This window comes from Variovorax defluvii, from assembly GCF_039541515.1.
GTDB classification, from domain to species: Bacteria; Pseudomonadota; Gammaproteobacteria; order Burkholderiales; family Burkholderiaceae_C; genus Variovorax; species Variovorax defluvii.
Window position 1 is genome coordinate 1 of sequence record NZ_BAABGJ010000027.1, and the last position, 112,021, is coordinate 112,021.

General features: G+C 68.0%; 105 protein-coding genes and 1 tRNA gene. 62 read left to right on the plus strand and 44 right to left on the minus strand.

The window, feature by feature from the left end; translation table 11 throughout:
* The first annotated feature begins 402 nt into the window (after nt 1–402).
* From ABEA07_RS13760 to ABEA07_RS13825, 14 genes are all read left to right on the plus strand, one after another.
* Nucleotides 403–1,770, plus strand: a complete 1,368-nt coding sequence (locus ABEA07_RS13760; RefSeq protein WP_345538803.1) for an MATE family efflux transporter — start codon at nt 403–405, stop codon at nt 1,768–1,770.
* A 57-nt stretch (nt 1,771–1,827) separates the two neighbouring features.
* Nucleotides 1,828–2,835, plus strand: a complete 1,008-nt coding sequence (locus ABEA07_RS13765; protein ID WP_345538503.1) for an AraC family transcriptional regulator — start codon at nt 1,828–1,830, stop codon at nt 2,833–2,835.
* Between the two features lie 146 nt (nt 2,836–2,981).
* A complete protein-coding gene (locus ABEA07_RS13770; RefSeq protein ID WP_345538505.1) occupies nt 2,982–5,135 on the plus strand; it encodes a hypothetical protein in 2,154 nt (717 codons plus the stop codon).
* Between the two features lie 175 nt (nt 5,136–5,310).
* The gene (locus ABEA07_RS13775; RefSeq protein ID WP_345538506.1) at nt 5,311–5,628 is read left to right on the plus strand and encodes a BufA1 family periplasmic bufferin-type metallophore; all 318 of its coding nucleotides are present in this window, start codon (nt 5,311–5,313) and stop codon (nt 5,626–5,628) included.
* Between the two features lie 16 nt (nt 5,629–5,644).
* Nucleotides 5,645–6,139 (plus strand): DoxX family protein, encoded by a 495-nt coding sequence (locus tag ABEA07_RS13780; RefSeq protein ID WP_345538507.1) that lies wholly within the window; start codon nt 5,645–5,647, stop codon nt 6,137–6,139.
* A gap of 14 nt (nt 6,140–6,153) precedes the next feature.
* Complete coding sequence (locus ABEA07_RS13785) at nt 6,154–7,482, plus strand: NAD(P)/FAD-dependent oxidoreductase (RefSeq protein ID WP_345538508.1); 1,329 nt, start codon at nt 6,154–6,156, stop codon at nt 7,480–7,482.
* 10 nt (nt 7,483–7,492) lie between these two features.
* Entirely contained in the window at nt 7,493–8,275 is a 783-nt protein-coding gene (locus ABEA07_RS13790; RefSeq protein ID WP_345538509.1) for a 3-hydroxybutyrate dehydrogenase, read from the plus strand.
* 20 nt (nt 8,276–8,295) lie between these two features.
* Complete coding sequence (locus tag ABEA07_RS13795; RefSeq protein ID WP_345538510.1) at nt 8,296–9,426, plus strand: patatin-like phospholipase family protein; 1,131 nt, start codon at nt 8,296–8,298, stop codon at nt 9,424–9,426.
* A 20-nt stretch (nt 9,427–9,446) separates the two neighbouring features.
* Nucleotides 9,447–10,439, plus strand: coding sequence for a YeeE/YedE thiosulfate transporter family protein (locus ABEA07_RS13800; RefSeq protein ID WP_345538512.1), 993 nt, complete (start codon nt 9,447–9,449; stop codon nt 10,437–10,439).
* Between the two features lie 107 nt (nt 10,440–10,546).
* On the plus strand, nt 10,547–11,407 hold the full coding sequence (bufB, locus tag ABEA07_RS13805) for an MNIO family bufferin maturase (protein WP_345538514.1): 861 nt from the start codon (nt 10,547–10,549) through the stop codon (nt 11,405–11,407).
* Nucleotides 11,391–12,164, plus strand: coding sequence for an HvfC/BufC family peptide modification chaperone (locus ABEA07_RS13810; protein ID WP_345538515.1), 774 nt, complete (start codon nt 11,391–11,393; stop codon nt 12,162–12,164). Before bufB ends, ABEA07_RS13810 begins: the two co-directional genes overlap by 17 nt.
* Before the next feature lie 106 nt (nt 12,165–12,270).
* Nucleotides 12,271–12,978 carry a response regulator transcription factor gene (locus ABEA07_RS13815; RefSeq protein ID WP_345538516.1) on the plus strand — a complete coding sequence of 236 codons (708 nt, stop codon included), beginning with the start codon at nt 12,271–12,273 and terminating at the stop codon, nt 12,976–12,978.
* A 44-nt stretch (nt 12,979–13,022) separates the two neighbouring features.
* Entirely contained in the window at nt 13,023–13,904 is an 882-nt protein-coding gene (locus tag ABEA07_RS13820; protein WP_345538517.1) for a sensor histidine kinase, read from the plus strand.
* Nucleotides 13,901–14,989, plus strand: a complete 1,089-nt coding sequence (locus ABEA07_RS13825) for a PAS domain-containing protein (RefSeq protein WP_345538518.1) — start codon at nt 13,901–13,903, stop codon at nt 14,987–14,989. Before ABEA07_RS13820 ends, ABEA07_RS13825 begins: the two co-directional genes overlap by 4 nt.
* Here ABEA07_RS13825 and ABEA07_RS13830 read toward each other — a convergent pair.
* Nucleotides 14,938–19,938 (minus strand): sensor histidine kinase, encoded by a 5,001-nt coding sequence (locus tag ABEA07_RS13830; RefSeq protein ID WP_345538519.1) that lies wholly within the window; start codon nt 19,936–19,938, stop codon nt 14,938–14,940. The genes ABEA07_RS13825 and ABEA07_RS13830 overlap by 52 nt on opposite strands.
* A 203-nt stretch (nt 19,939–20,141) precedes the next feature.
* Here ABEA07_RS13830 and ABEA07_RS13835 point away from each other — a divergent pair, with 203 nt between their 5' ends.
* Nucleotides 20,142–20,651, plus strand: a complete 510-nt coding sequence (locus ABEA07_RS13835) for a cupin domain-containing protein (protein WP_345538521.1) — start codon at nt 20,142–20,144, stop codon at nt 20,649–20,651.
* Between the two features lie 216 nt (nt 20,652–20,867).
* On the opposite strand, the gene ABEA07_RS13840 is transcribed toward ABEA07_RS13835, so the two are convergent.
* Nucleotides 20,868–22,061 (minus strand): acetate/propionate family kinase, encoded by a 1,194-nt coding sequence (locus ABEA07_RS13840; protein WP_345538522.1) that lies wholly within the window; start codon nt 22,059–22,061, stop codon nt 20,868–20,870.
* Between the two features lie 127 nt (nt 22,062–22,188).
* On the opposite strand from ABEA07_RS13840, the gene ABEA07_RS13845 reads away from it, so the two are divergent.
* The gene (locus ABEA07_RS13845) at nt 22,189–23,169 is read left to right on the plus strand and encodes a phosphate acetyltransferase (RefSeq protein WP_425584134.1); all 981 of its coding nucleotides are present in this window, start codon (nt 22,189–22,191) and stop codon (nt 23,167–23,169) included.
* Between the two features lie 74 nt (nt 23,170–23,243).
* On the opposite strand, the gene ABEA07_RS13850 is transcribed toward ABEA07_RS13845, so the two are convergent.
* Nucleotides 23,244–24,848 carry an MFS transporter gene (locus ABEA07_RS13850; protein ID WP_345538523.1) on the minus strand — a complete coding sequence of 535 codons (1,605 nt, stop codon included), beginning with the start codon at nt 24,846–24,848 and terminating at the stop codon, nt 23,244–23,246.
* A gap of 182 nt (nt 24,849–25,030) precedes the next feature.
* Here ABEA07_RS13850 and ABEA07_RS13855 point away from each other — a divergent pair, with 182 nt between their 5' ends.
* Together ABEA07_RS13855 and ABEA07_RS13860 are read left to right on the plus strand one after the other, a co-directional pair.
* Nucleotides 25,031–26,314 carry an ATP-grasp domain-containing protein gene (locus tag ABEA07_RS13855; RefSeq protein ID WP_345538524.1) on the plus strand — a complete coding sequence of 428 codons (1,284 nt, stop codon included), beginning with the start codon at nt 25,031–25,033 and terminating at the stop codon, nt 26,312–26,314.
* Nucleotides 26,315–26,364: 50 nt separating this feature from the next.
* Nucleotides 26,365–26,589, plus strand: coding sequence for a hypothetical protein (locus tag ABEA07_RS13860; protein ID WP_345538526.1), 225 nt, complete (start codon nt 26,365–26,367; stop codon nt 26,587–26,589).
* A gap of 10 nt (nt 26,590–26,599) precedes the next feature.
* On the opposite strand, the gene ABEA07_RS13865 is transcribed toward ABEA07_RS13860, so the two are convergent.
* A complete protein-coding gene (locus ABEA07_RS13865) occupies nt 26,600–28,012 on the minus strand; it encodes an MFS transporter (RefSeq protein WP_345538527.1) in 1,413 nt (470 codons plus the stop codon).
* A 330-nt stretch (nt 28,013–28,342) separates the two neighbouring features.
* Between ABEA07_RS13865 and ABEA07_RS13870 the strand changes: the two genes are divergently transcribed.
* Both ABEA07_RS13870 and ABEA07_RS13875 read left to right on the plus strand, forming a co-directional pair.
* The gene (locus ABEA07_RS13870) at nt 28,343–28,864 is read left to right on the plus strand and encodes a hypothetical protein (RefSeq protein WP_345538528.1); all 522 of its coding nucleotides are present in this window, start codon (nt 28,343–28,345) and stop codon (nt 28,862–28,864) included.
* A gap of 21 nt (nt 28,865–28,885) precedes the next feature.
* Nucleotides 28,886–30,280 (plus strand): hypothetical protein, encoded by a 1,395-nt coding sequence (locus tag ABEA07_RS13875; protein ID WP_345538529.1) that lies wholly within the window; start codon nt 28,886–28,888, stop codon nt 30,278–30,280.
* Nucleotides 30,281–30,437: 157 nt separating this feature from the next.
* Here ABEA07_RS13875 and ABEA07_RS13880 read toward each other — a convergent pair whose 3' ends face one another.
* Entirely contained in the window at nt 30,438–31,337 is a 900-nt protein-coding gene (locus ABEA07_RS13880) for a LysR family transcriptional regulator (RefSeq protein ID WP_345538530.1), read from the minus strand.
* 146 nt (nt 31,338–31,483) lie between these two features.
* Between ABEA07_RS13880 and ABEA07_RS13885 the strand changes: the two genes are divergently transcribed.
* The 3 genes from ABEA07_RS13885 to ABEA07_RS13895 all read left to right on the plus strand — a co-directional run bounded on the left by ABEA07_RS13885 (nt 31,484) and on the right by ABEA07_RS13895 (nt 34,698).
* Complete coding sequence (locus tag ABEA07_RS13885) at nt 31,484–32,029, plus strand: hypothetical protein (RefSeq protein ID WP_345538531.1); 546 nt, start codon at nt 31,484–31,486, stop codon at nt 32,027–32,029.
* Nucleotides 32,026–33,435, plus strand: coding sequence for an MFS transporter (locus tag ABEA07_RS13890; RefSeq protein ID WP_345538532.1), 1,410 nt, complete (start codon nt 32,026–32,028; stop codon nt 33,433–33,435). Before ABEA07_RS13885 ends, ABEA07_RS13890 begins: the two co-directional genes overlap by 4 nt.
* A gap of 231 nt (nt 33,436–33,666) precedes the next feature.
* A complete protein-coding gene (locus ABEA07_RS13895; protein ID WP_345538534.1) occupies nt 33,667–34,698 on the plus strand; it encodes an endonuclease/exonuclease/phosphatase family protein in 1,032 nt (343 codons plus the stop codon).
* Between the two features lie 41 nt (nt 34,699–34,739).
* Here ABEA07_RS13895 and ABEA07_RS13900 read toward each other — a convergent pair whose 3' ends face one another.
* The 5 genes from ABEA07_RS13900 to ABEA07_RS13920 form a co-directional block, all read right to left on the minus strand.
* Nucleotides 34,740–35,282 (minus strand): methylated-DNA--[protein]-cysteine S-methyltransferase, encoded by a 543-nt coding sequence (locus ABEA07_RS13900; RefSeq protein ID WP_345538535.1) that lies wholly within the window; start codon nt 35,280–35,282, stop codon nt 34,740–34,742.
* 18 nt (nt 35,283–35,300) lie between these two features.
* On the minus strand, nt 35,301–35,930 hold the full coding sequence (locus tag ABEA07_RS13905) for a PqiC family protein (protein ID WP_345538536.1): 630 nt from the start codon (nt 35,928–35,930) through the stop codon (nt 35,301–35,303).
* Nucleotides 35,927–37,552, minus strand: a complete 1,626-nt coding sequence (locus ABEA07_RS13910; protein ID WP_345538537.1) for a PqiB family protein — start codon at nt 37,550–37,552, stop codon at nt 35,927–35,929. Before ABEA07_RS13910 ends, ABEA07_RS13905 begins: the two co-directional genes overlap by 4 nt.
* The gene (locus ABEA07_RS13915; RefSeq protein WP_345538538.1) at nt 37,549–38,217 is read right to left on the minus strand and encodes a paraquat-inducible protein A; all 669 of its coding nucleotides are present in this window, start codon (nt 38,215–38,217) and stop codon (nt 37,549–37,551) included. The genes ABEA07_RS13910 and ABEA07_RS13915 overlap by 4 nt, the downstream gene beginning before the upstream one ends.
* Before the next feature lie 91 nt (nt 38,218–38,308).
* Nucleotides 38,309–38,932: a paraquat-inducible protein A gene (locus tag ABEA07_RS13920; RefSeq protein ID WP_345538539.1), complete on the minus strand. Its 624-nt coding sequence runs from the start codon at nt 38,930–38,932 to the stop codon at nt 38,309–38,311.
* A 173-nt stretch (nt 38,933–39,105) separates the two neighbouring features.
* Here ABEA07_RS13920 and ABEA07_RS13925 point away from each other — a divergent pair, with 173 nt between their 5' ends.
* Nucleotides 39,106–39,678 carry a DUF4124 domain-containing protein gene (locus tag ABEA07_RS13925; RefSeq protein ID WP_345538541.1) on the plus strand — a complete coding sequence of 191 codons (573 nt, stop codon included), beginning with the start codon at nt 39,106–39,108 and terminating at the stop codon, nt 39,676–39,678.
* A gap of 23 nt (nt 39,679–39,701) precedes the next feature.
* Nucleotides 39,702–40,535 carry an alpha/beta hydrolase gene (locus ABEA07_RS13930; RefSeq protein ID WP_345538543.1) on the plus strand — a complete coding sequence of 278 codons (834 nt, stop codon included), beginning with the start codon at nt 39,702–39,704 and terminating at the stop codon, nt 40,533–40,535.
* An 85-nt stretch (nt 40,536–40,620) separates the two neighbouring features.
* Here ABEA07_RS13930 and ABEA07_RS13935 read toward each other — a convergent pair whose 3' ends face one another.
* On the minus strand, nt 40,621–41,208 hold the full coding sequence (locus ABEA07_RS13935) for a 2'-5' RNA ligase family protein (protein WP_345538545.1): 588 nt from the start codon (nt 41,206–41,208) through the stop codon (nt 40,621–40,623).
* A 50-nt stretch (nt 41,209–41,258) separates the two neighbouring features.
* Entirely contained in the window at nt 41,259–42,593 is a 1,335-nt protein-coding gene (locus tag ABEA07_RS13940) for an MFS transporter (RefSeq protein ID WP_345538547.1), read from the minus strand.
* A gap of 175 nt (nt 42,594–42,768) precedes the next feature.
* On the opposite strand from ABEA07_RS13940, the gene cyoA reads away from it, so the two are divergent.
* The 7 genes from cyoA (at nt 42,769) to ABEA07_RS13975 (ending at nt 49,676) form a co-directional block, all read left to right on the plus strand.
* On the plus strand, nt 42,769–43,830 hold the full coding sequence (gene cyoA / locus ABEA07_RS13945; protein WP_345538549.1) for a ubiquinol oxidase subunit II: 1,062 nt from the start codon (nt 42,769–42,771) through the stop codon (nt 43,828–43,830).
* 66 nt (nt 43,831–43,896) lie between these two features.
* The gene (gene cyoB, locus ABEA07_RS13950) at nt 43,897–45,903 is read left to right on the plus strand and encodes a cytochrome o ubiquinol oxidase subunit I (protein ID WP_345538550.1); all 2,007 of its coding nucleotides are present in this window, start codon (nt 43,897–43,899) and stop codon (nt 45,901–45,903) included.
* Nucleotides 45,904–46,079: 176 nt separating this feature from the next.
* A complete protein-coding gene (gene cyoC, locus ABEA07_RS13955) occupies nt 46,080–46,700 on the plus strand; it encodes a cytochrome o ubiquinol oxidase subunit III (protein ID WP_345538805.1) in 621 nt (206 codons plus the stop codon).
* Entirely contained in the window at nt 46,697–47,089 is a 393-nt protein-coding gene (gene cyoD / locus ABEA07_RS13960; RefSeq protein ID WP_345538552.1) for a cytochrome o ubiquinol oxidase subunit IV, read from the plus strand. Before cyoC ends, cyoD begins: the two co-directional genes overlap by 4 nt.
* On the plus strand, nt 47,086–47,868 hold the full coding sequence (locus ABEA07_RS13965; RefSeq protein ID WP_345538554.1) for an SURF1 family protein: 783 nt from the start codon (nt 47,086–47,088) through the stop codon (nt 47,866–47,868). The genes cyoD and ABEA07_RS13965 overlap by 4 nt, the downstream gene beginning before the upstream one ends.
* The gene (locus tag ABEA07_RS13970; protein ID WP_345538555.1) at nt 47,852–49,147 is read left to right on the plus strand and encodes an ATP-binding protein; all 1,296 of its coding nucleotides are present in this window, start codon (nt 47,852–47,854) and stop codon (nt 49,145–49,147) included. Before ABEA07_RS13965 ends, ABEA07_RS13970 begins: the two co-directional genes overlap by 17 nt.
* Nucleotides 49,137–49,676 carry a response regulator transcription factor gene (locus ABEA07_RS13975; protein ID WP_345538556.1) on the plus strand — a complete coding sequence of 180 codons (540 nt, stop codon included), beginning with the start codon at nt 49,137–49,139 and terminating at the stop codon, nt 49,674–49,676. The genes ABEA07_RS13970 and ABEA07_RS13975 overlap by 11 nt, the downstream gene beginning before the upstream one ends.
* A gap of 6 nt (nt 49,677–49,682) precedes the next feature.
* Here the strand turns inward: ABEA07_RS13975 and ABEA07_RS13980 are convergent, their stop codons facing one another.
* The 9 genes from ABEA07_RS13980 to guaB form a co-directional block, all read right to left on the minus strand.
* Nucleotides 49,683–50,357: a protein-L-isoaspartate(D-aspartate) O-methyltransferase gene (locus tag ABEA07_RS13980; protein ID WP_345538558.1), complete on the minus strand. Its 675-nt coding sequence runs from the start codon at nt 50,355–50,357 to the stop codon at nt 49,683–49,685.
* Nucleotides 50,358–50,494: 137 nt separating this feature from the next.
* Nucleotides 50,495–51,481: a Bug family tripartite tricarboxylate transporter substrate binding protein gene (locus tag ABEA07_RS13985; protein WP_345538560.1), complete on the minus strand. Its 987-nt coding sequence runs from the start codon at nt 51,479–51,481 to the stop codon at nt 50,495–50,497.
* Nucleotides 51,482–51,524: 43 nt separating this feature from the next.
* Nucleotides 51,525–52,328, minus strand: a complete 804-nt coding sequence (locus tag ABEA07_RS13990) for an enoyl-CoA hydratase-related protein (protein WP_345538561.1) — start codon at nt 52,326–52,328, stop codon at nt 51,525–51,527.
* A gap of 15 nt (nt 52,329–52,343) precedes the next feature.
* Nucleotides 52,344–53,549, minus strand: a complete 1,206-nt coding sequence (locus ABEA07_RS13995; RefSeq protein WP_345538562.1) for a CaiB/BaiF CoA transferase family protein — start codon at nt 53,547–53,549, stop codon at nt 52,344–52,346.
* A gap of 108 nt (nt 53,550–53,657) precedes the next feature.
* Nucleotides 53,658–54,569 carry a LysR substrate-binding domain-containing protein gene (locus ABEA07_RS14000; RefSeq protein ID WP_345538563.1) on the minus strand — a complete coding sequence of 304 codons (912 nt, stop codon included), beginning with the start codon at nt 54,567–54,569 and terminating at the stop codon, nt 53,658–53,660.
* A gap of 225 nt (nt 54,570–54,794) precedes the next feature.
* Entirely contained in the window at nt 54,795–56,408 is a 1,614-nt protein-coding gene (gene guaA / locus ABEA07_RS14005) for a glutamine-hydrolyzing GMP synthase (protein WP_345538564.1), read from the minus strand.
* Between the two features lie 10 nt (nt 56,409–56,418).
* Nucleotides 56,419–56,841, minus strand: a complete 423-nt coding sequence (locus tag ABEA07_RS14010; protein WP_345538566.1) for a type II toxin-antitoxin system VapC family toxin — start codon at nt 56,839–56,841, stop codon at nt 56,419–56,421.
* A complete protein-coding gene (locus tag ABEA07_RS14015; RefSeq protein ID WP_345538567.1) occupies nt 56,838–57,107 on the minus strand; it encodes a type II toxin-antitoxin system prevent-host-death family antitoxin in 270 nt (89 codons plus the stop codon). Before ABEA07_RS14015 ends, ABEA07_RS14010 begins: the two co-directional genes overlap by 4 nt.
* Before the next feature lie 70 nt (nt 57,108–57,177).
* Nucleotides 57,178–58,647, minus strand: coding sequence for an IMP dehydrogenase (gene guaB, locus ABEA07_RS14020; RefSeq protein ID WP_345538568.1), 1,470 nt, complete (start codon nt 58,645–58,647; stop codon nt 57,178–57,180).
* Between the two features lie 199 nt (nt 58,648–58,846).
* Here guaB and ABEA07_RS14025 point away from each other — a divergent pair, with 199 nt between their 5' ends.
* Nucleotides 58,847–59,371, plus strand: a complete 525-nt coding sequence (locus ABEA07_RS14025) for a DUF4124 domain-containing protein (RefSeq protein ID WP_345538569.1) — start codon at nt 58,847–58,849, stop codon at nt 59,369–59,371.
* A gap of 67 nt (nt 59,372–59,438) precedes the next feature.
* On the opposite strand, the gene ABEA07_RS14030 is transcribed toward ABEA07_RS14025, so the two are convergent.
* Nucleotides 59,439–59,771: an RnfH family protein gene (locus tag ABEA07_RS14030; protein WP_345538571.1), complete on the minus strand. Its 333-nt coding sequence runs from the start codon at nt 59,769–59,771 to the stop codon at nt 59,439–59,441.
* Between the two features lie 5 nt (nt 59,772–59,776).
* Nucleotides 59,777–60,217: a type II toxin-antitoxin system RatA family toxin gene (locus ABEA07_RS14035; protein ID WP_345538573.1), complete on the minus strand. Its 441-nt coding sequence runs from the start codon at nt 60,215–60,217 to the stop codon at nt 59,777–59,779.
* A 207-nt stretch (nt 60,218–60,424) separates the two neighbouring features.
* Between ABEA07_RS14035 and smpB the strand changes: the two genes are divergently transcribed.
* The 5 genes from smpB (at nt 60,425) to ABEA07_RS14060 (ending at nt 63,287) form a co-directional block, all read left to right on the plus strand.
* Nucleotides 60,425–60,901: an SsrA-binding protein SmpB gene (smpB, locus tag ABEA07_RS14040; protein WP_345538575.1), complete on the plus strand. Its 477-nt coding sequence runs from the start codon at nt 60,425–60,427 to the stop codon at nt 60,899–60,901.
* A 15-nt stretch (nt 60,902–60,916) separates the two neighbouring features.
* A complete protein-coding gene (locus ABEA07_RS14045) occupies nt 60,917–61,492 on the plus strand; it encodes an LbetaH domain-containing protein (RefSeq protein ID WP_345538576.1) in 576 nt (191 codons plus the stop codon).
* Nucleotides 61,493–61,593: 101 nt separating this feature from the next.
* On the plus strand, nt 61,594–62,103 hold the full coding sequence (locus tag ABEA07_RS14050; RefSeq protein WP_345538578.1) for a sigma-70 family RNA polymerase sigma factor: 510 nt from the start codon (nt 61,594–61,596) through the stop codon (nt 62,101–62,103).
* 11 nt (nt 62,104–62,114) lie between these two features.
* Nucleotides 62,115–62,846: an anti-sigma factor family protein gene (locus tag ABEA07_RS14055; RefSeq protein WP_345538580.1), complete on the plus strand. Its 732-nt coding sequence runs from the start codon at nt 62,115–62,117 to the stop codon at nt 62,844–62,846.
* 51 nt (nt 62,847–62,897) lie between these two features.
* Complete coding sequence (locus ABEA07_RS14060) at nt 62,898–63,287, plus strand: COG4315 family predicted lipoprotein (RefSeq protein ID WP_345538581.1); 390 nt, start codon at nt 62,898–62,900, stop codon at nt 63,285–63,287.
* Between the two features lie 21 nt (nt 63,288–63,308).
* Here the strand turns inward: ABEA07_RS14060 and ABEA07_RS14065 are convergent, their stop codons facing one another.
* The 13 genes from ABEA07_RS14065 to ABEA07_RS14125 form a co-directional block, all read right to left on the minus strand.
* Entirely contained in the window at nt 63,309–63,746 is a 438-nt protein-coding gene (locus ABEA07_RS14065) for a YXWGXW repeat-containing protein (RefSeq protein ID WP_345538582.1), read from the minus strand.
* 72 nt (nt 63,747–63,818) lie between these two features.
* Nucleotides 63,819–64,688 carry a DMT family transporter gene (locus ABEA07_RS14070; RefSeq protein WP_425584135.1) on the minus strand — a complete coding sequence of 290 codons (870 nt, stop codon included), beginning with the start codon at nt 64,686–64,688 and terminating at the stop codon, nt 63,819–63,821.
* A gap of 83 nt (nt 64,689–64,771) precedes the next feature.
* Nucleotides 64,772–66,607, minus strand: a complete 1,836-nt coding sequence (typA, locus tag ABEA07_RS14075; protein WP_345538584.1) for a translational GTPase TypA — start codon at nt 66,605–66,607, stop codon at nt 64,772–64,774.
* Nucleotides 66,604–67,548, minus strand: a complete 945-nt coding sequence (truB, locus tag ABEA07_RS14080; protein WP_345538586.1) for a tRNA pseudouridine(55) synthase TruB — start codon at nt 67,546–67,548, stop codon at nt 66,604–66,606. Before truB ends, typA begins: the two co-directional genes overlap by 4 nt.
* Nucleotides 67,549–67,550: 2 nt before the next feature.
* Nucleotides 67,551–67,922, minus strand: a complete 372-nt coding sequence (gene rbfA / locus ABEA07_RS14085; RefSeq protein ID WP_345538587.1) for a 30S ribosome-binding factor RbfA — start codon at nt 67,920–67,922, stop codon at nt 67,551–67,553.
* A 120-nt stretch (nt 67,923–68,042) separates the two neighbouring features.
* On the minus strand, nt 68,043–70,946 hold the full coding sequence (gene infB / locus ABEA07_RS14090) for a translation initiation factor IF-2 (protein WP_345538588.1): 2,904 nt from the start codon (nt 70,944–70,946) through the stop codon (nt 68,043–68,045).
* Nucleotides 70,947–70,970: 24 nt separating this feature from the next.
* A complete protein-coding gene (gene nusA, locus ABEA07_RS14095; RefSeq protein WP_345538590.1) occupies nt 70,971–72,455 on the minus strand; it encodes a transcription termination factor NusA in 1,485 nt (494 codons plus the stop codon).
* A gap of 17 nt (nt 72,456–72,472) precedes the next feature.
* The gene (gene rimP, locus ABEA07_RS14100) at nt 72,473–73,084 is read right to left on the minus strand and encodes a ribosome maturation factor RimP (RefSeq protein WP_345538591.1); all 612 of its coding nucleotides are present in this window, start codon (nt 73,082–73,084) and stop codon (nt 72,473–72,475) included.
* A gap of 150 nt (nt 73,085–73,234) precedes the next feature.
* A complete protein-coding gene (locus ABEA07_RS14105; RefSeq protein ID WP_345538593.1) occupies nt 73,235–74,437 on the minus strand; it encodes a YbfB/YjiJ family MFS transporter in 1,203 nt (400 codons plus the stop codon).
* 24 nt (nt 74,438–74,461) lie between these two features.
* Nucleotides 74,462–76,078: an ABC transporter ATP-binding protein gene (locus ABEA07_RS14110; RefSeq protein WP_345538595.1), complete on the minus strand. Its 1,617-nt coding sequence runs from the start codon at nt 76,076–76,078 to the stop codon at nt 74,462–74,464.
* Nucleotides 76,075–77,190, minus strand: a complete 1,116-nt coding sequence (locus tag ABEA07_RS14115; RefSeq protein WP_425584136.1) for an ABC transporter permease — start codon at nt 77,188–77,190, stop codon at nt 76,075–76,077. The genes ABEA07_RS14110 and ABEA07_RS14115 overlap by 4 nt, the downstream gene beginning before the upstream one ends.
* Before the next feature lie 7 nt (nt 77,191–77,197).
* Nucleotides 77,198–78,232: a microcin C ABC transporter permease YejB gene (locus ABEA07_RS14120; RefSeq protein ID WP_345538596.1), complete on the minus strand. Its 1,035-nt coding sequence runs from the start codon at nt 78,230–78,232 to the stop codon at nt 77,198–77,200.
* A 13-nt stretch (nt 78,233–78,245) separates the two neighbouring features.
* Nucleotides 78,246–80,042 (minus strand): extracellular solute-binding protein, encoded by a 1,797-nt coding sequence (locus tag ABEA07_RS14125; RefSeq protein ID WP_345538598.1) that lies wholly within the window; start codon nt 80,040–80,042, stop codon nt 78,246–78,248.
* A gap of 37 nt (nt 80,043–80,079) precedes the next feature.
* Here ABEA07_RS14125 and fabI point away from each other — a divergent pair, with 37 nt between their 5' ends.
* The 3 genes from fabI (at nt 80,080) to ABEA07_RS14140 (ending at nt 82,648) form a co-directional block, all read left to right on the plus strand.
* The gene (fabI, locus tag ABEA07_RS14130) at nt 80,080–80,862 is read left to right on the plus strand and encodes an enoyl-ACP reductase FabI (protein ID WP_345538600.1); all 783 of its coding nucleotides are present in this window, start codon (nt 80,080–80,082) and stop codon (nt 80,860–80,862) included.
* A 71-nt stretch (nt 80,863–80,933) separates the two neighbouring features.
* Entirely contained in the window at nt 80,934–81,782 is an 849-nt protein-coding gene (locus tag ABEA07_RS14135; RefSeq protein ID WP_345538601.1) for a DNA ligase, read from the plus strand.
* 305 nt (nt 81,783–82,087) lie between these two features.
* On the plus strand, nt 82,088–82,648 hold the full coding sequence (locus tag ABEA07_RS14140; RefSeq protein ID WP_345538602.1) for a hypothetical protein: 561 nt from the start codon (nt 82,088–82,090) through the stop codon (nt 82,646–82,648).
* Between the two features lie 136 nt (nt 82,649–82,784).
* Here the strand turns inward: ABEA07_RS14140 and ABEA07_RS14145 are convergent, their stop codons facing one another.
* Nucleotides 82,785–83,342 (minus strand): fasciclin domain-containing protein, encoded by a 558-nt coding sequence (locus ABEA07_RS14145; RefSeq protein WP_345538603.1) that lies wholly within the window; start codon nt 83,340–83,342, stop codon nt 82,785–82,787.
* A gap of 187 nt (nt 83,343–83,529) precedes the next feature.
* Here ABEA07_RS14145 and ABEA07_RS14150 point away from each other — a divergent pair, with 187 nt between their 5' ends.
* Nucleotides 83,530–84,399, plus strand: coding sequence for an EamA family transporter (locus tag ABEA07_RS14150; protein WP_345538604.1), 870 nt, complete (start codon nt 83,530–83,532; stop codon nt 84,397–84,399).
* Nucleotides 84,400–84,417: 18 nt separating this feature from the next.
* Here the strand turns inward: ABEA07_RS14150 and ABEA07_RS14155 are convergent, their stop codons facing one another.
* Nucleotides 84,418–86,712 carry an Orn/Lys/Arg family decarboxylase gene (locus ABEA07_RS14155; protein WP_345538605.1) on the minus strand — a complete coding sequence of 765 codons (2,295 nt, stop codon included), beginning with the start codon at nt 86,710–86,712 and terminating at the stop codon, nt 84,418–84,420.
* A gap of 119 nt (nt 86,713–86,831) precedes the next feature.
* On the opposite strand from ABEA07_RS14155, the gene ABEA07_RS14160 reads away from it, so the two are divergent.
* The 3 genes from ABEA07_RS14160 to ABEA07_RS14170 all read left to right on the plus strand — a co-directional run bounded on the left by ABEA07_RS14160 (nt 86,832) and on the right by ABEA07_RS14170 (nt 88,401).
* Entirely contained in the window at nt 86,832–87,257 is a 426-nt protein-coding gene (locus ABEA07_RS14160) for an NfeD family protein (protein WP_345538606.1), read from the plus strand.
* A gap of 67 nt (nt 87,258–87,324) precedes the next feature.
* Complete coding sequence (locus ABEA07_RS14165) at nt 87,325–88,254, plus strand: SPFH domain-containing protein (protein ID WP_345538607.1); 930 nt, start codon at nt 87,325–87,327, stop codon at nt 88,252–88,254.
* A gap of 56 nt (nt 88,255–88,310) precedes the next feature.
* A tRNA-Ser gene (locus ABEA07_RS14170) sits at nt 88,311–88,401 on the plus strand.
* Here the strand turns inward: ABEA07_RS14170 and ABEA07_RS14175 are convergent.
* Complete coding sequence (locus ABEA07_RS14175; RefSeq protein ID WP_345538608.1) at nt 88,361–88,483, minus strand: hypothetical protein; 123 nt, start codon at nt 88,481–88,483, stop codon at nt 88,361–88,363. The two genes, ABEA07_RS14170 and ABEA07_RS14175, sit on opposite strands and share 41 nt — an antisense overlap.
* Nucleotides 88,484–88,587: 104 nt before the next feature.
* Here ABEA07_RS14175 and ABEA07_RS14180 point away from each other — a divergent pair, with 104 nt between their 5' ends.
* Nucleotides 88,588–88,968: a response regulator gene (locus tag ABEA07_RS14180; protein ID WP_345538609.1), complete on the plus strand. Its 381-nt coding sequence runs from the start codon at nt 88,588–88,590 to the stop codon at nt 88,966–88,968.
* 102 nt (nt 88,969–89,070) lie between these two features.
* On the opposite strand, the gene ABEA07_RS14185 is transcribed toward ABEA07_RS14180, so the two are convergent.
* The 4 genes from ABEA07_RS14185 to ABEA07_RS14200 all read right to left on the minus strand — a co-directional run bounded on the left by ABEA07_RS14185 (nt 89,071) and on the right by ABEA07_RS14200 (nt 92,759).
* On the minus strand, nt 89,071–90,288 hold the full coding sequence (locus ABEA07_RS14185; protein WP_345538610.1) for a branched-chain amino acid ABC transporter substrate-binding protein: 1,218 nt from the start codon (nt 90,286–90,288) through the stop codon (nt 89,071–89,073).
* Nucleotides 90,289–90,425: 137 nt separating this feature from the next.
* Nucleotides 90,426–90,818 (minus strand): hypothetical protein, encoded by a 393-nt coding sequence (locus ABEA07_RS14190; RefSeq protein ID WP_345538809.1) that lies wholly within the window; start codon nt 90,816–90,818, stop codon nt 90,426–90,428.
* On the minus strand, nt 90,802–91,245 hold the full coding sequence (locus tag ABEA07_RS14195) for a DNA polymerase III subunit chi (protein ID WP_345538611.1): 444 nt from the start codon (nt 91,243–91,245) through the stop codon (nt 90,802–90,804). Before ABEA07_RS14195 ends, ABEA07_RS14190 begins: the two co-directional genes overlap by 17 nt.
* Nucleotides 91,242–92,759: a leucyl aminopeptidase gene (locus ABEA07_RS14200; RefSeq protein ID WP_345538612.1), complete on the minus strand. Its 1,518-nt coding sequence runs from the start codon at nt 92,757–92,759 to the stop codon at nt 91,242–91,244. The genes ABEA07_RS14195 and ABEA07_RS14200 overlap by 4 nt, the downstream gene beginning before the upstream one ends.
* A 21-nt stretch (nt 92,760–92,780) precedes the next feature.
* Between ABEA07_RS14200 and lptF the strand changes: the two genes are divergently transcribed.
* The 6 genes from lptF to ABEA07_RS14230 all read left to right on the plus strand — a co-directional run bounded on the left by lptF (nt 92,781) and on the right by ABEA07_RS14230 (nt 97,830).
* On the plus strand, nt 92,781–93,878 hold the full coding sequence (gene lptF / locus ABEA07_RS14205) for an LPS export ABC transporter permease LptF (RefSeq protein WP_345538613.1): 1,098 nt from the start codon (nt 92,781–92,783) through the stop codon (nt 93,876–93,878).
* Nucleotides 93,875–94,981 carry an LPS export ABC transporter permease LptG gene (gene lptG / locus ABEA07_RS14210; RefSeq protein WP_345538614.1) on the plus strand — a complete coding sequence of 369 codons (1,107 nt, stop codon included), beginning with the start codon at nt 93,875–93,877 and terminating at the stop codon, nt 94,979–94,981. The genes lptF and lptG overlap by 4 nt, the downstream gene beginning before the upstream one ends.
* Before the next feature lie 7 nt (nt 94,982–94,988).
* On the plus strand, nt 94,989–95,363 hold the full coding sequence (locus ABEA07_RS14215; RefSeq protein WP_345538615.1) for a sirohydrochlorin chelatase: 375 nt from the start codon (nt 94,989–94,991) through the stop codon (nt 95,361–95,363).
* A 63-nt stretch (nt 95,364–95,426) separates the two neighbouring features.
* Complete coding sequence (locus ABEA07_RS14220) at nt 95,427–96,368, plus strand: CysB family HTH-type transcriptional regulator (protein ID WP_345538616.1); 942 nt, start codon at nt 95,427–95,429, stop codon at nt 96,366–96,368.
* Complete coding sequence (locus tag ABEA07_RS14225; RefSeq protein WP_345538617.1) at nt 96,365–97,531, plus strand: pyridoxal phosphate-dependent aminotransferase; 1,167 nt, start codon at nt 96,365–96,367, stop codon at nt 97,529–97,531. Before ABEA07_RS14220 ends, ABEA07_RS14225 begins: the two co-directional genes overlap by 4 nt.
* A 140-nt stretch (nt 97,532–97,671) precedes the next feature.
* Nucleotides 97,672–97,830 carry a DUF3309 family protein gene (locus ABEA07_RS14230; RefSeq protein ID WP_345538619.1) on the plus strand — a complete coding sequence of 53 codons (159 nt, stop codon included), beginning with the start codon at nt 97,672–97,674 and terminating at the stop codon, nt 97,828–97,830.
* Nucleotides 97,831–97,907: 77 nt separating this feature from the next.
* On the opposite strand, the gene hrpA is transcribed toward ABEA07_RS14230, so the two are convergent.
* Complete coding sequence (gene hrpA / locus ABEA07_RS14235; protein WP_345538621.1) at nt 97,908–101,774, minus strand: ATP-dependent RNA helicase HrpA; 3,867 nt, start codon at nt 101,772–101,774, stop codon at nt 97,908–97,910.
* Nucleotides 101,775–101,852: 78 nt separating this feature from the next.
* On the opposite strand from hrpA, the gene ABEA07_RS14240 reads away from it, so the two are divergent.
* From ABEA07_RS14240 to ABEA07_RS14285, 10 genes are all read left to right on the plus strand, one after another.
* Nucleotides 101,853–102,167, plus strand: coding sequence for a DUF6364 family protein (locus ABEA07_RS14240; protein ID WP_345538622.1), 315 nt, complete (start codon nt 101,853–101,855; stop codon nt 102,165–102,167).
* Nucleotides 102,168–102,171: 4 nt separating this feature from the next.
* Entirely contained in the window at nt 102,172–102,579 is a 408-nt protein-coding gene (locus tag ABEA07_RS14245) for a PIN domain-containing protein (RefSeq protein ID WP_345538624.1), read from the plus strand.
* A gap of 5 nt (nt 102,580–102,584) precedes the next feature.
* Nucleotides 102,585–103,934, plus strand: a complete 1,350-nt coding sequence (gene argA, locus ABEA07_RS14250; protein ID WP_345538625.1) for an amino-acid N-acetyltransferase — start codon at nt 102,585–102,587, stop codon at nt 103,932–103,934.
* A 72-nt stretch (nt 103,935–104,006) separates the two neighbouring features.
* Nucleotides 104,007–105,212, plus strand: coding sequence for a succinyldiaminopimelate transaminase (gene dapC, locus ABEA07_RS14255; protein ID WP_345538626.1), 1,206 nt, complete (start codon nt 104,007–104,009; stop codon nt 105,210–105,212).
* 23 nt (nt 105,213–105,235) lie between these two features.
* Complete coding sequence (dapD, locus tag ABEA07_RS14260; RefSeq protein ID WP_345538628.1) at nt 105,236–106,060, plus strand: 2,3,4,5-tetrahydropyridine-2,6-dicarboxylate N-succinyltransferase; 825 nt, start codon at nt 105,236–105,238, stop codon at nt 106,058–106,060.
* Between the two features lie 53 nt (nt 106,061–106,113).
* The gene (locus ABEA07_RS14265) at nt 106,114–107,262 is read left to right on the plus strand and encodes a PilT/PilU family type 4a pilus ATPase (RefSeq protein ID WP_345538629.1); all 1,149 of its coding nucleotides are present in this window, start codon (nt 106,114–106,116) and stop codon (nt 107,260–107,262) included.
* Nucleotides 107,263–107,270: 8 nt separating this feature from the next.
* The gene (gene dapE / locus ABEA07_RS14270) at nt 107,271–108,452 is read left to right on the plus strand and encodes a succinyl-diaminopimelate desuccinylase (protein ID WP_345538630.1); all 1,182 of its coding nucleotides are present in this window, start codon (nt 107,271–107,273) and stop codon (nt 108,450–108,452) included.
* Nucleotides 108,449–109,312, plus strand: coding sequence for a 50S ribosomal protein L3 N(5)-glutamine methyltransferase (prmB, locus tag ABEA07_RS14275; protein ID WP_345538631.1), 864 nt, complete (start codon nt 108,449–108,451; stop codon nt 109,310–109,312). The genes dapE and prmB overlap by 4 nt, the downstream gene beginning before the upstream one ends.
* A gap of 79 nt (nt 109,313–109,391) precedes the next feature.
* Nucleotides 109,392–111,353, plus strand: coding sequence for an ABC-F family ATP-binding cassette domain-containing protein (locus tag ABEA07_RS14280; RefSeq protein WP_345538633.1), 1,962 nt, complete (start codon nt 109,392–109,394; stop codon nt 111,351–111,353).
* Between the two features lie 26 nt (nt 111,354–111,379).
* A complete protein-coding gene (locus ABEA07_RS14285; protein WP_345538634.1) occupies nt 111,380–111,946 on the plus strand; it encodes a hypothetical protein in 567 nt (188 codons plus the stop codon).
* The last annotated feature ends 75 nt before the right edge of the window (nt 111,947–112,021 follow it).

Here is a 112,021-nt window from a genome sequence, read left to right on the forward strand (position 1 = left end):
CCTTTCTTTGGTTACTTTCTTTGGCGAGACAAAGAAAGTAACTCGCCCGCCGGGGCGAATTCCCGGCTCCTGCGCCAACCAACAAGCAAGGCCAAAACAAGGGCCCAAGAGCCAAATTCAAGGCTCCTGCGCCCCCCAACAAGCAAGGCCAAAACAAAGCCCCAGTGCCCTCACCCTCTCCCAGAGCAAGAGGGTACAAAACAGCGTCCGTCAAGAGCCAACCCGAAGAGCCGCACGGCCCCTCCGAAGGCGAATGGCACCGAACTCAAAGGCGGAGGTACTCCAGTGAACCGCAGCGTCCCTGCCCCGCCGCTGGAACCCGAGGACGTGGAGTGCGCCGGCGAGGTCGTCGCCCCGCCGGCCACGGTGGCGGACCCGGTGCCACCGCCGGTGTCCTCCCGCATGGACCCGCGCGCTGCCGCCATGGCCTCGCGGCCGCTCTGGAAGACCTTCCTGCTCTTCCTGTTGCCCATGTTCCTGAGCAACATCCTGCAGTCGCTCTCGGGCACGCTCAACAACGTCTACCTCGGCCAGATGATCGGCGTGGGCGCACTGGCGGCCGTGTCCAGCTTCTTCCCGGTGATGTTCTTCTTCATCGCCTTCACCATCGGCCTGGGCGCGGGCGCCTCGGTGCTGATCGGCCAGGCCTGGGGTGCGCGCGAGCCCGAGAAGGCGCGCGCCGTGGCCGGCACCACGCTGACGGTGGGCGTGCTCTTCGGACTGGCCGTCGCCGTGTTCGGCGGCGCCTTCACCGAGCCGATGCTCCGGGCGCTGGGCACGCCGCCCGACATCCTGGACGACGCCACCACCTATGCACGCATCATCCTGATCGCGATGCCGGGCCTGTTCGTGTTTCTGCTCTCCACCGCCATGCTGCGCGGCGTGGGCGACACGGTGGCGCCGCTGTACACGCTGATGATCTCCACCGGGCTGGGCCTGGTCATCACGCCGGCGCTCATCCGTGGCTGGTTCGGCCTGCCGACGCTGGGCGTGGCCAGCGGCGCCTGGGCCACCGTGATCTCCTTCGTGGTCGCCACCGCGTGGCTGGCCTTCCACCTGCGGCGCAAGAAGAGCCCGCTCGCCCCCGACGCCGCATTCGTGCGCCATCTGCGCGTGCGGCCCGCGCTGCTGAAGGCCGTGCTCAAGGTGGGCGTGCCCACCGGCGTGCAGATGATCGTGGTCTCGATGGCCGAGCTCGCCCTGCTCTCTTTCGTCAACGCCTACGGCTCCGAGGCCACGGCGGCCTACGGCGCGGTGAACCAGGTCGTGGCCTACGTGCAATTCCCGGCCATCTCGATCGCCATCGCGGCCTCGGTGCTGGGCGCGCAGGCCATCGGCGCCGGCGAGGTCAAGCGCCTGGGCGCCATCGCCCGCACGGCGCTGATGATGAACGTGGTCCTCACCGGCGGGCTGGTGCTGCTGGGCTACCTGTTCTCGCGGCCGCTGATGGGCTTCTTCATCACCAGCGAGCCGGTGATCGAGGTGGCGCAGACGCTGCTGCACATCATGTTGTGGAGCACGGTGATCTTCGGCATGGGCGCGGCGCTGTCGGGCATCATGCGCGCGAGCGGCTCGGTGCTGGTGCCGACCTCGATCTCGATCTTCTGCATCGCATTCATCGAAGTGCCGGTGGCCTGGTGGCTGAGCCGCCGCATGGGTCTCGACGGCATCTGGGTCTCGTACCCGGTGGCCTTCACGGCGATGCTGACGCTGCAGGCGAGCTACTACCGGCTGGTGTGGCGCAGGAAGGCGATCACACGGCTGATCTGAACGAGCCCGCGGTGCATTCCACTCTTCTCTTCCTTCGAGGACCGATTCGACCGACCGATGCCCATCCGAGACCTGTCCCATCCCGGCGCGCACGAGGCGCTCGTCGACACCATTTCCGTCGATCCGATCCTGAGCTTCAACATCCGCATCGGCCGGGATTTCGCCATCCGCATCGACAGCCGCCGGCGCGCCCCTCTGTACGTCTTCAGCGGCCGGCCCTGCCGCCTCGAGATCCCGGGCCTGCGCGCATCGGTGAAGGTGGAAGATGGTGACATCGTGTTCCTGCCGCATGGCGGCGCCCATCGCGTGAGCGAGGGCGCGCATGGCGCGCCCAGCACGTTCGAGGACCTGTTGCGCCGCGAGATCGGTCGGCGCGGCCGCCATTACACGCTGGAAGTCGATGCCACCGGCGAGGGCGACGCGCGAGGCAAGGCCGGCCTGGACGAGACCGTGGTCTGCGGCAGCTTCTTCTGGAGCCATGAGCTGGCGACGAACCCCCTCTTCGCCCAACTGCCCTCCCTGCTGCACGTGCGGCGCGCCGATGCGGCACCCACCGACTTCATGCCGGCGCTGACGGAGATGCTGCAGCGCCTGTCGAGCATGCGCACCGGCGGCCGCGGCGTCGGCATGGACCAGGCGGTCAACACGCTGCTGCGGCAGGTCGTGTTGAATCACCTCGACGCCGGCGCCGCGCCGCGCGCCGGCGCAAGGGCCGCGGCGCCCTCCCGCGATGCACGCATGTCGGCGGCCTTGCACGCGATCCACACGCGCCCCCGGCATCCCTGGACGCTGGAAGCGCTGGCGGCCGAGTGCCACCTCGGCCGCACCGCCTTCGCCGTACGGTTCCAGGCGCAGACGGGCATGGGCGCCATGGCCTACCTGGCGCAGTGGCGCGTGCACCTGGCCGCGAGGATCCTGCGCGGGGAGCGCCTCACGCTGGACGAACTCGCCCACCGGGTCGGCTATGCGTCCGGCGCGAACCTTGCGCGGGCCTACAAGCGCGTGATGGGGCACGCGCCCCGGGCGGGGGGCGCAGAGGAAGGCACGCCCGAGGCCGCGGCCTAGGCTGGTGCCGCCGCACACAGCCGACCGTACGGATCTTCGTTCCCTGCGTTCGCCGGTGGGACGCACCGGCCCTGAAAGCAAGGCGAGGCACCTAAGCTGCGCCGCTTGTTTCAGCCAGCCGGGCCCGATGCGGGCGTTCCATCTTCATGCAGCACACCTTTCCATTTCCTTCTCCTCGCGGACTTCGACCTTCCGCCGGCCGCCGCGCGGCCCGATGCCTTCTCGCCTTCACGGTCGCCATCCTCGTCGGCTGCGGCGGCGGGGGCGGTGGCGGCGGCCTGCCCATCGCGTGGCCTCAAGGCAGCGCCGGCCCCGACACCGGCGCCAATCCCAACCCGTCGGGCGCCGCCACGATGAGCGTCGACGAGCGTTCCGCCTCCACCCTGCGGGTGGCGCAGAAGTACCAGGCGCTGCTGGACAGCGGCGCATCGAAGCCCTGGGAAGAGCTCAAGGCCTACGTGCTCGCGCAGCCCGAATACCAGGAAGCCGAAATCGGCAACGACGCCCTCTGGGCGCGCTTCAAGGACGGGCGCCAGTTCCTGTACACGGACAACCTGCGGCCGCTGCCGCGTCCGCTTTCGATCGGCAAGCTCGCCAAGTCCACCGAACGCGCGGGTGACCGCGCGGCGCTCAAGACCGCCGCCGCCAACGCCAAGGGCGAAGTGCCGGGCAGCGACACCGCCGTCTTCCTGGCAGCGGACGACCAGGGCACCTTCAACTACGGCAAGGCCACGCAGACCGAGGTCGCCGACATGCTCCAGGAACGCGGCTGGAAGATCGCGCCTCAGCGCGACCTGACGGTCGACGCGCTGATGTCGCTCAAGGGGTCGGCGATCGGCATCCTGTACCTCACCGCGCATTCGGCCGTCATCGGCCCGCTGTTCGGAAAGGAGTTCGGCGTGATCACCGAAACCCTCACGAGCGACGACCTCGACAAGCGCTACCAAGCCGAGCTCGACGCCGGCGAACTCATCTACCACCGCAGCCGCAACCTGTTGCGCGAGGTCTTCCAGGACCAACAGCGGCCGCGCTACGGCGTCACCGCCGCCTTCGTGCGCAAGCATCTGAACTTCTCGCCCAACTCGCTGGTCGTCATGCTCTCCTGCGACAGCGGCAGCGAGGAAGCGGCCGGCTTCCGCAGCGCCCTGACCGATGCGGGCGCCGGCACCATCATCGGCTGGGCCGGCAGCTCGAACGACGTCGGGCACATGGCGATGAAGGTGATGTTCGACCGCATGACCGCCGCCGACAAGGTGGACCCGAAAGACCCGCCGAACCGCGCCTTCGACCTCGACGCGGTCTGGGACTATCTCGGCAAGCGTGGCTACGAGGAAGGCGGGGTCGCGTACACCAGCAACCTGCTGGTCACGCCGAGCGGCGAACCGGGCGGCTCGCCCGCCTTCGTGAAGCGCTTCGGCAACGGCTTCGATCTGACCAATCCGGTGATCACGGAACTCGAGGCGGGGTGGAAGGACAAGATGTTCGTTCACGGCAACTTCGGCACCCAGGCCGGCGAAGTGAGCGTGGGCGGCACGCAGGTCGCGGTCAGCCAGTGGGGCGACGACAGGATCGAGGTCGAGCTGCCGACCGGCGAGAACGATCCGCCGGGCTCGCTGGGCGAGGTGGTGGTGAAGGCCCGCGACCGCACCAGCAACAAGCGTGTTCTCACCTCGTGGCGCGGCAAGGTCGACTACGTCTACGAAACCGTGCCCTACCCGGGCACCACCGGCACGCTGACCAGCACCGTGACGGTCGACCTGCACGTGCGCGGCGATGCCCACGAACTGCGCAAGGAAGTGGACGGCACGCTCCTGCGGGGCACGCGGACCTTCGTCCCGGCGTCGGACACCAAGGTGAGCTATCGCGCGTCGGGCACCAACGCCGGCGGCATCATCACGACGACCTGGAGCGGCAGCGGCAACATTCCGTTCAAAGGCAACGCCCTGGAAGGCAACTCGCTCGTGTTGAATGGCTCGATCGACGCCGTCGGCCGGCTCTTCAAGCTCAGCCCCGCGCTGCTGTCCGAGGACTTGCTCGACGAGAGGCTCACGACCGTCGCCGGCACGACCGACAAGAAGACCTACCTGACCTTCTATACCAACGCGCTCGGCTACACCGATGCCTTCGGCGGCGACCTGGTGAGCTACGGCACCGCCTTCCCCTTCGACGCGGCGGGCAACGTGGCGCCTTACAACAAGCGCATCGCCGTGCCGACTTTGCCGGCCGACATGGGCTGGATGACCGTCAAGACCGGCGGCCTGACGGCCTCTCCCGCATTCGACGACGCCATCGGCCGCTGACAGGAGCTGTGAACAAACCCGCAGGGCGGGTCATCGTGACCATTTCGTGAATCTTCGTTGATGGGCGCGTGAAGCGCGGGAGCCAGACTGGCTTCCAGGGACAGGTGCAGCGATGCGGCCATGCATCGCACCCGGTCCCACCCCGCTTCATTTCAACCCACGACTGGAGATTCACATGAACGCACAGCATCCCCGCACCCACCGCACTCTCGCCGGCCTGCTCGCCCTGGGTCTGGCCGCCGCCAGCACCGGCGCCCTGGCGCAGAAGGCGCAGACCGAGAAGTGCGCCGGCATCGTCAAGGCCGGCCAGAACGACTGCGGCACCAGCAAGAGCGCCTGCGCCGGCACCTCCACCGTGGACCGCGACCCCGAGGCCTGGATCTACGTCGCCAAGGGCACCTGCGCGCGCATCGCGGGCGGCATGGTGACGAACAAGCCCGAGAACGTGCACGGCGGCGCCGCTGCCGCTGCCGGCGCGGCGAAGAAGGGCTGAGGCCAGGGAGCCGATCGTGGACTCCACGGCATCCCTGCCCGGCGCGCATGCCCCGCGCGCCGGCCTGGCGCGGCAACTCGCCGCACGAGTAGACGCGGCCCACCGCGGCCTGCAGGCCCTGGCGCCGCTGGCCGACCTGGCGGTGCGGCTGTTCGCCGCGGCCATCTTCTTCCAGTCCGGCCTGACCAAGATCGCGACCTGGAGCTCGACCCTCGCCCTGTTCGAGAACGAGTACGCGGTGCCCCTGCTCTCGCCCGAAGTCGCGGCCTGGCTGGGCACCGGCGTCGAGCTGATCTTCCCGGTACTGCTGGCGATCGGCCTGTGCGCCCGCTTCTCGGCCGGGGTGCTGTTCGTCTTCAACATCGTGGCGGTGATCTCCTACCCGGACCTGGGCGCGGCAGGCCTGCGCGACCACCAGACCTGGGGCCTCCTGCTGCTGGTGAGCCTGCTGCACGGACCGGGGAAGATCTCGCTGGATCATCTCCTCGCGCGGCTCACGGGCCGCCGCTGAGCCGGGAGCGCGCCATGCCCGACCCAAGGAACATCGTGATCGTCGGCGGCGGCTTCGCCGGCACGACCCTGGCGCGCGCCCTGGCGCCGCGCCTGCCGTCCGGCTGGCAGGTGGTGCTGGTCAGCGAAGAGAGCTACACCACCTTCAACCCGATGCTGGCCGAGGTGGTGGGCGCCTCGGTGTTCCCGGAGCACGTGGTGGCGCCGATCCGCCAGATGCTGCGGCCCGGCGAGGCGAGCCGCTTCGTGATGGGCCGCGTGACGGGCATCGACGCCGTGCGGCACCGCGTGATGGCGCACACACTGGCGGGCCCGCAGGAGATCGCCTACGAGCACCTCGTGCTGGCCTTCGGCACGCGGGCCCACCTGGGCCTGGTGCCGGGGCTGGAGCAGCACGCGCTGCCGCTCAAGCTGGTCGGCGATGCCCTGTTCATCCGTAATCGGGTGCTGCAGCGCATCGCCCGCATCGAACTCGAGCGCGACCCGGCCGAGCGCCGGCGCCTGGGGCATTTCGTGGTGCTCGGCGGCGGCTTCTCCGGCGTGGAGGTGGCCGGCGCCCTGGCCGACTTCCTGCGCAGCGCCGCGCGCTATTACCCGCAGGTGCGGCCGCAGGAGCTGCAGGTGAGCGTGATCGAAGGCGGCGGCCGCCTGCTGGCCGAACTGCCCGATTCGCTCGGCCAGGCCGCGGCGCGCTCGATGCGCCGGCGCGGCATCGCGGTGCGGCTGAACGCCCTCGCCGCCGAAGTGGACGCGGACGGCGTGCGCCTCGCCGGCGGCGAGCGGCTGGACGCCGCCACCGTCATCTGCACCGTCGGCACCCGGCCCAACCCGCTGCTCGACGCCCTGCCGCTGCCGCGCCTGCGCGGACGCATCCAGACCGGCGACGACATGTCGGTCTGCGGCCAGCCGGGCCTCTGGGCGCTGGGCGATTGCGCCCTGGTGCGCAACGAGGCGACCCATGCCTTCGCGCCGCCCACCGCGCAGTTCGCCGTGGCGCAGGCCCGCGCGCTGGCGCGCAACCTGACGGCCTGCATCGAGGGCCGCCCGACGCAGGCCTTTCACCACGTGTCCCGGGGCATGATGGCCACCACCGGCCACCTCAAGGGCGTGGCCAGCGTGTTCGGCCTGCGCCTGCACGGCCTGCCGGCCTGGCTGCTGTGGCGCGCCTATTACCTCTGGCGCATGCCCACCGCCGGCCGCAAGCTGCGCATCTGGGTCGAATGGACCTGGGGGATGCTGTTCCCCGCGGACATCACCCACCTGCGCTTCACCCGCACCTCGGAAGCCGACGCGGAACCCGCGCGCAGCGCCGAGCCCCTGTCCCGCATCCAACCCCAACCCTGAGGAGACCGTCATGCTCCAGCACAAATCCGCCGTCGTCACCGGCTCCACCAGCGGCATCGGCCTGGGCATCGCCCGCGCCCTGGCGCGCAGCGGCGCCGACATCATGCTCAACGGCTTCGGCAACCCGGCCGAGATCGAATTCACGCGCGGCGAGATGCAGCGCCAGTTCGGCACCCGGGTGCGCTACAGCACGGCCGACGTGAGCCGCCCGGAAGAGGTGCGCGCCATGATCGCCGCCGCCGAGACCGCCTTCGGCAAGGTCGACATCGTGGTCAACAACGCGGGCATCCAGCACGTCGCGCCGATCGAGGAATTCGCCGACGAACGATGGGACGCGGTGATGGCGATCAACCTGTCCTCGGCCTTCCACGTGATCAAGGCCGCCGCGCCCGGCATGAAGGCGCGGCGCTTCGGCCGCATCATCAACGTGGCCTCCGCCCACGGGCTCACGGCCTCGCCCTTCAAGTCGGCCTACGTGGCGGCCAAGCACGGGCTGGTCGGGCTGTCGAAAACCGTGGCGGTGGAGCTGGCCGAGTTCGGCATCACCTCCAACACCATCTGCCCCGGCTACGTGAAGACGCCCCTGGTCGAGCAGCAGATCGCCGACCAGGCCAGGGCCCACAACATCCCGCCCGAGCAGGTGGTGCGCGAGGTGATGCTCTCCCACCAGGCGCGCAAGTCCTTCGTCGAGGTGGAGGAGCTGGCGGCGCTGGCCGTGTTCCTGGCTTCCGATGCAGCAGCGTCCATGACCGGCACCGCGCTGGCCATGGACGGCGGCTGGACGCTGCATTGACCCCGGGCGGAGCGTCCATCATGGTCAACGCAACCAAGCCGCGCCCCGCCGCCGCCCGCAGCAATGAAGCGCTGCCCGGCCAGGTGGTGCTGGTGCTGCAGGGCGGAGGCGCGCTGGGCGCCTACCAGGCCGGCGTGTACCAGGCGCTGCACGAGGCGGGCATCGAGCCCGACTGGGTGATCGGCACCTCCATCGGCGCCATCAACGCCGCGCTGATCGCCGGCAACCCGCCCAAGCACCGCATGGAGCGGCTCGACAGCTTCTGGCAGATGATGCAGGCGCACGCGCCCACCCTGCGCTGGCCCGACTGGATGGGTCTGGGCAACCTGGTGTCGAACATGTCGACGGTGATGCGCGGCATCCCGGACTTCTTCACGCCCAACCTGCACGCCCTGCGCGGCGTGAACGCACAGCTGGGCGCGGAAGCGGCCTCCTACTACAGCACTGCACCGCTGCGCGCCACGCTGGAGTCGCTGGTGGACTTCGAATACCTCTGCCAGTGCCACACGCGCATCACCGTCGGCGCGGTCAACGCATGCAGCGGCGAGATGCGCTATTTCGACACCCGCAAGGAACGACTGGGGGTCGAGCACGTCATGGCCTCCGGCGCGCTGCCGCCCGCCTTTCCGGCCGTGCGCATCGACGGCCAGCCCTACTGGGACGGCGGCATCTACTCGAACACGCCGATCGAGGCGGTGCTCGACGACAAGCCGCGCCGGGACTCGCTGATCTTCGCCGTCAACGTCTGGCACCAGACGGCCCCGGAGCCCGAGTCGATCCGGGAGGTGATGGCCCGCCAGAAGGACATCCAATTCGCCAGCCGGGCCGACAGCCACATCGCGCGACAGAAGCAGATCCACCGGCTGCGCCACGTCATCCGAGAGCTGCAAAAGCAGGTCCCGGCATCCCGCCGCACCGACCCGAAGGTCGCCGCGCTGGCGGCCTGGGGTTGCTGGACCACCATGCACGTGGCGCACCTGCTGGCGCCCCGCGTCGAGGGCGAGGACCACACGAAGGACATCGACTTCACGCCGGCCGGCATCCGCATCCGCCGCCAGGCCGGCCACGACGACACGATGCGCATGATCGAGCGCGCGCCCTGGCGCGAGGCGAACGCCGACCCCATCGAGGGTGTGATCGAGCACTACTGAACGGAACACGGGAGGCGACCATGGGCCCGATCACACCACTCGCATTCGTGCTCGCCCTGCTGTGCGCGGGCGTGATGGGCTTCGCCATCCAGCGCGGCGGCACCTGCACCGTCGCGGCGGTCGAGGAGATCGTCGACCAGCGCAGCGCGCGGCGCCTGCTGGCCTTGGCCGAGGCCTCCCTGTGGGTGACCGGAGGCCTCCTGCTGGCCCGCGCCCTGGACATGCTGCCGGCCATGCCCGAAGGCTTCGCGCTCGACCGCTGGACCCTGGCCGGCGGCGCGCTGCTCGGGCTCGGCGCCTGGGTCAACCGCGCCTGTGTCTTCGGGACCGTCGCGCGCCTGGGTTCCGGTGAATGGAGCTTCGCGCTGACGCCGCTGGGCTTCTACCTCGGCTGCCTGAGCGTGAGGCCGCTGTTCGGCACGGCGCCCCACCATCCGCTGGCCGGGGGATCGCCGGTGCTGGCATCGCCGGCCTGGGCCGTACTGCCCTTCCTCGTGTTCGCGGCCTGGCGCCTGCTGGCGCCGCTGCGCCGGGCTCGCACGCGGCGCGCCTTGGCCGAGTGCCTCTGGTCGCCGCATGCGGCCACCACCGTCATCGGCATCAGCTTCGTGCTCATGCTGCTGGTCGCGGGCGCATGGGCCTACACGGAGGTGCTGGCAGAGCTGGCGCGCGGCATGGCCGCCGGCATCGGCGCACGCACCGCATTGCTGGCCGCGCTGCTGCTGGGGGCGATCTGGGGCGGCCGCGGCGTCCGGCGTCTGCGCGGCGGCACCATCGCACCGGCGCAGGGGCTGCGCCGCCTGGCCGGCGGATGGCTGATGGGCTGGGGCAGCCTGCTGATCCCGGGCGGCAACGACGGGCTGATCCTGGTGGGGATGCCGCTGCTGTGGCCCTATGCCTGGGCGGCCTTCGGCCTGATGTGCCTGAGCATCGGCGCGGCGCTGCTGACGTCCAGGCACCTGCCCATACCGCACATGCTGCGCGCACTGCGGGCTGCGCGGATGAAGCCGTGATGCGCCGCAATCTTCACAAATCGGTCACGGGCGCCAGCGGCGCCGGGTGGCTGCCTAGAATTTCGAGCGTCCCCCACCGCGGACGTGGACCCGCACAGGAGAGCCGCATGCAGCCCTCGCCATCCTCTCTATCCGGACGCACCGGCATCGGCCTTCGGCCCGAGCACTGGCGCGAGTTCACCGAGACCAGGCCGCCCGTGGGCTTCATCGAGGCGCACAGCGAAAACTACTTCGGCCGCGGTGGCAAGCCCCTGCACTTCCTCCTGTCGGCGCGCGAGAGCCACGCCCTGAGCCTGCACGGCGTGGGCCTGTCGATCGGCTCGGTCGACCCGCTGTGCGAACGGCACCTCGCGCGCCTGGCAGAGCTGGTCCACCTGCTCGAGCCGGCCCTGGTCTCCGACCACCTGTGCTGGACCTCGGTCGGCGGCGTGCATGCCAACGACCTGCTGCCGCTGCCCTACACCGAGGAGGCCCTCGCCCACGTGGTCGCCCGGGTGCAGCAGGTGCAGGACTTCCTCGGCCGGCCGATCCTGCTGGAGAACCTCTCGGCCTACCTGGACTACGTGCAGTCCACCGTACCCGAATGGGAATTCCTGGCCGAGGTGGCTGCACGCAGCGGCTGCGGCGTGCTGCTGGACGTCAACAACATCCACGTCAGTGCGCACAACCTGGGCTTCGATCCCCTGCACTACATCGACGCGATGCCGCGCGCAGCGGTCCAGGAGATGCACCTGGCCGGCTTCACGCGCAACGTGCTCGACGACGGCGCCGAGATCCTGATCGACACGCACAGCGCCCCGGTCGCCGACGCGGTGTGGGGGCTCTATGCCGCAGCCGTCGAGCGCTTCGGCCCCGTGCCCACGCTGATCGAGTGGGATGCCGACCTGCCCCCGCTGCCCGCCCTGGCGGCCGAGGCCGACAAGGCCCGCGCGACGATGATGGAGGCGCTTCATGCTTGCGCTGCCTGACACCCAGGTCCGCATGATGAACGCGCTGCTGCGGCGCGGCGACCTGGCCGCGGCCACACACCTGGTTCGGCCCGGCGCCCTGCCCGCCACGCGGCGACTGGCCATCTATCGCAACAACATGGTGGAGAGCCTGGTGGCGGCGCTGCGCGCGGTCTATCCGGTGAGCGAGCGGCTGGTCGGCACCGCCTTCTTCCGCCAGGCGGCCCGCGCCTGCATCGGCTTGCACCCCTCGCGCTCCGGCGATCTGCACGAGTTCGGCGTGGACTTCCCGGCCTTCCTGCGTGCCTGGGCGCCGGCGTTCGAACTGCCTTACCTGCCGGACGTGGCTGCGCTCGAATGGGCCGTGCACCGGGCCTATCACGAGGCGGCGCTGCCCCCTCTTTGGCCCGCGAGCCTGGCGGCGGTTCCGCTCGACGCCCAGCCCGGTCTGCGCCTTTCGCTGCAACCTTCGGCGCGCTTTCTGTGCTCGCCCTACCCGGTGCTGCGAATCTGGCTGGCCAACCAGCCGGGCGCGGACGAGACCGAGACCGTTTCGCTGGCCGAAGGGGGCGTGCGGCTGCTGGTGATGCAGCAGGCGCTGGAGGTCGTCTTCGTGCCGCTGGGTGACGCGGAGCTGCGCTGGCTCTGTGCGCTGCACGAGGGGGCCGGCCTGGGGGAGGCCTGCGCCCGTGCGCTCGACCTCGATGGCGCTTTCGACATCGGCGGTGCCTTGGGCCGGCACCTGGCACTCGGGCTGTTCACCGGGATGGCGACGTGAGACAGCCTGCGTGGACCTTGAATGTGCGGGCGCAAGACAGCGCCCGGAATGTCCTGGAGCCGCCGCTCTCGCGGCGAGCATCGCAGCCAACCCCGAAGGCACTCCCATGCCCCGCCGCGTCCTCGTGATCGAAGACGACCCCGACATCGGCCGCCTCGTGACCCTCCAGCTGGCCGAGCTCGACTGCGAGTGCCGCCTCATGACCGACGGCGTTTCCGGCCTGGCCGAGGGCGAGGCAGGCCACTACGACCTGGTCATCCTCGACCTCATGCTGCCGCGCATGGACGGCCTGCAGATCTGCCGCCGCCTGCGCGCCCTGCCGCACTACACGCCGATCCTGATGCTCACGGCCAAGTCCTCCGAGCTCGACCGCGTGCTCGGCCTGGAACTGGGCGCCGACGATTACCTGACCAAGCCCTTCAGCATGCTCGAGCTGGCGGCGCGGGTGAAGGCGGTGTTCCGCCGCGCCGACCTGCAGCAGGCCACGGCCGAGCGCGCGCAGCAGGCGCAGCAGCCGATCGAGGCCGGCGGCCTGCGCATCGACCTGCAGCGCCACGAGGCCCTGCTCGACGGCCGGCGGCTCGACCTCACCGCCAAGGAATTCGAGCTGCTGGCTTACTTCGCACGCAGCCCCGGCCGCGTCCACACGCGCGCACAGCTGCTCGACCAGGTCTGGGGCTACAGCCACAGCGGCTACGAGCACACGGTCAATTCGCACATCAACCGGCTGCGCAACAAGATCGAGCGCGATCCCGGCAACCCCGACTACATCCAGACCGTCTGGGGCGTCGGCTACAGATTCGCGGAACGCTGAACGGCGCCACGGGCCAGCGTCTACCCATCGTGCAAAGCCTCTACATGTTGATCGTCGGCGCCGCCCCCGCGGCGCTGGCGGCGCTGGCCGTTTACTGGCACTGCGCACGGCGCCTGCGGGCGCTGTCGGCGCAGGTGGAGCGGATGTCGCTGCGCATCGATGACCAACTGGCCGAACTCGAACGCGGCACCCGGCGGCGGCGCGAGCTGCTGGCCAACGTGTCGCACGACTTGCGCACCCCGCTGGCCTCCATGCGCGGCTACCTGGAACTGCTGCTGTTGCGGCACGGCAGCCTGCCGCCCGAGGAGGAGCGCAACTACCTGGAGACAGCGGTGCGCCACAGCGAGCGCCTGGGCCGCCTGGTGGACGACCTGTTCGAGCTGAGCCAGCTGGAAGGCGAGGAGGCGCGGCCCCAGCCCGAGCCTTTCTCGGTGGCCGAGCTGGCGCAGGACGTGGCGCTCAAGTTCGGCCTGGATGCGCGCCGGCGCGGGATCGCGCTGCGCGCCGTGGCCGGCGACGGCGCGGCGGCCGACGTGCGCGCGCTGGCCGACATCGGCATGGTCGAGCGCGTGCTCGAGAACCTGCTGGACAACGCCTTGCGCCACACACCGGCCGGCGGCACGGTGAGCATCGAGTTCGGCCGCGACGCGCACCGTGCCCGCATCGTCGTGCGCGACACCGGTAGCGGCATCCCGGCCGACCAGATGGACGGCATCTTCGACCGCTACGACCATGCCGACCGCGCACTGCCCGGCGGGCGCGGCGGCCTCGGGCTCGCCATCGCGCGCCGCATCGTGCGCCTGCACGGCGGCGAACTGGCCGCCGCCAGCGTGGCCGGCGCCGGCGCCTGCCTGAGCTTCGACCTGCCGCTCGCGCCGCCGGCCCGGGCGGCCGCGCACCGGCTCATGGAGGGAGCGGACGCATGAATGCATGGATCGCGCCAGTGGCCATCGCCATCGGGCTGGTGCTGCTCGCCGGCCTCGCCGCCTGGGTGCTGCACCTGGAAGGGCGGCGCCGCGTCGAATGGAGCGAGCGGCTGGCCCGGCTCGAGCAGCGGGTGTCGCAGCAGCGCAGCGCCATCGAGCAGGCCGAGGCCGCGCGTGCCGCGGCGGAGGCCGCGCTGCGCGCCAGCGAGGAACGCTACACCGCCGCCCTGCGCGGCAGCCAGGACGGCATGTGGGACTGGGACCTGGCCAGCGGTCGCGTCGAGCTGTCGCCGCGCTGGAAGAGCATGCTGGGCTTCGATGCGGACGAAGTCCCCGGCGACCTGCAAGGCTGGCGCTCGCGCGTGCATCCGGACGACCGCGCCGCGCTGGACGCGGCGCTGGCGCGCCTGCTGCCCGCCGATGGCGCCCCGGCCGACACCCGCTTCGATTGCGAGCTGCGCCTGCTGCACAAGGACGGCAGCGTGCGCTGGGTGCTGTCGCGCGGTGTCGCGCTGCGGCGCGCCGGCGGCACGCCCTATCGCGTGATCGGGCAGGACACCGACGTCACGCAGCTGCGCCGCGTCTCCCAGGTGCTGCAGGCGGTCGCGGACGGCACGGCCGGTGCGGTGGGCGAGGCCTTCTTCCCGGCGATGGTGCGGCACTTCGCGCGGGCGCTGGGGCTGGACTGCGCCTTCGTCGCCGAGTGCGCCGACCACCCGCCCACGCGGGTGCGCACGCTGGCCTACTGGGTGGACGGGACCCTGGCCGACAACTTCGAGTTCGCGCTGGCCGGCACGCCCTGCGAGACCGTGATCCGCGAGGAACGGGCCACGCTGCACCGCAGCGGCCTGGCGCAGGCCTTCCCACGCGAGGCCGGATGGGAGTCCTACCTGGGTCTGCCGATCATCGCGAGCGACGGCCGCATGCTGGGCCACCTGGCCTTCCGCCATCGCGCGCCGCTGGGCGACGAGGTGATGGTCGAGTCGGTCTACCGCATCTTCCTGGCCCGCGCGGCCGCGGAGCTGGAGCGGCTTCAGGCGCTGGCACGCCTGGGCGAGAAGGTGCCGGGCGCGCTGGCTTCCTGAACCGCCTCGCGGCGCAGCCGCGTCGCCGCGGGAAGGTCGAAGCTGAAGCGGCAGCCTTCGCCGGGGCTGCTCTGCACCTGCAGCTCGCCCTCGTGCAGCTCCACGATGCGCTTGGCGATCGCCAGGCCCAGCCCGGCGCCGCCGCGCGCGCCGTCGCGGCCCGCGCGATAGAAGCGATCGAAGATGAAGGGCAGCGCCTCGTCGGCGATGCCCTCGCCGGTGTCGGCCACGCAGACCAGCGCCCGCCCCGCCTGCGGACGCAGCAGCACGCTCACCGTGCCCCCGGCCGGCGTGTGGCGCAGCGCGTTGCCGATCAGGTTGTCGAGCACGCGCTCCACCAGGCCGAGGTCGGCATCCACCATCGGCAGGCCCGGCGCGGCCTCGATGCGCAGCGCCACCTGCTGGCGGTCGGCGGCCAGCTGGAATTTCTGCAGCACGTCGCCCGCGAGATCGGGCAGCCGGAAGGTCTCGCGCGCGAGCTGCACGCCCTTGAAGTCCAGCTTGGCGAGCTCGAACAGCTCGTCGACCAGGGTGGCCAGGTGTTCGCTCTGGCGCAGCGCGATTCCGGCGTAGCTGCACCGCGTGGCCGCCGGCAGTTCTTCGCCGCGGCCGGCCAGCATCTCCAGGTAGCCGCGCAGCGCAGCCAGCGGCGTGCGCAGGTCGTGCGAGACGTTGGCGATCAGCTCGCTGCGCAGGTAGACGTTCTCGGCCTCCAGGTCTTCCTTGAGCCGTCGGACTTCGGCCAGGGCCGCGGCCAGTTCCTGCCGCGCGCCCCGGTGCTCGCCGATCTCGCGCCGCAGGCCCTGGAACAGGCCTGCGTTCTCCAGCGCGACCGCGGCCTGCGTGGCGAGCGTCCGCACGACCAGGATGCGCTGTGCGGTGAAGGCGCCGGCCAGTTGGCTGTTCTCCAGGTACAGCACGCCGGCCAGCCGGCCCTGCTTCTGGACGGCCACGCACATCGCCGAGCGCGGTCGTCGGCGCTGGATGTAGGGGTCGCTGCCGAAGCGGTCGTCGGCCGCCGCATCGGCGAGTACCACGCTCTCGCCGGTGCGGCGCACGTAGTGGACGATGCCGGCCGGCACGCTGCCCGAGGCCGACAGCGGCGTGCCGCGCGCATCCACGCCCTGCGCGGCGCCGGCGGCATGCACCATCGGCTCGTCCTCGTTCTCGCCCTCCAGCACCAGGCTGCCCCGGTCCGCGCCGGCGTTCTCGATCGCGATGTCGATCAGGCGCGCCGGCAGCCGCTCGAGTTCCACCTCGGCCGCGATGGCCTGCGCCGCCTTCATCACGCTGTCGAGGTCCAGGCCCTCCACGGACGCGCCGGCCGGCAGCGCGGCCGCGGCCGCCGGCATCCTGGCCGCATCGGACGCCGCCCGGGCGGGACGCAGCCAGGGGTGCAGGGCCTCGAGCTGCGCGACCTTCGCCGCCGCGCCCCAGCGCGCATAGCAGGCGCGCGCCTCGGCCAGGTGGAGCGCGGCCAGCGCGGATTCGCCGCGCGCCTCGCGCAGGGCCGCGTGCCGCTCGCTGGCCAGGGCACGCAGCTGCAGCAGCGAATCGTGCCGGGCCGCGAATTCGATGGCCTGTTCCTGGAATCCGACCGCGATGCCGAAGTCGCCGTCGATGCGGGCCAGTTCGGCGGCCAGCAACAACGCCTGGCAGCGGAAGTTCTCGGGGCAGTGGCCCGCCAGCACGGCGAATTCGGCGTGCGCCCGGGCGACCTGGGCACGCACCGCGTCCCGATCGGAGGCTGGCGCTTGCGGATGCCACACGGCCAGCGCGAACGCATGCCAGAAGGCATGCATCACCGGCCAGAGGGTGCCGGCAAGGTGCTGCACCGTGGCGCCGGCGATGCGCCCCGCCGCCACCGCCTCGGCCGGCGTGCCCAACAGGCAGCACAGGTGCAGCCGGGCCATGGCGTGGAAGCTGGCGAAGAACGGATGGTCTCTGTAGCGGCGGCCGTAGCCTTCCTCCTCGAAGCCCTCGTCCGACAGGGACAGCGGGCCGCGCGTTCGGCCTTGCAGCGCGCGTGCCCATTGCAGCAGGAGCTGTGTCGCATCGGCGAAACCCTGGTTCTTCAGTTCGAGGATCGTGGCCACGCGGGACGCGTATTCATCGACGAACGCCCCCAGTTCCGGACAGCCGGGAAAGGCCGCCCAGAGTTCGGTGCCGGCGCCATAGGCCGCGTAGAGGAAGTCGCCGCTCTCCAGCCCGCTGCGGCAGGCCTCGCGCGCGTAGGGCACGCCGCTGGCGAAGGGGCGGCACCAGAAGTTCACGTGCGCATGGAATTGCTGGTAGATCTTGGCGCGCAGCCGCGTGTCGCCGAAGCGCTGGTTGACGGCCAGCGCCAGGCTGCCGAATTCGTAGGCGCTGCGGAAGCTGCGCTGCACCGCCCCGACGGTGATGGCGTGCGTGACGTAGCCGTAGGCCGATTCCTCGGCGTTGCCATGTTCCAGCGACAGGCGCACCAGGATGGCCGAGATCAGCCGCGCGAGGGTCGGGTCGCCGAGCAGGTAGGCCGAGGCCCAGATGCCCGTGAGCATGCGCATCACGATGCGGACCTCCGGGTCGTGCATGACCGGCAGTTCGGCCAGCGAGGCGATCGGCCGTTCGCCCAGCAACCCGGCGATGCGCGCCATCTCCTGCGCCAGCGCCTGCGCGGTGCCGGCGGGGGTGTCGGGCAACTGCACGCCGAAGGGCGCCAGCCCGTCGCGCGTGCTGGCCAGGGCCTGCGCGTAGCGGGCCATGTGTTCGTGCTGCACGCTCTGCAGCTGGTGGACCTGCGCCCGCTCGACGGCGCTCGCGGCACGCTGCAGCAGTTGACGGTACTGCGGCTGCGCCGATTCGAAGCGGCCGCACAGGTATTCGCTTTCCACGGCCTCCAGCTGCAGCGCGAAGCACAGCGCATGGTCGGCCGCCCACTGCGTCTCGTCGAGCAGCTCGAGGCCGGCGCCGAAGAAGGCACGTGCCGCCTCGTACGCGGTCGAGGACTTGGCCTCGCGCCCGGCGCGCAGGTTCAACTGCGCGAGCGCATGCCGCTCGCCCGGATCGTCGATCAGGCCGCGCCCGCGGTCGAGGTGGTGAACGATGTCGAACAGCGCCTGCTGCGCCGGCGCCTCGCCGGCCTGCGCGCGCAGCAGGCGGCCGATGCGCAGATGCAGCATGGGCTTGCGCGCGGGCGGGATCAGCGCATAGGCGGCCTGCTGCACCCGGTCGTGCAGGAAGGCCCAGGCCGGCGCCGCCTCGCGCCGGTTCGCCTCGTCCTGCCGCGCGGCCGGCGGCACCGGCACGATCAGCCCCTCGGCCATGGCCTGGGCCAGGTCGTCTTCCGTGGCCGCACGCGGCTGCTCGCAGATCAGCGACAGCGTCTGCACGTCGAAGCGGTTGCCGATGCAGGCCGCCAGCGTCAGCGCGTACTGCGAGCGGCTCGGCAGGCGCCGGATGTTGCGCGTCATCAGCGCGACCACGTCCTCCGCCGGCGGGGCCTGCGCGATGGCTTCGATGCGGTAGACCCAATGCTGCGCGTCCATGTCGAAGCGGAAATGTCCCTCGCGTTCCAGGCTGCGGAGGAACTGGTGCACGAACAAGGGATTGCCGCCCGTTTTTTCCAGCGCCAGCCGGGCCAGCGGCAGGGCCTCGCCGGGTCCGGCGCCGAGCATGTCGGCGACCAGGGCGCTCAGCTCGGGCAGGCGCAGTGGCCCGAGCGTGAGCCGCTGCACCGGCACGCCGGCAGCCTCCAGCGCGTCCAGCACCGGCGCCAGGCGGCGCGGCGCATCGGGCTCGTTGTCGCGGCAGGCGCCGACCAGCAGCAAGCCGCGGATGTCCGGGCTGTCCAGCAGCGGCGCCAGCAGGTCCAGCGTTGCCGCGTCGGCCCACTGCAGGTCGTCCAGGAAGATCACCAGCGGATGCGACGGCCGCGCCACCGCGGCGATGAAGTGGCGCAGCACGCGCTGGAAGCGGTTCTGCGCCTCGGTCGGCGCCAGCGGCACGGGCGGCGCCGGCTCGCCGAGGATGAAGCCGATCTCGGGGATCACCTGCGCCAGGACGCCGGCGTTGGGCGCCAGGGCCTGCTGCAGGCTTTCACGCCATTGCAGCAGCCGGGCCTCGCTCTCGGTGAGCATCTGCCGCACCAGTTCGCGAAAGGCCTGGATCAGCGCGCCGAAGGGCACGCCGCGCACCACCTGATCGAACTTGCCCGCGACGAAGTAGCCGCCGGGGCGCACCAGCGGACGGCACAGGGCCAGCACCAGGGCCGTCTTGCCGACGCCGGGAAAGCCGTCCACCAGCAGCATGCCGGGCCGCGCCTGCGGGTCGCGCACGCGGGCGCAGGCGGCGCGCAGCAGCGCCTGTTGTTCGTCGCGGCCGTAGAGCTTCGCGGGGATGGCCGGGCGCTGCGCGGGGTCGCGCAGGCCGGGCACGAAGGGCGGGATGCGGCCATGCGCCGTCCATTCACGCTCACAGAACAGCAGGTCCTCCGCCAGGCCCGCCGCGCTCTGGTAGCGATCGGCGGGCGACTTGGCCAGCAGCTTCATCACGAGGTCCGAGACCGGCTGTGGGATCGCGGGCGACAGCACGGCCGGTGCGACCGGCGCGACCGCGAGCTGCGCATGGATCAGCGCCATGGCGTCGTCGGCGTCGAACAGCGGCCGGCCCGTCAGCGTGCCGTAGAGCAACGCGCCGAGGGCATAGAGGTCGCTGCGCGGATCGGGCTTGTCGCCGGTGCGGCCGGTCTGCTCGGGCGCGGCATGGCGCAGGCGTGCCGGCGCGGTCGCGCTGCCCTGCGCATCGAGCAGGCTCGCGCTGCCCGTGGCGGGATCGATCACCACGGCCTCGGGGCACAGCCCGAGATGCACCCGGCCCCGCGCGTGCAGCTCGGCCAGCGCCATGGCCAGCTGCGCGCCCAGGCGCAATGCCTGCGGCAGGCTGCCTTGCACGTCGAGCGTCGGGCCCATGGTGTCTTTCCTCTTCCCAGTCCTTCCGGTCCTTCCGGTTCTTGCCACGCGGACTGTGCGCCCGATCGGCCCCGTCTGGCAATGCGTGATCAAAGCGTGAACTTTGGGAGACCGTGGCGTGAGGCCCGGCGATCACAGTGCGCCTCGGAGCCGCCGAACGGCGATCCGACCCTCATCAACCCTTCGCTTCCAGGAGAACCCACATGCACATCGCCCATCCCCCGCGCCGCCTGCCGTGGCGCCCCGCCCTCCTCGCCATGCTGACCGCCGCCGCCTTCGGCATGCTGGCGCCGGCCGCCCACGCCGGCGAATGCCCGGCCGACATGCGCGTCGCGGACGGCCAGGGTCAGAAGCCCGGCCCCAGCATGCCCAAGGACGTCACCGACGTGGTGCGCTACAGCACCGACCTGTCGAAGGAGCCGCTGGCACTGGCGGGGCGACTGTTCCGCCTGCGCCAGCTCGAGATGAAGCCCGGCGGCATCGTGCCCTGGCACAGCCACAACGAGCGCCCGGCGATGATCTACATCGTCTCCGGCGAAGTGGTCGAGTACGCGAGCAACTGCGCGGCGCCTATCCTGCACCGGGCCGGCGACGTAGCCCCGGAGAGGAACGGCACCTCGCATTGGTGGAAGAACACCGGCAGCAGCACGGCCGTGCTGATCTCGGTGGACCTGTTCCCCACGGGCATGCAGATGGACCCGCACGAGATGTGACATGGCACATCCCGCATACCCCCTCGCGGCCCCGAGATGCCTGCATCGGCTGCGCCGCAGCCGGCGGCGCAGGGTCGGACGCCGGCTGCCGCCGATCCTGGCCTGAGCGCCGGTGCGGACAGACGCCGGCTCATCGGTCGCTGCACGGTGGGCCGCCTGCCGGCATCGTTGCAGCGCCGGTACGGCATCAGCGACCGCCTGCTTTCAGAGGGGCACTCACGTCGGGGTATTCGACAGGGTGCCCACGGTATGGCGCGCGATCATGAGCTCTTCGTCGGTCGGGATCACCCAGGCCGAGCAATGACTCGCCGCCGTGCTGATGCACGGCCCGCCCGCCGCGTTGGCCTCCTCGTCGATCGCGAGGCCCATCCACGCCACGCCGGCGCCGACGCGGCGGCGGATCTCGGCGGCGTGCTCGCCGATGCCGGCAGTGAACACCAGCCCGTCCAGGCCGCCCAGCGCCGCGGCCAGCGAGCCGATCTCGCGCACGATGCGGTGCACGAAGAGGTCGACCGCCAGCCGCGCGCGCGGCGCTTCGCTCGCCAGCAGCACGCGCATGTCGCTCGACACGCCGGACACGCCCAGCAGACCCGACTCGCGGTACAGCAGTTGCTCGATGGCACGCGCATCCATGCCGCGCTCGTTCATCAGGTACAGCAGCACGCCCGGGTCGATGTTGCCGCAGCGGGTGCCCATGGGCAGGCCGTCCAGCGCGGTGAAGCCCATCGTGCTGGCGATGCTGCGCCCGCCCTGCAGCGCGCACAGGCTGGCGCCGTTGCCCAGGTGCAGTGCGATGACGCGGCCCTGGGCCAGCATGGGCGCGACCACCGGAAGGCGCGTCGCGATGTATTCGTAGGACAGCCCGTGAAAGCCGTAGCGACGCACGCCGGCGTCATACAACGACATCGGCAGGGCGAACATCTGCGCCAGCTCCGAATTGCTGCGGTGAAAGGCGGTGTCGAAGCAGGCGACCTGCGGCACGCCCGGCAGCAGATCGAAGGCCAGGCGCACCGCCGCCAGGTTGCTGGGCTGGTGCAACGGCGCCAGCGGCGACAGGGCCTCGAGCCGGCTCACGACCTCCGGCGTGATGCGCACGGGCTGGGCGAAGTCCATGCCGCCGTGGACCACGCGGTGGCCGATGCCGCGCAGGGCGATGCCCGGCATGAGCTCACGCACGACGCCGATCACGTGCCGCAGCGCCGCATCGTGCCCGAGGGTCTCGCCACTGCCCCACTCGCGTTGCGCGAGCACGCGGCCCGCCGGATCGCGTGCAACGAAGCGCGGCGCGGTGTCGATCTCCTCGACCACGCCGCGCAGCACGGGCGCCAGCACCTCCCCCTGCGAACGGTAAAGCGAGAACTTCAGGCTCGACGAGCCCGCATTGGCAACAGCCACCATGCCCTCGTTCATGCTGTCGCTCCGCAGGTGGCGGCATGATTCGGAAAAGGCACGTGAAAGGTCGTCATCGGCGGCGGGCTTGATCTGTTGCATCGCAGCATGCACCATCTGCGTGATCGTGACTTTGCCCCACCCTCGAATCGACTCAAGTATTCACGCGATGCACCAGCCCTCCACTCCCGCCGCCACCCATCCCCACTACGACCGCCTGATTGCCGCCGCACGGGAGTTGCCACCGCTGCGCGTGGCGGTGGTGCACCCGGCCAACGAGGTCGCGCTGCAGGCCGTGTTGGAATCGGCGCGGCTCGGCCTCGTCACGCCCGTGCTGGTCGGGCCGCGCGCGAAGATCGAGGCCGCGGCCGGCGCCTTGCAGATCTCGCTCGCGGACCTCCCCATCGTCGATGCGCCGCACAGCCATGCGGCGGCCGACGCCGCGGTCGCGATGGCGCTGCGGGGCGAGGTCGACGCCCTGATGAAGGGCAGCCTGCACACCGACGAGCTGATGGCGGCGGTGGTGCGCCGCGAAGGCGGCCTGCGCACCGCGCGCCGCATCAGCCACTGCTTCGTGATGGACGTGCCCGGCCATGCGCAGCCGCTGATCATCTCGGACGCCGCCATCAACATCGCGCCGACGCTGGAAGAAAAGGTCGATATCGTGCAGAACGCGATCGACCTCGCTCATGCGCTGCGACTGCCGGCCGTGCGCGTGGCCCTGCTTTCGGCGATGGAAACGGTCAACCCCAAGGTGCCCTCCACCCTCGACGCGGCGGCCCTGTGCAAGATGGCCGATCGTGGGCAGATCACCGGTGCGCAACTCGACGGCCCGCTGGCCATGGACAACGCCATCGATCCCGAGGCCGCGCGCATCAAGGGCATCGTCTCGCCGGTGGCAGGGCATGCCAACGTGCTGATCGTGCCGCAGCTCGACGCCGGCAACATGCTGGCCAAGAGCCTGAGCTTCCTCGCGGGCGCCTATGCCGCGGGCATCGTACTGGGCGCGAAGGTGCCGATCATCCTGACCAGCCGGGCCGATTCGGAGCCGGCGCGGCTGGCCTCCTGCGCGCTCGCGTCGATGGTGGTCAAGGCAGCGCGCGAGCGCCTCATCAAGGCGGTGGGCTGAGCCGCCACCCGGCTCACACCACGCCAGCTCCGGACGGCCGCAAGGACGCGCGCGCTACCTCGGCCCGCGGCGAACTAAGGACGCGAGACCACAGACACGCCTTGCCTGTCCGGCCCGCGTCCGATCATCACCCACGCACTTAGCGCACTCAACAGCGCCAGACCTGCGCAGATCAGCATCACCCACCGGAAGCCTGCGACGAAGGCGCCCGCCACGGCGCCCTTGAGGCTTGCCGCCGTGGCTGCATCGATGCCCTGCGGCATATCGGCCCCCGCAAGCCTGCTGCGCTGCTCCTCGAGAAATGCGCTGGCCTGCGCCGAGGCACCCGCTTGCTCCAAGCCCTCCGCCAGCACCGCATCGAACACCGCCGCCATCACCACTCCGAACACCGCGATGGCCAGCACCGAGGCCGCGCGCGACACCGCATTGTTGACGCCCGAGGCGACGCCCGCCGCTTCCGGTCCGACCGAATTCATCACGGTCGTGGTGAGCGGCGCCACGGTGACCGTCATGCCGAAGCCCAGCACGACCACCGCGGGAAAAAAGGCCGTCCAGTAGTTGACGCCCACGCCCGGCAGCGCGAACAGCGCAAAGCCCACGGCGGCGATGCTCGGCCCCACCACCAGCGGAAGGCGCGGACCGAAGCGATCGACCAGTTGCCCGGCCCAGCCCGAGAGCGCGAACATGATCAGGATGAAGGGCAGCAAGGCCGCGCCCGCCACGGTCGCGGAGTAGCCCTGCACCTGGATGAGGTTCAGCGGCAGGAAGTACAGCCCGCCGCCCAGCGCGGCGTACAGCAGCAAGGTCAGCAGGTTGGCCCCGCCGAAGTTGCCGATGCGCAGCAGATTCAGCGGCAACATCGGCGCGCGCACGCGCCGCTCCACGGCCACGAAGAGCAGGCTGGCGACGACGCCGATGGCCAGCGCCGCCAGCACGGCACCCGAGCGCCAGCCTTGCGTCGGGGCCTCGATGAAGGCGTAGACGATGCCGCCCAATGCCGCGGTCGCGAGCAGCGCGCCCCCAGCGTCGAGTTTGCTGCCGGCGGCGCTGCCTCGGCTTTCGGGCACGTGGCGCCACACGATCCACAGCACCGCCAGCGCCATCGGCACATTGATCAGGAAGGCCCAGATCCATGAATAGTGGTCCACCAGGAAGCCGCCCAGCACCGGGCCGATGGCGGCCGTGATGCCGCTCGCGCCGGACCAGGTGCCGATCGCGCGGCCCCGTTCCTTCTCCTCGAAATTCGAACTGATCAGCGACAGGCTGCCCGGCACCAGAAGGGCACCGCCGATGCCCTGCACCGCTCGCGCGGCGATGAGCTGCTGCACGCTGGCCGCCAGGGCGCAACCCACCGAGGCCAGGGCGAACACCACGACGCCCAGCGCGAAGATACGCCGGCGCCCGAACAGATCGCCCAGCGACCCACCCACCAGCAGCAGCGCGGCCAGGAAGAGCGCATAGGACTCCACCACCCACTGCGCCTGGAAGGCCGTGGCCTGCAGATCGCGCTGAATGGCGGGCAGCGCCACGTTCACCACCGTGCCGTCGATGAAGGCCATGCTCGAGCCGATGATGGCCGCGGCCAGCACCCAGGGCCTGGCGGACGTCGGGCATGGCGCGGCATCGCAGCCATGGCGGATCAGGGCGTCATCGCCCGGAGGCTTGCCGATCTGGGTCATGGCGCCAGTATGAGCGGATACCGCGGTCCGTGACGTTCGCAGGACGGGCGACTCCTACCGGTGGAGGTACGGGGCACCCCGCTACAACGAACCGGAAGTTCCCGCCACTACCAAATCTGGTAGTTGCCGCCACCGCAGCAGCGCTCGGAGAATCCGCCGCATTCAACAACCCGGAGAACAGCTTGCGCCCCACCAGCCATGCTGCAAAGCAAGTCGCGGTCATCGTCGACGCCTATTCGACAGGGTCCCGCCTGGCCAATGAGTTCCGTCGCTTCGATGTCGCCTGCATCCACGTTCAGAGTTCGGTTCACGTTCCGGCCGAGTTCGTGAACGGCTTCGTGCCCGGCGACTTCATCCGGTCCTTCGTGGTCACCGATGCCGCCGGCATCGAAGAAATCGCGGCCGAGCTTCGAGGCTTCGACCTCCTCTGCGTCGTTGCAGGCACCGAAACCGGCGTCGAAGTGGCGGACAGACTGGCCGCCCTGCTCGGACTGCCCGGAAACGATCCGCGCACCAGCCACCTGCGCAGAGACAAGTACGAAATGCACGCGCAGCTCGAGAAATCCGGGCTGTCCACATTGAGGCAGGCCCGGTGCGCCACGATGGCTGAAGCACTGGCCTGGGCCAACGCCTTGCAGTGTTGGCCGGTGGTCGTCAAGCCACTGTCGAGCGGCGGCGCCGATGGCGTCACGTTCTGCCATGACACCGTCGACGTCGCGGCGGCCGTCGACGGGGCCCTCGGCAAGCGCAACAGGCTGGGAAACATCAACACAGCCGTGGTGTTGCAGGAAAAAATCCATGGCCAGCAGTTCATCGTGAACGCGGTCAGCATGGAGGGTCGGCACTACGTCTCGGAAGTCTGGAAGGACGACAAGATCGCCGTTGCGGGCGCACCCCTGGTGTGCGACCGGGAAATCCTGCTGTCGCCCGAGTGCGACCCCATCAAGGATCTGTGCCGCTACACGACGGCATGCCTCGATGCGCTGGGCATCCGGGAAGGACCGTCGCATACCGAGCTCTTCCTCACCGATCAAGGCGAGCTGATGCTGATCGAGACCGCAGCCCGGATGCAGGGACCGATCGATCACGAATCCGTGCTCGAGGCGACGGGTCACTCGCACGTCACGCTCACGGTGCTGCGCCACGTGCGCCCGTCCACCTTCGCCCAGCTGTTCGCACTGCCCTACAGGCGCAAGAAACACCTGCACTGCGTCACCTTGTCCGCGACAAGCGTCGGGACGCTGAAGGAAAACAGGTGCATGGAAAGACTGTCCAGCCTGACGTCCTTTCGCGCGCTCATTCATGCACCCCAACCCGGCATGCGGATTCAGCGAACGGTCGACCTCTTCACCAACGCAGGCATCACCTACCTGTCGCACGACGACGAAAAAGTGCTGGAGAGCGACTACTGGCGCATTCGAAGGTGGGAGGCCGATGGTGAACTCTTCCTCATGCACAAGACTTGAAAGACCCAGGCCTGAAGGCAGCCCGATCCCCCTTCGACAATGGAAAGCCGATGGCGAACTCTTCATCTTCGACAAGCCGAGAGGGACAGGACCTGGAAGTGCTGGAACCACAGGAGCCGCGCCGACGTCGCGGCCGCAATTCCTTTCTTCGCATCGAGCGCAAGGCCGAGTTCCTGGAGACCGCATTCGGCCCCTTGTCGTTACTGCCGGACCCGAAACTGTCACCCAAGCGGATGGCAAGCCGCTCGCCGCTGCGACGCACGAAGACGCGCTGACGCTCGTTCCCTACACCGCTTGCCCGCTCGCCTGCCGCACCCGCAGCGTGCTGCACACCGCCGCCACGGCCGCGCAGGCCGCGGCCAGGCCCAGCGCGATGAAGGGGCCGCGCCCGTCGCGCGGCGCCCAGGCACTGAAGATGCCGGCCAGCAGCACGGCGCCCAGCGTCTGGCCGGTGAGCCGCGCCGTGCCGAGCATGCCGCTCGCCGCGCCGCTGCGATGCGGCGGTGGCGAGGTCACGATCGTGTGGTTGTTGGGCGACTGGAACAGCCCGAAGCCCAGACCGCACAAGGCCATGCGCCAGACGATGTCCGCGTTGGACGGCTGCGCGGGCAGCGTCGCCAGAAGCACCAGTCCGAGCGACAGCAGGCTCAGGCCGATGCCCCCGAGCCAGCCGTCCGGGTAGCGGCCGATCAGGCGCCCTGCGATCGGTGCCATCACCACGATGGCCAGCGGCCAGGCGGTGATCAGCAAGCCGGCCTCCACGTGCGTGCGCCCGTAGATGTCGAGCAGCAGGAAAGGCAGCGCGATGAAGGACAGCATCTGCGCACAGAAGGCGCCCACCGAGGTCCCCATCGACAGCGCGAACACCGGAATGCGCAGCAGGTCCACCGGAAACAGGGGCAGCGCCAGCGTCCGCTGCCGCCGCAGGTAGACGAAGCCCACCGCCACGCCGGCCGCCAGCAGCACCCAGGCACCGGATTGGGCGCCCTGCCCCGACCCGTCGCGCACGCCGAGGCGATCGGCGCCGACGAAGACCAGGGCGAACATCGCCACGTTGAGCAGCACGTCGACCCACGAAAAGCGCGCGCCCTCGGCCGCCACCCCGCGCGGCGCCGGCAGCGCCCGCGCCCCGAGCGCCACCACCAGCACGCCCAGCGGCAGGTTGAGCGCGAACAGCCAGGGCCAGGAGGCCACCGAGAGAATGGCCGCCGCCACCGAGGGGCCGGCGACCGAGGCGCTGGCGACCACCATCGAGTTGATCGCCATGCCGCGGCCCAGCTGGGCACGGGGATAGACCAGCCGCACCAGCGCGGTGTTGACGCTCATCAGCCCGGCCGCGCCCAGGCCCTGCAGGGCGCGCGCGGCAATGAGGGTGGTCAGCGAGTCGGCCAGCATCGCGGCCAGTGAGGCCAGCGCGAACAGAGACATGCCGACCAGGTATACCCGACGGTAGCCGATCAGGTCGCCCAGCGACGCCAGCGGCAGCAGCATGACCAGCGTCGCGATCTGATAGGCGTTGACCACCCAGATCGCATGGGCCGGATCGGCGCGGAGCTCGCGTGCGATGCCCGGCAGTGCGAGGTTGACGATGGTGCCGTCCAGCACCGCGACCGTGATGCCGAGAATGATGACCAGCATCGCCCAGCCACGCTGCGGCGATGGCAGCCCGTCGGCAATGGCGGCCTGGGAGTGCCGCATCGGCTCAGCGGGCCGCATGGGTGTGCGGCATGCGTGTGCGCCGCGCCGGTGAGAAGACATTCACTGCGTTCGAAAGGAAGGAGAGAGGAGCCATGGGTCGATTTTGATCAAGGTGGCGATGGGCGCGTGTGCGCGCCATGCGCTCTGCTGTGCCAGCCATGCATGGAGATCGACGGTGGCAGAACACCGCCGACAAGAAGATGGCTCACCGTCGTGGCCGGCCTTTCGCATCGTAATTGCCCGGTGGAAGCAGCGCAGGAGCATCCACGGAAGTTCGAACCTTTCCCGCGGGAGAGTTACGTAGCTAGGTCTCAACACGCCTGATACGACATGAGCAACCAGCATTCACCTCCCCAGCCGGAAAGTCCCCCCGTTTTCCAGGCGCTATTCGCGAATTTCGCACGTGGCCTCGCCACGGCGCGAAATGATCTGCTTGTCACCGCCGACACGCCTTCGTCCTCCATGGATTTCGATCTGAGCAAGCTCAGTTCCGAAGTGGAACAGCTCTGCGAACAGGGAGACTTTCGATCTGCCTTACCGCTGTCTCTGCAGCTGTTCGTACAGGACCACCGGGAACCCAGCGCAGCCTTCTTGCTGGGTTCCTGTCTGCAGAGGCTCGACCAGCCGGGACTTGCATTGGCCGCATTCGTTCAATGCACGGAGCTGGAGGGCGAGTTGCCGACGCCGGCACCTTTGCTTCGAACAGGTGAATGCCTTGCCGCACTGCAGATGCCTCAGGAGGCGGTCGCAGCTTTCGACCGGGCCGTCGACCTCGCGCGCTCCCGTCCGCAGGACGGCGACATCCAATCCATGGCAGCTGCCAAGGCAGATGTTCTTCGCCGCAATCTCTAAGACACCCACTTTCTCGAAATCATGCAGTTCATCGGAAATCGCACATTCACACGGATGCCTCATACGAAGGGTCAATTCATCACGACGGAAAAATTCGACATTGATCCAGCCGGTCAGGACCTGAACGTCCTCACGGGGAAACCGGCGAGAAGAATCACGAAAACAAATGAACACGGTCAACAAGTCAAAGTAACAAAGCCCGAGGTCGAAGATATCGAAATAAAACTGAACGCGACGGAGTTCCAGGAAGCCGTGATGGAACGAATGGTGGGCGCCGCTGAGTTTGCCGCCCAGATCGGGACCCGCACCGGCGACGATGACACGATTTACCACCCCCTTATCGGTCGCAATGACAGCGGGCAAGCAAAATGTGCCGGTCATTTTGCTTTGATTCCCAAGCAAGTGGGGCTACGGATGTTGACTGATGACGGCCCAGTGCACATCATCCACCATAAGCCCCCCATCCATGTTTACAACGGGAAAGAACTCGTCTGCTTTGTCGATGAAACCTACGTCGCCGAGCCCATCTACCGCCGCGATAAGAACCAGGCCGAAGCGGCTGCATACGCTGTGATGGACCCCCAGCAACAATTTAATTCATGGAAAGCTGAATTGCCCCACAAGGAGCTGCTGGCCGAAAAATTTCCGTACATGAAATTTACAGATAGCGTAGATGGAGTGCCACGGCGATTTGATGGTGTCTACGTGATCCCCAACGGCAATGAGGAGGAGCCCTGCATTGACAAAATTCCGCGCCGCTCTCCGTCCGAAGTTGCCGAGGACACGAAGAAATGGATTTGCAAAAACAAGTTATCGACGATTGTCATCGGCCTTATTATTTCAACATTCACTGGCCTCGTTGCGGGCAGCATTGTGAAATATGCACCTCAACCCCAGAGCCCGGGTGCCCCGACTGTCCCGGAGATCGACACCCCAGGATTCATCGCGGAAATCAGCAGCTTTGACACCAGATGTCTAAATGTGTCCGCCGCTGAGCAGCTTGACGACAGTTTTGTTTCTTCGATACTTAATTTCGCACGAAACATTGGAGTCAAATATCCCGGCCTTTGGCAACACACCTCCAAGGGTTTCAGCGCTGAGTTCTCATGCCCCAACGTGTCGAACGCGATTTCCAATCTCACCTTGGCAGATTGGCAAAACCTGGCTTCAACACTTCACGCCTCATTCGAAGACCAGTTCGCTGTTCTGTTGCAGAAGCTCCCGCCTCCCGCGGCGTCTGCGGCACTCGCGCTCGTCAGTTCGCCGCTGACCCTCGCGTGCCTGGCTGGTTTGGTGGTGGTGGGCGCCACCCCGGAGATGTTGGCTTTGGCGCTGACTGCAATGGCGTTCCGCGACCAGCCGATGGTGGGGATGCTGGCGCTCGCTGTGCTGCATGTCCTGAACGAGTTGGTGTAGCAACGCCGGGCTGACCTGGGCGAATTCGCGGCGCCCGGCCGGGAGCTGAAGTGAACCGAAGGGCCATGCGCCCGCCTGGGCACGACGCGGTGCGGTTTCGCAGCGCGCGATGCCGGCTTTGAACCAACGAGCTCGCAGCCGCGCGCCGCGCCTCCCGCTACTGAACGCTGCCCCTGCAGCTGTCTCGTACGAGCTTGCGCAGCCATCGATGAGCAAGGTCGCCCTCCATTCGCGGGTGCCAAAGCATGGAAACCGTGACTTCCGGTCCGGGGAATGGCAGCTCGAAACTGAACATCCCCTCGCGGAGGCCAGCCGTGTGATGGTCGGGAACAGAAGCGACGAAGCCGCAGGTTCGAGCGAGCCCCAACGCCGAAGCGAAGCCACCGACGACCGTCGCGATCTGCCGCTCCAGGCCGAGGCGCTGCAGTGCCTCATCAATGGGGCCTTTGTCGAACCCACCGCGCGAGACGACGACATGTCGACCTTCGGCGAAGCGGCTCGGCGTGATCTCTCCCTTCGCGAGGGGATGCCCGAGGTGGACGACGCCGATGAACCGATCCCGGAACAGCGCCTGTGCTCGCACCTCCGGGCTGGTTGCAGTCCCGATCACGCCGGTTTCCAGATCCACCGTTCCGTCGCGCAGCGAAGTGCTTTCCCTGTCGGTCTTTTGCATGAACCGTAGCCGGACACCGGGTGCTTCTTCGTCGACCCGCTGGAGCAGGCGAGGTCCGAAGGTCTCGACGAACCCCTCGCTGGTGCGCAAAGTGAACGTGCGTTCGATCTGGGCTGGATTCAAGGCTCTTGCGGGACGCAGTACGGCCTCGGCATCCTGAACGAGTTGCCTGACCCGCTCCCGCAACTCCAGCGCAAGGGGTGTGGGCACGAGGTCTCGCCCGGCTCTGACCAACAGAGGATCACCGGTCACTTCGCGCAGGCGAGCAAGTGCGCGACTCATCCCCGACGGGCTCAAATGCAGCCGACGGCCCGCACGTGCAACGCTGCTTTCGGTCAGCAGGACGTCAAGCGTCACGAGCAGGTTCAAGTCGGGTATGGCCATCCGCAGACCGTATCACGCCCTGGACACGCATGGCGCCGGACGCACGTATATGTTGCAGATGCAGCGCCTTCCGCAAGCGCGACGCTGTCCATAGCATTCCTGTCACGTGCTCGAACGTCTTTCGGGCGGAACGAAGGAGAAAGGTGATGGGAAGCGCTACGTTTGATGCATCGATCGCAGGAATCAGATCGGTGTGGGGGCCTCTGAGCGACGAAGTGATTTCCGGATGCAAGCGGCACCTGGAGAACCTGTTGAAGGCGCCCGTCACAGAGGAATGGCTCGCCGGGCTGCACGACGAAGCGCCCGCCAACAAGGAGCTCTATCGCGATCCCGAGCATGGCTTCGTGCTGCTTGCGCACACCGAGCCTGCCGGGCTCTTCAGGCCGCCGCACGATCACGGGCGAGGATGGGTCATGTACGCCGTCCAGCGAGGCGAGATCGAGATGAGGACCTATGCGCGCATCGACGAGCCGGACGGCAGTGTCCGGCTCGTCAGAAGGGACTCGACCCTGCTTCGACCGGGGCAGGTTCAGGTCTATCTGCCGGGCGACATCCACGACACGCGCTGCATGGTGGGCCCGGCACTCCTGTACCGCTTCACGGAACGCGACTTGAAGAAGGAAGACAAGGTTGAACATCGTGTGGCGAGGTTCGTCGCGCAGAACGGCGTGTGGACGCTCGGAGCGCCATGATGAAAGTGCAGACAGAGGCGGCCGGCGTCGGGACGCTTCAAGAGTGTGCGATTCCTGCTGCGTCGAAAGGGGGCGAGCCTCGCGCAGCAATTGCGGCGGTACTCGCGTCCATGGTGCTCGTGGTGCTGGACGCAGGGATCGCCAACGTCGCGCTTCCGACGATCTCGGGTGCCATGCAGGTGTCCCCGTCGAAGGCGGTCTGGGTCGTGACTGCCTACCAGGCGGCATTGGTGATGGGGCTGCTGCCCTGCGCGGCATGGGGAGATCACCTGGGGCATCGCCGGGTGTTCACGTTCGGCGTCGCACTGTTCGCCGTGGCATCCGCCCTGTGCGCGTGTGCACCATCGCTTCAGTGGCTCGTGGCTGCGCGTTTTGTCCAGGGCCTCGGCGGCTCCGCGGTCATGGCACTCGGGATCGCACTGCTGCGCGCGGTGGTGCCGCATCACCGACTCGGCGCTGCCATCGGCTGGAACGCATTGGCGGTCGCACTGTCGTCTGCCGCGGGTCCGACGATCGGTGCATTGATCTTGACGGGATGGAGCTGGCACTGGCTGTTTGCATTGAACCTGCCGTTGGGAGCCGCGGTTTTGTGGGCCGCGCGCGCGCTGCCCGTGGGCAACGGTTCCGGGCAGCGGTTGGACCGCTTCAGCGCGGCCTTGAATGCCGGCAGTCTTGCGTCGCTGGTCATCGGCGCAGAGTTGCTGCTGCACGCGCCTGTGCTCGCAGCTGTCATGATCGTCGCGGCCGCGTCCGGTCTGGCCGTCCTGGTCCGGCGCGAACTGCCGAAGAAGTCGCCTCTCGTCCCGCTTGACCTGCTGCGATCTCGGCCGTTCCGCATCTCGGTGCTCGCCTCCGTCAGTTGCTTCGCGGGCACCACGGCCGGCCTCATGGCGCTGCCTTTCTACCTCCAGCACAGCCTGGGGCAAAGCGCCTTGATGACCGGTCTCTATCTGACGCCCTGGCCGTTGACTGTTGCGGTCGCGGCTCCTCTGGCGGGGCGCCTGTCCGACCGGGTTTCGAGCGCATGGCTTTGCGTCACGGGGGCAGCGTTGCTCACAGTCGGGCTGGCCGCCGCCGCGCTCCTGCGATGGGAGGGTCAAGCGCACTTGCTTGTGGCGATGACAGTGGTTTGCGGTCTCGGCTTCGGGCTCTTTCAGGTACCTAACAACAGAAACATGTTGCTCTCCGCACCATTGCACCGCAGTGGCGCTGCAGGGGGGATGCAGGGCACGGCCAGGTTGATGGGACAGACCGCAGGCAGCGTGATCGCCAGTTTGCTTTTCGGTGCCGTGACGGCGGATATGGCTCCGAAGCTCAGTCTTGGCATTGCTGCGGCGCTGACGTCGATCGCGGCGGTGATCAGCTTGATGCGCACTGGGGGCTGCTCCGACCCGACAAGCGAATAGCCTGCTCATGACGGTGTGGGTTGCATGCCGCATGGCTCAGCGACGTTTTCCGCGTGCGTATTGATGATCCTGGTTCCGTCAACCTACCAATGTTGGTAGTTGCGCAGACTTCCCAGAGGCCATCCAATGCGCCGCGCCGTTCGCATGCATGTCGATGAGTGTCATTTGAGTTTCATGAGGGGCGGGCGAGTCGAACCCATTCACATCACCACGTCAGCGGAGGTATGCCCCATGAAGCTCAACGAACTGAGCCTCGCCACGTTCAATCTCTACAACCTCAACGAGCCGGGCTTGCCGCTCTACTCGGACAGGAATGGTTGGACGCAGGCGGAGTACACCCTGAAGATCGCCTGGACGGTGCGGCAGTTGCGCATCCTGAAGGCCGAGATCGTCGGCTTTCAGGAGCTGTGGCATGCGGCGTCTCTCGCCAGGGTGCTCGACGAAGCAGGCCTGTCGCAGGAGTATGACCTGCTCGTGCCGTCCGATGCAGACGGCTCGCACATCGTCTGCGCCGCGATCGTCCGCAAGGGCCTGCTCAGCAGCACGCCGAACTGGATCAGCGCCTTTCCCAGGAAGTTCAACCTCCATTCCAGCGGGGATGACCCGCAGACGCCGATGATCGACGTGGGCATCAGCGGCTTCTCCAGGCCGGTATGCCACTTCACGGTCAGGCCGCGCGAGGACGAGCCGGACGTTCATGTGTACGTGTGCCACTTCAAGTCCAAGGCGCCGACCCAGGTGTTCAACGAACCCTGGTTCAAGGCGGACAAGACCGCCTACGGCAAGCATGCGAGCGCGCTGGGCGGCGCGCTCTCGACGATCCGGCGCACCGCCGAGGCGGCCGCGCTGCGCTTCTTGCTGACCGAGCAGATGAAGGGCAACGACACGCCGGTGATCGTGCTCGGCGATATCAACGACGGCCAGCACAGCAACACGGCCAACGTGCTCACCGGGCAGCCCCGGTACCTGGTCGGCGAGTCGGTAGGCGGCGGCGACGTGGCGCTGTACACCGCGCAAACCCTGCAGGAATACCGGGACACACGAGACGTGTACTACACCCACGTGCACCAGGACTTCCGCGAATCGCTGGACCACATCCTGGTGAGCGAGCAGTTCTACGACAACAGCCGCCGGCGTCGCTGGCTCTTCGACGGGTTGATCGTGAACAACGATCACCTCGACTTCGACGACCACAAGGCCGACGGGACCAACGACCACGGCGTGATCCGCGCCGTCTTCAAGCACAAACCGATGAGGCGGTAGCCGGGTGGTGTGCCGCAGCCGCAGCGCGCGCCATCAGGCCTTCAGAAGAGGGGCTCCGTGCCGCCCGCGGGCGGGCGGGCGCCTTCGATCATCAGCATCCTGAGTTTCGACGCCGCGCCGCCATGGGCCGAGAAGCCGCCGGGCCTGCCACCCGCGGCCAGCACGCGATGGCAGGGCACCACCGGCGCGAAGGGGTTGTGACCCAGGGCCTGGCCGACAGCGCGCGACAGGCCCTTGTCGCCGAGCTGCGCCGCGATCTCGCCGTAGGTGCGGGTGTGGCCGGGTGCGATGCGGCGCGCGATCTCGTAGACGCGGCGGTGGAAGTCGGAGACGCCTTCGTAGTCGAGCGCGATCTCGGCCAGCTCACGCGGCTCGCCGTCGAGCAGGGCCCGAATGCCGTGGCAGGCCGCCTGCACATTGGCGGGTGGCGTGGACTCCGTCAGCCGCGGAAAGCGTCGGCGCATTCGCGCGCGGGTGGCGCCCTCCCCGCCTTCAGGCAGTTGCACGCCGACGATGCCGCGGACGCTCCATGCGATGCCGCAGGGCCCGATGGCGGTGTCGAACAGCGCGAAGCCCTCGGCCATCGGAGCGCCCTCTCTCGTCTATGCGCCGCAAGGACTGGCCGCGCCGGCCTGCTGCGCCTTGATGCTGTGCGCGACGGCATCGGCCAGCCGCGCGGCGGCGCGCCGGGTGCCCAGCGCCAGTGCGTCGATGCCGCCGGACGCCGGCTCGGAGACGAACAGCTGGCAGCCCAGCGAAGCACCCTCTTCCGTGCGGCGCAGGGTCCAGCTGAAGCCGGCGTCGACCCGGCTGCCCTCGATCGCGTCGAGCTGCTGTACTTGCACGGCGATGCGCAACACCGGCTGGCCGCGCGGGCGACCGCTCTTGGTGACATCGACCGCGCCAAGGCGCTGCGCGATGCCGCTGGCCAGCGCGTCGCGCAGCTCGTTGTCGAAGGACGAGGCCCAGCGGTGCTGCTCCAGCACGTCGACCTGCGGCCCCTCGGCGCCCTTCAGCCGCACCACGAGCTGCGGCCGTGCCAGGCGTTCCGGCAGGGCCAGCGGCGCCAGCTCGATGTAGCCGCCGGCGGCGCCGACGGCCGCGGTGCGCGGCGCCGCCTCGGGCTCGGCCAGGCTGTAGAACTGCGGTGCGCTGCTCGAGGCGCAGCCCGCCAGCACGAGAAAGGCCGCGAGGGCCGCGAGGCCGGCGGTCCGCGACGAGGGGGTTCTCATTTCTTCTTGTCCTCCGGTTTGCCGCGGATCAGCGATTCGGGATGCCGCTCGAGGTAATCGGTCAGGATGCGCAGCGAGTTCGCCGCGCGCGTCACTTCCTGCAGGGTCTGGCGCATGTCCTGCTGCAGGGGGGAGTCGTCGGCCAGCGTCTTCTCCGCGGTGCTCAAGGTCTTGCGCACGTCCTTCATGGCGGCGGCCATTTCGGGGCTGACGTCGTTCTTCAGGCTGGCGGCGAGCTGCTCGGCGCTGCCCAGTGTCCTGTCCAGTGTCGCCAGGGTCTTGCGCAGGTCGCGGCCGATCTCCTCGAAAGGCACCCGGTTGAGCTTGCGCGCGATCTCGCCGACCTGGGCCTGGATCTCGTCCAGGCTGTTCGGCATGGTGGGCAGCTCGATCGGGTTGCGCTCGATGTCGACCTTCACCGGCGGCGCCTTGGGGAAGAAGTCCAGCGCGACGTAGTTCTGGCCGGTCAGCAGGTTGCCGGTGCGCAGCTGGGCCCGCAGGCCCCGGTCGACCAGGAAGCGCAGGCGCTCCAGCTGGGTGTAGCGCGACTCCCGCTGGCCGTCGGCGTTGCGGCGCAGCCGGTCGGGGTAGACCTGGACCAGCACCGGCATGCGGAACTCGCGCGCCTGGCTGTCGAACTCGGCGCCGATGGACTTGACCTCGCCGATCTCCACGCCGCGGAAATCCACCACCGCACCCGGCGAGAGTCCGCGCAGCGACTGGTTGAAATACAGCAGAAGCGTCTGGGCGGGGCCGTCCGGCTCCTTCATGGCCGTGATCTCGTCGTCGGCCAGGGCGAACACCGTGTTCTCCTGCGCCGCCGGGCCCATCACGTCCTCGGGCGCCGCGAAGGCGATGCCGCCGAGGAGGATGGTGGCCAGCGACTGGGTGCGCAGCTTCACGCCGCTGGCGCCGAGTTGCACGTCGAGTCCGCTGGCATGCCAGAAGCGGGTGTTGACGCCGACGAATTTCTCGTAGGGTGTGTTGATGAACACGCGCAAGGTCACGCCGCGTCCGTCGCCGTCGAGCTCGTAGGCCGCGATCTGCCCGACCTTGATGCGGCGGAAGTAGACCGGCGAGCCGATGTCCAGCGAGCCGACGTCGCGCGCGCGCAGCAGGAACTGCCGGCCCGAGGCGTCGCGCGTGACGATGGGCGGGACCTCCAGGCCGGTGAATTCGCCCGCCGTCTCCTCGGAGGTGCCGGCGTCGGCGCCGATGTAGGCGCCCGAGAGCAAGGTGCTCAGGCCCGAGATGCCCGAGGTGTCCAGCCGCGGGCGCACCACCCAGAAGCGGGTGTCCTTGGCGGTGAAGCTCTTGGCCTCCTTCCTGAGTTGCACCAGCACCCGCACGTGCGAGCGGTCGGTGGCCAGGCGGATCGTCTGCACGGTGCCGATCTGCACGTCCTTGTACTTGACCGCGGTCTTGCCGGCCTCCAGGCCCTCGGCAGACTGGAAGGTCAGCACCACCTCGGGCCCACGCTCGACCAGGATGCGCGCCACCAGCGCGACGCCGACCAGCGCCGCCACGATGGGGATCAGCCAGATCAGCGAGGGCAGCCAGTTGCGGCGCCTCACGACCCTCGGCTCGGCCAGGGGGCGCTTGTCTTGCTGTGGGTCGCTCATGCAGTACGTTCCTTGCTCGTCATGCGGGGGTCGGGCTCCTTGTCTTCCATCACGTCGCGGCTGTCCCAGGTCAGGCGGGGGTCGAAGCTCAGCGAGGCCAGCATGGTCAGCACCACCACCGCGCCGAAGGCCGCGATGCCGACGCCGGCAGTGATCTCGGCAAAGCCCTGGATGCGCACCAGCCCGGCCAGCAGCGAGACCACGAAGACGTCGAGCATGGACCAGCGGCCGATGATTTCCAGGATGCGATAGAGCTTCGCGCGCTCCAGTTGCTGCCAGTCGCTGTGGCGCTGCGCCGTCACCGCCAGCAACACCAGCGCCGTGAGCTTGAACAGCGGCACCAGGAAGCTGGCGACGAAGATGATCGCCGCCAGCCCGTAGGAGCCCGAGACCCAGAAGAAGATCACGCCGCTGAGGATGGTGTCTTCCTGCGAGCCCAGCAGGCTCTTGGTGAGCATCACCGGCAGCATGTTGGCCGGCACGTAGAGGATGCATGCCGCGATCAGGTAGGCCCAGGTGCGCTGCAGGCTGTGCGGCTTGCGGCGATGCAGGCGGGTGCCGCAGCGGGCGCAGGGCTCGCCCTCCTCCGCGCCTTGCCAGACGGTGCCGCAATGCGGGCAGGCCCGCAGGCCGAGCTCGGCGGCGGTGCGCACCGGCTCCGTCATCGAACTGCCTCCCCCGGCCTCGTCGCTTCGTGTACTTCGCGCACCCCCTCCTGACGGAGGGGGCGAGCGCCTTCGGGCCGCCGGGCCGCGCTCATGCCTGCTGCCCCGGCCGCGGCTCGAAGGCCATTTCCCAGAAGGTGCGCGGGCTGAAGGCCAGCACCGCGGTCAACAACACCGTCAGCGCCATGAAGGCCCAGAGCGCCGGCCCGGCGATCACCTGCGCCATGCTGGACAGCTTGACGATCGCGACCAGCACGCCCAGCAGGAAGACCTCGATCATTCCCCAAGGCTCCAGCATCTGCAGCAGCCGCACCAGGACGTCGAAACCGGCCGGCCGCCGCTCCCGCTGCATCGGCAGCAGCAGGTACAGCAGGATGCACAGCTGCACCAGCGGGAACAGGATGGTGGTGGCCAGCACCAGCAGCGCCACCGGCGACATGCCCTCGCCCGCAAGCACCATCACCGCGCCGGCCAGCGTGGTCTCGCTGCTCAGGCCCTGCAGCTCGATCTCGACGATGGGGAACAGGTTGGCGATGGCGAACAGGATCAGGCAGGCGACGGTGAGCGGCAGCACGCGCGCGGCCTGGTCGCCGGCATGGCGGTCGAGTTCGGTGCCGCAGCGCCTGCAGTGCGAAACCTCGCGCCGGCGCAGCTGGCGGCGGTGGTAGATCGCGTCGCAGCCTTCGCAGACGATGGCTTCGGGGACTTCCTTCATGAACGGGGCCTATTGTCCTCGACTTGTGCTGTCGCCCAGAATCACTCGCAAGCCCGTCAGGCATGAGAAGTCCCAGTCGTGCGTGACCACTGCCGCCGCGCCCACTTCCAGCGCCGCAGTGCCGATCGCCCGCGGCAACGTCGGGCCCGGAAGTGCGGAGCACAATGGATCCCATGCGCCCCCTTCTTGCCTTCGCCGTCGTCGCCCTGCTGGCACCCCTGCCGGCCGCCGCCGAGGTGATCCGCTGCACCGACACCGGCGGCAGCGTGAGCTATACGGACAGCCAGTGTCCGCCGGGCACGAAGCAGGTGGGCCGCGTGTCGATCCAGGAACCACCCCCCTTGAGCGAGGCCGACCGGCAACGCCAGGCGCAGGACGCCGAGGCGGCCGCCCGCGCGCGCGCTGACGCGCAGCGCCGCGAAGCGACAGCAGCGCCGAGCGTACCCGCGCCGCAGACGTCCTCCGGTCCGATCATCATCGACGGTCGGAGCCCGGGCGCCGGCGCGGGTGACGCCATCGCCGGCCGCGACGACAGCCGGGTGATCGACGACGGCTACCTGGACCCCGGCGTCCATGCGCCCCCCGCGCGGGCGCGCGACATGCGCCCGCGCATCCAATCGTGCGACGGCACAGGGTGCCGGGACACACGGGGCAATCACTACAACCGCTCAGGCCAGCTCGACCGCTACCAAAGCATCGACGGCAAGACCTGCCGGCCGGTGGGCACGACCACGCTCTGTCGCTGAGCCACCTGTCCGGAGTACACCGCTTGCCATCCAGAGCCTTCCGCATTGCACTCTCCGCGTCGGCAGCCGCCATCGGCGGCATCGCCGCCTACTGGGCCCTTCTCGCGACGCGCCAGGGTCACATTCTGTTCAAGGCGGGCAAGCTGCCGGTGGTCCATCTGTCGGAAGACTTCTCCACCTATTCCCACACGGTGCCGGGCGGCCTGGTGCGCGGCTATGTGTACCACCCGCGCGGCGAGGAGGCCTTGCAGGACCTGTTCATCTACTTCGCCGGCCGCGGCGAGGACGTGCGCGCCACGGCCAAGGCGCTGCACTGGCTGCCTGAGGGCTTCGGCTTCGCGGCGATCAACTACCGGGGTGTGGCCGACTCCGAGGGCCACCCCTCCGAGCTGGCCTCTGTGCAGGATGCGGGGCAACTCGCCCGCCATCTGCGGCGCGCCTTCCCGCAGACGCGCCTTCATGTGGTCGGCCGCAGCCTGGGCACGGGCGTGGCCATCCAGCTCGTGGCGCGGCAGGAGTTCGCCAGCCTGCAGCTGATCACGCCCTACGACACCTTGCTGGAGGTGGCGAAGCGGCGCTTCCCGTTGGTGCCGATGTCGCTGTTGCTGCGCCACCGCTTCGACTCGCTATCGCACTGCAAGGAAGTCGCGGCGAAGACCCAGGTCCTGCTGGCGGAGCGCGACGACGTGGTCCCGCACGAGCGCTCGCACAAGCTGATCGATGCGTGGCCCACGCCGGTCAGCGTGCAGACCATCGCCGGGTCGGACCATCACGACATCATGAGAACCGAAGAGACCTGGCTGCGGCTGGTCGATTTCGCGCTGACCTCGGTGTTGCCGGAGCCGAAGGCGGCTTGACCGTCGAGCCGGCCTCCCGTTCACCAGGGAATGCGCCGCGTCGCTCCTCGGCGCCTGCGCCCGGCGGCGCGACCGGGCCAGGCGCTCAGGCGCGCAGCGCCCAGCGCGCCAGAACCTCGTGCCGGCCCCGCCCGATCAGGCTGCGCACGAGCACGAAGTCATGCGCCGTCCAGCCGATCGGCTCGACCGGGCACGGCGCGAGGTACCGGTCGGTGTACAGCAGGGTCAGGTGCGGCGTGTAGTGCGGGTACCCCACGCCGGGCACGCCGGCCCGGTCCATGGCATGGTCGAGCGAGGCCTGGAAGGCCTTCAACGAGACCGTCGCCGCCTCACCCAGCAGCACCAGCGGCATATTGCGCGGACGCCGGGCGATGCTCCCCACGCGCTCGAAGCCGACCCGGAAAGCGGGCATGACGGTCAAGGGCTGCGCCGCGGCGCAGGCCGCGTCGATCACCTGCTGCGGCAAGAAGGGAAAGTCCCCAAGGACGCGGAGGGTCACGTGGAAGCGCTCGGCGCCGAGCGGCTTTCCCGTGAGCCCCGGGTCCTGCCTCAATCGACCGATCAGCCGCTCGATGCGGACGATGGCGGCGGCGTCCGGCCGCAGCGCGAAGAACAGCCGGTCGGTGCCGGCCGTGCGCCGGGCGACGCCTGCCTGGGGAAGCTCTGCGCCCATGTGAAAGCCACGCCCCGTGCTGCAGCGGCTGGCCGCGCCTTTGGACAGCCCTAGTCGCGCGACTCCAGCGCCCGGTTGATGCTCAGCGCCGCCAGGGTGCAGGCCGCGCCCGACAGCAGGTAGACGCTGACGTAGGCCAGCCCGAAGTGGGCCGAGAGGCCCAGCGCCACGAGCGGCGCGAAGGCCGCGCCGATCAGCCAGGCCAGGTCGGTCGTGAGCGCGGCGCCGGTGTAGCGGTAGTGGCGCTCGAAGTTGGAGGTCACGGTGCCCGAGGCCTGGCCGTAGGACAGGCCCAGCAGCACGAAGCCGATCAACACGAAGACGTCCTGTCCCAGCGTGCCGCCGTCCAGCAAGGTGGGCGCGAAGCCGCTGAACACCGCCACCAGCACAGCCATGGTGCCCAGGGTGCGGCGCCGGCCGATGCGATCGGCGATCACGCCCGAAATCACCATGGCGCCCGCGGCCAGGAAGCCCCCGAAGATCTGCAGCACCAGGAAGCCGGTGATGGACTGGTCGGAGTAAAGGCGGATCCACGACAGCGGGAACACCGTCACCAGGTGGAACAGCGCGAAGCTCGCCAGCGCGGCGAAGGCACCGATCAGCAGGTTGCCGCCCTGCGCACGCACCAGCTCGCGCACGCGGGTGGGTTCGAGTTCGCCGACTTCCATGAGCTGTTCGTACTCGTGCGTCACCACGAGCCGCAGCCGCGAGAAAAGCGCCACCACGTTGATCGCGAAGGCCACGAAGAAGGCATAGCGCCAGCCCCACGAAAGGAAGTCGTCCAGGGGCAGGCTGGCGTACAGGAAGGCGAACAGGCCGCTGGCCACGATGAAGCCTACCGGCGCGCCGAGCTGTCCCAGCATGGAGTACCAGCCGCGGCGGTTCGGCGGTGCGTTCATGGCCAGCACCGAGGGCAGGCCGTCCCAGGAACCGCCCAGCGCCAGCCCCTGGCCGACGCGCAGGACCGACAGCAGGATGATGGACAGCATGCCCGCGCTTTCGTAGCCCGGCAGGAAGGCGATGCCCACCGTCGAGGTGCCCAGCAGGAACAGGGCGATCGTCAGCTTGGTGGCGCGGCCCCAGCGCCGCTGGATCGCCATGGAAATGACCGTGCCGATGGGTCGGGCGATAAATGCGAACGAGAAGATGACGAAGGCGTACAGTGTGCCCTCCAGCCGCTGCTCGAAGGGAAAGAACAGCGCCGGGAAGACCAGCACCGAAGCGATGCCGTAGACGAAGAAGTCGAAATATTCGGAAGCGCGCCCGATCACGACACCGACGGCGATCTCGCCGGGAGCCACCGAATGGTCGGCCGTGGTGAGGCGGGCATCCCTCTCGAGGGTGTCGGACGATGGTTCGGAAGGGGCGTGACTGAGGCTGGACATCGCGGTGCTTCGGGGTTTCAGGGAGCCTTGCAAAGATCTCTCAGGGTCGCATCAGATGCAGATTTGCGCCATAGGACAAAACGTCCAATCGCCAATCGTCCTCGATGGGGATACATTCTGCGCCCGTCCGCCATCCGCGTTTTCCCGCGGTGTCCGTTTTCTTTCCGCTCCAGGCATGCCACTCCTCCAGAAGCTCTTTCGCCGGTCGGCCCTGCTCCTCCCTCTGCTGCTGTTGGCCGGCTGCAACATGGTGGTGCTCAATCCCTCCGGGGACATCGCCGCCCAGCAGGGGCGGCTGATCGTGATCTCCACCTTGCTGATGCTGCTGATCATCGTCCCGGTGATCGTGCTGACGCTGCTGTTCGCATGGCGCTACCGTCAGTCGAACACCGAGGCGACCTACAAGCCGGACTGGGACCATTCGACGCAGCTGGAACTGGTGATCTGGGCGGCGCCGCTGCTGATCATCATCGCGCTGGGCGCGCTGACCTGGATCAGCACCCACACCCTGGATCCGTATCGCCCGCTCAGCCGCATCGCCGAGGGGCGCGCGGTGCCGGAAAACACGCAGCCGCTGGTGGTCGAGGTGGTGGCGCTGGACTGGAAGTGGCTGTTCTTCTACCCGCAGCAGGGCATCGCCACGGTGAACGAGCTGGCGGCGCCGGTGGACAGGCCGATCCAGTTCAAGATCACGGCTTCCTCGGTCATGAACTCCTTCTACGTGCCGGCCCTGGCGGGGATGATCTACGCCATGCCGGGCATGGAGACCAAGCTGCACGCGGTCATCAACCAGCCCGGCGTGTACGAGGGCTTCTCGGCCAATTACAGCGGCGCGGGTTTCTCCGGCATGCGCTTCAAGTTCCACGGTCTCGCGGACGCCGACTTCGATCGCTGGGTCCGGCAGGCCAAGGCCGAGGGCAAGACGCTGAGCCGCTCCGACTACCTGCAGCTGGAGAAGCCCAGCGAGCGCGAGCCGGTGCGGCGCTGGGCCAGCGTGGCGCCGGGCCTGTACGACGCCATCCTCAACCGCTGTGTCGAGCCCGGGAAGATGTGCATGCGCCACATGATGGCGGTGGACGCCACCGGCGGCGCCGGCAAGGCCGGCCTGTCGCCCCTGGCGCTGACCGAGGTGCCGCGCGGCGAGCAGGGCCTGCCCATGCGCACCGTGGCAGCCGAGATCTGCACCGCCGACAACCCGACCGGCGCGCCCCGGCCTGCCGGCACCACCTTCCAGTAACCCCTTGTTCGAGGCGCGGCCCGGCGCGGCGCCTCACTCACGCAGCTTAGGTACGCGAGACGCACGATGCCCGATCATCCAGAACTGACCAAGCTCATCTTCGGTCGCCTCACCTGGGAGGCCATCCCTTACCACGAGCCCATCCTGGTGGCGACTTTCCTCGCCGTCGTGCTGGGCGGCCTGGCACTGGTCGGCGCGATGACCTACTACCGCGCCTGGGGCCCCTTCTGGCGCAACTGGGTCACCAGCATCGACCACAAGAAGATCGGCGTGATGTACATCGTGCTGGGCATCATCATGCTGCTGCGCGGCTTCGCCGACGCGATCATGATGCGCCTGCAGCAGGCAATGGCCTTTGGCGACAACATGGGCTACCTGCCGCCACACCACTACGACCAGATCTTCACGGCGCACGGCGTGATCATGATCTTCTTCGTGGCGATGCCGCTGGTCACCGGGCTCATGAACTACGTGGTGCCGCTGCAGATCGGCGCGCGCGACGTGGCCTTCCCCTTCCTGAACAACTTCAGCTTCTGGATGACCGCGGCCGGCGCGGCGCTGACCATGGCCTCGCTGTTCGTCGGCGAGTACGCCAAGACCGGCTGGCTGGCCTATCCGCCCCTGTCGGGCATCCTCTACAGCCCGGACGTGGGGGTGGACTACTACATATGGTCCTTGCAGATCGCGGGGGTGGGCACCTTGCTGTCAGGGGTGAACCTGATCGCGACCATCGTGAAGATGCGCGCGCCCGGCATGACGATGATGAAGATGCCGGTCTTCACGTGGACATCGCTGTGCACCAACGTGCTGATCGTGGCCGCCTTCCCGGTTCTGACGGCCGTGCTGGCGCTGCTGTCGATGGACCGCTACGTCGGGACGAACTTCTTCACCAACGAGCTCGGCGGCAATCCGATGATGTACGTCAACCTCATCTGGATCTGGGGCCATCCGGAGGTGTACATCCTCATCCTGCCGGTGTTCGGCGCCTTCTCCGAGATCGTCTCCACCTTCAGCCGCAAGCGCCTGTTCGGCTACGCCTCCATGGTGTACGCGACGGTGGTGATCACGATCCTGTCGTACCTGGTGTGGCTGCACCACTTTTTCACCATGGGCTCGGGCGCGAGCGTGAACTCCTTCTTCGGCATCACGACGATGATCATCTCGATCCCGACAGGGGCGAAGATCTTCAACTGGCTGTTCACCATGTACCACGGGCGCATCAAGTTCGAGGTGCCGATGCTGTGGACGGTCGGCTTCATGGTCACCTTCGTGATCGGCGGCATGACGGGCGTGCTGCTGGCGGTGCCGCCGGCGGACTTCGTGCTGCACAACAGCCTGTTCCTGATCGCGCACTTCCACAACGTGATCATCGGCGGCGTGGTATTCGGCGTGTTCGCCGCCATCACCTACTGGTACCCGAAGGTGTTCGGCTACAAGCTCGATCCCTTCTGGGGCAAGTGCTCCTTCTGGTTCTGGCTGACCGGCTTCTACTTTGCCTTCATGCCGCTGTACGTGCTGGGCCTGATGGGCGTGACGCGGCGCATGAACCACTTCGAGGACCCGTCGCTGCAGATCTGGTTCCAGATCGCCGCCTTCGGCGCGGTACTGATCGCACTGGGCATCGCGAGCTTCCTGATCCAGCTGTTCGTGAGCTTCAAGCGCCGCGCCTCGCTGCGCGACACCACGGGCGATCCGTGGGGCGGCCGCACGCTGGAGTGGTCCACCTCCTCGCCGCCGCCGGACTACAACTTCGCCTTCACGCCGCAGGTGCATGACAACGACGCGTGGTGGGACATGAAGGAACGCGGCTTCGAGCGGCCGAACGCCGGCTTCTCGGCGATCCACATGCCGAAGAACACGGCCGCCGGCTTCGTGCTGGCCATGATCAGCGCCGTCTGCGGCTTCGCCCTGATCTGGCACATGTGGCTGATCGCGGGTGTGTCCTTCGCGGCGCTGATCCTCGCCACCATCGTCCACACCTTCAACTACAAGCGCGACTACTACATCGCTGCGGACGACGTCGTCCGCACGGAAGCCGAGCGCACCCGACTCCTGGCCGCCGCTCATGCCTGAGGTAACACTCTCCCCCAGGCTCCCCCACTTCGTGTGGTCCGCCAACCCCCTCACCGGGGGCAACACCAGCGGCCCGGCAAAGCCGGTTCCGCGGTGTTCCCCGCCGAGCGTGCGCGAGTTCGTGGCTTGCGTGCGGAGTTATTGATATGAACACCATTGCTTCTTCTGCTCACGGCATGCACATCGGTGCGGCGCCGTCCACCGAGCGCCCCCAGTTCATCGTGACCGGGGACCATCATCCGCAGAACGGCACGCTGCTGGGCTTCTGGCTCTACCTGATGAGCGACTGCCTGGTGTTCGCCTGCCTGTTCGCGATGTACGGCGTGCTGGGCCGAAGCTACGCAGCCGGCCCCTCGGGCGCCGACCTGTTCGACCTGCCGCTGGTGGCACTCAACACCTCCCTGCTGCTGCTGTCGTCCATCACCTACGGCTTCGCGATGCTGCAGATGCTGAAGAAGCGCACCGGCGGCGTGCTGGTCTGGCTGGCCATCACCGGGCTGCTGGGCGCGGGCTTCATCGGCATCGAGCTCTACGAGTTCGCGCACATGATCCACGAGGGCGCGGGCCCGCAGCGCAGCGCCTTCCTGTCCTCCTTCTTCACGCTGGTGGGCACGCACGGTCTGCACGTCAGCTTCGGCATCATCTGGCTCGTCACGCTGATGATCCAGGTCGGCAAGCACGGTCTGATCCCGGAGAACCGGCGGCGGCTGATGTGCCTGTCGATGTTCTGGCACTTCCTGGACGTCGTCTGGATCGGCGTCTTCACCTTCGTCTACCTGATGGGGACCCTGAAATGAGCGCTCCGCACGCACACGACGGCCACGGCCACGGCGACCACGAGGATGACGACCACGGCCTGCACATCAGCCTGAAGGGCTACGTCACGGGCTTCATCCTGTCGGTCATTCTCACCGCCATCCCCTTCTGGCTGGTGATGGGCAAGGTCATCCAGAGCCCGAGCACCACCTCCTTCGTGATCCTCGCCTTCGCGGCGGTGCAGATCGTGGTCCACATGATCTACTTCCTGCACCTGAACTCGCGGTCCGAGGGCGGATGGAACATGCTGGCGCTGATCTTCACCATCGTGCTGGTGGTGATCACGCTGAGCGGCTCGCTGTGGGTGATGTTCCACCTCAACCACAACATGATGCCGGCATCCATGCACGAGATGCGCAACATGCCTTGAACGGAACGCCCTCCGACACCGCGCGGAGAGCGCATTCCACGCTGGTGCTGGCGCTGCTCGCCTTCGCCGGCGTTCTGCTTTTCGCGCTGTTCGCCGCTCTGGGCGTATGGCAACTGGAACGGCGCGCGTGGAAACTGGCCCTGATCGAGCGCGTCGAGACGCGCGTGCACGCGGCGCCGGTGGACATTCCACCACCTGCGCGATGGCCGCAAGTCAGCGCGGCCAGCGACGAATACAGGCACGTGCGCCTGTCGGGCACCTTCCTGCACGATCGCGAGACGCTGGTGCAGGCCTCCACCGTGCTTGGACCGGGCCACTGGGTCCTGACACCGATGCGCACGGCGCAGGGCACGATCGTCCTGGTCAACCGCGGCTTCGTACCGGCAGATCGGCGCGAGCGCGCCAGCCGCAGCGCCAACGAGCCCGCCGGCGAGGTGCAACTGAGCGGCCTGCTGCGCATGAGCGAGCCCGGCGGCGGCTTCCTGCGCCGCAACGATCCCGCGGGCGATCGCTGGTTCTCTCGCGACGTGCAGGCCATTGCCGCGGCGCGCGGGCTGCCCGGCGCCGCCCCCTTCTTCGTGGACGAGGACGCCCCGGCCGCCCAGCCCGCGCCGGGCGCGCAGCCGCGTTGGCCAGCCACGGGCCTGACGGTGATCGCCTTCCGCAACCACCACCTGGTCTACGCCCTCACCTGGTTCGCGCTGGCCCTGGGTGTGGCCATCGCCACCGGGTGGACGCTGCGCTCCGCAAGACAATCCCGGGATGCCTCCGAGCCCTGACGCCGACGCCACCGGCCTGAAAAACATGCAGCAGCTGATCCAGCTGCGCTGGATCGCCGTGGTCGGCCAGGTCGCGACCATCGGCGTGGTGCATTTCGGCTTCGGCATCCGGTTGCCGCTGGAGCAGATGTTCGCCGCGCTGGGCTTCCTCACCATCTTCAACCTGGTCAGCCTGTGGCGCTGGGACCGGCACGAGGACGTGACCGACATGGAGCTCTTCGTCGCGCTTCTGGCCGACGTCGGCACGCTGACGGTGCAGCTCTACCTGAGCGGGGGCGTCACCAATCCCTTCATCTTCCTGTTCCTGCTGCAGGTCTGCCTGGGGGCGGTGCTGCTGGGGCCGCGCCACACGCGCATCCTGATCGCGGTCACGGTCTGCTGCTTCGTCGGCTTGACCGTCTTTCACAGGCCGCTGGAGATGCCCCTGGAAAACGGGCGCGGACTCGCCAGCCCCTACGTGCAGGGCCTGTTGATCTGCTTCGTGCTCAATGCCGCGCTGCTGGCGGTCTTCATGGCCCGCATCCACCGCAACCTGCGCGCACGCGACGCCCGGCTGGCCGCCCTGCGCCAGCGCGCCGCCGAGGAAGAGCACATCGTGCGCATGGGCCTGCTGGCCTCGGGCGCGGCGCACGAGCTCGGCACGCCCCTGGCCACGCTGTCGGTGATCCTGGGCGACTGGCAGCGCATGCAGCCCTTTGCCGCCGACCTGGAGCTGCGCGAGGAGATCGAGGAGATGCAGGCCCAGGTCGCCCGCTGCAAGACCATCGTCACCGGCATCCTGCTGTCGGCCGGAGAGGCACGGGGCGAGGCGACGGTGCACACCACGGTGCGCGACTTCCTCGACGAGCTGGTCGCCGAGTGGCGCGAGAGCCGGTCGGTGCAGGCACTGGCCTATGCCAACGACTTCGGCGACGATGTGCCCATCGTGTCGGATTCGGCCTTGAAACAAACCCTCTGCAACGTGCTGGACAACGCGCTGGAAGCCTCCCCGCGCTGGGTGGGGCTGGCGGCATCGCGCGAGGACGACCAGCTCGTCCTGACCGTCACCGACGCCGGCCCTGGCTTCGCGCCCGAGATGCTGGCGCAACTGGGCAAGCCCTACCAGTCGAGCAAGGGCCGGCCGGGCGGCGGGCTGGGGCTGTTCCTGGTCATGAACGTCGCGCGCACGCTGGGCGGCAGCGTGTCGGCCCGCAACCGGCCCGAAGGCGGCGCCGCCGTCACCCTGCGCCTGCCGCTTTCGGCGCTCACTGTCGAAGAGGAGCCAGCCCATGGACACTGAAGAACGCATGCTCCTGATCGTCGAGGACGATGCGGCCTTCGCCCGCACCCTCGCCCGCTCCTTCGAACGGCGCGGCTACCAGGTACTGTCGGCAGCCAGCGCCGAGCAGGTGGAAGAAGTGCTGAAGACCCATTCGCCCGGCTACGCCGTGGTGGACCTCAAGCTCGCCGGCGGCGCCTCGGGCCTGGCCTGCGTGCAGCTGCTGCATGCACACGACGCGGAGATGCTCATCGTCGTGCTCACCGGCTATGCCAGCATCGCGACCGCGGTGGAGGCCATCAAGCTGGGCGCCTGCCACTACCTGGCCAAGCCTTCCAACACCGACGACATCGAGGCCGCCTTCGGCCGCGCCGAGGGCGACGTCGAGGTGGAGCTGACCGAGCGCGCCACTTCGATCAAGACGCTGGAATGGGAGCGCATCCACGAGACCCTGGCCGAGACCGGCTTCAACATCTCCGAGACCGCGCGGCGCCTGGGCATGCACCGGCGTACGCTGGCGCGCAAGCTGGTCAAGCAGCGGGTGAAGTAAGGCCGATCAGTCCGGCTCCCCTTCTTCCAGCAGGGAGAAGAGGACCTGGAAGATCTCCCGCGTCGATACGGTGCCCTCCTCGTCCTTCTGGACCAGAAGCAATTGCTGCGACTCCGGCAGCCCGGCCGGAATGACCATCCGCCCGCCCGGCTTGAGCTGGTAGATCAGCGCCGGCGGAATCAGCTCCGGGGCCGCCGTGACGATCACCCGGTCGAAGGGCGCATGTTCGGGCCAGCCTTGGCAGCCGTTGCCGATGCGGACTTCGACGTTGGCATGTCCCTGGCGCGCCAGCCGCTGCCGGGCCTGCCGCGCCAGTTCCTCGATCAGTTCGATGCTGTAGACCTGCTTGGCGAGCTCGGAGAGGATCGCCGACTGGTAGCCCAGGCCGGTGCCGATTTCCAGCACCGTGTCGGTGGGCCGCACGTCCAGCAGGTCGGTCATGACCGCCACGATGAAAGGCTGAGAGATGGTCTTGCCGTAACCGATGGGCAACGGCGTGTCGACGTAGGCATAGGGCCGCAGCTCGATCGGGACGAAAGCATGGCGCGGCACCTTGGACAGGGCCTCCATCACGCGCGGGTTCAGCGCTGCCTTGCCCAGGTGCATGGTCGAGAAGATCGTCTTGGCGGCGATCTCCGCGATCATGCGCTGGTGCAGGGTCGTGAAGTCCGGGTCGCTCATGGTGCCTCCTCGTGGGGGCGATGCCGAACTTCGGATCGTACGCCTGCTGTGCGGCCGTGGGTCAAGCATTGCCATCTTCAGAGGTGCAGATGTGCAGATGCCCTGCTCGGCCCCAGGCGCTGCCGACGCCGCCGCGACTACTCCGGGCTGATGCCGGCCGCCTTGATCACGCGCGCCCACTTTTGCGAGTCCCGCGCCTGGAACTGCGCCAGCTCCGCGGAGCCGGTCGTCCAGGGCTCGACGCCGGAGGAGGCGTAGAAAGATCTGGCGGCCGGACTGCCCGTCGCATGCACCAGCAGCTCGCGCAGCTTCACGACGACCGGCGCCGGCGTGGCCGCCGGGACGTAGGCAGCAAACCAGTAGCCGATGTCGTAACCCTTCACCCCCGCCTCGTCGAGCGTGGGCACCTGGGGAAGCAGCGACAGGCGTCTTGCCGTCGATGCGCCGAGCGGCCGGAGCTTTCCGCTCTCGATGTGCGGCAGGCCGGTGACCGTGTCGATCACCATCGCGTCGATCTGTCCGCCCAGCAAATCCGTGAGCGCGTTCGGATTGCTCTTGTAGGGCACGTACAGAAGGTCGGTATGGCTGAGCTGCTTCAGCATCTCGCCAGCGATCCGGCTCGAGGAATTGCCGGCGCCGAAGCTCAGTTTGCCGGCCTGGGCCCGGGCCGCGGACAGGAACTCGGCGACGCTCTTGTGCGGCCCATCGGCTCGGACCACCAGGACCTGCCCTCCCCGTCCCAGCGCTGTCACGGGCGTGAAGTCCGCCTGCGGGTCGTAGGGAAGCTTCTTGAACAGGTGCGGGTTCGCCGCCTGGGTGGTGTTGGTGGTGATCAGCACCGTGTAGCCGTCCGCCGCCGCGCGCGCGACCTGCTGCGCCGCGATCATGCCGCTGGCGCCGCCGCGGTTGTCGACCACCACGGGCTGCCGGGTCTGTTCGGTGATCGAGGTCGCGATCGCACGCGCGATCTGGTCGGTGGCGCTGCCGGCCGCGAAAGGCACGACGAAGGTCAGCACGCGCGAGGGATAGACGGCCGGCTGGGCCAGGAGGGGAATCGCCGCGAGGGCCAGGGCCAGGAAGCACAGGCAGCGACGCGCTCGGGCCGCGCAAGTAGTGATGGACATGAAGTCTCCTTTGTGGATGTGCTGCGTCAGGCAGCGATGCTTTTCATCGATGGGCGGCGTCGGCATCGAGGAACTGGCGGACCCGCTGCTTGTGTTCGTCCCCGCACAACAGGATCGCCTGCATCGACGCGGCCATCTCCAGCGCCGTGGGCAAGGATGAAGCGGCCGACTCGCGCACCAGCTTCTTGGCCATGCGCATGGCGGTGGGCGGATTGGCGGCGATGCGGGCCGCCATCTCCGCCGCACGGGCGTGCAAGGCATCCCGCGCCACCACCTCGGAAACGATGCCGCATCGCTCGGCCGCCTCCGCGCCGAGAAATTCGCTCGTGAAAGACATCTCCAGCGCCTTGGACAGCCCGACGATGCGGGTCAGGAACCAGGCGCCGCCGATGCCCGAAACCAACCCCAGCCGCAGGAAGCTCTCCGCGAAGCTTGCATCCACGGAGGCGATGCGGATGTCGCACATCAAGGCCAGGTCGCACCCGGCCCCGACGGCGGCGCCTTGCACGGCGGCAATGGTGGGGACCTCGATTGCCTGGAGCGCGCGCGGCAGGCGGTGCAGGCTGCGACGCAGGCGGTCGCGGACGTCGGCCACGCCGCCTTGCATGAGATCGGCTCCGTCGCGCATGTCCTTCACGTTGCCGCCGCTGCAGAAATGACGGCCTTGGGACTGCAGCACGACGCAGTGGATGTCGGTGCGGCGGGCCGCGTCCTCCAGCGCATCGGCCAGGTGCTCGGTCATGGCCACGGTCAGTGGATGGCCTGGTTGGCCGGAGGCCAGTTCGATGGTCAGAACCTGCTGGTCGCAACGGACGAGCAAGGGCGAATCGGGTTCTCGATGGGTCATGGTCATGAGCGTCGGTCAGGGATTGATCGATGGGCCGCGGATGGCGCCGCAGGCCTGCAAGGCCCGGATGTCTTCCGCGTCGATGCCGTACTCGGCCAGGATCTCGGCGGAATGCTGGCCGGGCGTGGGGGCGGCCCGATACGGCAGCGTCGTCGCATCGCCGAAGGCCAGGCCCGGCATGCGCACGGTTCCAGCCACGGGATGCTCGGTTTCGATCTCGATGCCACCGGCCTGGTACTCGGCCGAGGCGCGCACCTGCGCATAGCTTGCGATCGGAGCGCACAGGATGTCGCCGGCGGACAGGCGATCGAGCCAATGCCGGGTGGAAAACCGCTGAAAGACCGGGTCCAGGACGGCATGCAACGCGGTGCGGTTGCCGACGCGCGCCTCGTTGTCGGCGAAGCGCGCATCCCGGCTCAGGTCTTCGAGGCCGAGCAGTTCGCACAGCCTGTTCCAGCGCGCAGGCTGATAGGCCGCCACCATGATCCAGCCATCCGCCGTGGGAAAAGCTTCATTCGGCGCGGCGTAAGGGGCTGCGCTGCCCAGCTTCGCCGGCTCCAATCCGGTCGCGAAGTGGAAGGCCATCCCCAGGTGCTGCAGCATCACCGTCGCATTGAAGAGGCTCATGTCCAAGTGCTGGCCACGGCCCGTCTCGCGTGCCTTGTGGAGCGCCGAGAGCGTCGCCACGGTGGCGAGATAGCCGGTGGCCATGTCCGCGATGGGAATGCCGACCTTGGCGGGGCTCCCGTTCTCCTCGCCGAGGGTGGCCATGAGCCCGGCCACCGCCTGGATCACGCCGTCCACGCCGGGCTTGTCGCGCCCGGGGCCGGACTGGCCGTAGGCCGAGATGGAGCAGTAGACGAGCCGCGGGTTCGCGCCCTGCAAGGAAGGCGCGTCGAGCCCGAACTTTCGCATCACGCCGGGCCGAAAGCTTTCGACGAGGATGTCGGCCTGAAGGGCCATGCGCCGCACCGCGGCGCGGCCCGCCTCGTGCCGCAGGTCCACCGCCAGCCCGCGCTTGCTGCGGTTCACGCTGAGCGCGACCACGCTCTCGCCGTTCTGCCAGGGCGGACCGATGGTGCGGCCCAGTTCGCCGTCGAGCGGCTCGATCTTGCAGACGTCGGCGCCCATGTCGCCCAGCAGCATGCCGCAGACGGGGCCGGCGACCACGTGGGAAAAATCCAGCACGCGAATGCCGGACAGGCTGTCTCTCAACATCATTCTTCGGCCCACGCTGTCGAGCGGGGCGAGGTAACTGCGACCTCCGAAGCGTATTTTTGGGGCGCGGTGCAGGCAAACGAGTTTTGCTGCGGGTGCCTTTACCTCAAGTCAAAGCCTGCTGAGCGTCGAGGCCGTTCGCGCCTCGCTGGCCTGGCGCAGCCAGGCGATGAAGGCCGCCAGCGGCGCCGAGGGTTCCCTGCCCTCGGGCCAGACGAAGTAGTAGGTGTGCCGTCCGCGGTCGAGCACGAAGTCGATGGGAATGAACAGTCCGCCACTCGCGAGCTCTTTCTCCACGAAGGCCTTCTGGGCCACCGCGACGCCATGCCCCTCCGAAGCCGCTTGGTAGGCCAGCAAGGAGGTCTCGTACTTCATGCCGGAATAGGGATTGACGTTCGCCGCGCCTGCTGCTTCGAGCCAGAGGCTCCAGTCGTCCGGGCGCGCCAGGGAATGCAGCAGGGTGCAGTGGCTCAGGTCGTCCGGGCGGGTCGGCGGCGCGAATGCCGCGTCGCGCGACATGACGGGAACCAGTTCGTTGGGCACGAGGCGGATCGTGTGGTCGCGCGGCCATGTGCCATCGCCGAGTTCGACGCCCGCATCGATGTCTTCGCGCTCGAAATCCAGTGGCGCGGGCGAGGTCGCAAGCTGCACGTCGATGGTCGGATGCTTCGAGTGGAATCCGGCGAGCCGGGGGATCAGCCACTTGACGGCGAATGTCGCGGGCGAGCGCAGCCGCAGCACGAGCCGGCGATAGGTGCCGCCCATCGCGGCATTCGTGGCAGCGCGCAGGTCGTTGAGCGACACGGCGACCGATGCGAGGTAACGCTCTCCGACCGGCGTCAGTGCGAAGCGCCCGCCACCACGATCGAAGAGCTGGACTCCGAGGAAATCCTCCAGCGCCTTGATCTGCCGGCTGACCGCCGCGGGTGTCACATGCAGTTCTTCGGCGGCGCGCGTGATGCTCCGCAGCCGCCCCGCGACCTCGAAGGCCCTGAGTGCATTGAGTGGCGGAAGCGGAAGCATGCGGTCGCGAATGGTAAGGGATGGCCCTTACGACGCGTCTTGCTGCCTGCCCACGCTTTTCAAGGTGCCAGGGCAGTCGCTGCGCGCGGCCGGACGGGCCCCTCGGGAGACTCGTCAGCGTACGGCGTCCAGGAAGTGCATATGCCGGTGGTATTGATCAAGGACGTCGTGAATGACTTCGTTCTTGCTCCAGCCCATGATGTCGTATGCAGATCTTCTGCGGTTTCACTCCCACTCGATCGTCGCCGGCGGCTTGCTCGAAACGTCGTAGGTCACCCGGTTGATCCCGCGCACCTCGTTGATGATCCGCCCTGACACCTTCTTGAGCAGCGCATAGGGCAGCTCGGCCCAGTCGGCGGTCATGAAGTCGCTGGTCTGCACCGCCCGCAACGCGACCACGTAGTCATAGGTGCGGCCATCGCCCATCACGCCGACGCTCTTGACCGGCAGGAACACGGTGAAGGCCTGGCTGGTCAGGTCATACCAGCTCTTGCCCGAGGACGGGTCCTTGAAGTTGCGCAGTTCCTCGATGAAGATCGCGTCGGCGCGCCGCAGCAGGTCGGCATATTCCTTCTTCACCTCGCCCAGGATGCGCACGCCCAGGCCCGGGCCCGGGAAGGGGTGGCGATACACCATCTCCGGCGGCAGGCCCAGCGCCACGCCCAGCTCGCGCACTTCGTCCTTGAAGAGGTCGCGCAGCGGCTCCAGCAGCTTGAGCCCGAGTTGCTCGGGCAGGCCGCCCACGTTGTGATGGCTCTTGATGGTGACGGCCTTCTTGCTCCTGGCGCCGCCGGACTCGATCACGTCGGGGTAGATGGTGCCCTGGGCCAGCCACTTGGCGCCCTTGGCGCCGGCGCTGGTGAGCTTGGCGGCTTCCTGCTTGAAGACAGTGACGAACTCGCTGCCGATGATCTTGCGCTTGGCCTCCGGGTCGCTCACGCCGGCCAGCTTGCCCAGGAACAGTTCGCTGGCGTCCACGCGGATCACCTTGGCGTGCAGTTGGCCGACGAACATGTCCATCACCATGTCGCCCTCGTTCAGGCGCAGCAGGCCGTGGTCCACGAAGACGCAGGTCAACTGGTCGCCGATGGCGCGGTGGATGAGCGCCGCGGCCACCGAGGAATCGACGCCGCCGGAAAGGCCGAGGATCACTTCCTCGTCGCCCACCTGGGCGCGGATCACCTCCACCGCCTCGGCGATGTGGTCGCGCATCACCCAGTCGGGCTTCGCGCCGCAGATGCCGAGGACGAAGCGCTCGAGGATGGCTTTGCCCTGCTGTGTGTGCGTGACCTCGGGATGGAACTGCACCGCGTAAAAGTGCCGCGTCTCGTCGGCCATGCCGGCGATCGGGCAGCTGTCGGTGGATGCCATCAGCCTGAAGCCCGGCGGCAGCTCGGTGACCTTGTCGCCGTGGCTCATCCAGACGTTGAGCATGCCGTGGCCTTCGTCGGTGGTGAAGTCGGCGATGTCGCGCAGCAACTCGGTGTGGCCGCGCGCCCGCACCGCGGCGAAGCCGAATTCGCGCTTGTGGCCACCCTCGACCTTGCCGCCCAACTGGTGGGCCATGGTCTGCATGCCGTAGCAGATGCCCAGCACCGGCACCCCCAGTTCGAACACGGCCTGGGGCGCCTTGTCAGTCGACTCCTCGTACACGCTCGCGTGACTGCCGGAGAGGATCACGCCCTTGAGCGTGCCGTCCTTCGCGTACTCGCGCACCCAGTCGTCGCTGACGTCGCAGGGATGGACTTCAGAGAGCACGTGCGCCTCGCGCACACGCCGTGCGATCAGCTGCGTGACCTGGGAGCCGAAATCGAGGATGAGGATTTTCTGGTGTTGCATGAGGGGCTCTTCAAAAACTGAGGCAGACGATGCCGCAGGCCCGGGCCGCGGCCACGAGCTTCTTGTCCAGCGAGGCGAGCTGCCCGTTCAGGCGCAGCACGAGTTCGAGGTAGGAGGCGTCGTAGAAGGTCAGGCCGTGCGCCTGGGCCATCCGCCCGATCTGGGCACGACGGTGCAGCGAAGGCACGGGATCGAAGCTGATGTGGGTTGCGGCCAGCAAGGCCTGCGCCTGCTCGACCTGCGCGTCGTCGACGCGGCCGCGCGCCCGCCCCATCAGGAGAAGGTTGCCGGTCTCCCAGACCCAGAGCGCGGGCGCATGGAATGTCTCGTTCGGCTCGGTGGCCTCCGCATAGAGGCGCAGGGCGGCATCGCTGACTTCGTCCGGCATGATCCACGCGGCCGCGGCCGAGGCATCGATGACGATCGGCTTCATTCCCTGCGGCCGGCGTCGCGCAGGCTCTTCCAGTCGGTCTGGCCCGCGACGGCGGGCTTGACGCCGGCCTGGTAGGCGCGCAGTGCATCGAGGGCGCGCTGCTGGGCCTGGGCCCTTTCGGCTTCGCTGAGCACCGCTTCGGGGTCGTGCACGATGCGGGCGATCTTCTTGCCGTGGCGGGTGATGACCACTTCCTCGCCGTTCTCCACAGCCTGCAGCAGGGCCGAAAACCGGTCCTTGGCTTGGTGGACGGAGACTGTCTGCATGGTTCTGGCCTGAATCCGATGAAAGGCCTGATTCTAGCAATTGTGGCCAGAATCAGGAATCTGGCCAGAATCAATCGGCTCGGTAGTTCGGCGCTTCCTTCGTGATCTGCACGTCGTGCACGTGGCTCTCGCGAATGCCGGCGGTGGTGATCTCCACGAACTCGGCCTTGCTCTTCATGTCCTCGATGGTGGCGCAGCCGCAGTAGCCCATGCTGGCGCGCAGGCCGCCGGACATCTGGTAGATGATCGAGACCATCGACCCCTTGTACGGCACGCGGCCCTCGATGCCTTCGGGCACCAGCTTGTCGGCGTTGGGGTTGCCGGTGGTCGATTCCTGGAAGTAGCGGTCGGCGCTGCCCTGCTGCATTGCGCCGATCGAGCCCATGCCGCGGTAGCTCTTGTAGCTGCGGCCCTGGAAGAGGACGATCTCGCCGGGCGCCTCCTCGGTGCCGGCGAACATGCCGCCCATCATCACGCTGCTCGCGCCGGCGGCGATGGCCTTGGCGATGTCGCCCGAGTAGCGGATGCCGCCGTCCGCGATCAGCGGGATGCCGCTGCCCTGCAGCGCGGTGGCGACGTTGTCGACCGCCATGATCTGCGGCACGCCCACGCCGGCCACGATGCGGGTGGTGCAGATGGAGCCCGGGCCGATGCCGACCTTGACCGCGTCGGCGCCGGCGTCGGCCAGCGCGCGGGCGGCATCGCCGGTGGCGATGTTGCCGCCGATCACGTCGACCTGCGGATAGTTTTTCTTGACCCAGCGCACACGCTCGATGACGCCGGCGCTGTGGCCGTGCGCGGTGTCGACCACGATCGCATCGACGCCCGCCTTCACGAGCGCCTCGACGCGTTCCTCGGTGCCCTCGCCCACGCCGACCGCCGCACCCACGCGCAGGCGGCCGCTGGCATCGCGCGCCGCATTGGGGAAGCTGGTCTGCTTGGTGATGTCCTTGACGGTGATCAGGCCCTTGAGCTCCCAGGCGCTGTTGATCACCAGCAGGCGCTCGAGCTTGTGCTTGTTCAGCAGCGCCTTGGCCTCGGCCGGCGTGGTGCCCTCCGACACGGTGATCAGGCGCTCGCGCGGCGTCATGATCTCGCTGACCGGTACGTCGTAACGGCTCTCGAAGCGCAGGTCACGCCCGGTCACGATGCCCACCACCTTGCCGCCGTCCAACACGGGGAAGCCGGAGATGCCGAGTTCTTCGGACAGCTGCAGCACCTGCAGGACGGTGTGACCGGGCGTGATCACCACCGGATCGCGCAGCACGCCGGACTCGTAGCGCTTGACCTTGGCCACCTGCGCAGCCTGTTCGGCAGGCGTGAAATTCTTGTGCACGATCCCGATGCCGCCTTCCTGCGCCATCGCGATCGCGAGGCGGGCTTCGGTCACGGTGTCCATGGCCGCGGAGACCAGGGGCAGGTTCAGCGTGATGTTCCGGGAGAGTTTGGTGGCGAGGGAGGTGTCCTTGGGAAGGACCTGGGAGTACGCTGGCACCAGCAACACGTCGTCGAAGGTGAGCGCTTTTCCGAGAAGGCGCATGGGTGAAGCTCCAAAAAACGGATTGTAGCGACGGCATCAAGGCCGGCCGGCGCGCGGGTTCATGACCCGGGGCTCATCCGTGGTCGCCCCAGGCGGGGCCGCGCATCGAAAGCGCGGGTGTTGGTCAAATGCCGCGCCCGCCCCGGCGGAAGCACACATGAAAACGTTGCTAAACGTAAACGGCGCTAAACTGCCGCCCATGAAGTTCGCGCACGTGTTCGTATTCGGATCCGCTTGCCTTCTCGCCGCGACGACCGCCGTGGCCCAGTGGCAGTGGATCGATCAGAACAACAAGAAAGTCTTCAGCGACACGGCGCCGCCGCCCGAGATCCCCGAGAAGAACATCCTCCGCCGACCCGGCCCACCTGCCTCCGGGCGAGTGACCTTCAGCGCCGCGCCGGCGCCGGACGCAACCGCCGCGGCCGTCCCTGCCGCCGCCGGCGCTCCCGCCGGGCCCAAGCCCGCCGGCGTGGACAAGGAACTCGAGGAAAAAGCCCGCAAGGCCGAGGAAGCCGAAAAGGCGAAGCAGGCCGCAGAGGCGCAGAAGGTTGCCCAGGCCAAGGCCGAGAACTGCCAGCGCGCACGCCAGGGCAAGGCGACCATGGACAGCGGCATTCGCGTCGCCCGGCTCAATGCCCAGGGCGAGCGCGAGATCATGGACGACAAGGCGCGCGCCACCGAGACGCAGCGCCTGCAAGCCGTGATCGACAGCGACTGCAAGTAGCAAGTCGCAATCGCGAGTCCCCGGTCAGCGGCCGTCCCCCTCCCTGCCTCGGCCTCCCCACTCTCCCTCAATACCCCGCCTTGCCGCCCTTGCGCCGCCGCGCGAAGAGGCCGGTGCCGCGCGCACCATGTTGGCGGAAGCGCTCGCGCCGCGCGACCTTGGGATCGACCGTGAGCGGGCGGCACAGCTCGATGCGATCGAGTGACCGGACCGGCTGTTCCCACTCGGCGGCACGGCCCCAGATGCCCGGCACCATCGCATCCCCTTCGAGCTCGGGAAAGCGCGCTGCGAGACCGCTGTCGCGCACCACGTCCCGCACGGTCGCACCTTCGGCGACCTCCAGTTCCAGCTCGACCACCTCGCGCGCAGCAGGCGAGTATGCGATCGTGACGCGTGGCATCGGCGTCAACCGTAGACGTGCTCGGCGCGCTTGACGAAGGCCTCGACCAGATTGGAGGCGATCTTGTCGAACACCGGGCCGACCAGGGCCTGCAGGGCGAAGTTGCTGAAGCCGTAGCTGAGGTTCAGCTCCACGCGACAGGCGTGTTCGCCCTCCTCGCCAACCGGGGTGAACTTCCAGGCGCCTTCCAGATGGGAGAAGGGCCCATCGACCAGCCGCAAATGCACCTCGCGGCCCTTCACGTGCGTGTTGCGCGTCGTGAAGCTGTGGTGGAAGCCGCTGAAGGCCAGGCCGACTTCGGCCGTCATGCCGCCCTCGTCCTGCTCGATCACGCGGGCCTTGTCGCACCAGGGCAGGAACTCGGGATATTTCGCCACATCGGTGACCAGGTTGTACATCTGCTCGGCGCTGTACCAGATCAGGATGGACTTGTGAACTGCTTTCATGACATCGAATCGGGACTGCGTTCGATTGTAAGAAAGCGGTCCGGCAGCTCATCTCGAGCGCGCGCAGGCCGCCATGCGCCACGTCGTGTCGCCGAACCACACCGTGAACAGACCTCGCTGGGGGCCCTTGCCTCATTTCATAGAATCGGCGCCGGTGTGTGCGCCTGACGATTGTGCGATTGCCATGCGCCCCCAACTGACGAAGCCATGGCCACCAAAAAACAGGACACCTCCTCCCGGATCGCGGACAACAAGAAAGCCGCCTACAACTACTTCTTCGAAGAGCGCTTCGAGGCCGGCATGGTCCTGGAAGGCTGGGAGGTCAAATCGCTGCGCGAGGGCAAGGTCCAGCTGACCGACGGCTACGTCGTGATCCGCGACGGCGAGCTCTTCGTCATCGGCTGCCAGATCAATCCCCTGAAGTCCGCCTCGACCCACGTCAACCCGGATGCCGTGCGCACCAAGAAGCTGCTGCTGCACAAGGAGCAGATCCGGCGCCTGGTGGGCAAGGTCGAGCAGAAGGGATATACGCTCGTGCCGCTCAACCTGCACTGGAAGGCCGGCAAGGTGAAGTGCGAGATCGCGCTGGCCAAGGGCAAGGCCGAGCACGACAAGCGCGACACCATCAAGGATCGCGAAGGCAAGCGCGAGGTCGAACGCGCCATGAAAAGCCGCAACCGCTGAAGGGAACGACACGCCATGGCCGCTCAACCGCTCGACGCCGAGCACACCAACCCGCTCGAAGGCGGCCCCAGCTTTTCGTTGCGCAACCGCCTGCTGCGCGCGGCCTGGAACGTCACCTGGGCCCTGCTGGCCTCTTGGACGCCGCCTCAGATGCGCTTCTGGCGGCGCTTTCTGCTCAAGCTCTTCGGCGCACGGCTGGGCGAGTCGAGCGACGTGCGCGGCAGCGCGCGGGTCTGGTATCCGCCCCACCTGCACCTGGCCGACCGTGCGCTGCTGGCCGAGCGGGTCAACTGCTACAACATGGCACCGATCACGCTGGGCCGGGCGGCGCTGGTGTCGCAGGGCGCGCATCTATGCGCCGGCACGCACGACATCACCTCGGCCACGTTCCAACTGACGGCCAGTCCGATCACCATCGGCGCGGGCGCCTGGATCGCGGCAGAAGCCTTCGTCGGCCCGGGTGTGGAGGTGGGCGAAGGCGCCGTCCTGGGTGCGCGCGGCGTGACCTTCCGGTCGCTCGATGCATGGACGGTCTATGGCGGCAACCCCGCCAAGGCGATCAAGCCGCGGGTGCTGCGCACCGAGCGCTGAGAGCGCCTGCTCTTGCGCTGGCTTTTCGCGTCGAACGCCTTGGCGCGAAAATTTTTTCGGCACGCGGGAATAAACTGCACCCCCCAGGCGTTTGTGCAGTGATGGATTCACGCTCGCTCATCGACCAGATCCCCAGCCTGCGCCGCTACGCGCGTGCGCTGACGGGCGATGCCTGGGCCGCCGACGACCTGGTCCAGGACACCCTGGAACGCGCCTGCCACAAATGGCAGCTCTGGATCGTGGGCAGCGATCTGCGGGCCTGGCTGTTCACCATCATGCACAACGTGTTCGCCAGCCAGGCGCGCCGCGCCACGCCGCGCGCCACGGTCGACATCGAAGAGATGGCGCCTCAGCTAGAGGGGGCGGAGAGCCACCGCGACCGTGCCATCGACCTGCAGCGCTGCCTCATGATGCTGCCGGAGGAGCAGCGCGCCGTGTTGCTCCTGGTGGCGCTCGAAGACCTGTCCTACGCGCAGCTGGCCCGCGTGCTGAACGTGCCCCTGGGCACCGTCATGTCGCGCCTTGCCCGCGCACGCGTGCGCCTGCAGGAACTGATGGAAGGGGCCCCGCCGCCTGCTGCCGGCCGCGCGCCCCTGCGCCGTCTCAAGTGAAGCGCATCGCCATGAAGCCGCCCCGCGCCTTGCCCCCCGACACAGACCAACCTGCCTGGCGGGCCCAGCGCGATGCGCTGCGCCGGCTGCACGACAAGGTCCTGGACGAGCCGGTGCCGACCTCGCTGCTGGCCGCCGCGGAGCAGGTGGCCGCGCGCCAGACGCTGCACGCACGCTGGATGCGCTGGGGCGGCATCGCCGCCGGCCTGCTGGCCGCCTTCGGCATCGGCTGGCTCAGCCATGTCGAGTGGGATACGCAGCACGGCGCGCCCTTGCTGTCCACGGGGCCCGCGGCGCGCGAATTCGTCCGTGCCGCGGCCGTGGCCCACGCGGTCTATGCGCCCGAGAAGCGCCATCCGGTGGAAGTGGCAGCCGCCGAGCAGCAGCACCTGGTGCAGTGGCTCTCGAAACGGCTTGACCGCCCGCTCAAGGTGCCGGATTTGTCGGCCCAGGGCTACGCGCTGGTCGGCGGTCGTCTGCTGCCGGGTGGCGAGGGGGCTCGGGCACAGTTCATGTTCGAGCGCGGCGACGGTGAGCGATTGACGCTCTACATCGGCAGCCTGCACCAGGAATCGAAGAAGGCCGCATCGGCGCCGGTCGGGGAGACCGCGTTCCGCTATTCGGCGGAGGGCCCGGTGCCCAGCTTCTACTGGGTCGACCGGGGGTTCGGCTACGCACTCGCGGGGCACCTGCCGCGGGAGACGCTGCTGGGGCTGGCCGATATGGTCTACCGGCAGCTTTGAAGACCTTTGAAGAACTTTGAAGACGATTTTCAACACAAGGAGAAAACGCAGATGAAGCTACTCAGCGCCTCGATCCTCGCAGCCGCCCTGCTCGCAGGCTGCGGCAGCATGTCGAAAATGGCATCGGCACCGGACACCCCGACCCGTACCGCCGACGGCGTGCTGATCGGGCCGACCGGCATGACGCTCTACACCTTCGACCGCGACGCCGCCGGCAGCGGCAAGTCCGCCTGCAACGGCCCCTGCGCCACCAACTGGCCGCCGCTGATGGCTGCCGACGGCGCCAGGCCGATGGGTGCCTACACCATCATCACGCGCGACGACGGCAAGCGCCAATGGGCCTACAAGGGCTGGCCGCTTTACTACTGGTCCAAGGACACCAAGGCCGGCGACAAGACCGGCGATGGCTTCAACAACGTCTGGAAGGTGGCGCGGCCCTGATCCGTGCCGGGGGCGCAGCGCTCAGCAGCGCCCCTTCTTGGCCTGCCCCGGCGGGCAGTGGTAGCCGCCGTGGTGGTCGTCATCGTGGCCGCCGTGGTGGTGACGATCGTCATGGCGATACCGCTGGTCCTCGCGGCCGTGCTTGCCACCACGCTTCCAGTTGGGCTCGACCCAACGCCAGCCGCCGTCGGCCTGTACCCAGCGCCCAGGGGCGTACACGTAGTCGGGCCGGGCGCGCTCCCAATACCCGCCACGCCAGGCATAGGAACCCTGCTGCCATTGCCAATGGCCGGGCGCCCAGACATAACCCGCGCGAGGCGCCGGCACAACCTCATACCGAGGCGCCGGCGGCGCCACCGCCACCAGGCCCGGGACGTTGATGTTCACCTGAACCTGCGCCGCGGCGCCCAAGGCAGTGGTGGCGGCCGCAGCGGCCAGGACGAGAATGGAAAGTCGCATCGATACTCCCTCGAGTGAAAACGTCTGCAAAACGCACTGGCTGCCCGGCGCGTCGTCGGTGAAAGCCCGATGCTAACGCGAGGTCGGCAATGGAACGCCGGCCGTCCGCCGACCGCGCAGCCCCAGCCATTCGTTGAACACCAGCGCGCCGATCACCAGCGCCCCGCCGGTCAGAACGCTCGGCGCCGGCGCCTCGCCCGCACCCAGCCAGGCCAGGGCGATGCCGAAGATGATCTCCAGCAGGGCCAGGAGCGCCACCTCGGGCGCCTTCAGCACGCGCGCGCACAGCACCGACAGCACGCAGGGGATGGCCAGCTGGAACACGCCCAGGAAGGCCAGCAGGCCTACGTCGTGAGCATTCGCCTGGAAGGGCCAGGCCAGGGGCAGGGTGATCAGCGAAGACAGGGCGGCGCCGATCAGCACGGAAGGCACCAGGTCCACCTCATGCCCCTTCGCATGGGCATGCTGCACCACGGTCCAGTTGCAGGCGCCGGCCAGCGGCACGCACAGCGCCACCAGTGTCCCGGCGAGCAATCCCTCGCCGAGTTGGGTGCCGTACATCCAGCCGATCCCCAGGCCCGCCACGACGATGGCGGCCCAGGTGCGCACCGGCAGCCGGTGCCCGATGAGGATGCGCGCCGCCAGGGCCGTGAACAGCGGCCCCAGCGCCATCGTCACCAGCACATTGGCCACGCCGGTGAGCGTGAGCGCCACCATGAAAGCGGTGAACATCACGCACCAGCAGACACCGGAGATCCAGAGCGCGGTACCGCCCGATCGGATCCTGGCGAACACCGCCCTACCCTGCCAGGCCGGCAGAATCACCAGCAGGGCCGCCAGGGTGAAGAAGCTGCGCCAGAAGGTGATCTCGAAGCTGCGTGCATGTTCGAGATGGCGCGTCACCACGCCCGCCGTGGCCCACATCAGGGTCACGGCGACCATCAGCCAGACCGCGCGGCCGTGCGTCAGCACGATCGCGCCGTCTGTACCGCTTGGGGAAATCCGCGGCGCATGGGGAAGAGCATTCAGACGGCGGTTTCGCGGCTGGCGCGCTTGCGTTCGTGCTCCTTCAGGTAGCGCTTGCGCAGGCGCACGCTCTTGGGCGTGATCTCGACCAGTTCGTCATCCTCGATGAACTCCACCCCGTACTCGAGCGTGAGATCGATGGGCGGCGTGATCTTGATCGCGTCTTCCTTGCCCGAGACGCGGAAGTTGGTGAGCTGCTTGGTGCGCGTGGCGTTGACCACGAGGTCGTTGTCCCGGCTGTGGATGCCGACGATCATGCCCTCGTACACCGGATCGTTGGCGCGCACGAACATGCGGCCCCGATCGTCCAGCTTGCCCAGCGCGTAGGTGAAGATCTCGCCGTCGTCCATCGAGATGAGCACGCCGTTCTTGCGGCCCCCGATCTCGCCCTTGTGCGGCTCGTAGCCCTCGAAGATGTTCGAGATCAGCCCGGTGCCGCGGGTGAGGTTCAGGAACTCGTTGGAAAAGCCGATCAGGCCGCGCGCCGGAATGCGGTATTCCAGGCGCACGCGCCCATGGCCGTCCGGCTCCATGTTGACCAGCTCGCCCTTGCGCTCGCCGAGCGCCTGCATCACGCCGCCCTGATGCTGGTCCTCGATGTCGGCGGTCACCAGTTCGATCGGCTCGTGCTTGACGCCGTCGATGTCGCGGAACACCACGCGCGGCTTGGACACCGCCATTTCGTAGCCCTCCCGGCGCATGTTTTCCAGCAGGATCGTGAGGTGCAGTTCACCCCGGCCCATGACTTCGAAGACGCCTTCCTCATCGGTCTCGTTCACGCGCAGCGCCACGTTGTGTTGCAGTTCCTTCTGCAGCCGGTCCCAGATCTGGCGGCTGGTGACGAACTTGCCCTCGCGGCCGGCCAGCGGGCTGGTGTTGACGCAGAAGTTCATGGTCAGCGTCGGTTCGTCGACCTTGAGCATGGGCAGCGGCGCGGGATTCACGGGATCGGTCACCGTCACTCCGATGCCGAGGTCGGCGATGCCGTTGATCAGCACGATCTCCCCGGGGCCGGCCTCGTTGGTCTGCACGCGGTCCAGGCCCTGGAAAGTCAATACCTGATTCACGCGGCCCTTGACCGTCTTGCCGTCCGGGCCTTCCATGACCACGACATCCATCATGGGCTTGAGGGTACCGGCGTTGATGCGGCCCACGCCGATGCGGCCCACGAAGGTCGAGAAGTCCAGCGCGGAGATCTGCAGTTGCAGCGGCGCCGCGGGGTCGCCCTCGTGCGCCGGCACGTGCTTGAGGATGGTGTCGAACAGCGCCGACATGTCGGGGCCCCACTGCTCGCCCGGCGCGCCCTCCTCCATCGACGACCAGCCGTTGATGCCCGAGGCGTAGACCACCGGGAAATCGAGCTGCTCGTCGGTCGCGCCCAGCTTGTCGAACAGGTCGAAGGCGGCATTGACGACGTAGTCGGGGCGCGCGCCCGGCTTGTCGACCTTGTTCACCACCAGGATGGGCTTGAGGCCCAGGGCGAGCGCCTTCTTGGTCACGAAGCGCGTCTGGGGCATGGGCCCTTCCTGCGCATCGATCAACAGCACCACGCCGTCCACCATGCTCAGCGCACGCTCCACCTCGCCGCCGAAGTCGGCGTGCCCGGGGGTGTCGACGATGTTGATGTGCGTGTTCTTCCAGGTCACGGCGCAGTTCTTCGCCAGGATGGTGATGCCGCGCTCCTTCTCGATGGCGTTGTTGTCCATCACGGTATCGACCACCTTCTCGTGCTCGGCGAAGGTGCCGGACTGGCGCAGCAACTGGTCGACCATGGTGGTCTTGCCATGGTCGACGTGGGCGATGATGGCGATGTTGCGGATCTGTTGATTGCTCATGGTGTGGCTTCGGTCAAAAGTGTCTGCTGTATTTCGATGGGGTTCAGCAAGCGCCCGGGAATGAGTTCGCCGGCCTTGACGTGGGCGGTGCCGAGGAAGGCGCGCGGCGCCTGTCCGAAGACGGCGACCTCCGCGGCGTCCGGCCAGCCGCCACGGCGGCGCAGGCCCGAGAGAAAGCGTGCCGCATCTTCGGCGGCCAGCGTGACGCTCGTGTGGCCGGCCAGCAGCGATTCGGTGGGCAGCAGGCAGGCCAGGCGTCCGGCTTCGCCCATGGCCTCGAGCGCCGGCAGCGTCACACATTGCGTGGCCTCGAAACCGCCGGTGGCGATTCGGCGCAGCGCGGTCAGGTGGGCGCCGCAGCCCAGCGCCTCGCCGATGTCCTCGCCCAGCGTGCGAATGTAGGTGCCCTTGCTCACGGTGGCACGGATGCGGATGCAGTCGGCGGGCATGGCGGCGATCTCGAGCGAGCGGATCACCACGTCGCGCGGCGCGCGCTCGACCTCGACGCCTTCGCGCGCGTACTCGTAGAGGGCCTTGCCGTCCCTCTTGAGGGCGCTGTGCATCGGGGGCACCTGCCGGATGGGGCCGGTGAATTGCGCCTGGACGCGCGCCAGGTCGCCGGCCGCGACGGCGACCGGCCGCGTGGCGATGACCTCGCCCTCGGCGTCGCCTGTCGACGTGCGCACGCCCAGGCGCGCGATGGCTTCGTAAGTCTTGTCGGCGTCCAGGTGCAGCTGGCTGAACTTGGTCGCGGCGCCGAAGCACAGCGGCAGCACGCCGGTCGCCAGGGGATCCAGCGTGCCCGTGTGCCCGGCCTTCTCGGCGCGCAGCAACCACTTGGCCTTCTGCAAGGCCTGATTGCTGGACAGACCCAGCGGCTTGTCGAGCAGCAACACCCCATGCACAGGGCGCCGCTGCACCCTGGTGCGTGGCGCGTTCATGCTCAGTCGTCTTTGGAACGGGAAGCGACGGCCTGCGCGATCAGCGCGTTCATGTCGGCGGCGCGCTCGGTGGTGCGGTCGAACTGGAAGTGCAGCGTGGGCACGGTGTGGATGTGCAGCCGCTTGAAAAGACCGTTACGCAAGAAGCCGGCCGCCTGATTGAGCGCCTCGGTGGTTTCCACCGGGTCGCCCTTGAGCAGGCTGAAGAACACCTTGGCATGCGCGTAGTCGGGCGTGACCTCCACCGCCTGGATGGTGACCATGCCCACCCGCGGATCCTTCAGCTCGCGCGCGATCAGTTCCGTCAGATCACGCTGGATCTGATCGGCAACCTTGAAGGCGCGGTTGGGGACGGCGGCTTTTCTCTTAGGCATGTTGATCAATCACAAGCGTCACGAGATCGGGCTCAGGGCAAGGCGCGGCGCCGTCGCAGACAGTACTTTGGTACGGCAAGACGGCTGCAACGCGGCGATGAGCCCGATATCGTGGCGCGCTCACAACGTACGCGCAATCTCTTTGATCTCGAAGAACTCCAACTGATCGTTTTCCTTGATGTCGTTGTAGTTCTTGAGCTTGATACCGCACTCGAAGCCTTCGCGGACCTCGCGCACGTCGTCCTTCATGCGCTTGAGCGACTCGATCTCGCCGGTGTAGACCACCACGTTGTCGCGCAGCAGGCGGAAGTGCGCGTTGCGGGTGACGTAACCCGAGGTCACGTAGCTGCCCGCAACCGTGCCGATCTTCGAGGCCACGAAGACCGTGCGGATCTCGGCCGAGCCGATGACCTCTTCGCGACGCTCGGGCGCCAGCATGCCGGCCATCGCCGTCTTCAGCTCGTCCACGGCGTCATAGATGATGCTGTAGTAGTTGATGCTGACGTTGTTGCCCTCGGCCAGTCGTCGCGCGCCAGCGTCGGCGCGCACGTTGAAGCCGATGACCGTCGCCTTGGAAGCGATCGCCAGGTTGATGTCGGACTCGCTGATGCCGCCCACCGCCGCGTACACCACCTGCACCTTGACCTCGTCGGTCGAAAGCTTGAGCAGCGATTGCGCGAGCGCTTCCTGCGAGCCCTGCACGTCGGCCTTGATGATGATCGGCAGCGTCTTGACCTCGCCGGCACCCATTTCCGAGAACACGTTCTCGAACTTGGCCGCCTGCTGCTTGGCCAGCTTGGTGTTGCGGAACTTGCCCGCACGGTAGGTCGCGATCTCGCGGGCACGGCGCTCGTCGCCCATCACCATGAACTCGTCGCCGGCCTGCGGCACCTCGGTCAGGCCCTGGATCTCGACCGGGATCGAGGGACCCGCTTCCTTGGTCGGCTTGCCGTCTTCGTCCAGCATGGCACGCACGCGGCCGTAGGTGGAGCCGGCCAGCACCACGTCGCCGATCTTGAGCGTGCCGGACTGCACCAGCACGGTCGCGACCGGGCCGCGGCCCTTGTCCAGCTGCGCTTCGATCACCAGGCCCTTGGCGGCGGCATCCACCGGCGCCTTGAGTTCGAGGATTTCAGCCTGCAGCAGCACCTGCTCCAGCAGGTCGTCCACGCCCTGGCCAGTCTTGGCCGACACGGGCACGAAGGGCGTTTCGCCGCCGTATTCCTCGGGCACGACTTCCTCGCCCACCAGTTCCTGCTTGACGCGGTCCAGGTTGGCATCGGGCTTGTCGATCTTGTTGATCGCCACCACGATCGGCACCTTCGCCGCCTTGGCATGGCTGATGGCTTCCTTGGTCTGGGGCATGACGCCGTCGTCCGCCGCCACCACCAGGATGACGATGTCGGTGGCCTGCGCGCCGCGGGCACGCATGGCGGTGAAGGCCTCGTGACCGGGGGTGTCGAGGAAGGACACCATGCCGCGCTCGGTCTGCACGTGGTAAGCGCCGATGTGCTGCGTGATGCCGCCGGCTTCGCCGGCCGCGACCTTGGTGCGGCGGATGTAGTCCAGCAGCGAGGTCTTGCCGTGGTCGACGTGGCCCATCACGGTCACGACGGGTGCGCGCGGCAGGGCCTCGGCCTGCTGTGCCGACACGTCCTCGTCGGTGAATGCTTCCGGATCGTCCAGCGCCGCGACGACGGCGCTGTGGCCCATTTCCTCGACGATGATCATCGCGGTGTCCTGATCCAGCGACTGGTTGATGGTCGCCATCTGGCCCAGCTTCATCAACTGCTTGATGACTTCCGAGGCCTTGACGGACATCTTGTGCGCCAGCTCGGAAACCGTGATGGTCTCGGGCACGTGCACCTCGAGCACGCGCTGCTCGATCACCGGCGCCGGTGCGCGCTCTTCCTGGCGATCGTTGCCGCGACGGCCGCGCGGACCGCCACGCCAGTTGCCGCGGCCCACGCCGCCGCTGGCGTCGCCGCGGGTCTTGATTTCCTTCTTCTTGGCGGTGTCGCCAGCCCAGCTCGAGGAAAGCTTGGCCGACTTGACTTCCTTGCCGGACCCCGGTGCCGCAGGTGCGGGCGCCGCGCCTGGCGCGGGCGCCACCGTCCGCGCACCCGGCGCAGTCGGCTTGTGCAGGGTGCCCTTCTTGGCCTCGGCAACCTTCTCGGGGGGCTTGGGCGGCGTCAGCACGCGCGCCGGCGAGTTCATCATCGCGCGGATGGCTTCGGCCTCGGCCAGGGCCTTGCGGCGGCGCTCGTCGAGGTCGCGGGCACGGGCGGCTTCTTCCTCCGCGCGCGCCTTCGACTCGGCGGCGGCCTTGGCCTGGGCCGCGGCGGCGGCTTCGGCGGCTGCCTCGGCAGCGGCCTTGCGTTGCGCCTCGGCCGGGCTCTCCTCGGGGGCCTCGGGGGCGCCTTCTGTCACGGCCGCGGCTGCCTTCTCGGCTGCCGCCTTGGCACGCGCCGCACGGGCCTGCTCCTCGGCCTTTTCGGCTTCCGCCTGCCGTTCGCGCTCGCGGGCCTCGGCCTCCTCGCGCTGGCGGCGCTTCTCGGCCAATTCCTCTTCCTGGCGGCGGATCAGTTCGGCCTGCCGGCGCGCCTCTTCCTCGCGGCGAGCCAGTTCGGCCTCGTCGATGCGCGGCGCGGCGGGCGCCTGCGTCTCGGTGGCCGGCGCGGGCGGGGACGCCTTCACGGGCTCCGGCGTGGCCGGGTGACCGTCGTCGCGCTGGATGAAGGTGCGCTTCTTGCGCACTTCCACCTGGATCGTGCGCGCACGTCCCATCGCGTCGGCCTGCTTGATCTCGGTGGTCGACTTCTTCGTCAGCGTGATCTTCTTGCGCTCGGGCTCGACCGTGCCGTGGCTGGCCTTCAGGAAGCCGAGCAGGCGCTGCTTGTCGGCCTCGGTCAGCGCATCGGTGACGGCGGCCTTGGGCACGCCCGCGCTCTTGAGCTGATCAAGCAGGGTTTCGGGAGTCTTCTTGAGCTCGTTCGCGAACTCGGCGACAGTGGTACTGGACATATTGGTTTCGGGCCTCCATGACCATCACTCTTGGCCGGCGAACCAGTGTTCGCGGGCCTTCAAGATCAGGTTTTTGGCTTCATCGGCGCTCTGGCCGGTGATTTCGGTGAGTTCGTCGACGGCGAGGTCGGCCAGGTCGTCGCGCGTGTGCACGCCCGCCTCGGCCAGCTTCGGGATCAGGGCGGGATCGAGGCCCTGCAGATCGCGCAGGTCCTGCGAGACGCTCTCGACGTTCTCCTCCCGGGCGATTTCCATGGTGAGCAGCGCATCCTTGGCGCGAGCGCGCAGCTCGTTGACCGTGTCTTCATCGAAGCTCTCGATCTCGAGCATCTCGGAGATCGGCACATACGCGACCTCCTCCAGGCTGGTGAAGCCCTCGGAGATCAGGATATCGGCGATTTCCTCGTCGACGTCGAGCTTCTCCATGAAGAGCTTGCGGCTGGCATCGGTCTCGCTTGCCTGCTTCTGCGCCGACTCGTTGGCGTCCATGATGTTGATCTTCCAGCCGGTCAGCTCGGAGGCGAGCCGCACGTTCTGGCCGCCGCGGCCGATCGCGATCGCGAGGTTCTCCTCGTCGACCACGACGTCCATGGCGTGCTTCTCTTCGTCGACCACGATCGAGCTCACGTTGGCCGGCGCCAGGGCGCCGATCACGAACTGGGCCGGGTCTTCGCTCCACAGGACGATGTCGACGCGCTCGCCGGCCAGCTCGTTGGTGACCGCATTCACGCGCGTGCCGCGCACGCCGACGCAGGTGCCGATGGGGTCGACCCGCTTGTCGTGAGAGAGCACGGCGATCTTGGCGCGCGAACCAGGGTCGCGAGCACAGCTCTTGATCTCGAGAAGGCCCTGCTCGATCTCGGGCACTTCCTGGCGGAACAGCTCGATCATGAACTCGGGCGCCGCGCGCGACAGGATGATGGGCGCGCCGCGCAGCGTCAGGTCCACCTCCATGATCATGGCCCGCACGCGGTCGCCGTTGCGCAGATTTTCCTTGGAGATCATTTCGCTGCGGCGCAGGCGGCCTTCGACGCGACCGGCCTCCACGATGATGTCGCCCTTGTCCAGGCGCTTGACGGTGCCGGTGAAGATCTTCTCGCCGCGCGACATGAAGTCGTTGAGCAGCATCTCGCGCTCGGCGTCGCGGATCTTCTGCAGGATGACCTGCTTGGCCGCCATGGCGCCGATGCGCCCGATCGGCACCGACTCCACCGCTTCCTCGATGTACTCGTCGACCTCGATGTCGGGCATCTCTTCCTTTGCCTCGAACAGCAGGATTTCCTGGTCAGGCAGCTGCAGGCCGGCCTCGTCGGGCACCACGTGCCAGCGGCGGAAGGTTTCGTAGTCGCCACTGTCGCGATCCACCGCCACGCGGATGTCCACGTCTCCCGGGTAGAGCTTCTTGGTGGCCTGCGCCAGGGCGGACTCGACCGCGCCGAAGACGACGTCGCGCTCGACGTTCTTCTCGCGCGAGATCGCATCCACCAACATCAACATTTCGCGATTCATGCCACCACTCTCCTTGTTCATTCCGTCGCCTGTGCGCCGGGCTTGGGCCTGCGCCCCTTGAAATCCACGATCGGGGCGAGCCGCGCCTCGCGCAGTTCGTCCAGGGCGAAGCCCAGCGCCTGCATCGGGGCTGGCGCGCGCTTCTTGCTGATCTTCTGGCCGGGCTTCAGCGCCGCCTTGCCTTCGGGCTCCAGGCTCCAGACGATCTGCCAGCCCCGCGAACCATCCGCCCCTGCGACCCGCTCCAGCGTGCCGCGAAATTTCTTGCGATTGGCCGCCACATGACTGCCCGCGGCCGCGCCCATGGGCGCCTTCAGCGTGATGTCGATCACCTCGCCGGCAAAACGTTCGAAATCCTGCTCATTGCGAAGCGGCCGGTCAATCCCCGGCGAGGAGACCTCGAGCCGCTTGTAGTCGACGCCCTCGACCTCGAGCGCGAACTGCAGCTGGCGGGTGACCTTTTCGCAGTCCTCGACGGTCACGAAGGCCTCCGGCGCCCCATCCGATGTGGGGCCGCTCCAGGGCAAATCAATCGTGACGCGCAGCAGTCCTCCGGCCGAGCGTTCGATCTCGACCAGGTCGTAGCCGAGGCCGGCCACGGTTCGTTCCACTGTCTGCTGCAATGCCACGTCTCTGAGAGCGCCTTCGTGTGAGCCAGAAGCGCCGCCCGCTCGGCGCCCCCGGAAATGCTTCGACCAATAAAAAACGGGCGGTAGGTACCCGCCCGTTTGGTCGTGAGTCTCAGATTATATGCCAAAGCGGCGAGGAAGCACGGTTTTCTACGCGGTCAACACCTCTTGCAGGCGCCGGGCGCGCCACCAGACCCCGCAGAAGAGGACGGCCCCCAGCGCCAGCGCCGCCGCCGCCACCAGCAAGGGGAGTGTGAACGAGCCGGTGCGCTGGGCAAGCGGCGCGGCGAAGAGCGGCCCGAGGATCTGGCCGACGCCGTAGGAGGCGGTGGCGTAGCCGATCAGGCCCGCGGCCGCATTGCCGCGCAGCCGGCGGGCATCCCGCATCGCGAACAGGGTGATGGCAGTGAATGGCACACCGAGGAGCAGGCTGCCGAGCAGGAATCCGGCAACGGTCGGCCAGGCCACCGACAGCAGCACACCGAGCGCCTGCAGCCCGTAGGCCGCGGCCAGCAGCAGGCGGTTGTCCCACAGGGTGGGCGCCCGCGCGCCGATCAGAGCCCCCGGCACCACCGCCAGGCCGAACACCGTCCAGAAGAGGTCGGGCCATGGCGAGCCCGGCAGCGCTTGCCGCGCAATGACCGGCAGGAAGGTGGCGGTGATGATGTAACCGAATCCAGCCAGGCCGTACAGCGCGACCAGCCAGCGCGCGTCGCTGCGGGCGGCGGTGGATTCCGGGCTCCCCGCCGCGCCACCCACGGCGGGTGCCGCGGCGTGGACGCGGCTCCCGTCCCCGAAGATGGGCCAGACCCCCGCGATCAGCAGCACCGACACCAGCCCGAAGCCGATCCACCCCGCCTCGGACCCCCAGCGCCCGATGGCACCGCCCAAGAGTCCGGTCACCGCGATGCCAAGGCCCGGCCCCGCGTAGATCACGCCCTGCAGCGCCGGCGCATGGGTTTCGGCGAGCCGCCGCAGGCCCCAGCCGGAAGCGAAGACGAAGGTCCAGGCACTCATCACGCCGGCGGCTGCGCGCACGAGCCCCCAGAAGGTGAAATCGTCCCAGAGGCCCATGCCCAGCAGCAGCGCGGCCGTGGCGACCAGCCCGCCGCGCACCATGGTGGGCGCCTCGAGGCGGATCGCCGCGCAGGACAGCGCCCCCAGAAAATAGCCGAGGTAATTCAGCGAGGCCAGCAGCCCGCCCTCCTGCAAGTCCAGCCTGCCCTCGTGCAGCATCACCGGCAGCATGGGCGTGAAGGCGAAGCGGCCCAACCCCATCGCCACCGCCAGCGCCACCATGCAGGCCATCGCCGCGCGCCAGGCCTGGCACCGTTCGCTTCGGGTCATCGACATTCGCAACGTTTCGTCCTTGCCCGATCAGCCCAGTGCGGCCGCCACCAGCTTCTGCGTGTAGGGATGTTCAGGGGCGTCGAGCACCCGCAGGGCTTCGCCGGACTCCAGGATCGCGCCGTCTTTCATGACGATGACCTGGTGCGCCATCGCACGGATCACCTCGACGTCATGCGTGATCAGCAGGTAGCTCAGGCCGCGCTCGCGCTGCAGGTGCTGCAGCAGGCCCAGCACCTGTTTCTGGATGGTGACGTCGAGCGCGCTGGTGGGCTCGTCCAGCACCAGCAGACGCGGCTCGACGATCAGGGCCCGGGCAATGGCCAGCCGCTGGCGCTGCCCACCTGAGAACTCGTGGGGGTAGCGGTCCAGGAGCGCCGGGAACTGCGCCTCGGTCAGCCCGACGTCGGCCAACGCGGCCAGGGCACGCGCACGCCGGGCCGCACCGTCCAGTTCGGGCGCATGGACCGTGAGGCCTTCGCCGACGATCTGCTCCACCGTCATACGCGGCGACAGTGAGGAGAAGGGGTCCTGGAACACCACCTGCATCTGCCGTCGCAGGGCCCGGTCGCCGGTGCTGCTGGTGCGCCAGCGCTGGCCGGCGATGTCCAGGTGGCCGCCGTAGGGCAGCAGGCCCAGGGCCGCCAGCGCAAGCGTGGACTTTCCCGATCCCGACTCGCCGACCACCCCCAGGGTCTCGCCCGGGCGGATGCGGAAGTCGGCGCCTTGCACCGCCACGAAGCGCCCCTTGCGGAACCAGCCGGCCACGCCGGGGCGCGGCACCGGGTAGCTCACCTGCAGCCCCTGGGCCGCCAGGATGGGCGCGGCGTCCAGGGCCGGTGCGGGCGGCAGCCGTCGCTCGGGCCGGCTGTCGATCAGCTTGCGCGTGTAGGGATGCTGCGGGTCGCCGAACACGCTGGCGACGCCGCCCTGCTCCACCAACTGCCCCTGTTCCATCACCGCCACCCGGTCGGCGAAACGCCGGACCAGGTTCAGGTCGTGGGTGATCAGCAGCACCGCCATCTGGTGCTGGCGCTGCAGCCCGGCCAGCAGCTCCAGGATCTGCGCGCGCACGGTGACGTCGAGCGCCGTGGTGGGTTCGTCGGCCAGCAGCAGGCGCGGCTTGCAGGCCAGCGCCATGGCGATCATGGCCCGTTGCCGCTGGCCTCCGGAGAGCTGGTGCGGGAAGGCGCGCGCGCGCCGCTGCGGCTCGGGAATGCCGGTGTCGGCCAGCAGTTGCACCGCGGCCTCCTGCGCGGCGCGCCGCGGCAGGGCCTCGTGCAATTCCAGCACCTCGGCGATCTGGTCGCCGACGGTGTAGAGCGAGTTGAGCGCGGTCATCGGCTCCTGGAAGATCATCGCGATCTCCTTGCCCCGGATGCCGCGCAACGCGCGCTCGGGCAGGGACAGCAACTCGCGCGGCCCCTCCCCCTCGCCGTTGCCGGCCAGGCGCGCGCTGCCGGTGACCTCGGCATTCAGGGCCAGCCGCAGCAGGCTGAGCGCGGTCACGGTCTTGCCGGAGCCCGATTCGCCGACCAGGGCCAGTTTCTCGCCGGGCGCGATGTCGAAGTCGATGCCGTGCACGACCGCTTTGCCACCGAAGGCGACGCGCAGGTCCCTCACCGAGAGCAAAGCCGATTCGTTCACAGGTCGGCCTTTCGCGGATCGAGCGCATCGCGCAGCGCATCGCCCATGAAGGTCAGCAGCATCAGCGTGAGCACCAGCACGCCGAAAGTGGAGATCGAGATCCACCAGGCGTCGATGTTGGCCTTGCCCTGGTTCAGCAGCTCGCCCAGCGAGGGCGTGCCGGGCGGCACGCCCAGACCCAGGAAGTCGAGCGAGGTCAGTGCCAGGATGGCCGCGCTCATCCGGAAGGGCAGGAAGGTCACGACCGGCGTCATGCTGTTCGGAAGGATGTGGCGCCACATGATCTGCAGGTTGCTCACGCCCAGCGCACGCGCCGCCCGCACGTAGTCCATCTGCCGGTTGCGCAGGAACTCGGCGCGGACATAGTCCGCCAGCCCCATCCAGCCGAACAGGCTCAGCAGGATCAGCAGCAGCGCGACGCTCGGGGCGAAGATGGCGCTGAAGATGATCAGGAGGTACAGCTCGGGCATGGAGCCCCAGATCTCGATGAAGCGCTGGAAGGCCAGATCGGTCTTGCCGCCGAAGTAGCCCTGGATGGCCCCGGCGACGATGCCCAGCACCACGCCGATGGCCGTGAGCGCCAGCGCGAACAGCACGCTCACCCGAAACCCGTAGATCAACTGCGCCAGCAGGTCGCGGCCGCGGTCGTCGGTGCCGAAAAAGTTCTCGCCGGAGGGCGCGGCCGGGTTCGGCGCCTTGGCGAAATAGTTGAGCGTGCGCGGTCCGTAGGGGTTCGGCGCATAGACGGCCCAGTTGGCGCCGCTGGTGATGCGCTCGCGGATGAAGGGATCGAGGTAGTCGGCCGGCGTCTGGAAGTCGCCGCCGAAGGTCTTCTCGGAGTAGTCGCGCAGCACGGGGAAGTAGGTCTGCCCTTCGTAGCGCACGATCAGCGGGCGGTCGGTGGAGATCAGCTCGGCGAAGAGGCTCAGCACCACCAGCACGCAGAAGACCATCAGGCTCCAGAAGCCTAGCTTGTTGCGTTTGAAGCGCATCCAGGCCCGGCGGCCGGGGCTCGGGCTGACGGTCGGCACCGCGGCGTTCCCGGCCGGGCCCGCCGAGGCCGGTGCCGGCGCCTCGGCACGCTCGGGGTGCGCGGGGTGCGCGGGGGCCAGGGGCGACTCAATCGAACTTGACACGCGGATCCACCCACACGTAGCAAAGGTCGCTGATCAGCTTGGTCACCAGCCCGATCAGCGTGAAAAGATAGAGCGTGCCCAGCACGACCGGGTAGTCGCGCCGGATCACGCTCTCGTAGCTCAGCAGGCCCAGGCCATCCAGCGAGAACAGGGTCTCGATCAGCAACGAGCCAGTGAAAAAGGCGCCGATGAAAGCGGCCGGAAAGCCCGTGATGATGGGGATCAGCGCGTTGCGGAACACGTGCTTCCAGAGCACCCGGCGGTCGCTCAGGCCCTTGGCGCGCGCCGTCAGCACGTACTGCTTGCGGATCTCTTCGAGGAAGGAGTTCTTGGTCAGCATGGCCGTCACCGCGAAGCTGCCCAGCACCATGGCGGTGATGGGCAGCGTGATGTGCCAGAGGTAGTCGACGATGCGGGCGCCCCAGCCCAGACTCTCCCAGTTGGAGGAGGTCAACCCGCGCAATGGAAACCACTGGAGCTGACCGCCGAAGACCACGAGCAGCGCCACACCCAGCACGAAACCCGGGATGGCATAGCCGATGAGGATGATCAGCGTGGTGACGAAATCGAAGCGCGTCCCCGCGCGCACGGCCTTGGCCACGCCCAGCGGAACCGCGATCAGGTAGCTGATGAAGAAGGTCCACAGCCCCAGGCTGATGGACACGGGCAGCTTCTCCTTGACCAGTTCCCACACGGCCTTGCGCTGGTAGAAACTGGTGCCGAGATCGAACTTCGCGTAGGACTTCAGCATCTGCCAGAAGCGCTCGGCCGGCGGCTTGTCGAAGCCGTAGAGCCGCTTGATCTCCTCGATGCGCTGCGGATCGAGCCCCTGACGGCCGCGGTAGCCGGCGCCGCTGGCCACGGCGCCTTCGCCCCCTGAATCGCGGCCCTGCAACTGCGCCACCATCTGCTCCACCGGCCCGCCCGGCACGAACTGGATCACGCAGAAGGTCAGCAGCAGCACGCCGAACAGGGTCGGCAGCATGAGCAGCAGGCGCTTGAGGATGTAGCTGGCCATGCGCGCGATCGCTCTACTTGTTCGAGGGCGAGGCCCACCAGGTCGCCACGGCCCAGGCGCCGGCGTCGTAGTACGGCGGCAGCACCTTGGGCAGCACGAAGCGGCCCGGGCGGTAGCCGACCAGGAAGCTGTTGCTCGTCCACTGGGGAATGGAGTAGTAGCCGTGCGAGAGCACCCGGTCCAGCGCCCGCATGGCGGCGGCCAGTTCCGGCCGCGTGGTGGCCTCGACGATCTTCTGCAGCAAGGCATCGACCGCCGGATCTCGAATGCCCCAGATGTTGGCCGAGCCCGGTGTCTCTGCCGCCTTGGAGCCGAAATAGTCGAACAGCTCGCCGCCGGGCGCCGCCGTGCCCGGCTTGCGCAGGCTGCTGAATTCGAACTCGAAGGCATCCATGCGCTGCTGATAGAGCGAGGCATCCACGTTGCGGATGGTGAACTCGATGCCGAGCTTGCGCATAGCGGCCTGCATGGGCGCCACCAGCCGGTTGCCCGAAGGCTGCGCGTTGAGGTACTCGATGGTCATGGCCTCGCCCTTGGCGTTGCGCAGCGCGCCGTCGCGGTAAGTCCAGCCGGCCTCGTTCAGCAACGCCCGCGCCTTGCGCAGGTTCTCGCGCAGGCTGGACGGCGGATCGGTGCTGGGCGGCACCGGCGCCGGCCCGAAGACTTCCGGCCGCAGATGCTTGCGCAGCGGCTCCAGCAGCGCGAGTTCCTCGGGGCCGGGCGGGCCTTCGGCATGGAAGTCGCTGTTCGGGAAGTAGCCCACCGCCCGCTTGTACAGCCCGTAGAACATCTGCCGGTTGAGCCATTCGAAGTCCATGGTCAGGCCCAGCGCCTGCCGCACCCGGATGTCCTGGAACTTCGGGTTTCGCAGGTTGATGACGTAGCCCTGGAAATCGCCCGGATTGCGGTTCTCGAACGCCTGCTTCTTGAGTTCGCCGGTCTCGAAGGGCTTGCCGTAGTACTGGCGCGCCCAGTTGCGCGAGATGAACTCGCGCATGAAGTCGAACTCGCCGGCCTTCAGGCCTTCGAAGCGCGCCGTCTCGTCCAGGTAGAGCTTGAAGGTGACGCGATCGAAATTGAACTGTCCCCTGCGCACCGCCAGTTTCCCCCCCCAGTACTTCGGATCGCGCACGTAGGTGATGTCGCGCCCCAGTCGGGCGCTCGCCGGACGGTAGGGGCCGGAGGCGATGGGCAGGTCGGTGTTGATCTGGTCGAAGGGCTTGCCCGCGCCCCAGGCGCGGCTGAAAACCGGCATGCCGCCGACCACCAGCGGCAGTTCGGCATTGCCGCTGACGAAATCGAAGCGCACGGACCGTTCGTCCAGCGCCTTGACGCCCTTCACCTCGGCATAGATCGTCTTGAACTGCGGCGCCGCCAGTTTGCTGATCAAGGTCTGGAAAGAATGGACCACGTCGGCCGCCAGTACCGGCGTGCCGTCGTTGAAGCGCGCTTCGGGTCGGATCCTGAAGGTGGCCGATCGCTTGTCGGGGGCCACTTCCACATCCTCCGCCAGCAGGCCGTAAGCGGTGGTGGGTTCCTCGTCGTTGCCGATGAGCAGGCTCTCGAAGACCAGTTGCGTGAGCCCGGCCGGCGGCGTGCCCTTGAGGGTGAAGGGATTGAACTTGTCGAAGGCGGTGGACACGATGGGCGGGACCATGCGGATCTCGCCGCCCTTGGGCGCATCCGGGTTGACGTAATCGAAATGCGTGAAGCCCGGCGGATACTTGATATCCCCGAACTGCGCGTACGCATGGGCGGCCCACGAGGGAGCCGCCGAGAGCGCCAGCACCAAGAGCAGCCAACCTCGCATGCGAGAATTCTGCCCAAGATTTTCACGAGGTCGCTTCATGGGCTTTCTTTCCGGCAAAAAATTCCTGATCACCGGCGTGCTGAGCAATCGCTCCATCGCCTACGGCATCGCCAAGGCCTGCCACGCGCAGGGCGCCGAACTCGCCTTCAGCTACGTGGGCGAGCGCTTCAAGGACCGCATCAACGAGTTCGCCGCCGAGTTCGGCTCGCAGCTGGTGTTCGACTGCGACGTCGGGGACGATGCCCAGATCACCCGGCTCTTCGCCGACCTGTCCCAGGCATGGCCCAAGTTCGACGGCTTCGTGCACAGCATCGGCTTCGCACCGCGCGAGGCGATCGCCGGAGACTTCCTCGACGGGTTGTCACGCGAGGGCTTCAGGGTCGCGCACGACATCAGCGCCTACAGCTTTCCGGCCATGGCCAAGGCGGCCCTCCCCTACCTCAACGACAAGTCGGCCTTGCTGACGCTGACTTACCTGGGTTCGATCCGCGCCCTGCCGAACTACAACACCATGGGACTGGCCAAGGCCTCGCTGGAGGCCTCGGTGCGCTACCTGGCCGAATCGCTCGGCCCCAAGGGCACGCGCGTCAATGGCATCAGCGCCGGCCCGATCAAGACGCTGGCCGCCAGCGGCATCAAGGGCTTCGGCAAGATCCTCTCGGTGGTGGCAGAGGTGTCGCCCATCCGTCGCAACGTCACCATCGATGAAGTGGGCAACGTCGCAGCCTTCCTCATGAGCGATCTGGCCAGCGGCGTTTCGGCCGAGATCACCTACGTGGACGGCGGCTTCAGCCAGGTGGTCGGCGGCATCGCGGAATAGGCCGGCACCGCGCGCCGGCACCATGCCGGCTTTGGCAGAACAAGAAACAGGCATTCAGGGAATCACAACACATGCATCGTCGAGAGCTCCTTCTCGTCGGGCCGGCCTTTGCGCTGGCCCCGTTCGCCCTTGTGCATGCGGCCCCGGCGCCGCTGATGCTCGCCGAGGTCTACCGGCGCGGCATGCCGCTCGCGGACTATTGGGTCAGCGAAAAATACGACGGCGTGCGCGGCTATTGGGACGGCAAGCAACTCTGGACGCGCGGTGGCGCACTGGTGACGGCACCGGCGTGGTTCACCGCGGCGCTGCCCCGGGTACCGATGGACGGCGAGCTGTGGGCGGGGCGCGGCCGCTTCGCCCAGACGGTGTCGACCGTGCGAGACCAGAAGCCGGACGATGCCGCCTGGCGCGAGATCCGCTTCATGGTCTTCGACCTGCCGGCTCAGCCCGGCGGCTTCAACGCGCGGCTGGCCGCTCTGCGCAAGCTGTTGCCGCTGCCAGCCGCGGCCTGGGTCGTGGCGGTTGCGCAGCAGCGTGCCACCACGCACGACGAACTGCAGGCATTGCTCGACAAGACGGTGCGCATGGGTGGCGAGGGCCTGATGCTGCACCGCGGCGGCTCGCCCTACCGCGGCGAGCGCAGCGCGGACCTGCTCAAGGTCAAGCCGTACGACGAGGCCGATGCGCGCGTGCTTGCGCATGTACCCGGCAAGGGTCGGCATGCCGGCCGCATGGGTGCGCTGCTGGTCGAGATGCCGGATGGCAAGCGCTTCAAGCTCGGTGGCGGCTTCAGCGACGCGCAGCGCGAGCATCCGCCGGCCGTGGGCAGTTGGGTCAGCTACCGCCACAACGGCGCCAACTCCGGCGGCCTGCCGAGGTTCGCGCGCTTCCTGCGGGTCCGGGAGGACCTCGCATCCTGAGACTTCGAGAACCTGGGAAGACAGCCCCAGGCCAGAACGCCCGAGCCAGGGGCTAGAGCGGCCGAAGGACGGCCCTCGGTCGCAGCGTCGAGCGCGCGCACGGGGCGACACCCCCTTCGCGATTCCAGCCGACGCCCGCCGGGCGCGTCCCTTGCGCCAGTCAATTGTTCTGGCAACAACAGATTGCGTTGCATTCCGGAACCTCCAAAGGGGCGGCCGTTACCAAGACCCTGCGAGCGTGATTCCGGTCATCCGCATACGGGCGCGCGCTTGCATGAAAACCAACAATCTCAAGGAGACCTCAGATGCCACGACAAAGTGAGCACCGAACGCAGTTCCTGAAACTGGCCGAAGAATTTTTCTACGCAAGCGCCGTCCCTCCCCACGATCCCGACGACCCGGATGCAGACGACCTCGCCGTCGCCTTCGAGTTGGAGGGCATTCAATTTGAACTGACGCACCGGGGAGCCGCCAACGACCCGATCAACGGGCTTGTCTTCGTTCACACGGTCGCCAGCACACTGCCGGAGGAGCCGAGACAGGCGGAGTCCATGCTTCGCGAGGCGCTGCTTGCCACCCGCGAAGGCCAGCGCCGCACCGAAGCGGGCCTGAACCGTGCGATGCACGGCAACCTGGGCTTGAGCGATCACGCCCCCTTCATGACCGACTCCGGCGAGGATGACGGCATCAGCGACTCAGGTGATGAAGACAACCTCTACGTCGACGTCGTGGTGGACAGCGAGGAGGGAGCGAGCGATGTCGACGACGACGCCTGGCTTGACGAAGATGACGCCAGTGACGAAAGCACAACAGACGAAATCGTGAGCGACCCGGACACGGAGGAAGGCCTGCCCATCGAAAACTAGAAGCCGTGGTTACGAAGCCGAGGCCTCCGGCCCCGGCTTGTATCTGTACTCTGAACAGTCGGCTGCTCTCATAGCTTAGCGGAGTGAAGCAAAAGTGCGAACCGAGGCGTGCAGCGAGCCGTCGAGGCGAGCACTACTACTTCGGCATCAACACCTTGTCCACCACATGAATGACCCCATTCGACTGGTAGACATCAGCGGTGCTCACCGTCGCCCACCCGCCCTTCGCGTCGCCGACCATGATCTTCCCGCCGCTCTCCTTGACCGTCAGCGTGCCGCCGGCCGCCGTCTTGAGCGTGGCCGTGCCCTTGCCGTCCATGATCTGGCCGCCCAGGGCGGCGGCGTCCAGCTTGCCGGGCACGACGTGGTAGGTCAGCACCGTCGTGAGCTGGCCCTTGTTCTCGGGCTTGAGCAGGGTGTCGACCGTGCCGGCCGGCAAGGCGGCGAAGGCCGCGTTGGTGGGCGCGAAGACGGTGAAGGGGCCCGGGCCCTTGAGCGTCTCGACCAGGCCTGCCGCCTTGACCGCGGCGACCAGCGTGGTGTGGTCCTTCGAATTGACGGCGTTGTCGATGATGTCCTTGGTCGCGTACATCGGCGCGCCGCCGACCATGACCTGGGCGGAGGCGACGGCCGAGCCTGCGGCCATCGCCGCGGCCAGAGTGAGGGATGCGAGGCGTTGGAACTTGCTGCTCATGATGGAAGGCTCCTTGGGGGTGAGACCGCCGCCGGAATGGCGTTGGTTGTCACTCATACGTTGCGAGCGAAGGATCGGATTCACGCGTGCCCCCAAAAAAATGGCCTCGCTACCATCGGAGGATGCTCTCGCTCACACGCTACCGCGACATGCACCCTCCTCTCCTCGATGCCGGAACAGGCCGCACATGGCATTGAGCGGCCCGGTCTTCCTGGCGGTGCTCTTCGCCGCCCTGCTGCACGCCGGGTGGAACGCGCTCATCAAGTCCGGGCGGGACAAGGCGCTGGACACGGGACTGGTGCACAGCATCGGCATCCTCCTGGCGATCCCGCTGCTGTTGCACACCGGGCTGCCGCCAGTGGCTGCCTGGCCCTACATCGCCGCCTCGCTGCTGATCCACATCGGCTACTACACCGCGCTGACCGGCGCCTACAAGCACGGTGACCTGAGCCTCACCTACCCGGTGATGCGCGGCTGCGCACCGCTGCTGGTGGCGCTCGGGAGCCTGGTCCTCATCGGGGAAGCGATGTCGGCCACCGCATGGGCCGGCATCGTGCTGTTGTGCGCCGGCGTGGTCACGCTCGGGCTGTCCCGCTCGGCCCTGCGGGGCAGCGGCGAGGCCCAGCGCACCAAGGCACTGGCCTTTGCGCTTGCCAACGCCGGCATCATCGCCATGTACACCGTCGTCGACGGCATTGGCGTGCGCATCGCCGGCGATGCGGTGGCCTACGTCGCCACGCTGTTCCTGTTCGACGGCATTCCCTTCCTGCTGCTGGTCCTGTGGCGCCGGCCGGGCCAGCGCCGCGCGGCCCTGGCCTACATGGCGGGACGATGGAAGATGGCCCTCGTCGGAAGTGCCGCCTCGCTCGGCAGCTACGGCGTGGCGCTTTGGGCCATGACGCGCGCACCGGTCGCGGTCGTGGCCGCGCTGCGCGAGACCTCGGTCCTGTTCGCCGCCGTGATCGGCGTCGTCTTTCTGCGCGAAGCCTTCGGCTGGCAGCGCGCCGCCGGCACGGTGATCATCGTGGCCGGCGTGATGATGTTGCGGCTGGGCTGAAGCCGGAAGACTCCACCCTCACCCTGCCTTCACGCAATCGGCGTAGTAGCGCTTCTTGCCGCTTTCGTCGATGCGTGCCACCAGGCCGTGGATGTCGGTCTCGAAGCCCGGGCACTGCTTGTTGAACTCGCGCGCGAACTTGAGGTAGTCGACGATCTTCTTGTTGAAGACCTCGCCCGGAATCAGCAGGGGAATGCCCGGCGGGTACGGCGTGATCAGGCTGGTGGTGATGCGCCCTTCGAGCCCGTCGATCTCCACGCGCTCGGTCTTGCGGTGCGCGATGTGGGCGAAGGCGTCGCTGGGCTTCATCGCCGGCGTGAGTTCGCTGAGGTACATCTCGGTCGTGAGGCGCGCCACGTCGTGCCGGGCATAGAGCTCATGTACGTGCTGGCACAGGTCTCGCAGGCCCAGGCGTTCGTAGCCTGGCTGGGCCTGGCAGAACTCCGGCATGATCCGCCACATGGGTTGGTTGCGCGCATAGTCGTCCTTGAACTGCTGCAGCGCCGTCAGCAGCGTGTTCCAGCGGCCCTTGGTGATGCCGATGGTGAACATGATGAAGAAGCTGTAAAGCCCGGTCTTCTCCACGATCACGCCGTGCTCGGCCAGGAACTTGGTCACGATGCTGGCCGGGATGCCGGTGGGCGCGAACTTGCCGTTGAGGTCCAGGCCCGGCGTCACGACCGTCGACTTGATCGGGTCGAGCATGTTGAAGCCGTCGGCCAGCTTGCCGAAGCCGTGCCAGTTGCGCGTGCCGTTCTTCGCGCTCGCGCCGCTCTTCGACTCGCCATGCATGATCCAGTCGGCAGCGCGGCCGATGCCCTCTTCCACCAGCTTCTCGGGGCCCCAGACCTTGAACCACCACTCGTCCTTGCCGAACTCCTCCTCCACCTTGCGCATGGCGCGGCGGAAGTCCAGCGCTTCCAGAATGCTTTCTTCCACCAGGGCGGTGCCGCCGGGCGGCTCCATCATCGCGGCCGCGACGTCGCAGCTGGCGATGATCGCGTACTGCGGGCTGGTCGAGGAGTGCATCAGATAGGCCTCGTTGAACAGGTCGCGGTCCAGCGCGCGGTTCTGCGAGTCCTGCACGAGCACGTGGCTGGCCTGGCTGATGCCGGCCAGCAGCTTGTGGGTGGACTGGGTGGCGAAGACCAGCGACTCCTTGGGCCGCACGCGCCGCTTGCCCATCGCGTGGTAAGCGCCGTAGAAAGGATGGAAGGCCGCATGCGGCAGCCATGCCTCGTCGAAATGGAGCGTGTCGACGTAGCCGTCGAGCATGCCCTTGATCGTCTCGGTGTTGTAGATCACGCCGTCGTAGGTCGATTGCGTGAGCGTCATGACGCGCGGCTTGACCTTGTCGGGGTCGACGTGCGAGAGCAGCGGATTGGCGCGGATCTTGGCCTTGATGGCGGACTGCTCGAACTCGCTCTTCGGAATCGGCCCGATGATGCCGAAGTGGTTGCGCGTCGGCCGCATGAACACCGGGATCGCGCCGGTCATGATGATCGCGTGCAGCACCGACTTGTGGCAGTTCCGGTCGACCACCACCACGTCGTCCGGCGCGACCGTGTGGTGCCACACCATCTTGTTGCTGGTGCTGGTGCCGTTGGTCACGAAGAAGCAGTGGTCGGCGTTGAAGATGCGCGCGGCGTTGCGCTCGCTCGCGGCCACCGGGCCGGTGTGGTCCAGGAGCTGGCCCAGTTCCTCCACGGCATTGCAGACGTCGGCGCGCAGCATGTTCTCGCCGAAGAACTGATGGAACATCTGGCCCACGGGGCTCTTCAGAAAGGCCACGCCGCCGGAGTGGCCAGGGCAGTGCCAGGAATAGGAGCCGTCTTCCGCGTAGTCGATCAGCTGTTTGAAGAACGGCGGCTGAACGCTCTCGAGATAGGCCTTGGCTTCGCGGATGATGTGCCGCGCCACGAACTCCGGCGTGTCCTCGAACATGTGGATGAAGCCGTGCAGCTCGCGCAGGATGTCGTTCGGCAGGTGGCGCGAGGTCTTGGTCTCGCCGTAGATGTAGATCGGCACGTCGGCGTTCTTGCGCCGCACCTCGCCGATGAAGTTGCGCAGGTTCAGCACCGCGGGGTCGACGTCGGGCCCGGGGGTGAATTCCTCGTCGTCGATGGACAGGATGAAGGCGCTGGCGCGACTCTGCTGCTGGGCGAACTGGCTCAGGTCGCCGTAGCTGGTGACGCCAAGCACCTCGAAGCCCTCGCTTTCGAAGGCCTGGGCCAGGGCGCGGATGCTGAGTCCCGAGGTGTTCTCGGAGCGGAAGTCCTCGTCGATGATGACGATGGGAAAACGGAATTTCATGGGGCGGCTCCGGGACGGGGCGGACGGGCAAATAGGCGCGAAGTGTACGGAATTCGGATGAAGCTTCCGCCGCTTTGACAGAATGGCACGCGTTGAACCAGATTAAGAGGAGTTGAGCCATGGCGAGTTCCACCATCTGGTGGTTGGCGGCGGGGGCGGCGATCGTGCTCGAATTGCTGTCCGGAACGGTCTACCTGCTCCTCCTGGGCGCCGGCTTCGCCGCAGCGGCGCTCGCTGCGCACGCAGGCGCGGGCATGAGCACCCAGCTGATCGTGGCGGCCGTGGTCGGCGTGGGCGCCGTGCTCGTCTGGCACGCCGTGCGGCGCAAGCGCCCCGCCGGCCCGCCGGCCTCGGCCAACCGCGACATCAACCTGGACATCGGCGAGAGCGTGTTCGTCGAGCACTGGAACCCCGACGGCACGGCCACCGTGCGTTACCGCGGCGCGCAATGGACGGTCGTGCCCCGCGCCGGCACCACGCCGACGGCCGGTGAACACCGGGTGACCGAGGTCGTCGGAAGCCGACTGGTCGTGGACAAGATCTGAAAGATCGCCAAGACACCGAACAACACAACGAACAACACAACGAACAACACAACGAGGAAATCACGTCATGGAACTCACCATCCCTCTCGTCATCCTGGTCATCGCGGTGATCGTGATCAGCCAGTCGATCAAGTTCGTCCCGCAGCAGAACGCCTGGGTGCGCGAGCGCCTGGGGCGCTACCACGGCACCATGACGCCGGGCCCGAACTTCCTGATCCCTTTCATCGACAAGGTGGCCTACAAGCACAGCCTGAAGGAGATCCCGCTGGACGTGCCCAGCCAGATCTGCATCACTCGCGACAACACCCAGTTGCAGGTGGACGGCATCCTGTACTTCCAGGTCACCGATCCGATGCGCGCGAGCTACGGCTCCTCCAACTACATCGTTGCCGTCACGCAACTGGCCCAGACCTCCCTGCGCAGCGTGATCGGCAAGCTTGAGCTGGACAAGACTTTCGAGGAGCGCGACATCATCAACGCACAAGTGGTGGCCGCCATCGACGAGGCGGCGCTCAACTGGGGCGTGAAGGTCCTGCGCTACGAGATCAAGGACCTGACGCCGCCCAAGGAGATCCTGCAGGCCATGCAGCGCCAGATCACGGCGGAGCGCGAAAAGCGTGCCCTGATCGCCGCGTCCGAGGGCCGGCGCCAGGAGCAGATCAACATCGCGACCGGCGAACGCGAGGCCTTCATCGCCCGTTCCGAGGGCGAGAAGCAGGCCCAGATCAACAATGCCCAGGGCGAGGCCGCCGCCATCACCGCGGTGGCGGAGGCGACGGCCGGCGCCATCGAACGGGTGGCCGCCGCCATTCGCCAGCCGGGCGGCGAGCAGGCGGTGCAGCTCAAGGTCGCCGAGCGCGCCATCGACGCCTACGGCAAGGTCGCGGCCGATGCCACCACCACGCTGATCGTGCCCAGCAACATGAACGAGACCGCTGCGCTCATCGCTTCTGCGATGCGCATGGTGCAGGCGGGGAAGACGTCCGCACAGGCGTGAATTCGTTGCGCCGGCGCCCGGAGAGCTGCGGAGCGACTGCTACAATGGCGGGCTTCGGAGCGGTGGATGAGTGGTTTAAGTCGCACGCCTGGAAAGCGTGTGTGGGTTAATAGCCCACCGCGGGTTCGAATCCCGCCTGCTCCGCCAGTCCCATGGCACCCAACCCGTCAACGCATCGCTGCTTGACGGGTTTTTTCTTCCTTGCCCATGGGAGGATTGCAGCGGTCATGCGTCTTCTCCTACGCGCTGGCGGGCCGGTGGCGCCATCGCAGGCCGAGCCGGCAGCGCTACGCTATCTTGCCTACCCATTGGCAAGACTTGGCAAGGCGCCGCATGCCGCTCAACATCTTCCTCGTCGAGGACAACAAAACCATCCGAGACAGCCTGATCCCCGCCCTCGAAGATCTGGTAGGCGCCCGGATCGTTGGCTGCGCCGAGAGCGAAGTCGAGGCCGCTACATGGCTGGACGCCCATGCCGGCGACTGGCAACTGGTGGTGGTGGACATCTTTCTGAAGCAAGGCTCGGGCCTCGGCGTGCTGCGCAGTTGCGGGCAGCGGCGGTCGGGCCAGCGCGCGGTGGTCCTCAGTAACTACGTGAATGCCGACATCCGCTCGCGCTGCGCGGCACTGGGGGCAGATGCCGTCTTCGACAAATCCAGGGAATTGGAAGCCTTCTTCGCGTACTGCAACGACGCCAACCGCGCCTCGACATGAGACGCGGCATGGAGAGCCCGGCAGGAAAGAAAAGGGCCCCGAGGGGCCCTTTCTGTCGATGCGGGTCGTCCTTGACGGTCCCGCTTGAGCGTTCAGCCCTGATCAGCTCGCGCCGCGCACGACGGCGATCTGCGTGCGGGCACCACCCTTGTAGGTGTAGATGGTCAGCGCACCGTTCTTGATGTCGCCCTTCTCGTCGAAGGCGATCGGGCCGGTCACGCCCTTGTACTGGATCTTGCCCAGTTCGGGCAGGTACTTCGCTGGCTCGGCAGAGCCGGCCTTGACCATCGCCTCGGCCAGCACGTTGACGGCGTCATAGACGTACGGCGCATAGATCTGCACGTCCACGCCGTTCTTGGCCTTGAACTTGGTCTTGAAGTCTTCCAGCGGCTGCTTGAAATCGCCTTCGACGCCGCCGGCTTCCGCGCACACGACCATCTCTTCGCCGATCGCGTCGCCGGCCAGCTTGGCCAGCTCGCCGGTGCACAGGCCGTCGCCACCCATGAACTTGACGTTCATGCCGAGTTGCTTGACCTGCTTGAGCATGGGGCCGCCCACGGCGTCCATGCCGCCGAAGAACAGCACGTCGGGCTTGGCGCCCTTGAGCTTGGTCAGGATGGCGTTGAAGTCGGTCGACTTGTCGGTGGTGAACTCGTGGCCGACGATGGTGGCGCCGGCCGCCTTGGCGGCCTTCTCGAATTCCTCGGCGACGCCTTGGCCGTAGGCCGTACGGTCGTCGATCACCGCGATGTTCTTGCCCTTGAGCGTATCGACCGCGTACTTGCCCAGCGTGCCGCCGAGCTGCGTGTCGTCAGCCACCACGCGGAAGGTGGTTTTGAAGCCCTGGCGGGTGTACTTGGGGTTGGTGGCCGAAGGCGACACCTGGGGGATGCCGGCGTCGCTGTACAGCTTGGAGGCCGGGATGGTGGTGCCCGAGTTCAGGTGGCCGACCACGCCGTTGACCTTGCTGTCGACCAGCTTCTGTGCCACGGCGGTGCCCTGCTTCGGGTCGGCGGCATCGTCTTCCGCGAGCAGTTCGAACTTGGCGACCTTGTCGCCGATCTTCACGCCCTTGGCATTGAGGTCCTCGATCGCCATGCGCGCACCGAGTTCGTTGTCCTTGCCGAGGTGGGCGATGGCGCCGCTGGTCGGACCCACGTGACCGATCTTGACCACCAATGCGTCGGCAGGAGGCGCGGCGGGCGCAGGTGCAGCAGCGGTCGGAGCCGGCGCGGGCGCAGGGGCCGCAGCCTCTTCCTTCTTGCCACAAGCCACGAGCGTCAGCGCTGCCAGCGCGACTGCAGTCCATTTCAATTGCATGAGGTACCTCCAGGTATTGGTGGATAAGAGTTGAGAAATACGGTCTTTCGACCCGCGTGCAAACCCTCAGCAAGTTCCGCGCCGCAGGCCCCTAGCGCCCTAGCGCTTGCGACCTGGCGCGCAGTGTAGCCCAAGCCTCAAGGGCCAAACGCTGGCGTAGACCCTGTGTTGTCGGAAAGCTCGCGGGCCAGCGCCTCGCTGATCAATTCACGCAGCACGGCTTCGATTTCGTCGCGCAATTTGGGGATCATGTTGTCGAGCTGTTGCTGAATGACGGCTGACACCGTGTCGCTCAGGCGCTCCTCGAGCGAGAGGTCGACGCGCTGGAGCACACGGTGCAGCAACTGCTCCTCGAGCGCGAAGGCATCGGTCTCCGAAGCCGGCATCTGCGGGCCGATCGCGATGGCCTGCGCAGGATCCGCAGCAGGGGCTTCCGCCTGCGGCGCGGCAGCCGGTTCCGCCGGCAGTTCGAGCACGGTCGTGAGCGTGGGCACGAAGCGCGGCGGCTTGCGTTCAGACATGGCGGCCACTTTCGGCAAAGTCGTGGCGCCGGATCGCGTAGCCCCGGTCGGCATAGTGCCGCCAGCGCCTGCGCCCGGCCTGGCGGTCGGCCTCGTCGCCGCTCACGACGTCGATCAGCCTTTCGAAGCGCTCGAAGCCACCCGGAACGTCGAAGCCCAGGTTGACCAGCACCTGGTGGTGCGGCAGTTCGGCATCGCCACGCTCGGCCAGCACCACCGGCGAGCGCGCGAGCTGCGCCGGATCGCCGTCGCTGCGGCAATGGGCGATGAATTCCGCGGGTGCGAAACTCCACAGCGCCAGGTCGAGCGCCTGGAGCAGTTCGGCATCGGCCACCACCACCACACGCGCGCCGTGCGCACCGACCGCCTTGCGCAGCAGGCGGCAGGCATAGCCGAGCTTGTCGGGCGTGTTGAAGTGGAAGTCGATGCCGGTCATGCTGCCTGTCGGGTCCTGGAAGTCACCGTCTTGCGGCTCTTGCGCGGTGCCGCCTCCGCCGCGCCCTGCCGCGCGCGCGTCAGCAGATAGGACAGCAGCAGGCCCACCGGGCGCCCGGTCGCGCCCTTGGCGGAACCGCTCTTCCAGGCCGTGCCCGCGATGTCAAGGTGGGCCCAGGGGAAGTCCTCGGCGAAGCGCTGGAGGAATTTGGCCGCGGTGACCGCGCCGCCGGCCCGCCCTGCCACATTGGCCACGTCGGCGAAGTTGGTTTTCAGGCCTTCGGCGTAGTCCTCGTCGAGCGGCATGCGCCAGCAGCGGTCCTGCGAGGCCTCGCCGGCCGCCATGAGTGCATCGGCCAGCGCATCGTCGGTAGAAAACAGGCCGCTGCGCACGCCGCCCAGCGCGACCACGCAGGCACCGGTGAGGGTTGCGATGTCCACCACCGCGGCGGGCTCGAAGCGCTTGGCGTAGCTGAGGGCATCGCACAGGATGAGACGGCCTTCGGCATCGGTGTTGAGGATCTCGATGGTCTGGCCGCTCATGCTGGTGATGACGTCACCCGGCTTGATGGCACGGCCGTCGTTCATGTTCTCGCAGGTCGGGATGAGGCCGACCACATTGAGAGCCGGCCGGATGGCACCGAGCGCACGGAAGACACCCAGCACGCTCGCAGCGCCGCACATGTCGAACTTCATTTCGTCCATCTCGGCCGCGGGCTTGAGCGAGACGCCGCCGGTGTCGAAAGTGATGCCCTTGCCCACCAGAACCACGGGGGCCTGTGTCTTGGGGCCGCCGTGGTAGCGCAACACGACGAAGCGCAGCGGCTCGGCCGAGCCCTGCGCGACCGCGCGAAAGGCGCCCATGCCGAGCTTTTCGACCTCCTTGGGGCCCAGCACCTCGCACTTGACGCCCGGCAGTGCAGCCAGTTCGCGCGCCGCCTCGGCCAGCAGGGTCGGGGTGCAGTGGTTGCCGGGCCGGTTGGCCCACTCCTTGGCCAGTTCGATGCCGGCCACCGTGGCGACGGCCTCGTCGAAGGCGGCGCGCAGCGATGCGGCATCGGCCACGCCGACGACCAGCTGGCGAATCGAGCGTGGCTCGGCCTTGGACTTGGTGGTGGTGTAGACATAGCTCGCGTCGGCCGCAGCGATCACCGCGCTGCGCAGGCCCGCCGCATCGATGTCCAGGGCGCCGACGATCGCGACGCGCCTGGGATCGGAGGCCTTGGCCGCCCCCACCGCCGCCAGCACGCTGCTGCGCACCGCGGCCGGCTTGCCGTCACCCGAAGACACCAGCAGCACCCGAGGCGCCACGATGCCAGCGGGCCTGTACAGCGACAGCAGCTTGCCGGCCTTGTCGCCGAGGTCACCGGCCTTGCGGGCCTCGGCCACGAGGGTGGCGATGGCATCCTTGGAGGGAGAGTCGGGAGAGTTGGCCGGCCCGGCGAGCACGATCAGCACATCGCATTTCTCGGTAGCGGCCTGGGTGGTGGAGAGGGTCTTGAGTTGAAAGTCCATAATCCTTTTTTTCCCTCGACGATGTTATTCCATTCCTCTTTACGCAAGGAGCTGTCGCGCAGCTTCGGGGCCACGCTGGTGGTGCTGATCACCATCGTGATGACCATGATGCTGATCCGCACGCTCGGCCTCGCCGCCAAGGGCAGCGTGAACCCTTCCGAGGTCTTCCTCGTGATGACCTACACGGTGCTGGGCTACATGCCCACCATCCTGAGCCTGAGCCTGTTCATCGCGATCGTGGGCACGCTGTCGCGCATGTTCCGCGACAGCGAGATGGTGATCTGGTTCTCCGCCGGCCGCGGCCTGGCCGACTTCGCGCCGCCGCTGTTCCGCTTCGCCTGGCCCATCCTGCTGCTGATCGCCGTGTTCGCGCTGGTGGGCTGGCCCTGGGCCAATTCTCAGACCCTGGGCATGCGCGACCAGTACCAGCGCCGCAGCGACATCGAGCGCGTGGCGCCCGGCGAATTCCGGGAATCGGCGGGGCGCCTCCGGGTGTTCTTCATCGACAAGGACTCGCCCGACAGCGCTACGGCCAACAACGTGTTCATCTCCTCGATCGAACGCAACCGCCAGATCGTCACCTCGGCGCAGAGCGGCCGCGTCGAGACCATCGGCGACACGCGCTACCTGATGCTGAGCAACGGCCAACGGCTCGAGCGGCCGCTCGTTCCCGGCGAGATCAAGATCAGCGAGTTCCAGACCTACGGCACCAAGATCGGCAGCGAGGTCGACCCTGCCGGCAACGCCTCGCCCGCGCGTGCGCGCACCACGCTGGCCCTGCTGCGCGAGCCCAGCACCACCAACCTGGGCGAGCTGGCCTGGCGCATCGGCATGGTGCTGGCCGCCATCAACTTCGTGCTGCTGGCGCTGACGGTGTCGAGCGGCAACCCGCGCGTGGGCCGCAGCGGCAACCTGCTGTTCGCCCTGGGGGCCTTCGTCCTTTACTACAACCTGCTCAACCTGGGGCAGAACTGGGTCGGCACCGGCCGCTACAGCGTGGGTGGCTTCATGCTGGCGCTGCACGGGGGCGCCCTGGCGCTGGGACTGCTGTGGCTGACGAAGCGCCATTTCAACTGGAGCTGGGGCTCGATCCGCCCCGCTGCGCGCACCCCGCCGTGAAAACCATCCGCCGACTGATCTACATCGAGGTCCTGAAGGCCGTTGCCTTCGTGACCCTGGGCTTCCTCAGCCTGTTCTTCTTCTTCGACTTCGTCGACGAGCTGCAGTCCATCGGCCAGCCCGGCACGCTGAACTACGGCGCGATGCAGGCTCTGATGTACGTCGCGCTGCTGATCCCCAGCCACCTCTACGAGCTGCTGCCCATCACCGTGCTGATCGGCACCATCTTCGTGATGGCGCGGCTGGCGCAGAGCTCCGAATACACCATCCTGCGCACCAGCGGGCTCGGCCCCTGGCGCGCGCTGCGCACGCTGCTCGTGCTGGGGCTGGGCTTCGTCGTCCTCACCTTTGCCGTCGGCGACTATCTCTCGCCGGCCTCCGACCGCACCGCCCAGTTGCTGAAGTCGCGCTACCAGGGCACCTATTCGATGGTGGGCTACACCGGTGCGTGGCTGCGCGAGAAGCAAGGTGACAAGTCCTATGCGGTGAACGTGGCCTCGATCGCGCGCAACGGCACGCTGCGGGACCCGCGCATCTTCGAGTTCGACTCGCGCGGGCTGCTGGTGTCGCAGATCACGGCCAAACAGGGGTACGTCGCCACGGGCGAGTGGATCCTGGTGGGCGTCACGCAGCAGCAGTACGAGACCGGCAATCCCGACAAGGTCCGCATCACCACCACCGACGTGCCGGTGATGAAGTGGCCGAGTTCGCTGACCAACGAGATGGTGTCGGTGGCGCTGCTGCGTCCCGACCGCATGCGCACCATCGACCTGTTCGAGTACATCCAGCATCTCGACGCCAACGGCCAGACCGCCCAGCGCTACGAGATCGAGTTCTGGCGCAAGGTCTTCTACCCCCTCTCCTGCCTGGTGATGGTGGTGCTGGCCCTGCCCTTCGCCTACCTGCATTTCCGGCAGGCGGGGATCACCGCCTACGTGTTCGGCGGCGTGATGATCGGCATCAGCTTCTTCCTGCTGAACAACGTCTTCGGCTACCTCGGGAACCTGAGCAACTGGTGGCCCTGGATCACGGCGGCGGCACCAGGACTGATCTATTCCGTGATGTCGCTGGCCGCCTTCACCTGGCTGGTGCTGCGGCGCTAGGGCGGCGATGGAGAGCACAGGCACCGTCGGCATCGTCCTGCTCGCGCACGGCTCGCGCGACCTGCGATGGCGCGCGCCGGTGGAGGCCATCGCACGCCGCGTGGCGGAGCGGGACCCGGCCGTGCTGGTGCGCTGTGCCTACCTGGAGCTGTCGCAGCCGGATCTGCACGCCGCGGCCGCAGACCTGGTGGCGGCCGGTGCGGCGAGGATCCGCGTTCTGCCGCTTTTCCTGGGCATGGGCAAGCATCTGCGCGAAGATCTGCCGCGGCTGCTCGGCGAACTGCGCGCCCGGCATCCGCGGGTGCCCGTGGAACTGGCACGCGCCGTGGGCGAAGAACCACAGGTGGTCGACCTGCTGGCCACCCTGGCCCTCGCGTCCTGAAGTCCAGGTGCTTTCGATAGACGAGGAAGGCATAATGAATTCCAAGATAAGACGGAATTTGTTATGAATCTTCACCAGTTCAAGTTCGTGCAGGAGGCCGTCCGGCGCAACCTCAATCTCACCGAGGCGGCCAAGGCCCTGCACACCTCTCAGCCCGGCGTTTCCAAGGCGATCATCGAGCTCGAGGAAGAATTGGGCGTGGAAATCTTCGCGCGCCACGGCAAGCGCCTCAAACGCATCACCGAACCCGGCCAGCACGTGCTGGCGAGCATCGAATTGATCATGCGCGAGGTGGGCAACCTCAAGCGCATCGGCGAGCAGTTCAGCGCCCAGGACAGCGGCACGCTCTCCATCGCCACCACCCACACGCAGGCGCGCTACGTGCTGCCGGTGCCGGTGGCCAAGCTGCGCGAGGCCTACCCCAAGGTGAACGTGAGCCTGCATCAGGGCTCGCCCGATCAGGTGGCCCGCATGGTGATCGACGAGGTCGCGGAGATCGGGATCGCCACCGAATCGCTCGCCGACTACGCCGAGCTGGTGACCCTGCCCTGCTACGAATGGCAGCACGTGCTGGTGCTGCCCAAGTCGCATCCGCTGGCGGACAAGGAACGCATCCATCTCGAGGACATCGCTTCCGAGCCGATCATCACCTATCACCCTTCCTTCACCGGGCGCACGCGCATCGACCATGCCTTCGCGCAGAAGAAGCTGGCGCCCCGCATCGCGCTGGAGGCGATCGACTCCGACGTGATCAAGACCTATGTGCGGCTGGGCTTGGGCGTGGGCATCGTGGCCGAGATGGCGGTGCGCGATGACTCCAACGCCGACCTGGTGGTGCGCCCCATGGGGCACGTGTTCGGCACCAACATCGCCCGCGTCGCGTTCAAGCGCAGCGCCTACCTGCGCAACTTCGTCTTCAAATTCGCCGAGCTGCTGTCCGACCGGCTCGACCGCAACCTGATCGCCAAGGCCCTGGCGGGCCACCACGAGGACTACGAACTGTGAATGCATCTGTCGCGCGTACCCCGGAAGTACGGACCAAACTGCCGAGCGTCGGCACCACCATCTTCACCGTGATGTCGGCACTGGCCGTCGAGAAGAACGCGGTGAACCTGGGCCAGGGCTTCCCCGATTTCGACTGCGACCCGAAGCTGCTCCAGGCGGTCACGGCCGCGATGGCCGCGGGCCACAACCAGTACCCGCCGATGCCGGGCATCCTGCCGCTGCGCGAGGCGATCGCCGCCAAGATCGAGGCGCTCTATGGCCATCGCTACGACGCGGGCAGCGAGATCACGATCACCGCCGGCGCCACGCAGGCCATCATCACCGCCATCCTCGCGGTGGTGCGCGCGGGCGACGAGGTCATCGTGCTGGAGCCCTGCTACGACAGCTACACGCCCAACATCGAGCTGGCTGGCGGCACGGTGGTGCGAGTGCCGCTCACGCCGGGCACCTTCAGGCCCGATTTCGACAAGATCGCCCAGGCGATCACGCCGCGCACGCGGGCCATCATCATCAACACCCCGCACAACCCCAGCGCCACCGTCTGGACCGAGTCCGAGATGCGCCGCCTGGAGCAACTTCTCGCACCCACCGACGTGCTGGTGATCAGCGACGAGGTGTACGAGCACATGGTGTACGACGGTGCGGCCCACCAGAGCGCGGCGCGCTTTCCTGGCCTGGCGGCGCGCAGCTTCATCGTCAGCAGCTTCGGCAAGACCTATCACGTGACCGGCTGGAAGGTGGGCTACGTGGCCGCGCCCGCGCCGCTGAGCGCCGAGTTCCGCAAGGTGCATCAGTTCAACGTCTTCACCGTGAACACACCCATGCAGCACGCGCTGGCCAGCTACATGGTGGACCCGGCGCCCTATCTGGAGCTGCCGGCCTTCTATCAGCGCAAGCGCGACCTCTTCGCCGAGGGTCTCGCGAAGACCCGCCTCAAACTGCTGCCCAGCACCGGCACCTATTTCCAGTGCGTGGACATCCGGGAAGTCAGCGACCTGGGCGAGGCCGAGTTCAGCCAGTGGCTCACCCGCGAACTCGGGGTGGCGGCGATCCCGCTGTCGGCCTTCTATGCCGACGGCTTCGACCAGCGGGTGGTGCGCTTCTGCTTCGCCAAGAAGGATGAGACGCTGCGCAGCGCGCTCGACCGGCTGGCGCGGCTCTGATGCCCGACTCGACTCGATATCACGCCTTCCGACACGAACGGTAGGAGAGTCCTGACCGCCGGAGGGCGCGCCTTCCGGCGATGGCCGCGCGGCCTCGCCCCGATCATGGGTTCCTCGGTACACAACACCAAGGAGATTTCATGTCGCTCTCGTTGATCCTGCTGATCGTCCTGATCCTGCTGCTGATCGGCGCCCTGCCGAGCTGGGGCTACAGCCGCAGCTGGGGCTATGGCCCGAGCGGCGGCCTGGGATTGGTCGTGCTGGTGGTGGTCGTGCTCCTGCTCATGGGACGCATATAGACGCCGCCCGCGCCGACGAAGAAGAGCCCACTCCGGTGGGCTTTTTTTTCGGCCGACCCGGCGTCGATGCACGTCGATCAGCTCTGAAGCTGGGCCCAGAGCTTGTCCAGGCGCTTGATGCTGACCGGCTGGGGCGTGCGCAACTCCTGCGCGAAGAAGCTCACCCGCAGTTCCTCCAGCAGCCAGCGGAACTCCACCATGCGCTCGTCCACCGCGCCCTTGCGCTCGGAGACCAGGCGCCAGTAGCGCTGCTCCTGCGGACGCAGTTCCGCAAGGCGCTGCGCGTCGCGTGCCGGGTCTGCGCGCAGCTTGTCGAGCCGCAGGGTGATGGCCTTGAGGTAGCGCGCGAAATGGGCCAGCCGCTGCCAGGGCGTGTCGGCCACGAAGCGCTTGCCCATCAGGCGCTGGAGCTGCTGCGCCGCATCCGCCGTGGCGGCCGGCTGGATCTTTGTGTCCTTGATCTTCCGCGCCGCCAGGGTGTATTCGGAGAGGATGGCGCCGGCCAGGCGCGCGACCTCGTTGGCGATGAGCGTGAGACGGCCCCGGCCCTCTTCCACCCGGCGCTCGAAGCCGGCCTGGTCCGTGGGCAGCGGGTCCTGCAGAAAGGCGCGGTCCAGCGCCACCTCGATGATCTGCGCCCGCAGTTCCTCCGACGTGCCCAGCGACAGGTACGCCACCGCCATCTTCTGCAGGTCGGGAATGTTCCTCTCGACGTACTTCAATGCGTCCTTGAGCTGCAATGCGAACAGGCGCCGCAGGCCCGCGCGGTGCTTCGCCGCGGCCACCGCAGGCTCGTCGAAGACCTCGATCGTGACTGCATCGCCGGCATCCACCAGCGCAGGGAACCCGATCAGCGCCTGCGCGCCGCGCCGCAGCTCCATCAGCTCGGGCAACTCGCCGAAGCTCCAGGCGGTGTAGCGCTGGCCGGCGGGCGGTGCCGATGCGGCTTCGGGCTTCGGGGCGCCGCGTGATGCGCCGGAGCCGGGTGCGGTGGGGGCCATGGCGGCCTCCCCCGCCGGCTTCACCTGCAAGCCGGCCAGCGCCTGGAAAGCGCCGCGTGCCTGCGCGCCCAGCTCCGCCTTCAATGCGCCCAGGTTGCGGCCCATGCCGAGCTGGCGGCCGTGCTCGTCCACGACGCGCAGGTTCATGAACAGGTGCGGCGGCAGCATGTCCAGCTTGAAGTCGGTGCGCTTGACGTCCAGGCTGGTCTCGTCGCGCACCCGCTTGAGCAGCACCTCCGTCAGCGACCCTTGCCCGAATCGCTCCGGCGCAGACAGGTCATCCGCAAGCCGTGCCGCCGACTCGGGCAGCGGCACGAAGCGGGAGCGCGGCTTCTGCGGCAGGCTCTTGAGCAGGGCCTGAATCTTGTCCTTGAGCATGCCGGCGACCAGCCATTCGCAGCGCTCCTCGCTCACCTGGTTGAGCACGAAAAGCGGCACCGTCACGGTCAGCCCGTCCTTCGGGTCGCCGGGCTGGTGCAGGTAGCCGGCCGCGCAGTCCACGCCGCCCAGGCGCAGCGTTGGCGGGAAGGATTGCGTGGTGATGCCCGCCGCCTGGTGGCGCATCAGCTCGTCGCGTGTCAGGTACAGCAGGCGCGGCGCGTCCTTCGCGGCCTGCCGGTACCAGGCCTCGAAGGCCTGGCCGCTGGCCACACCAGGCGGCAGTTGTGCGTCGTAGAAGGCGTAGATCAGCTCTTCGTCCACCAGCACGTCCTGCCGGCGCGACTTGTGCTCGAGCCCTTCGATCTCGCGCACCAGTTTGCGGTTGGCCGCCAGGAAGGGAAGCCGGGTTTCCCATTGCGCGCCGACCAGCGCCTCGCGGATGAAGATCTCGCGCGCGGCCACGGGATCGACCCGGCCGAAGTCGACCCTGCGTCCGCTGTAGACCACCAGCCCGTAGAGCGTGGCGCGCTCCAGCGCCATCACCTGGGCGCCCTTCTTTTCCCAATGGGGATCGAGCAGTTGCTTCTTGAGGAGGTGGCCGGCCACCTGCTCCAGCCATTGCGGCTCGATGTTGGCGATGCCACGGCCGAACAGGCGCGTCGTTTCCACCAGCTCGGCACAGACGATCCAGCGGCCGGGCTTCTTCTTCAGGTGCGCGCCGGGATGGCGGTGGAACTTGATGCCGCGAGCCCCGAGGTAGGCCTCTTCCTCCTCCATCTTCCAGCCCACGTTGCCGAGCAGGCCGGAGAGCATGGACAGGTGCAGCCCCTCATAGCTGGCAGGGGCGCTGTTGATGCGCCACTTGTGCTCGGTCACCACGGTCAGCAGCTGCGAGTGGATGTCGCGCCATTCGCGCACGCGGCGCACATTGACGAAGTTCTGGCGCAGCAGCGACTCGTATTGCCGGTTGCTCAGCTTATGCGTCTCGCCGTGCCCTCCGCGGGCATCGTGAATCCACCTCCACAGCCGCAGGTAGCCGCTGAACTCGCTCTTCTCGTCGTCGAACTTGGCATGCGCCTGGTCGGCCTGCTGCTGGGCCTCCAGCGGGCGGTCTCGCACGTCCTGTACCGACAAGGCGCTGGCGATGACCAGCACCTCCTCCAGGGCGCCACGCGACCGCGCCTCCAGGATCATGCGGCCGACGCGCGGGTCCAGCGGCAGCTTCGCGAGTTCCTGGCCCATGGGCGTCAGCTCGTTCGCGTCGTCGACCGCGCCGAGCTCGTTGAGCAGTTGATAGCCATCGGCGATGGCGCGGCGCTGCGGCGCCTCCAGGAAGGGGAAGCGCTCCACGTCGCCCAGGTGCAGCGACTTCATGCGCAAGATCACCCCTGCGAGCGAGGAGCGGAGGATCTCGGGATCGGTGAAGCGCGGGCGGCCCTGGAAGTCCTTCTCGTCGTAGAGGCGGATGCAGATGCCGTTGGCGACACGGCCACAGCGGCCTGCGCGCTGGTTGGCCGCGGCCTGGCTGATCGGCTCGACCAGCAGTTGCTCCACCTTGCTGCGGAAGCTGTAGCGCTTGACGCGCGCCGTGCCGGAGTCGATCACGTAGCGGATGCCGGGCACGGTCAGAGAGGTCTCGGCCACGTTGGTGGCCAGCACGATGCGCCGGCCCGCGTGACTGTCGAAGACGCGGTCCTGCTCGGCCTGCGACAGCCGCGCGAAAAGCGGCAGCACCTCGGCGTTGCGCAGCAGCGGCTGGTGCGCCAGGTGCTTGCGCAAGTGGTCCGCGGCCTCGCGGATCTCGCGCTCGCCGGGCAGGAAGACAAGGATGTCGCCGGCGTCGCGCGGGTCGCGCCAGAGTTCGTCCACCGCGTCGGCGATGGCGTCGTTCAGGTCGTGGTCGCGCGATTCCTCGAAGGGCCGGTAACGCTGCTCGACCGGGTACATGCGCCCCGAGACGAAGATCGTCGGCGCGGGCCCCTTCGCCGACGCGAAATGCTGCGCGAAGCGCTCCGCATCGATGGTGGCCGAGGTCACGATCACCTTGAGATCGGGCCGCCGCGGCAGGATCTCGCGCAGGTAGCCCAGCAGGAAATCGATGTTGAGCGAGCGCTCGTGGGCCTCGTCGATGATCAGCGTGTCGTAGGCCTTGAGCAGCGGGTCGGTCTGCGTCTCGGCCAGCAGGATGCCGTCGGTCATCAGCTTGACCGAGGCGTCGCGCGACAGGCGGTCCTGGAAGCGCACCTTGTAGCCCACCACCTCGCCCAGCGGCGTCTTGAGTTCCTCGGCGATGCGCTTGGCCACGGACGAGGCGGCGATGCGCCGCGGCTGGGTATGGCCGATCAGCCGGCCACGCCCGGGCGGAGAAGCGTTGTGCCTGCCGCGGCCCATCGCCAGCGCGATCTTGGGCAACTGGGTGGTCTTGCCCGAGCCGGTCTCGCCGCAGACGATGACGACCTGGTGGCCGGCGATGGCCGCCATGATCTCGTCGCGGCGTGCCGACACCGGCAGGGACTCGGGGAATTCAATGGAAAGGGGCGTCAGCGCGTGGGACTCGGTCACCCGCGTGATTATGCCGCACCCTTCACGGATTCACATGTTCACGTATTTCTGTGTCAGAATGCGACGCAGGAGCAAGCCATGTCCAACCTCACCATCTCCGTCGACGACGAACTGATCAAGCAAGCGCGCGTGCGGGCCATCCAGCAAGGCACTTCGCTGAGCGCCAAGGTGCGCGAATTCCTGCAGGAGTACGTCAACGAGACAGGCGACACGCAGCAGCGGCGGCGCGACGAGGCCACGGCACGGCTGATGGCCGCGATCGACAACGCGTCGAGCCATGCGGCTCCCGAGCCGGCCAAGGCTGGCGCCTCCCGCCGCACCTTGCGGGACGAACTGTACGAGGGCGACTTCCGAAAGCGCGAACGCGAGGCCTCCGACCCGAGCTCCCGCTGACCGTATGGCTGCGTTCTTCGACACCAACGTCCTCGTGTACTGCGTGGACCCCCGCGATGCGGGCAAGCAGGCGCGAGCGCGCGAGCTCGTGGCCTCCGCCAGCGCGAGCAGTGACGGCACCGTGAGCACCCAGGTCCTGATCGAGCTCTTCAGCGTGCTGACGCGCAAGCAGAAGGTGCCCGAGCCGGTCGCGGCCGATCTGGTCCAGGCCTATGCCCTGTGGCCCGTGGTCGACAGCGACCTCAAGCTTTTCCAGGCCGCCATGGCCACCGCAGTCGAGCATCGGCTGTCCATCTTCGATGCGATGATCGTCCAGGCGGCCATGCGCAGCGGCGCGAACATCCTCTACAGCGAAGATCTGCAGCACGGCCGGGTATTTGGGCCGCTGAAGCTCGTGAACCCCTTTCTCTGACCTCCATGTCCACCGTCTTCAACTTCACCTTCGTCCCCTGGTTCCGCTCGGTGGCGCCCTATATCCACATGCACCGCGGCAAGACCTTCGTGGTCGCCATGGCGGGCGAGGCCATCGCGGCGGGCAAGCTGCCCAGCATCGCGCAGGACCTGGCGCTGATCCAGAGCATGGGCGTCAAGGTGGTGCTGGTGCATGGCTTCCGTCCGCAGGTCAACGAGCAACTGCGCGCGAAGGGGCACGAGGCGAAGTACTCGCACGGTATCCGCATCACGGACGAAGTCGCCCTCGACTGCGCACAGGAAGCCGCCGGCCAACTGCGCTACGAGATCGAGGCCGCCTTCAGCCAGGGCCTGCCGAACACGCCCATGGCCGGCTCCACCGTGCGCATGATCTCGGGCAACTTCATCACCGCACGGCCGGTCGGCGTGGTGGACGGCGTCGATTTCCAGCATTCGGGCCTGGTGCGCAAGGTCGATGCCGCGGGCATCCGCCGCGGGCTCGACTTCGGCGCGATGGTGCTCATGTCGCCCTTCGGCTTCTCGCCCACCGGCGAGGCCTTCAACCTCACGATGGAGGAAGTCGCGACCAGCGTGGCCATCTCGATCCAGGCCGACAAGCTGATCTTCCTGACCGAGGTGCCCGGCATCGCGCAGGACCCGGGCCTGCCCATCAGCGAGGACAACCCGATCGACACCGAACTGCCCCTGGACAGTGCCCGCAAGCTGCTGGCTTCGCTGGCACCGGCGCAGCGCCCGACCGACACCGCCTTCTACCTGCAGCACTGCGTGAAGGCCTGCGAGGCCGGCGTGGAACGCAACCACATCATTCCCTTCGCGGTGGATGGCTCGCTGCTGCTGGAGGTCTACGTGCACGACGGCATCGGCACCATGGTGATCGACGAGAAGCTCGAGTCGCTGCGCGAGGCAACGGCGGACGACATCGGCGGCATCATCCAGCTGATCGAGCCCTTCGAGCGGGACGGCACGCTGGTCAAGCGCAGCCGCACCGAGATCGAGCGCGACATCGGCCAGTACACGGTGATCGAGCACGACGGCGTGATCTTCGGCTGCGCGGCCCTGTATCCCTACCCCGAGGCGAAGACGGCCGAGATGGCGGCGCTGACCGTGTCGCCGCAATCGCAGTCGCAGGGCGACGGCGAGCGCATCCTCAAGCGCATCGAACACCGCGCCAAGGCCAGCGGACTCGACAGCATCTTCGTGCTCACCACGCGCACCATGCACTGGTTCCTCAAGCGAGGCTTCCAGCAGGTCAATCCCGACTGGCTGCCCGAAGCGCGCAAGCGCAAGTACAACTGGGACCGCAAGAGCCAGGTGCTGGTCAAGAAGCTGGGCTGACGCGCGCCCGCCCCCGTCACACCTGTACCGTGCCCCGATGCGGCAGCCAGGGCGACGCGGATAATCACGCCCATGAATCCCCTGCTCGCCAAGCTGCAGCCCTACCCCTTCGCGCGCCTGCGCGAACTCTTCGCGGGTGTGACGCCCGACCCTGCCCACCCGCCCATCAGCCTCGGCATCGGCGAACCCAAGCACGCCACGCCAGCCTTCATCAAGGACGCCCTGGGCGAGAGCCTCGACACCCTGTCGGTCTACCCGGCGACCGCCGGGGAGCTGCCGCTGCGGCAAGCCTTCACGGACTGGGTCCAGCGCCGCTATGGCCTCGCACTCGATCCCACGACGCAGGTGCTGCCGGTGAACGGCTCGCGCGAAGCCCTCTTCGCGCTGGCGCAGACCGTGATCGATGCCAGCGCGAAGCCGGGGCCGGTCGTGGTCTCGCCCAATCCTTTCTATCAAATCTACGAAGGCGCCGCGCTCCTGGCGGGCGCCGAACCCTGGTACGCGCCCAGCGTGCCGGAGCGCAACTTCGCCGTGGACTGGGGCAGCGTGCCCGCGGAGATCTGGGCGCGCACCCAGCTGGTGTACGTCTGCTCTCCCGGAAACCCCACCGGCGCGGTGATGCCGCTGCCCGAGTGGGAAAAGCTGTTCGAACTGGCCGACCGCCACGACTTCGTCATCGCCTCGGACGAGTGCTACAGCGAAATCTACTTCCGCGACGAGCCGCCGCTGGGCGGCCTGGAGGCCGCGGCAAGGCTGGGCCGCGGCGACTTTCGCCGCCTGGTGGCCCTGACCTCGCTCTCCAAGCGCAGCAACGTGCCGGGCCTGCGCAGCGGCTTCGTGGCCGGCGACGCATCGGTCCTGAAGCAATTCCTGCTCTACCGCACCTACCACGGCAGCGCCATGAGCGGCGCCGTCGCCGCCGCCAGCATCGCCGCCTGGGGCGACGAACTGCACGTGGTCGACAACCGCGCCCAGTACCGCGCCAAGTTTGCCGCCGTGATGCCGCTCCTGGAGCCGGTGCTGGACGTGCGCCTGCCCGACGCCAGTTTCTACCTCTGGGCCGGCGTGCCCGAAGCGTGGGACGGCGACGACACCGCATTCGCCCGCGCCCTCTACGCTCAATACAATGTGACGGTGTTGCCCGGCAGCTATCTGGCGCGCGACGCGCAAGGGGCCAACCCCGGCCGGGGCCGCGTGCGCATGGCGCTGGTGGCCAGCACCAAGGAGTGCGTGGAAGCCGCACGCCGCATCGTCCAATTCGTTCAACAGGGCCGCTGAGGCCCCACATCCTCGACTTTCACATGACCCAGCAACTCCAGCAGACCATCGACGCCGCGTGGGAAGACCGCGCCAACATCTCCGCCACCAGCGCCACGAAGGAGGTCCGCGACGCCGTCGAGCATGTGATCGCCGAGCTCAACAACGGCAAGCTGCGCGTCGCCACCCGCGAGGCGGTGGGCCAATGGACGGTGCACCAGTGGGTCAAGAAGGCGGTGCTGCTGTCCTTCCGCCTGCGCGACAACGAGCAGATCCAGGCCGGCGCACTGGGCTTCTACGACAAGGTGCCGACCAAGTTCTCGCACCTCTCCGCCAACGAGTTGAAGGAATCCGGCGTGCGCATCGTGCCGCCGGCCGTCGCGCGCCGCGGCAGCTACATCGCCAAGGGCGCGATCCTGATGCCCTCCTACGTCAACATCGGCGCCTATGTGGGCGAAGGCACCATGGTCGACACCTGGGCCACCGTCGGCTCCTGCGCCCAGATCGGCGCCAACGTCCACCTCTCCGGCGGCGTGGGCATCGGCGGCGTGCTGGAGCCGCTGCAGGCCGGGCCGACCATCATCGAGGACAACTGCTTCATCGGCGCCCGCTCCGAGGTGGTCGAGGGCGTGGTGATCGAAGAGAACTCCGTGCTGTCCATGGGCGTGTACATCGGCCAGAGCACGCCGATCTACGACCGCACCACCGGCGAGGTGAGCTATGGACGCGTGCCGGCCGGCTCGGTCGTCATCAGCGGCTCCCTGCCGAAGGACAACGGCAAGTACAGCCTGTATGCCGCGATCATCGTCAAGCGCGTCGACGCGCAGACGCGCGCCAAGACCTCGTTGAACGACTTGTTGCGGGACTGATCCGCCGCGCGCCGAACGACCCGCTTTCACAACACCGCTGGAGGAGTGAGCCGATGAAGACGATGGAGCGAATTCTTCGCCTGATGGCCGAGCGCAAGGCGTCCGACATCTACCTGTCGGCAAACGCCCAGGCGCTGATCCGCATCAACGGCAACTGCGTGCCGATCAATGCGCAGATCCTGCCGCCCGAAGCGCCACTGGCCTTGCTGGCCGAGGTGGTGCCGGAGGGGCGCATCGCGGAGCTGCAGGAAAGCGGAGAGCTCAACATGGCCATCGCGCTCGAAGGCGCAGGCAACTTCCGTATCAGCGCCATGCGCCAGCGCGGGAGCTACGCGGTGGTGGTCCGACACATCGCCTCCGTGATCCCCGCCTTTGACGAGCTCAACCTCCCGGAGATCCTCAAGACCCTGGTGATGGAGAAGCGTGGCCTGATCCTGATGGTGGGTTCCACCGGCGCAGGCAAGAGCACCACCCTGGCCTCGATGCTGGACTACCGCAACGAGAACGCCACCGGGCACATCCTCACGGTCGAGGAGCCGATCGAGTTCACCTTCACCAACAAGAAATCGATGGTGAACCAGCGCGACGTCGGCAGCGACACCCAGTCGCTGCAGACCGCACTGAAGAACGCGCTGCGCCAGGCGCCCGACGTGATCCAGATCGGCGAGATCCGCGACCGCGAGACCATGACGGCGGCGATCGCCTACGCCCAGTCGGGCCACCTGTGCGTGGCCACGCTGCACGCCAACAACAGTTACCGCGCGCTCAATCGCATCCTGAGCTTCTACCCGGTGGAGGTGCGCCCCACCTTGCTGAACGATCTGAGCGGCGCGCTGCGCGCCATCATCGCCCAGCGGCTGCTGCGCACGCCCACGGGCAGCCGCGTGCCGGCCATCGAGGTGATGCTCAACACGACGCTGGTGGCCGACCTCATCGGCAAGGGCGATTTCTCGGGGGTCAAGGAAGCCATGGAGCAGTCCATGGCCGAAGGCTCGCAGACCTTCGAGGAAGACATTGCCCGCCTCATCGTCGAGGACCGCGTCACGCGCGAGGAAGGCCTCTCCCATGCGGACTCCCCGACCAACCTGATGTGGCGTCTGCAGAACCGCAACGCCGCGCAGCCACACAAGGAAGAGCGCGCCCTGCTCGACCAGGTCGACGAACCTTCATTCACGGACATCACGCTCGACGTCCGCCACTAGTTTTCTTCATGCCCCGCACCCTCGCGCTCGCCGAACAACTGATCTCCCGTCCCTCCATCACCCCGGATGATGCGGGCTGCCAGCAAATCCTCGGCGAGCGGCTGGCGCCGCTGGGTTTCCGGCTCGAGACCATCGAAAGCGGGCCCGCGGACTTTCGCGTGACCAACCTGTGGGCGCTTCGGCCCGGCAGCGCCCGAGGCGACGCCGCACGTACGCTGGTCTTCGCCGGCCACACCGACGTCGTCCCCACGGGGCCGCTCGAACAGTGGACCAGCCCGCCCTTCACCCCCTCGCACCGCGACGGCCGGCTCTATGGGCGGGGCGCCTGCGACATGAAGAGTTCCCTGGCCGCCTTCGTCGTGGCCATCGAAGACTTCCTGGCCGCGACGCCGGACCCGCGCCTGGGCCTGGCCCTGCTGCTCACCAGCGATGAGGAAGGCCCGGCCACGGACGGAACAGTGGTGGTCTGCAACGCCCTGGCCGCGCGCGGCCAGCGCCTCGACTACTGCATCGTGGGGGAGCCCACGTCGGTGGAACGCTGCGGCGACATGATCAAGAACGGCCGCCGTGGCACCATGAGCGGCCGCCTGACCGTGAAGGGCGTGCAAGGCCACATCGCCTACCCCCACCTGGCGAAGAACCCGGTGCACGCCTTCGCGCCGGCGCTGGCCGAGCTGGTCGCCATCGATGCAGCCGGCGGCTGGGACGCGGCATCCAACCCGTACTTTCAGCCGACCAGCTGGCAGATAAGCAACATGCATGCCGGCACCGGCGCCAGCAACGTCATTCCCGGCAGCGCGGTGATCGACTTCAATTTCCGCTTTTCCACCGAGGCCACTCCGGAGTCGCTCCAGGCCAGGGTGAAGGCCGTGCTCGATGCCCACGGCCTGGACTACACCTTGTCCTGGACCCTGGGGGGCCTGCCCTTCCTCACGACGCCGGGCGAGCTGGTGGCCGCGGTGCAGCAGGCCATTTGCGACGAAACCGGCATCGAGACCGCGCTGTCCACCAGCGGCGGCACCAGCGACGCGCGCTTCATCGCACGCATCTGCAAGCAGGTCGTCGAGCTGGGGCCCGTCAACGCCAGCATCCACAAGATCGACGAGCACATCGCCGTCGGTGAGATCGAACAGCTCAAGAACATCTACCAACGCACGCTGGATCGTCTCGAAGCGCTCCAGAAGGTATGAGCACCGTCATCGAGCTGATCGAGGCCGGCGAGAAGCAGCTCGCCGCAGCCGGCGTGGCTTTCGGCCATGGCACCACCAATGCGTTCGACGAAGCGGCATGGCTCGTGCTGTGGCGGCTGGGGCTTGCGTTGGATGCCTTGGACGAAGTGGCGCAACGGCCGGTGTCGCCGGCCGATGCCGGGCGCGTGGCAGAGCTGTTCGCTGCCCGCATTGCCACGCGCAAGCCCGCCGCCTACCTCACCAAGGAGGCCTGGCTCCAGGGCGTGCCCTTCTACGTGGACGAGCGCGCCATCGTGCCGCGAAGCTTCATCGCGGAGCTGCTGGCCGACGGCAGTATCGACCCCTGGCTCGGCGAACACACGCAGCGCGTGCTGGACCTGTGCACCGGCAACGGCAGCCTGGCCGTGCTCGCGGCCATGACCTACCCCGCCATCCGCGTCGATGCGGCCGATCTTTCGACGACGGCGCTGGAGGTGGCGGCCATCAACGTCACGCGGCATGGGCTCGACGACCGCATCCGGCTCGTCGAATCGGATGGGCTCGACGCGTTGCCTGGGCCCTACGACCTCATCCTCTGCAACCCGCCTTACGTCAACGCGCAGAGCATGGCCGCGCTGCCCGCCGAATACCAGGCCGAGCCCGAACTGGCGCTCGCCGGCGGCACGGATGGCATGGATTTCGTCCGCCAGCTGCTGGCCGATGCACCTGGCCACATGAGCGAACGCGCGGTGCTGGTCCTGGAGATTGGCAACGAGCGCGCCCACTTCGAAGCTGCGTTTCCGACACTCGAGGTGGTGTGGCTCACCACCAGCGCGGGAGACGACCAGGTGCTCCTGGTCACCCGCGAGGCCCTGAAATGAAATACCCCCACGTTCATCACTTCGTATTGCTGCCCCCAAGGGGACACAGCGCCCTTGGGGCGGCCGAGCGGGCGCTGACATGATCACCCTCAAGAACGTCATCCTGCGCCGCAGCGCCAAGGTCCTGCTGAACGGCGCCAGCGTCACCATCAACCCCGGAGAGAAGGTCGGCCTCGTGGGCCGCAACGGCGCCGGCAAATCCACGCTCTTCGCCCTCTTCAACGGCGGCCTGCACGAGGACGGCGGCGACTTTTACATGCCGGCCGGCTGGCGGCTGGCCCAGGTCGCACAGAACATGCCGGAGACCGAGGAGTCTGCGACCGATTTCGTGGTCGGCGGTGACACACGCCTCACGGAATTGCGCGAGGCGTTGGCGACGGCCGAGGCCGCGCATGCAGCCGATCCCGACGATGCCGAGGCCGGCATGGCCCTGGCCCACGCCTACACCGACCTGCACGACGCCGGTGAGCACGACGCCGTTCCGCGCGCTCAGGCGCTGATCCTGGGACTGGGCTTCAAGGTCCATGAACTCGACCAGCCGGTCAACAGCTTCTCCGGCGGCTGGCGCATGCGCCTGCAACTGGCGCGCGCGCTGATGTGCCCGAGCGACCTGCTCCTGCTCGACGAACCGACCAACCACCTGGACCTGGACGCCCTGGTCTGGCTTGAGTCCTGGCTGCAGAAATACACCGGCACCATGGTCGTGATCAGCCACGACCGCGAGTTCCTCGACGCCGTGACCGACGTTACCCTGCACATCGTGCACGAGCAGCTCACCCGCTACGGCGGCAACTACAGCGCCTTCGAAACCCTGCGCGCGCAACAGCTGGAGCTGCAACAGGCCGCCTACGAAAAGCAGCAGGACAAGATCGCCCACCTGCAGAAATTCATCGACCGCTTCAAGGCCAAGGCCAGCAAGGCGAAGCAGGCGCAAAGCCGGGTCAAGGCGCTGGAACGCATGGAAAAAGTGGCGCCGTTGCTGGCCGAAGCGGAATTCAGTTTCGAGTTCAAGGAGCCGGGCAACATTCCGAACCCGATGCTCACCATCAGCGAAGCCAGCTTCGGCTACCGCCAGGAGGGTGCCGCGCCGAAGACCATCCTCAGCGGCGTGAACCGCTCGGTCCTGGCGGGTCAGCGCATTGGCATCCTGGGCGCCAACGGCCAGGGCAAATCCACGCTGGTCAAGACCATTGCCCGCGAAATGGGTGCACTCGCCGGCACGGTGACCGAGGGCAAGGGCCTGAACATCGGCTACTTCGCACAGCAGGAACTGGACGTGCTGCGCCCGCAGGACACCCCGCTCGAGCACATGGTGCGCCTGGCGCGTGAACTCGGCCCCACCCGCGAGCGTACGGGCGAGCAGGACCTGCGCGGTTTCCTCGGCAGCTTCAATTTCAGCGGCGAGATGGTCAAGCAACCCGTCGGCACCATGAGTGGCGGCGAGAAGGCGCGCCTGGTGCTCGCCATGATGGTCTGGCAGCGCCCCAACCTCCTCCTGCTCGACGAGCCGACCAACCACCTGGACCTGGCGACGCGAGAAGCCTTGGCGGTGGCGCTCAACGAGTTCGAAGGCACGCTCATGCTAGTCAGCCACGACCGCGCACTGCTGCGCGCAGTCTGCGACGAGTTCTGGCTGGTCGGCCGCGGCCGTGTCGTCGATTTCGACGGCGACCTCGACGACTACCAGCGCTACCTGCTGGAGGAGGCCCGCCGCGTGCGAGAAGAGGCGAAGCTGGCCGCGCGCGAGTCCGCCAGTGCCGGCGCACCGGCTGCAGCATCGACCCAGACAGCAGCGCAGGATCGGCACCAGCGCAGCAGCCAGGCGAAGCCGCTCAAGCGCGAACTGCAGTCGGTGGACGACCGGCTCGCAGCGGCGGCGACGGAGAAAGCGGAGCTCGAGTCACGCCTGTCGGCACCTTTGCCGTCTGAAGAGATTGTCGAAGCCAGCCGCCGCCTCAAGGCGGTGAACGACGAGATCAGCCGGCTTGAGGAACGCTGGCTGGAACTGTCGGGTGAGATCGAGACCCTGAGCGCCGGCTGACCGGACGTGTTAGCCTCCGGCACACCATGCCCTCGGCCATCGAACTTGCCCGTGGCGATCCGCAGTTGATCGCGGCGATCCAGCGCAGCCGGCGCCTGCTCGGGCGCAAGGCGCTGCTCGCCGCCGCCGCCAGTGCGGCGCCCATCCCGGGCGTGGACTGGGCTGCCGACGCCGCGCTGCTGTCCCGACTTATCCCGAAGATCAGCGCGGAATTCGGCCTGGCGGTGACCCAGATCGAGGGATTGGCGCCCCACCACCGCGATCGCATCCAACAGGCCGCCACCGCGGCCGGGGCGCTGCTCGTGGGCAAGTTGATGACGCGCGAACTCCTGCTCACGCTGGCTCGTCATGCCGGTTATCGCTTGACCGCGAAGCAGGTCACAAAGTACGTCCCCGTCGCTGGCCAGGTCGTGTCGGCTGCAATCGGCTATGCCGCGCTGCGGGCGCTTGGCGAGTTGCACATCCGGGATTGCGTCCGGGTTGCACAGTCTGTCCGGCACCTGCTGCCGGGTCCCGCTGCCCCGGAAAAAGTGGCCACACCCTTGACGGCAACCCGTCGGGCGCGGGTTTGGCCTCGGCTCCGCTGGCCCTGAAACATGATGTATCGGAGCGTATGTTTGCCCACACAGGTCGTTGGCCTACCGCGTTGCGGGAAAAAGTGCTATTGG

Coding starts and splice junctions, on each gene's coding strand:
- ABEA07_RS13760 (WP_345538803.1), top strand. CDS start 403: ATGGACCCGCGCGCTGCCGCCATGGCCTCGCGGCCGCTCTGGAAGACC.
- ABEA07_RS13765 (WP_345538503.1), top strand. CDS start 1,828: ATGCCCATCCGAGACCTGTCCCATCCCGGCGCGCACGAGGCGCTCGTC.
- ABEA07_RS13770 (WP_345538505.1), top strand. CDS start 2,982: ATGCAGCACACCTTTCCATTTCCTTCTCCTCGCGGACTTCGACCTTCC.
- ABEA07_RS13775 (WP_345538506.1), top strand. CDS start 5,311: ATGAACGCACAGCATCCCCGCACCCACCGCACTCTCGCCGGCCTGCTC.
- ABEA07_RS13785 (WP_345538508.1), top strand. CDS start 6,154: ATGCCCGACCCAAGGAACATCGTGATCGTCGGCGGCGGCTTCGCCGGC.
- ABEA07_RS13790 (WP_345538509.1), top strand. CDS start 7,493: ATGCTCCAGCACAAATCCGCCGTCGTCACCGGCTCCACCAGCGGCATC.
- ABEA07_RS13795 (WP_345538510.1), top strand. CDS start 8,296: ATGGTCAACGCAACCAAGCCGCGCCCCGCCGCCGCCCGCAGCAATGAA.
- ABEA07_RS13800 (WP_345538512.1), top strand. CDS start 9,447: ATGGGCCCGATCACACCACTCGCATTCGTGCTCGCCCTGCTGTGCGCG.
- bufB (WP_345538514.1), top strand. CDS start 10,547: ATGCAGCCCTCGCCATCCTCTCTATCCGGACGCACCGGCATCGGCCTT.
- ABEA07_RS13810 (WP_345538515.1), top strand. CDS start 11,391: ATGCTTGCGCTGCCTGACACCCAGGTCCGCATGATGAACGCGCTGCTG.
- ABEA07_RS13815 (WP_345538516.1), top strand. CDS start 12,271: ATGCCCCGCCGCGTCCTCGTGATCGAAGACGACCCCGACATCGGCCGC.
- ABEA07_RS13820 (WP_345538517.1), top strand. CDS start 13,023: ATGTTGATCGTCGGCGCCGCCCCCGCGGCGCTGGCGGCGCTGGCCGTT.
- ABEA07_RS13825 (WP_345538518.1), top strand. CDS start 13,901: ATGAATGCATGGATCGCGCCAGTGGCCATCGCCATCGGGCTGGTGCTG.
- ABEA07_RS13830 (WP_345538519.1), bottom strand. CDS start 19,938: ATGGGCCCGACGCTCGACGTGCAAGGCAGCCTGCCGCAGGCATTGCGC.
- ABEA07_RS13835 (WP_345538521.1), top strand. CDS start 20,142: ATGCACATCGCCCATCCCCCGCGCCGCCTGCCGTGGCGCCCCGCCCTC.
- ABEA07_RS13840 (WP_345538522.1), bottom strand. CDS start 22,061: ATGAACGAGGGCATGGTGGCTGTTGCCAATGCGGGCTCGTCGAGCCTG.
- ABEA07_RS13850 (WP_345538523.1), bottom strand. CDS start 24,848: ATGACCCAGATCGGCAAGCCTCCGGGCGATGACGCCCTGATCCGCCAT.
- ABEA07_RS13860 (WP_345538526.1), top strand. CDS start 26,365: ATGGCGAACTCTTCATCTTCGACAAGCCGAGAGGGACAGGACCTGGAA.
- ABEA07_RS13865 (WP_345538527.1), bottom strand. CDS start 28,012: ATGCGGCACTCCCAGGCCGCCATTGCCGACGGGCTGCCATCGCCGCAG.
- ABEA07_RS13870 (WP_345538528.1), top strand. CDS start 28,343: ATGAGCAACCAGCATTCACCTCCCCAGCCGGAAAGTCCCCCCGTTTTC.
- ABEA07_RS13875 (WP_345538529.1), top strand. CDS start 28,886: ATGCAGTTCATCGGAAATCGCACATTCACACGGATGCCTCATACGAAG.
- ABEA07_RS13880 (WP_345538530.1), bottom strand. CDS start 31,337: ATGGCCATACCCGACTTGAACCTGCTCGTGACGCTTGACGTCCTGCTG.
- ABEA07_RS13885 (WP_345538531.1), top strand. CDS start 31,484: ATGGGAAGCGCTACGTTTGATGCATCGATCGCAGGAATCAGATCGGTG.
- ABEA07_RS13890 (WP_345538532.1), top strand. CDS start 32,026: ATGATGAAAGTGCAGACAGAGGCGGCCGGCGTCGGGACGCTTCAAGAG.
- ABEA07_RS13895 (WP_345538534.1), top strand. CDS start 33,667: ATGAAGCTCAACGAACTGAGCCTCGCCACGTTCAATCTCTACAACCTC.
- ABEA07_RS13900 (WP_345538535.1), bottom strand. CDS start 35,282: ATGGCCGAGGGCTTCGCGCTGTTCGACACCGCCATCGGGCCCTGCGGC.
- ABEA07_RS13905 (WP_345538536.1), bottom strand. CDS start 35,930: ATGAGAACCCCCTCGTCGCGGACCGCCGGCCTCGCGGCCCTCGCGGCC.
- ABEA07_RS13910 (WP_345538537.1), bottom strand. CDS start 37,552: ATGAGCGACCCACAGCAAGACAAGCGCCCCCTGGCCGAGCCGAGGGTC.
- ABEA07_RS13915 (WP_345538538.1), bottom strand. CDS start 38,217: ATGACGGAGCCGGTGCGCACCGCCGCCGAGCTCGGCCTGCGGGCCTGC.
- ABEA07_RS13920 (WP_345538539.1), bottom strand. CDS start 38,932: ATGAAGGAAGTCCCCGAAGCCATCGTCTGCGAAGGCTGCGACGCGATC.
- ABEA07_RS13925 (WP_345538541.1), top strand. CDS start 39,106: ATGCGCCCCCTTCTTGCCTTCGCCGTCGTCGCCCTGCTGGCACCCCTG.
- ABEA07_RS13935 (WP_345538545.1), bottom strand. CDS start 41,208: ATGGGCGCAGAGCTTCCCCAGGCAGGCGTCGCCCGGCGCACGGCCGGC.
- ABEA07_RS13940 (WP_345538547.1), bottom strand. CDS start 42,593: ATGTCCAGCCTCAGTCACGCCCCTTCCGAACCATCGTCCGACACCCTC.
- cyoA (WP_345538549.1), top strand. CDS start 42,769: ATGCCACTCCTCCAGAAGCTCTTTCGCCGGTCGGCCCTGCTCCTCCCT.
- cyoB (WP_345538550.1), top strand. CDS start 43,897: ATGCCCGATCATCCAGAACTGACCAAGCTCATCTTCGGTCGCCTCACC.
- cyoC (WP_345538805.1), top strand. CDS start 46,080: ATGCACATCGGTGCGGCGCCGTCCACCGAGCGCCCCCAGTTCATCGTG.
- cyoD (WP_345538552.1), top strand. CDS start 46,697: ATGAGCGCTCCGCACGCACACGACGGCCACGGCCACGGCGACCACGAG.
- ABEA07_RS13970 (WP_345538555.1), top strand. CDS start 47,852: ATGCCTCCGAGCCCTGACGCCGACGCCACCGGCCTGAAAAACATGCAG.
- ABEA07_RS13975 (WP_345538556.1), top strand. CDS start 49,137: ATGGACACTGAAGAACGCATGCTCCTGATCGTCGAGGACGATGCGGCC.
- ABEA07_RS13980 (WP_345538558.1), bottom strand. CDS start 50,357: ATGAGCGACCCGGACTTCACGACCCTGCACCAGCGCATGATCGCGGAG.
- ABEA07_RS13985 (WP_345538560.1), bottom strand. CDS start 51,481: ATGTCCATCACTACTTGCGCGGCCCGAGCGCGTCGCTGCCTGTGCTTC.
- ABEA07_RS13990 (WP_345538561.1), bottom strand. CDS start 52,328: ATGACCCATCGAGAACCCGATTCGCCCTTGCTCGTCCGTTGCGACCAG.
- ABEA07_RS13995 (WP_345538562.1), bottom strand. CDS start 53,549: ATGATGTTGAGAGACAGCCTGTCCGGCATTCGCGTGCTGGATTTTTCC.
- ABEA07_RS14000 (WP_345538563.1), bottom strand. CDS start 54,569: ATGCTTCCGCTTCCGCCACTCAATGCACTCAGGGCCTTCGAGGTCGCG.
- guaA (WP_345538564.1), bottom strand. CDS start 56,408: ATGCAACACCAGAAAATCCTCATCCTCGATTTCGGCTCCCAGGTCACG.
- ABEA07_RS14010 (WP_345538566.1), bottom strand. CDS start 56,841: ATGAAGCCGATCGTCATCGATGCCTCGGCCGCGGCCGCGTGGATCATG.
- ABEA07_RS14015 (WP_345538567.1), bottom strand. CDS start 57,107: ATGCAGACAGTCTCCGTCCACCAAGCCAAGGACCGGTTTTCGGCCCTG.
- guaB (WP_345538568.1), bottom strand. CDS start 58,647: ATGCGCCTTCTCGGAAAAGCGCTCACCTTCGACGACGTGTTGCTGGTG.
- ABEA07_RS14025 (WP_345538569.1), top strand. CDS start 58,847: ATGAAGTTCGCGCACGTGTTCGTATTCGGATCCGCTTGCCTTCTCGCC.
- ABEA07_RS14030 (WP_345538571.1), bottom strand. CDS start 59,771: ATGCCACGCGTCACGATCGCATACTCGCCTGCTGCGCGCGAGGTGGTC.
- ABEA07_RS14035 (WP_345538573.1), bottom strand. CDS start 60,217: ATGAAAGCAGTTCACAAGTCCATCCTGATCTGGTACAGCGCCGAGCAG.
- smpB (WP_345538575.1), top strand. CDS start 60,425: ATGGCCACCAAAAAACAGGACACCTCCTCCCGGATCGCGGACAACAAG.
- ABEA07_RS14045 (WP_345538576.1), top strand. CDS start 60,917: ATGGCCGCTCAACCGCTCGACGCCGAGCACACCAACCCGCTCGAAGGC.
- ABEA07_RS14050 (WP_345538578.1), top strand. CDS start 61,594: ATGGATTCACGCTCGCTCATCGACCAGATCCCCAGCCTGCGCCGCTAC.
- ABEA07_RS14055 (WP_345538580.1), top strand. CDS start 62,115: ATGAAGCCGCCCCGCGCCTTGCCCCCCGACACAGACCAACCTGCCTGG.
- ABEA07_RS14060 (WP_345538581.1), top strand. CDS start 62,898: ATGAAGCTACTCAGCGCCTCGATCCTCGCAGCCGCCCTGCTCGCAGGC.
- ABEA07_RS14065 (WP_345538582.1), bottom strand. CDS start 63,746: ATGCGACTTTCCATTCTCGTCCTGGCCGCTGCGGCCGCCACCACTGCC.
- ABEA07_RS14070 (WP_425584135.1), bottom strand. CDS start 64,688: ATGGTCGCCGTGACCCTGATGTGGGCCACGGCGGGCGTGGTGACGCGC.
- typA (WP_345538584.1), bottom strand. CDS start 66,607: ATGAGCAATCAACAGATCCGCAACATCGCCATCATCGCCCACGTCGAC.
- truB (WP_345538586.1), bottom strand. CDS start 67,548: ATGAACGCGCCACGCACCAGGGTGCAGCGGCGCCCTGTGCATGGGGTG.
- rbfA (WP_345538587.1), bottom strand. CDS start 67,922: ATGCCTAAGAGAAAAGCCGCCGTCCCCAACCGCGCCTTCAAGGTTGCC.
- infB (WP_345538588.1), bottom strand. CDS start 70,946: ATGTCCAGTACCACTGTCGCCGAGTTCGCGAACGAGCTCAAGAAGACT.
- nusA (WP_345538590.1), bottom strand. CDS start 72,455: ATGAATCGCGAAATGTTGATGTTGGTGGATGCGATCTCGCGCGAGAAG.
- ABEA07_RS14105 (WP_345538593.1), bottom strand. CDS start 74,437: ATGTCGATGACCCGAAGCGAACGGTGCCAGGCCTGGCGCGCGGCGATG.
- ABEA07_RS14120 (WP_345538596.1), bottom strand. CDS start 78,232: ATGGCCAGCTACATCCTCAAGCGCCTGCTGCTCATGCTGCCGACCCTG.
- ABEA07_RS14125 (WP_345538598.1), bottom strand. CDS start 80,042: ATGCGAGGTTGGCTGCTCTTGGTGCTGGCGCTCTCGGCGGCTCCCTCG.
- fabI (WP_345538600.1), top strand. CDS start 80,080: ATGGGCTTTCTTTCCGGCAAAAAATTCCTGATCACCGGCGTGCTGAGC.
- ABEA07_RS14135 (WP_345538601.1), top strand. CDS start 80,934: ATGCATCGTCGAGAGCTCCTTCTCGTCGGGCCGGCCTTTGCGCTGGCC.
- ABEA07_RS14140 (WP_345538602.1), top strand. CDS start 82,088: ATGCCACGACAAAGTGAGCACCGAACGCAGTTCCTGAAACTGGCCGAA.
- ABEA07_RS14145 (WP_345538603.1), bottom strand. CDS start 83,342: ATGAGCAGCAAGTTCCAACGCCTCGCATCCCTCACTCTGGCCGCGGCG.
- ABEA07_RS14150 (WP_345538604.1), top strand. CDS start 83,530: ATGGCATTGAGCGGCCCGGTCTTCCTGGCGGTGCTCTTCGCCGCCCTG.
- ABEA07_RS14155 (WP_345538605.1), bottom strand. CDS start 86,712: ATGAAATTCCGTTTTCCCATCGTCATCATCGACGAGGACTTCCGCTCC.
- ABEA07_RS14160 (WP_345538606.1), top strand. CDS start 86,832: ATGGCGAGTTCCACCATCTGGTGGTTGGCGGCGGGGGCGGCGATCGTG.
- ABEA07_RS14165 (WP_345538607.1), top strand. CDS start 87,325: ATGGAACTCACCATCCCTCTCGTCATCCTGGTCATCGCGGTGATCGTG.
- ABEA07_RS14175 (WP_345538608.1), bottom strand. CDS start 88,483: ATGACCGCTGCAATCCTCCCATGGGCAAGGAAGAAAAAACCCGTCAAG.
- ABEA07_RS14180 (WP_345538609.1), top strand. CDS start 88,588: ATGCCGCTCAACATCTTCCTCGTCGAGGACAACAAAACCATCCGAGAC.
- ABEA07_RS14185 (WP_345538610.1), bottom strand. CDS start 90,288: ATGCAATTGAAATGGACTGCAGTCGCGCTGGCAGCGCTGACGCTCGTG.
- ABEA07_RS14195 (WP_345538611.1), bottom strand. CDS start 91,245: ATGACCGGCATCGACTTCCACTTCAACACGCCCGACAAGCTCGGCTAT.
- ABEA07_RS14200 (WP_345538612.1), bottom strand. CDS start 92,759: ATGGACTTTCAACTCAAGACCCTCTCCACCACCCAGGCCGCTACCGAG.
- lptF (WP_345538613.1), top strand. CDS start 92,781: ATGTTATTCCATTCCTCTTTACGCAAGGAGCTGTCGCGCAGCTTCGGG.
- ABEA07_RS14215 (WP_345538615.1), top strand. CDS start 94,989: ATGGAGAGCACAGGCACCGTCGGCATCGTCCTGCTCGCGCACGGCTCG.
- ABEA07_RS14220 (WP_345538616.1), top strand. CDS start 95,427: ATGAATCTTCACCAGTTCAAGTTCGTGCAGGAGGCCGTCCGGCGCAAC.
- ABEA07_RS14230 (WP_345538619.1), top strand. CDS start 97,672: ATGTCGCTCTCGTTGATCCTGCTGATCGTCCTGATCCTGCTGCTGATC.
- ABEA07_RS14240 (WP_345538622.1), top strand. CDS start 101,853: ATGTCCAACCTCACCATCTCCGTCGACGACGAACTGATCAAGCAAGCG.
- ABEA07_RS14245 (WP_345538624.1), top strand. CDS start 102,172: ATGGCTGCGTTCTTCGACACCAACGTCCTCGTGTACTGCGTGGACCCC.
- argA (WP_345538625.1), top strand. CDS start 102,585: ATGTCCACCGTCTTCAACTTCACCTTCGTCCCCTGGTTCCGCTCGGTG.
- dapC (WP_345538626.1), top strand. CDS start 104,007: ATGAATCCCCTGCTCGCCAAGCTGCAGCCCTACCCCTTCGCGCGCCTG.
- dapD (WP_345538628.1), top strand. CDS start 105,236: ATGACCCAGCAACTCCAGCAGACCATCGACGCCGCGTGGGAAGACCGC.
- ABEA07_RS14265 (WP_345538629.1), top strand. CDS start 106,114: ATGAAGACGATGGAGCGAATTCTTCGCCTGATGGCCGAGCGCAAGGCG.
- dapE (WP_345538630.1), top strand. CDS start 107,271: ATGCCCCGCACCCTCGCGCTCGCCGAACAACTGATCTCCCGTCCCTCC.
- prmB (WP_345538631.1), top strand. CDS start 108,449: ATGAGCACCGTCATCGAGCTGATCGAGGCCGGCGAGAAGCAGCTCGCC.
- ABEA07_RS14280 (WP_345538633.1), top strand. CDS start 109,392: ATGATCACCCTCAAGAACGTCATCCTGCGCCGCAGCGCCAAGGTCCTG.
- ABEA07_RS14285 (WP_345538634.1), top strand. CDS start 111,380: ATGCCCTCGGCCATCGAACTTGCCCGTGGCGATCCGCAGTTGATCGCG.